This window comes from Undibacterium sp. Ren11W, assembly GCF_049340485.1.
Lineage (GTDB): Bacteria > Pseudomonadota > Gammaproteobacteria > Burkholderiales > Burkholderiaceae_D > Undibacterium.
On the sequence record NZ_JBMPPB010000015.1, the window covers coordinates 1 to 91,010 of the forward strand.

Here is a 91,010-nt window from a genome sequence, read left to right on the forward strand (position 1 = left end):
TGGCGGTTGAGATGGGTGAATTTCATGGCGTGTCCTTTCGGCTTTGAACACCACAAAGGTACTCCATCTCCTATCTCAACCCTTTGTTTTTTTGCCCTTGAATGTCGCAATTCGAAGTTTACGTCGCCATGCAGGCTGGAAACCCGCATGGGATATGCGCGAGCGGCTAGGCACCTAAAAATTTTAGGCAGCATCCTTGGCTGGATGCGATTGGCGATGGTATAAAAACTCCAGTACGGCGCTGCGATATTCGGCATACAGAGGGTCTTGCGAGAGAGCGACCCGTTCGCGCGGACGCTCCAGTTTGACATTAAGAATTTCGCCTATGGTGGCCGCAGGGCCGTTAGTCATCATCACGATACGGTCCGACAGCAACACCGCTTCATCCACATCATGCGTCACCATCACCACGGTCGATGCGGTCTTGGCGACGATTTTTAGCAACTCGTCTTGCAGATGAGCGCGCGTCAAGGCGTCCAGCGCACCGAAGGGCTCATCCATCAGCAGCACCTTAGGCTCTATCGCCAAGGCGCGGGCGATCCCCACCCTTTGCTTCATGCCACCCGAAATTTCATTCGGGCGCTTGTTCTCGGCGTGGGTCAGTCCGACCAGTGCCAGGGCTTGCATGGTGCGTTTCTGTAATTTCGTGCCGTTTTCGGTCGCGCCAAAGACTCGCTCTACCGCCAGATACACATTCTCATAACAAGTGAGCCAAGGCAGTAAGGAGTGATTTTGGAATACCACGCCGCGTTCGGGTGAAGGCCCGGCGATTTCGCGATTGGCACATAACAGAGTGCCGGAACTGGCGGTCGTCAAGCCAGCGATCAAATTGAGCAAAGTCGATTTACCACAACCCGAGTGGCCGATCAGGGTAATGAATTCCCCTTTGGCGACATTGAGATTAATGTCACGCAGAGCGTGGAAACTACCCTTCTTGGTATTAAAACGCATCTCGACATTGTTGATCTCTATGTATTTCGCATCTAATTTTTCCATCTCAAACTCCTTTTGCGCTGCTTATTCGCTGCTGATTGAATGAATCAATGCATCAATGAATTAATTGATTCAATTGATTCAATTGATTAGTTAGGCACATCGTCATAAGTAAAAGCACGTGCCACGGCCACCAATATTTGCTCCAAGATCAAACCAACCAAACCTATCACCACGATCGCGATGATGATGTGCGGAACATTCAGGCTATTCCACTCATCCCAGACCCAGAAACCGATACCAACCCCACCGGTGAGCATTTCTGCCGCGACGATCACTAACCAGGCCGTGCCTATCGCTAACCTGACCCCGGTCAACATATACGGCAAGACCGAGGGAAACAAGATTTTGGTGAATATCTTCCATTCCGACAGATTTAAGACCCGCGCTACGTTCATGTAATCTTGTGGCACGCGCTGCACACCGATCGCGGTATTGATGATCATAGGCCAGATCGAACAGATAAAAATCGACCAGATCGCCGCCGGATGTGCCGACTTAAATACCAGCAAACCTATCGGCAACCAGGCCAGCGGCGAGACCGGCTTGAGTAAGCTGATGATGGGATTAAACATACCGGACAAAAACTTAAACCGCCCAATCAGAAAACCCAAAGGAATACCGATCGCGGCGGCCAGACCGAAGCCCAGCGCCACCCTTTTCAGCGAGGCAAAGATGTTCCAGCCTATGCCCTGATCGTTAGGGCCATTTTGGTAAAACGGATCAGAAAACAGCTTAATTGCCTCTTGCAAGGTAAGCCAGGGAGAGGGGAAACTGGAGGTCTTGATCGCGATGATTTCCCATATCAGTATCAATAGCCCCAGACCCAAGATCGGTGGCAGAACCGCTAGAAAAAACGGTTTAAATGCAATAGCGCGCTTCACTTTCTGCGCAGTTTTTTCGCTGGACGCAGGTAGCGCTGCGGCAGGCGGTATGACTGCAGCCGGTTTGACTACGCTAGTGCTACTGGCCGGTTCGCGGATCACGCCATGTACCATGCTATTCATATTTACTCCCTATGCTTTAATCTTAAAAGCGGCCGCGTAAGCTGCCGGATTTTTACCATCCCAGACCGAGCCGTCCATCAGTTTGCTGCTGCGCATGACATCCTTAGGCACGGCGACCTTGGCCATAGCCGCAGCATCTTTGTAGACGTCGATGCGGTTGACTGCTTTTGCCACTGCCAGATAATCCGGATCAGCTTTCAGCAAGCCCCAGCGTTTGTGCTGAGTCATGAACCACATGCCGTCCGACAGATAAGGAAAATTCACCGCGCCGTCATTGAAAAATTTCATGTAATTAGGATCGTCCCAGGTCTTGCCCAGGCCATTTTGATAGCGCCCCATAATCCTTTGATTGATCACATCCACCGAAGTATTCACATAGGCCTTATCGGCGATGGTTTCGGCCATCTTGTTTTTATTCGTCAGGGAAGCATCAATCCAGCGGCTCGCTTCGAGAATCGCAGCGGTCATGGCGCGTGCCGTATTTGGATACTTCTGTACAAACTCGGCGCTGGTGCCCAACACTTTCTCAGGATGATCTTTCCAAATGTCTTGCGTCGTCGCGGCGGTGATGCCGATGCCGTCGGCAATCGCTCTATGATTCCAAGGCTCACCGACGCAATAGCCATCCATATTTCCAACCCGCATATTCGCCACCATTTGTGGTGGCGGCACGGTAATAACCTTGGCTTCTTTTAAAGGATTGATACCATGCGCCGCCAGCCAGTAATTGAGCCACATCGCGTGCGTGCCAGTCGGAAAGGTATGGGCAAAAGTGTATTCGCGCTTTTCCATTTGCATCAGCTTGGCCAGGCCAGCACCATCGACCGCCCCTTTATCCGCCAATTTTTTCGATAAGGTAATGGCCTGCCCGTTATTGTTCAGTGTCATCAAGACTGCCATGTCTTTCTTGTTGCCGCTCACGCCCATCTGCACCCCATAGATCAAGCCATACAAGACGTGTGCCGCATCGAGTTCGCCATTGACTAATTTATCGCGCACACTGGCCCATGAGGATTCTTTGGTCGGAATAATTTTGATACCATATTTTTTGTCGAAACCGAGCACCGATGCCATCACAATCGAGGCGCAATCGGTCAAGGGAATGAAGCCGATCCGCACTTCTTCTTTCTCTGGTTTATCGGAGCCGGCGGCCCAGACACCACCTGAACGCAGCCCCACGACACCGGCTCCTGCGACGACTGCAGCACCCTGCAAAAAATGGCGGCGCTGAAGATCAGTTTGGCTGCGATCAAGCTGAGTCTCCACTAAAGTGAGATCTTCGGACTGATTTTTTGGTGTTTGAATTGACATAGTGCGCTCCAGCTTAAGAAAAAATAAAAACAAAAAAAGGCGTCTTGCCATACTGATTAATCAATATGGGAAGACACCTTTGTCTTGGTGAATCGACCGCCGTTAGCCGGATTCACTCTTGCACCTGCGTTGGCGCTTTACTACCTATTAGCAATTGCTGTGCCAGTTCTCTTTACGCTGGGATGCCTACGCAGTGACAGCTTAAAACCGGAAAATCGTCCCCAATACAGAGAAAAAACTGCACCGTTATGACGCGGCGCACCAATACAGGTCAAAATCTACGCGCCCAACAAATCTGCCACATCCAGCACCCGCTGCGCCAGATCGGCCAACTTCAGATTTTTTTCCATCGCCTGTTTGCGTAGCCTCTGATAGGCATCGTTTTCCGACAACTGATGGCGCTCCATTAGCAAACCCTTGGCGCGTTCTATGGTTTTGCGCTCAGCCAACTTAGCCTTGGTATCGGACAACTCGGAACGCAGCTTTTGGTCGGCATTAAAACGCGCCATCGCAACATCAAGCACGGGTTTGATACGCTCGGTATGCAAACCCGCTACCACATAGGCGGAAACCCCCGCCTCCATGGCTGCGGCCATATTGGTCTGATCGCTATCTTCCGTGAACAGGACGATGGGACGCGGTGCATCGCGGGTCGCTAACACCATGTGTTCAAGAACATCACGCGCATCCGATTCGGCATCGATGATGATCATATCTGGCTGCAACTGAGCGATACGCTCGGTCATGTAGAGATCGCCCGGCAGCACCGCAATAATGTTGTAGCCGGCCTGCAGTAAACCTATGCGTAAGGCGCGCGAACGTGCCAGTTGTGCCTGCACATGGCTCTCCTGCTCATTTTCGGCCGGGATAACGGTATTCACGACCACGATCCGTAAACTAGCTGCTTTCATATTTTGATACTCTAGAGTGCTGCTGATTGGCTGGTTAAGACCTATAATCTGTCTTTTACGGATATTTGCGTCAACTAAGTAAGCAAAATCCGCACCAGGCAAAGCATCATGGGTTTGCCGCTTTAGCAAAACATCTAAATAAGAAACCATTTTTAATGATAGTTCTCGGCATTGAATCCTCCTGCGATGAAACCGGCTTAGCCTTGTACGACACTGAGCACGGCTTGCTGGCGCATGCGCTGCACTCGCAGATCGCGATGCATCAGGAATACGGCGGTGTCGTTCCTGAGCTCGCTTCACGCGACCATATTCGGCGCGCCCTGCCCTTATTGACCGAAGTATTGACCAAGGCCAAGCTGGACAAACATCAGATCGACGCCATCGCCTACACCCAAGGCCCGGGGCTGGCCGGCGCCTTGCTGGTCGGTGCCTCGGTCGCCTGCGGATTGGCGCTGGCATTGAATAAACCGGTCATCGGCATCCATCATCTGGAAGGGCACTTGCTGTCCCCCTTGTTAGCGAGCCAGCCGCCACAATTCCCCTTCATCGCCTTACTGGTATCGGGCGGTCATACGCAATTGATGCGGGTCGATGGCGTAGGACAGTACAAATTACTCGGTGAGACTTTAGATGATGCGGCCGGCGAAGCCTTCGACAAATCGGCCAAACTGCTGGGTTTAACTTACCCCGGCGGGCCGGCGATTTCGCGTCTGGCCGAGTTTGGCGACCCTAAGGCCTATAAATTGCCACGCCCTATGTTGCATTCTAAAGATCTCAATTTCAGTTTTTCGGGTCTCAAAACTGCCGTATTGACGGTGGTAAAAAACCATAACACTGACATCTGCGAGCAAGACAAGGCCAACATCGCGCGTGGTTTTGTCGATGCTCTGGTCGACGTGCTGGTCGCCAAATCCATGACAGCGCTCAAAGAACATGGCTTAAAACGTTTGGTGATCGCCGGTGGTGTCGGTGCCAATCAGCAATTGCGCACCGCCTTAAATGCCGCTGCCGCCAAGCGCCGTTATCAGGTGTTTTACCCTGAGCTGGAATTTTGTACCGACAACGGAGCCATGATTGCCTTTGCTGGCGCCATGCGCCTGCAACAAAATCCATCCCTGGCAACGCGCGAGTATGGCTTTAATGTCAGGCCGCGCTGGCCGCTGCATGAGTTGCAGACTTAGTTGCGGACTTAGTTGCGATTTAAGACGTAAAAAAAACGCAGAACTTGTTCTGCGTTTTTTATTTGGTAATACATTTTTAATGCATGAACTTACCGTCTTTACCGATCACGCTCAGATCGACATAGGTCGATGCGCTGTGGTTACTGCTGCTAAACTTCACCTGAAAACCGCCGGCGTTATAAGAACTCATAGACTCCAGCGCACGTATCAAACCATCCCGTGTTAAGCCACCACCGGCGCGTTTCAAACCTTCGACCATCACCTTGGCGGCGATAAAACCCTCCAGACTGACATAACCGACTTCACGGCCTGGCTTATTTGCATACAAGTTTTTATATTCCTTGACCACGGCAGTGATGTCTTCCCAGGGAGCTGGCATGACTTGTGAAATCATCACGCCACGTCCGTCCTTGCCCAGTTCTTTCGATAAGGCCTGGCTGCCGACGAAAGAAATATTCCAGAACACCGGAGCGGCACTCGCGTCTTTAATCATCTCCCTGATGAAAGCAGCACAAGAAGTGTAGGCAGAAACCATGATCACCGCTTGCGGCTTTGCCAGCTTTAATTTAGCAACAGCGGCCGCCACATCGACGCTATTGCGTTCCACAGTGGCCAAGCCAACCACTTCTATATTGCGTTTTTTCAACGCTCGGGTGACACCTTCCAAGCCGGCCTTGCCGTAAGCATCGTTTTGATAAAACACGGCAATGCGCTTAATTGAGAGTGTCGTAATATGATCGACAATTTTCTCTGTCTCTTCAAAATAGCCGGCGCGGATATGAAAGACATTGCGATTAAACGGTTCGCGCAGCGCTTGTGCGCCGGTAAACGGGGCAAAGAAAGGAATTTCTTCCTTATTGATCAATGGCATGGCCGCGTTCGAAGTAGGTGTTCCCACATAACCGAACAGCGCGAACGCGCCTTCTTTTTCAATTAATTGCTTGGTATTGGCGGCGGCTCTATCGGCTTCATAGCCATCATCCAGCGTTTTCAGGACAATCTGACGTCCGTTGACGCCGCCTTGAGCATTAATATGGTCAAAATAGGCCAAAGCGCCATCGCGCATTTCGGTGCCCAATTGCTGCGCTGGACCAGATAAGGCCACCGACTGTCCTAAAACTATTGTCTTGCTAGTCACGCCAGTTTCGGCGTGCGCCAGAAAACTGAAGCAACAACTTAAAAATAACAGAATACTCTCTACGCGATTTTTCATTTCCAGCCCTTAACATGCATTTATTAAAGATCAAAACATTGATCTAGCGCAATTATAATTTGTTTTGCTTTCTGAAATATCTACAATTCTGAACTTGTAACAGAGACTTACATATCGCCATACTAGCTGAACCTGCGTATTTTTCCATGCAAAACCCTGTACGCAGTATCCATGCGGCTTTCAGGCAAAAAAGCGGCTAGAGACCGCATGGATACTGCGTACAGGGTTTTGAAAATCTCAAAAAAAACGAAAAAACAAAACCTTTTCTTTGAGCCTCTACGCTTAAGCAATTTATGACGGATCGTTACAAACACCACAGTCCCACTACAGATTCTCCCAGCGCCAAGCCAAACCCGCGCCAGCAGCACTTTCGCTGTTAAAATAACGCCCTTGTCCGTTTATAAAAAAGTGCACCAATCATGACCCGTCAGCTGTTCGTTACCACTGCCCTGCCCTACGCCAACGCCCCTTTCCACCTCGGCCACATCATGGAATATATCCAGGCTGATATCTGGGTCAGGCATCAACGTATGTCGGGTAACGAAGTGCATTTCGTCGGTGCCGATGATGCGCATGGGGCACCGATCATGATTGCGGCTGAAAAAGCCGGTATCACGCCGCAAGAATTTGTGGCGCAAATTGCCGCCGGACGTAAGCAGTATCTGGATGGCTTCCATGTGAAGTTCGATAATTGGCATTCGACCGACGGTATAGAAAATCATCAGTTGTCACAAGATATTTACCGCAAGCTCAAAGCGGCCGGATTTATCACCAGCAAAACCATAGAACAGTTTTACGACCCGGTAAAGAGCATGTTTTTGCCGGATCGCTACATCAAGGGCGAGTGCCCTAAGTGTGGCGCCAAAGATCAATACGGCGATTCTTGCGAGGTCTGCAGTGCTGTGTATTCACCTACCGAAGTGGTGAAGCCTTACTCGGTGCTGACCGGTGCGACGCCGGTGATGAAATCATCCGAACACTTTTTCTTCAAACTCTCGGACGAAAAATGCGTAGAATTTTTGCGCGGCTGGGCCTTGCAAGACAATCGCCTGCAATCGGAAGTGGCGAATAAGTGCAAAGAATGGCTGGAAGGCGATGGCGGTCTGGGAGATTGGGACATCAGCCGCGATGCGCCTTATTTCGGCATCGAGATCCCCGATCAGCCGGGTAAATATTTCTACGTCTGGCTTGATGCGCCGGTCGGCTATCTGGCCTCGCTGAAAAATTACTTTGGCAAGATTGGGCGTGATTTTGACGCCTTCATGGCCGACCCGACCACAGAACAAATTCATTTTATCGGCAAGGACATCACGTATTTCCATACCTTGTTCTGGCCAGCAATGCTGAAGTTCTCCGGTTACAAAACGCCGGACAATGTGTACGCGCATGGTTTCGTCACGGTCTCGGGCGAAAAAATGTCGAAGTCGCGCGGCACCGGCATCTCGCCGTTGCGCTACCTCGACATAGGCATGAATCCGGAATGGCTGCGTTATTACTTTGCCGCCAAGCTCAATGCCAAGGTTGAAGATCTGGACATGAACCCGGAAGATTTCGTGGCGCGCGTGAACGCCGATCTGATCGGTAAGTACGTCAACATCGCCAGCCGCGCTGCCGGTTTTATCACCAAACGTTTCGACGGCCGCCTCGGCGCTCAGGACCCAGATGCGGCTGAACTGACGCAAGCGAGTCTGGCTGCCGTGACAGAAGTAAAAGACTTGTATGAAGCGCGTGAATTTAGTAAAGCCCTGCGCAAGATCATGGAAGTGGCCGATCACGCGAATCAATACGTGGCACAAAAAGCGCCGTGGCTGATCGCGAAAGATCCAGCCCGCGAGGCGGAATTACATCAAGTTTGCACGACTGCACTGGGCTTGTTCAAAACCCTGACAGTGATGTTGGCACCGGTATTGCCAGAGCTAAGCCGCGCTGTGGCGACCTGGCTCAATTGCAAAATTGAGCGTTGGGACGATGCCTTGACTGCTTTGCCAGCCGGCCACGTGATACAGGAATATGCACATCTGATGCAACGTGTGGATATCAAGATTTTTGATTCGCTATTCGATGCACCTATGCCAGATACGACGGCAGCGAGCGTTACACCGAAAGCGATCGCCGCAGCGGCGACCGAAACGGCAGTTGCTGATATTAGCCCATCCAACGACGGGATAGAAGAGCTGGCACCAGAAATCAAGATAGATGACTTCGCCAAGATCGATCTGCGTATCGCCAAGATCGTCAATTGCGAACAGGTAGAAGGCTCAGACAAATTGTTGCGCCTGACGCTCGATGTCGGTGAAGGTCGTACCCGCAATGTCTTCTCAGGTATTAAATCGGCGTATCAGCCAGAACAGCTAATCGGTAAATTTACCGTCATGGTGGCTAATCTGGCACCGCGTAAAATGAAATTCGGTATTTCAGAAGGCATGGTTTTAGCTGCTTCGGCGGCTGACGAGAAAGCCAATCCGGGTTTATACATACTGGAAGCCTGGCCAGGTGCACAGCCTGGCATGCGGGTTCGATAAGACTATGGATGTACTGATACGGGAAGCCACCTTAGAGGATGCGCCTTTGATTGCGCATCTGACCCGCGCTTGCTGGCAAGATAAAGTCGCAGCGAGCTCTAGTGGCCACCAAGAAAGCCTGGAACGAGTCGCGACTGATCTGCAACTGGGCGGTGGCTTTATCTTATTAGTCGATGAAGAACCCGCCGGTTCGGTACGCTGGCAGCCGATGGAAGCCGATAGCGATACCTGGGAAATGCTACGCATGGGTATATTGCCGGCCTTTCGCGGCACCGGCTTATCGCAACATTTACTCGAAGCGGTGATACACCACGCGCAAACCACAGGGGTAGAGGAATTGCGTTTAGGTGTGCGGGTAGATCAACCGCGCTTGCTCGATTTATATGCCGCCTATCACTTCGAAGCGGCACCAGAATTGGAATATTCGCACGCGAATCCCGATGAGCCGGCACCGCATGTCATGCGCAGGTTTTTGAGGTGAAAATATAGCTCCAGTATTAGTCCCGAGATCATAGAGCAATACAGGAATTTAGTATATTTACAGTATACTAAACAAAAGATCGATCACAAATCGATCAAACTCCCCTTCATTGAAACTCCTACAGCTTGATTATCCTATGACCAGCTCAAACCAAAATAGCGTCACTTCTGATATCCCGCTTCGTCTACAACAACTGCGTCACGCCATGCGCGAGCATGGTATCGACGCCTACCTGATCCCATCCGCCGATCCACATCTGTCTGAATATTTGCCCGAGCGCTGGCAAGGACGCCAGCATTACTCAGGGTTTACGGGATCGGTAGGGACGCTGATAGTGACTAATGACTTTGCTGGTCTATGGGTAGACAGTCGTTATTGGGCACAAGCGGAGCAACAGCTCGCCGGCAGCGGCATACAGATGATGAAAATTGCCACGGCTGCCTCTACTTTGCATCTGGATTGGCTAGCCGCCAACTTAAGTGCCCGTCAGGTGGTCGGGGTTGATGGCGCGGTGTTAGGACTAGCCAATGCGCGCGCCTTGCAAGCAGCATTAGATCCGCAGGGCATACGTCTCACTACAAAACAAGATCTGCTAGAACAGGTCTGGCTAGACCGACCTGAACTCCCTGGCACATCAATCTATCAACATGCCGCACCGTTTGCCACAGTCAGCCGATCTAAAAAAATCGCTGACTTGCGTCAGCAATTATTAGAAAAAAAGGCGACCTGCCATTTTATTTCTACGGTCGACGATATCGCCTGGTTATTTGACCTGCGCGGCGCAGATGTCAGCTATAACCCGGTGTTTGTAGCGCACGCCTTAATCACGCTAGAGAGCGCAAACCTATTTGTCGTCCTTGCAAAAATCCCCGCGGAACTGGCCGCCGCATTGGCAGAGGATGGCATTAGCCTACGTCCGTATGAGCAGGCTGCAGATGCGCTCGCTAGCTTAGCAAACGACGCTTGCTTACTACTCGATCCTCGTCGCATCACGCTGGGCTTTAAACAGGCGATACCAGACCAAGTGCGTATCATAGAAGCGATCAATCCTACAGTGCTGAGTAAGTCGATCAAATCAGCAGAAGAGGCACAGTATGTCAGAGACTCTATGGAGCAAGATGGTGCTGCATTATGTGAATTTTTTAGCTGGTTTGAAAACAGCTTAGGCACAGAAGAAATCACCGAACTGACGATAGACCAGAAAATTACCGCGGCGCGTGCGCGCCAGCCACATTTTATCTGCGCCAGTTTTGGCACAATTGCCGGCTTCAACGCCAACGGTGCGATGCCGCATTACCGCGCCACACCCGAGTCACATGCGCGCATCAGCGGTAACGGTTTATTACTGATTGATTCTGGTGGACAGTATCTCAACGGCACCACCGATATCACACGGGTAGCGGCGGTAGGCAATGTATCCGCAGAACAAAAACGCGACTTTACTCTGGTACTCAAGGGCATGATTGCGCTCTCACGCATGCAGTTCCCACGTGGCACGTACTCCACCGTATTAGACACCGCAGCGCGTGCGCCGATCTGGGCCGAAGGCATTAATTATGGCCATGGTACTGGCCATGGAGTTGGGTATTTTCTCAATGTCCACGAGGGGCCACAATCGATCTCGTGCATGGCGATCCCAGATCAGCATATGGTGATGCAGGCGGGTATGATCACCTCGAACGAGCCAGGTATTTATCGCCCGGGAAAATGGGGCGTGCGGATAGAAAATTTGATGCTGTGCGTGCCGGCGGTCAACACCGAGTTCGGCGAGTATCTGAAGTTTGAGACACTGACACTGTGCCCTATTGATACTCGATGTCTGGATCTGGCGCTACTCAGGGAGGACGAGTTGAATTGGCTCAATGACTACCATGCCAGCGTCTTGCAAAGGCTAGCACCACATGTCAACGGCACGGCATTAGCCTGGCTACAGCAAAGAACCACGGCAGTCGAAAAATAATTAAAATAATTTTTGCAGTCCTGAGTTACACCGACAGGTCACAAAAAAAGCTTAAAAAAAAACGCTCCATCCAGGAGCGTTTTTTTAATTCAACAAAATGACGTTGGCTGGAAACTGTACACAAAACTTACTGCCGACATTCGGCGTTGATTCTATCAGCAAGTGCGCTTTATGTCTTAGCAAGACATGTTTGACAATCGCCAAGCCCAATCCCGTACCCTGCGTTTCACGCGAACGACTCTTGTCCACCCTGTAAAAACGTTCAGTCAAGCGTGAAATATGTTCGGCGCTAATCCCTATGCCGGTGTCCTGAACGATGAACTTTGGTCCTAGAGGGCAATTTTCCCAGATCAAAGTAATCCGTCCTTTTTCTGGCGTGTAACGTATCGCATTGGTCAGTAGATTCAAGAATGCGCTACGAATCTCATCCGCACTACCTAAAATATCCGGACCATCACACTGTAAGCTTAGCTGATGACGTCCTGCGGACAGTGCTTCGCCTTCCTGCAATATCTGCACCAACATTCCATGCATATCGATCGCTTCATGATGCACGGAATATTCCATCGACTCCAGACGGCTCAGTGTCAACATATCTTCCACTAACCGCTGCATACGCTCGCCCTGCTCAGACATCAGTTTAAGATGTGATGAGCGGATAGAGACTTCCATATCCGGTTGCATCGATGCGATTTCCAAAAAGCCGTTAATAACTGTCAAAGGCGTACGCAGCTCATGCGAGGCATTCGCAATAAAATCGCGTCGCATCATGTCGATACGTTCCGACTCAGTCACATCATGGGTAACCAAAATCTGTCTACGATTTTCAAACGGGATAATATGCACGATGAGTTTGCGCTCGCGAAAACTCAAAGTAAGCGGGGTCTCGTAGCGCCCGAGAATGATGTAATCGATAAATTCCGGAGTGCGTACCAGATTGGTGACGCGCATGCCCTTATCTTGAGACAGACTCAGGCCCAAATGCTGCTCTGCTGCCGGATTACACCACTCCAGAAACATCACATCGTCCATGATCACCACACCGTCCGGCAACAGGCTCATAGCTTGACGAAAACGCGCCAGCCATTCTGCCAGTTCCGCCTGATTCTTTTCATCACCACGACGCAATTTATAAAGACGGGAAAACACCTCAGTCCAGGCCCCCCAACCATCAGGCAAGTGCGAGCTACTCGGTTGATCCAGCCAGTCGGCAAGACGGAGCAAATAATTCAATTGGACAAAGATCAACACCATCATTCCCAGCATCGCCAGCACCAGCCCTGGTATCACGCCCCAGAAGAAACCAGCCACGGTGGCACCGGCCAAGACGATGATCATCCGCACGACAGCGGAAATCCAGAATACAAGATGGGGATGCATTAGAGCCTGCTAAAGAGTATTGGAATTCTATTTAGAACTTACGTAAATTGTTCCTGCATCAGGGCACTCGCCTTGCCATACGAAAAGCACCTTATTCGGCGAACCCGCAGTTGGAACAATGTCGCGTAAATCCTATATATTTGTTGGGGGTCCGCGCAAACGATACGCAGTTAAGCTAGGCGGATACAACGAAGACACAGGAACATATGATAGTCCCCGTATCCCTGGAGTCGCTATTTTTCAGATAGCATATACCCGACACTGCGCACCGTTTTGATTAAATTTTCTGCGTTTTTCAAGACTTTACGCAGACGCAGTACGTGCACATCAACCGTGCGTTCTTCAATCACCACATGATCGCCCCACACTTTATCAAGCAATTGACTGCGTGAAAATACACGTTCAGGATGCGCCATAAAAAACTTCAACAACTTGTATTCAGCGTGCCCGATTTCTACTTTACTGTCATCAATTTTTACGGTGCAGCTAACCGGATCCAAGACGATACTGCCAGCCGCCAGCGTGCCCTGAGCATGTTCAGGACTTTTACGACGTAACATCGCCTTAATCCTGGCAGTCAATTCGCGCGGAGAAAATGGTTTGGTCACATAATCGTCAGCACCATGATCAAGGCCGGCAATTTTATCCTCTTCCATACTTTTCGCGGTCAACATAATGACAGGCATCTCGTTAAAATGCCGGTCTGAGCGTATTTTGGAGAGTAATCGCAAACCACTTTGATCTGGCAACATCCAGTCTAACAAAATCAACTGAGGCGTGCGACGCTGCAAAAACTCCCAAGCTTCGGCCGTGTTGTTGACTGAAAATGTTTCCCAACCAGCGGCACGTAAAGTGAATGTCACCAACTCAACAATGGCGGGTTCATCTTCAACGATGAGGATAGTTGTTTTATCGGTTGCCATCATGAATTACTAGCAATAGTTCCTTGTTTAGAAGCGACATAATCGGAATGCCGTATGTCTTTACCTTCCACAATATAGATCGTATGTTCGGCGATATTTTTGGCGTGATCGCCGATGCGCTCGATCGCCTTGGCCACCCATAGGGCATCCAGAGAAGATGAGATGGTACTTGGATCTTCCATCATAAAGGTAATCAAATTTCGCATAATTGAGCGAAAATCGTTATCGATGATTTCGTCATAGGCGATCAACTTCAGCGCCTTATCGCCGTCCTGACGGGCAAACGCGTCTAAGGACTGATGCAGCATCTCAGCCACACTACTGGCCAGAACGCGCACTGTTTCATAACCGCTAAACATCGCAATGTTCTTATGTCTGGCATGTGCTTCATGTGCAATGCGTGCGATCTTGGTTGACTCATCCCCGATGCGTTCCAGATCGGTAATCACTTTGCCAGTGGCCATCACGGTGCGCAGATCGTTCGCGGCAGGCTGACGTTTGACGATTAGGTGACTGCACATATCATCCAAAGCGACTTCCAAACGATTGACTTCCTCATCAGACTTGATGACGGCAGCCGCTTGTATGATATTGCCACTGCGAAAGCAGGCCATAGCATCATGAAAATGGCTTTCTACCAAGCCGCCCATCAGCAAGACCTTGGAACGTATGGTTTCCAAATCGGTGTCGTACTGCTTTGAAGAATGTTCGCCTGTCATCGTATGCTCCTAAATTTTTATCAAAAGGGCTAAGGAATTAACCAAAACGGCCCGTAATGTAATCTTGCGTTTCTTTTTTTACCGGATTCATGAAGATATGATCGGTCTCGCCAAATTCGACCAACTCGCCCAAATACATATAGGCGGTGTAGTCAGAACAACGCGCAGCCTGTTGCATATTGTGCGTGACGATCGCGATCGTGTAATCCTGCTTTAGCTCATGGATCAGTTCTTCTATCTTGACGGTCGAGATAGGATCCAGTGCAGAGGTTGGCTCATCAAGCAATAAGATCTCAGGCTTGACCGAAACACCACGCGCGATACACAGACGCTGTTGCTGACCACCAGAAAGACTCAGCCCGCTTTTATTCAATTTATCTTTAACTTCAGTCCAGAGTGCCGCTTTTTTCAAGGCCCATTCCACACGTTCGTCCATCTCGCCTTTAGGCAAATTTTCGTACAAGCGCACACCGAAAGCAATGTTGTCATACACCGACATAGGGAAAGGGGTCGGTTTTTGAAAAACCATACCTACCTTGGCGCGCAAGAGATTGATATCTTGCGAAGCTTCCAAAATATTTTTACCGTTGTACATGATTTTTCCTTCGGCACGTTGGCCGGGATAAAGCTCATACATACGATTTAAAGTACGCAATAATGTGGATTTTCCGCAACCGGAAGGGCCGATGAAGGCTGTCACTTTTTTATCGCGAATACCTAGATTCACATCGCGCAAGCTGCGGGTAGTTCCGTAGAAAAAATTCAAACCCGAAATTTCTATGGCCATCTTGTCTGGCGTAGTGGGGAGAGTCGACATAATATTTTCCAAAAAAATTTAGTTTTTTACTTTTTGGCTGAACACAGTGCGCGCCAAAATGTTTAAGGTCAGAACACTAAAGGTCACTAACAGAGCACCACCCCAAGCTAATTCGCGCCAGTTGTCATAAGGACTCATGGCAAACTGATAGATCACCACCGGCAAGTTAGCCATAGGCTGATTCATATTCGCACTGTAAAACTGATTGTTCAAAGCGGTGAATAACAAAGGTGCAGTTTCGCCGGAGATACGAGCAACCGCCAATAAGATACCGGTCATCACACCAGCCTTGACTGCTCTTAAACGTATCAACAAGGCGACTTTCCAACGTGGAGCACCCAGTGCGAATGCAGCTTCACGCAAACTGGTCGGAACTAAGCCCAGCATATTGTCAGTAGTACGGACGATGACGGGGATAGCGATCAGCGAAATAGCGATACTACCGGCCCAACCTGAGAAGTGTTTGACATGAAAAACATAGATCGCATACACAAACAAGCCGATCACAATCGATGGTGCTGACAGCATGATGTCGGTCACAAAGCGCGTCACTGCACCAAACCAGCTTTTATCGCCATACTCAGCGAGATAGATACCCGCCAGAATGCCGATAGGGGTACTGATCAAAGTAGCGGTGCCCACCATCATTAAACTACCAAGGATGGCATTCATCAGTCCGCCGCCATCACTACCAGGTGCCGGAGTACTCTCGGTAAGCAAACCGATACTCAATGCAGAAAACCCTTTGACTAACAATGTGAATAAGATCCACATCAGAAAAAACACACCTACCGCCATCGCCATCGACGACAGGGCAATACCGACTTTATGCATCAACAAACGACGGCGATATACAGCATTATTAATCGTTGTCATTATTTTGCTCCCTCTTTTTTGCTGAGGCCCAACAGCATTAATTTGGCTGCAGACAACACGATAAAAGTAATTACAAACAAGATCAGGCCAAGTAAAAATAAGGAGGAGGTATGCAATACCGTCTCGGCCTCGGCAAATTCATTTGCCAGCGTAGAGGCAATACTATTACCTGGTGCAAACAGCGACCATGAGAGTTTATGCGCATTTCCGATCACAAACGTGATCGCCATGGTTTCGCCTAAAGCACGCCCCAAGCCCAGCATCACGCCGCCGACTACGCCGATTTTTGTATAGGGTAAGACGATTTTTCGTACTACTTCCCACTTGGTACAACCCAGACCGTAAGCCGATTCTTTCAAAACTGGAGGCACCACTTCAAATACGTCACGCATCACTGAAGAAATAAACGGTATCACCATCACCGCCAATATCATACCCGCGGACAAAATGCCTATGCCTATCATAGGGCCAGAAAATAGCACACCGATTACGGGCAACTTACCCAAAGTCGCGGCCAGTGCCGGTTGCACATATTCAGAAAATATCGGAGCAAACACGAACAAGCCCCACATACCATAAATAATACTAGGGACGCCGGCCAGCAATTCGATGGCCGTGCCGAGCGGGCGCTTTAACCAGGGCGGGCAAATTTCAGTCAGAAATAAGGCAATACCAAAGCTGATAGGAAACGCAATCAACAAGGCGATAAACGAGGTTGCCAAGGTACCGACGATGGCGATCAGACCACCGTATTTATCATTCACCGGATCCCACTCTATGGTGGTAACAAAGGCGAAGCCGAATTCTTGCATGGCTGGCCAGGCATTAATAAAGAGGGAAATAATAATTCCTAGCAGCACCAACAACACCAATAAGGCGAAGCTAAAAGTGAGCTTATGAAATAAAAAATCTTGCCACTGCTGACGTCGCATCACTTTATGCATATTCACAGTAAGGACAGAGCTCGATGACATCGAATTTGCCTGAACTTGAACCGGTGTATGAGCTTGGGTGGAAGACATAACAATAGGAGCGGGTTGGGTATTCATGGAATAGGGTTTCCATCTATTGAGAAAGCTAGTGACAATTGTTTGCCACTAGCTTTCTGCGTTTTAATTACTGAAAATTACAAGGAACGAACTCAACTAATATCAGCTGCTTTACTTACCGGCAGACTTACCACAAAGCCTTGCCGCTAGCGTCCTTCAGTTTGGCTTTCCAGCTATCTTCTATCAACTTAATGACAGCAGGTGGCAAGGAAACGTATTCCAATTCAGTTGCCATCGCACCGCCATTTTTGAACGCCCAATCAAAGAACTTCAACACTTCTTTACCTTTTTCAGCATCAGCCTGGGCCTTGTGCATCAAAATAAACGAGGCGCCCGTGATTGGCCATGTTGCTTTACCTGGTTGGTTGGTAAGCACCACGCCCATACCAGGAGTTTTTAACCAGTCAGCGCCAGCAGCAGCTGATTTGAAGTTTTCATCATCTGGCTCAGCAAACTGACCATCCAAGTTTTTCAACTGGGTGTAAGTCATTTTGTTCTTTTTGACGTAAGCGTATTCTACGTAACCGATAGAATTTTTAATTTGCTTGACGCTGGCAGCAACGCCTTCATTGCCCTTACCACCCAAACCGACTGGCCATTTAACCGCAGTCGAAGAACCAACCACAGTTTTGAATTCGGCATTTACCTTGGACAAATAATCAGTCCACAGGAAAGTCGTGCCAGATCCATCAGAACGATGTACGACAGTAATATCTTCAGCGGGCAGTTTCAGACCTGGATTCAATGCAGTAATTTCAGCGGCATTCCATTTTGTGATCTTGCCCATATAAATGCCAGCAATCACATCACCCGTCATCTTCATTTTACCTGGAGCAATGCCTTCGATATTCACGACAGGAACCACGCCACCGATAATTGCAGGAAACTGCGTCAAACCTTCCGCATCCAGATCTTCTGCTTTTAAAGGCATATCAGATGCACCGAAATCAACAGTCTTGGCCTTGATTTGTTTAATCCCACCACCGGACCCGATGGATTGATAATTCAAACCATTACCGGTAGCTTTTTTGTAGGACTCTGCCCATTTCGCATAGATTGGATAAGGAAAAGTTGCGCCAGCGCCTGTCATATCAGCTGCATGCACGCTAGAAAAGGCAATCGCTGCACCAACAGCAATGACCAGAGATTTTAGGACACGATTCACTTGCATATACACCTCAGGGTTAAATGTTCGAGCTCATTCAGAAAACTTCAGACTTCGACTTCTGTATCACGGAACGAACTGTACTAGCCGATTGTGACAAGATTATGACGAGCCTGAAATAATTGCGAAATGATTACATAAGCCGTAACAATTTGTCATAAACTTGTCATATTAGCTGTTTAGAATGAGTATCACCAGAGACAGAAGGCTTTATGACATGCAAAAAACTATGCAAGACCAAGAAGTCCACACGGTGCCCGACTCAGAGTCAGTCAAGCCTGCTATGCCTGCACCAAATTTTGCAAAAAATGCTAAACCCACCAAAACAGAGGTCAGCATAGTGAACAAAATTTTGCCAAAACCTGAGCTATCGCGTGCAGTAGTCTTTCTCGACAGGGAAATGTCACAAATCGCTTTCAACTGGCGCGTGCTAGCACAAGCCGAAGACCGCAGTATTCCCCTACTAGAGCGTTTGCGCTACTTATGCATAGTTGGTAGCAATCTCGATGAGTTCTTTGAAGTCAGGGTTGCCAGTCTCTTGGCACAAAATACCATCGATGGAGAGTTAGCTCAGCATCCTAGTTTTTTAGCCATGATGGAACGTATCGCGACTGAATGCCATCAACTGGCAACCCGCCAGTATGAAGTCCTGAATCAAGAAATTCTTCCGCAGTTATCACGCAAACATCTTCATCTGTTACGCCATAATGACAGAAACGAGGCGCAACGTGCCTGGGTGAAAGCCTATTTCGACAGGGAAGTTCGGCCACTGTTGACACCGATTGGACTAGACCCGGCTCACCCCTTCCCACAAGTAGTTAATAAGAGTCTTAATTTCATTGTCTCCTTGGCAGGCAAAGACGCGTTCGGGCGCGGCACCGCAATCGCTATTGTTAAGGCGCCGCGCGTGTTACCGCGAGTAATCCGCCTGCCGGATGATTTGTCCGCTAAAGGCACCTCGTTCTGCCTGTTGTCATCCATCATACATGCGCACATTGGCGACTTATTCAACGGTCGCGAGGTACTCGCCTACTCACAGTTTCGGGTAACGCGCGATAGCGATTTATGGGTGGATGAAGAAGAAGTTAAGAATCTCAGGCATGCGCTGCAAGGCGAATTACAAGGACGTCAGTTTGGCGTAGCAGTTCGCTTGGAAGTTGCGAAAAATTGCCCAGAGGAATTATCGCATTTCTTGTTAGAACAGTTTTCTTTAGATGCCGATAGGCTATACCAAGTCGACGGCCCGGTGAATATGGTGCGGCTGTCTGAATTGGTAGACCATATTAAGCAGCCCAATCTTCGCTTCCCACCGTTTGCAGCTAAAGCCAGTGCCAAACTCAGTAACACGAATATTTTTTCCTTGCTGCAAAAGCAAGACGTTTTGTTGCATCACCCGTTTCAACCCTTCCAGACCGTCATCGATTTCATACGCTCAGCGTCTTTGGACCCGAATGTCCTGGCGATCAAACAAACCATCTACCGAACAGGCATGAATTCCGATTTAATGGAATCGCTGATCACGGCGGCGCGCCAGGGTAAAGAAGTCACAGTGATTGTCGAGTTGATGGCGCGCTTTGACGAAGAAGCAAACATCAACTGGGCAGACAAACTCCAAAGAGCCGGCGCACAAGTCGTGTACGGCGTGGTCGGACTAAAAACCCATGCAAAATTAGCCCTGGTGATACGCCGCGAAGAAGGCGGCGTACTACGTCACTATGCGCATTTAGGCACGGGCAATTACCATCCTTCGACCACCAAGTTTTATACCGATTTTGGACTACTCACTGCTCATCCTCAGATGGCAGCCGAGGTCAATGAAGTCTTCATACATCTGACGGGCTTAACCAAACCGAATAAGCTCAGCTATTTATGGCTGGCACCGTTTGCGCTGCAACCACAGATCATCAAAGCGATACGCAATGAAGCGCGCATCGCCAGAGAAGGCCGCCCCGGCCGCATCATCGCCAAGATGAATGCCCTGGTCGATGAATCAGTCATCCGCGCGCTGTATGCGGCTTCGGCTGACGGTGTAAAAATAGATCTGATCATACGCGGCGCTTGCACACTGCGCCCTGGCGTACCTGGTCTATCTGAGAACATCAAGATACGCTCTATCATCGGGCGCTTCCTTGAGCATTCGCGTATTTATTATTTCCGCAACGATCTTGAACATGACACCTATCTCGCCAGCGCTGACTGGATGAGTCGTAATCTATTCCGCCGTATTGAGGTGGCGTTTCCCGTTCTCGACAAGGCACTTAAAAAACGCGTCATGACGGAAGGCCTTGAGCCCTACCTGAAAGACAACGTGAATGCCTGGGTACTGGATGAAGAAGGACAATACGAACGCAAAAAAGCGCGTGCCAAGCAGGTCGTATTTTGCGCCCAAGCTAGCCTGATGCAAACGCTAGGCGCGGTCAGCGAAGAATAGGAACGGCATGCCGCCCAAACCGCCAACTTCAAGGAGATCGCCGTGGATCTGATTTTATGGCGGCATGCCGAAGCCGAACCAGGTGGCCCTGATTTGCCCGATGATGCCCGCAGGCTGACGCCCAAAGGCATTAAGCAAGCCATCAAAATGGCGCGCTGGCTGGACAGTAATCTGGCCGAGAGTTGCCGGATACTGGTCAGCCCGACCTTAAGAACCAGAGAAACCATGGCAGCTTTGGATAGAAAATTTAGGGTATTGCATGAATTAGCACCCGACGCTAGCGCGGAACTGGTACTGGCGGCAGCCAACTGGCCACACAGTCGCGAACCGGTGCTAATCGTCGGCCATCAACCCTATCTGGGTCAAGTCGCAGCGCGCCTGATCGCTCCCATGCAGGATGAATGCGCAGTGCGCAAGGGAAATGTCTGGTGGATCAGCCAAAAACAAAAAGAAGCAGAAGGCGTGCAAACCTATCTGAAAGCGATTATGACACCGGAGCTAGTGGTCAAATAATCTCGCACAGAAGACACGGTTAAAAACCAAGACGCACTATCCATGCGCCTTCGCAAGCCAAATCATGCCAGCAGGCGCATGCTTGTTGCGCTCCCAACTTCGGTAACTTCTAAAAACCCCATACTAGGGCGCATCACGGCATCGATTGTTCTAGGCGTTCCTCGCAAGACCGACGTATTGCGAGCGCTGCATTTTACAATCGACGATGCAATGCACTCGGATATCAGGTTTTACAACTTTCCCTTACTAGTTGCAATAATGAAAAACCCCGCCGTAGCGGGGTCTGGCCGAAGTCTATTGCGATTATGCTTGTTTGCGTCGGCTTACAAAGCCGAGTCCAGCCATAGCAAGAGCCATCAAAGCCAGCGTCGATGGTTCTGGAACCGTAGTCGCAGCTTCGCCGATATTAATATTGTCAATACTCCAAGCATGTTCATTGGCAGTTCCATCTATCCCTTTGAAGGCGACGCTGGTAAGATTATTCCAAGATCCATCAAAATTAACGGTCTGAAAATCATTCAGCCCGCCAGCTCCGTCAAAAATACCATCCAGAGTAAAGTCTAATACGACGGTACCGCCACCGAAGAGATTGCCAACTATATGTACTTGCTTGGCACCAAAATTACTAAACCCCTCTGAAAGCCAGGCGCTACTCATAGCGAATGTGCCGCCGCCAATTTTAGTCATCGTCAGACCATTACCAGCATTTGCTCCGCCGTTATCATGAATCATCAGATTAGTTGAACCTGAATCGCCGAAGCTACCGCTCTGGTTCACGCGATGGATATGATTACTAGGTGAAGTGAACAAAAATCCACCTGAGGCATCCGGCGAGGTATCAAAAACTGTGCTGCCAGCCGAAGTGGCAATATCCTCAAAATTGATCACCGCTGCCTGACTTAACTGGCTCCAGGCTCCCAAAACCAAAGTAATAGCTATCGCTGATAAATGGCGTTTCATAATTGCGCTCCGAATTAAAGTTGTTTTTGCTATCAATTAAGCGGTTTAAAACCGCGGGTAGCTAATGCAAAGCAAATATTAAGCCACATACATAAAAACAAATAAACTCAATAAAAACAATCACTTAAAAAACAGAACTACGAAATGACGACAACAGCTGTAAAATTTTCCGACACGGCTCAGTAGCTCAGCTCAAGCTATTTATCGGTATTCATGCACAAGCTTGTTTACGTTGATATTAATTTCTCGCTACTTAAACGTGCAAATTCGATGCCATCACCAATTCTGGCATCATTTCATTGGCACGTTCACCAAGTACGATGTCATGCCAACTAACTAAGCGCAATGCACCGCTAGCGTCCTCGACCAGGGCCGACAGACTTTCGACCCAATCACCGTCATTGCAGTAGGTGATGCCATTGATATCCCGGATTTCTGCCTTGTGAATATGCCCGCAAATGACACCATCCAGGCCGCGCTTACGGGCCTCATCGGCCAAGGCATTTTCAAACGAGCTGATATAGCTGACGGCGTTTTTGACTTTGAGCTTCAGATACTGTGACAGCGACCAATACGGCAAACCGACGCGAGCGCGCCAATTATTAAATACCTGATTAAATTTCAGAATGACCGTGTATAAACTATCGCCGACATAGGCCAGCCACTTGGCGCAGGCGATCACACCATCAAATCGATCACCATGCAAAACCAACATCCGTTTCCCCTGAGCGGTGACGTGGATCAATTCGTCCCTGACCTTGATACCACCAAAATCAAGGTCGATGAATTGACGCACTGCCTCATCGTGGTTGCCAGGCACAAAAATGACATTGGTGCCTTTTTTGGCTTTTTTTAACACCAACTGCACCACATTATTATGAGCTTGATCCCAGTACCAGCGCCGTTTCAGTTGCCAGCCATCGATGATGTCACCGACCAGGTACAGCGTTTCTGACTCGGTTGCCTGCAAAAACTCCAATAGTCGGGCGGCTTGACAGCCGGTCGTGCCCAAATGCAGATCAGATATCCAAATAGTACGAAAACGACTCACTTCTTTTTTGCTGGGATTAAACAGCTTGCGATTCATTTTTTTATTCAGAAACTGGTCCGCAGGTTTCATGCCATCTACTCCCCGGTGCCGTAGTGCTTGGCGTAGCGATTATCCAGATTCGCCAGCGGCAGCATCACAAACAGATCGGCACAATGAAAATCCGGATCCCAGGCCGGATCACCGCAGACCCAAGCGCCAGCACGCAGATAGCCTTTCAACAGAGGTGGAATACGTGCTACATGACCCTCATCCATATTCTCGATAGGAAAAGGCAGATGCGGTGTGACGCGATAATCAAGCGGAGCGTAGTCCGATTCTTTAAAGCTACGGCAAATCGCCGCCGCGTTATGGCCGCCATCAGTGAGGCTGATACTGGCGCAACCTATCAGATAGGTACAGCGCTCGCGCTGCATATACGCCGCCAAACCCGCCCACAACATCATGATCACAGTGCCGCTGCGATAATCAGGATGAATACAGGCGCGTCCTGCTTCAGCAATGTTGCCGCGGATATTTGCCAGGCGGGATAAATCGAATTCGGTTTCAGAATAATAACGGCCGATATGACGCGCGGCATTCGGTCCAAGAATGCGGTAAGTACCGACCACTTTCAGGGTCTTGGTGTCGCGTACGATCAGATGATCGCAGTGCTCATCAAACTCATCTCTATCTAAACCATCGGGATTGGTCAGGGCGGATAAGCCCATGGCTTCAATAAATACTTTATACCGCAGGCGCTGTACTTCCTTGATTTCTTTGGAGGTACTTGCCAAACTTAAACTTAGTTTAGAAAAACTAGGATTGGCGTCCGCAGGTAGCGTGAGTAATCTCATTTATTATCCTTTTAGTCGGTTGACGGACGAAGAATAAAGCAGGATTACTTCAAGGCGATGACAGTTTCATGTCGGTTTTATGACAGATAAAAATACAACAGCCGCGCTAATAAATCGCGCGGCTGTCAACTTACTTTTCTAGATTTTTAGTAGCCCCCAAAAAAACCAAAAAATGCTTATTTTTCTTTCTTAGGACGACCGGCTTTTAAGGGTGCCAGATTGGAGATCAGTTTCGCCAGACTCTTCACATCGGTATGACTGAGCAACAATAGACCTATACGCAATAACTGGCTTTTCTTCACTTCTACGCCGGCGGCCAGGCAAGCTTTTTTCACTTGCCCGAGCACTGCATATTCCGGCTCTGGCATAGTAAAACTATCGCGTATTAATTTTTCTTTTTTTGCTTTTTCTTTAGCTAAAGTTGCAGGTATCGGTTTAGCTACAGTAGGTTTAAGTATTTTAACTGGAGTTGGCGCTTTCGCCAGTGTTGGTGTTTTAGAAGCGACTACCGCTTTGAGAGGCATTTTTGTCGCGACTTTCGCTGCTGCTTTAACCGGTGTGGTTACCGCCGTTGCGACTACCGTTTTTATTGGTGCTTTGACCGGTGTATTAACGGGCGCTTTGGCTACCTTAACGGGCGTTTTGGCTACCACCTTAACCGCGGGTTTTGTCGCGGTCTTGACGGCGACTACTTTTTTTACAGGGCTTGCCGCTTTTATCGGAGTTGCCACTTTCGCAGTCAGCGCTTTGCTCACCATAGGTTTTTTCGCAATGACTTTTGCAGCGCCGCTTTTAGCCGTGCTAGTTCCCGACACTGGCGTTTTTTTTGCGATCACTAGCTGCGCATTAACTTCCGGCGCAATGGCAATTTTGGTTTTTTCAACTGCCACAATTTCTGACTCGATATTCATTTAAAGCTCCTGAAGTTAAACACAATTAATAATATAAACAATTTATTTAATTTGCACAATACTATTTTTTTTAAATAAATGCATAAACTAATAAGAAGACAATGGATGAAATCTAAGTCTGAAATGTGACGACGGCATTACAATGCGGGGTTTCATCACTTAGTCATAAATTTAATTGATAATTGCGGTGTGGCAATTTCAATCTCAAGTCTTCATTCACGATTCACTATTTAATCTCAACATGCTGCGATTCATTTCCATATTATTTATACAGATATTTTTTTACTTTTCGCTCACGGCATCAGCAACCGCCGCCGATGTTACTGGCGCAGGATCTTCTGCGGCAGCGCCGCTCTACAATAAATGGGCAGAAATTTTTCAAAAGAAAAGCAATCTAACAATTGAATACCTGCCACAAGGCTCGTCTGCAGGGATTAAAAAGATCAAAGAAAAAAGTGTAGATTTTGGTGCCAGCGATGTCGCGATGAGCCCGGAAGACTTAAAAAAATTCAACTTAATTCAATTCCCATCCGCAATTTCCGGCGTCGCAGCGGTGGTAAACGTTCCGGGTATCAAAGCGGGCGAGTTACGCCTCACCGGCAGTGCGTTGGCCGGGATTTTTTCTCGTAAAATCAGTAAATGGAACGATGCGGAAATCATTGCACTCAATCCCAATCTGCATTTACCGAATAAGAACATAGAAGTCATTGTGCGTTCTGACGGTTCAGGTACAACCTATAACTTCACCGACTACCTGAGCAAGATGAGTAAGGACTGGCAAGCGAGCTATGGAAAAAACTTCAGCATTAGCTGGCATAAAGAATTAAGCGCAGTGAAAGGCAGCAGCAGTATAGTCGCCAGTTTAAAGAAGACGCCTTATGCGATTAGCTATATCGATTTCAACTACGTAGTCCAGGATAAACTCGATTTTGCGCAACTAAAGAATCGTGACGGTAACTTCGTCACGCCGAGTGCAGCCTCATTCTCTGCCGCCTTAAACGCCAGCACCTGGAAATCACTAGGCACTTTCGACGAAATGTTGACCGATAAGCCCGGCAACAATGCCTGGCCCATCACCATGGGCACTTTCGTGATCATGCAACAAAGCAGCGCCAATCCGGAAAAAGCCACGACCACACTTAAATTTTATACCTGGGCATTTATGTCAGGCGATCAATTTGTTAATAGTGTAGATCTGGTGCGGCTACCGGATCAGGTGCAGGCCAGGGCCTTTAAAGAAATGACGAAAGTCACAGATGCTAACGGCAAGCCGCTGGCATGGAGCAAACTGTAATTGCCAACATTAACTCCACTATGAGTTATCACATACTTTTTTGCATGGCCCGGCGATTGGGCGGGTAAATTGCAGAGCGGAACAATAAACGGCGCATTGGCGCCGTTTATTCATTGTGACTTTTTGCACTTATTTTTTTGCCTGGCTGACTCAAGATTAATGACTATCAGCAGCATCACGATAAGTACTGGCACCATGATAACTGCGTGCATAGACACCGTGCTCTTCAACATCAGACACTCACATCCACCCCAGTCGGCGCAAGCGGTAATACTTCTTCAATGAGCTGTGGCTCAGGCGAAACCGGTGCCTCAACTCCGCTCCGACGAGTCTGATTGCTCCGACTCTCATCAGCGCTTTCGTGCAGATCTAAACTCACAGGCCTGACTCTACTGACCGCGGCCACCCCCGGAACCACCTCTGCAACACGCGGCACCCGCTCATAATTGGGCACGCGCCCCATTGCCTCATTCACGCGATAAGCGGCTACGGCGGCCGCCAGGTAAGGATTAAGCGCGGCAAATGGAGCCGGTACTTGCGCATTATTGCGCGCTGCACTAACGCTAACACCGGTATCGGCAGCATTAGTATTGACCGCAATCGCCACACTAGTGCTTGGCACTGGTGCTGAGTTTCCTGCAGAGTTCAGCGCCGCGCTCGGTGCTGCATTCGTCAAAGCGACACTGGCTGGACTGACGTTAATGCTAGCGGCCAAAACACGCGCCGATGTGTTGGTGGCTAGGTTCGCAGAAGTCGTCGCGCCAGTGTCAATAGGAAGATACGATGCGCGAGTTGACGAAATGCTGTCCGTTTGCGCACTCGAGCCTGAAAGAGAATTTGTATTTGCCAGCGCATTCTGCTGCACGCGCGCAGAATTGGCCGCGCTCAGTGTATTGAGGTCGGTGCTAGCCGGTGTTTGGGCGATGTCCTGCAATGGCTGAGCAGCGCTAGTTAACGGCGTTGCCACAAGCGCTGCTGGCGACACGATAGCGTTTGCAGTTGAGGTAGTGAGTGGCGTACCAGCGGTGGCAGCGCGTGCCTGATCGGCACTGCTCATCTCTGAAAGAATGGCGCTGGCAGGACTCTGGCTAGCATCTGACTGAACTACCGGCAGAGCCGCTTCCCCACTCACACTGAGCGCATTTACCGCGGAATTTCCTACACTAACGGCCGTGCCAGCAGTCGTGGCGGCAGCATTAGTGTTTACACCCAATGCAGTGACCAATGCCTCGTCTTCCATTAATCGTTTTAAAGCGATATTGACTTTCAATGCATCCGCACTGGAGAGTTGATCCAATCGCCCGGTTACCGTACTAGTATCAAACGGACTGCCAGGCAGACTTGTAGAAAAAATGCTGCCGGGATCAGATGTAAGCAAACTGCTATTTTGCAGCGACGGCAAGCTAATCAGTTTGGCCTCTATGCCAGCAAGCGTCTGCAGGCTTTTTGTCAGCACCTCGGATGTTTTTACCGGATCGAGATTAAACGCCGCCTGCAAACTATTCAGGTCGATACTAAATGTTCCTGTATCCGTGCTCGCACTGGGCTCCTGAAAATTGATACCTATCGTCGCCAGATTATCGATCAGAGAAATGCCATTGCTGGTGCCCGACTGCGCATGTATCGCTAGCAATAAGGCATTATCAAAGGCAGAACCAAAAGGCGTATCGAGACTGTTCGCACTGCTGGTTTGAAAATTATTAAAGGCATCGACAAATGCTTGCGCCGTACCAAAAAGCTTAGAAAAATCTGAACTGACGGCAGCGTTCGTCTGGGTGTTAAGCGCATTAACAGATGAGCTTGCGACGCCCTGCGTTTGATCGAAGGACAGCGTTGCCTCCAGCAGCTGAGCCAGGCTCGAAAACTGCACCACCGTGTCGCGATTATCGACAACATTGACCTCCGTCGCTTTTAGCGGCGTTACCGACGTCAAACTGCTATCGATTGCAGTAGTTGCCTTGGTAGCAGCGACATAGACCGGCGCAACGGCAAGAGTATTAACAGCATCGAGGGCGGCGATATTCATAGCAAAGACCTTTCCATGGATCAGACCTACTAAATTCAGTTTAGTGTATTTTTTGCTAAATTTTCAGCCTAATTCAGCGTAAATGAGGACAGGTCTGAACTGGCGCAATACCGAGACAAAATTCCTGGAGCAATACGCAATATCCATGCGGGTTTGCGGGCAATATGCTGCCAGCAAGCGCATGGATATTGCGTAAAGGCTTACAGGCAGTAGGATGCGCTGAGCTAAAACGCTTGCGTTATTCCTTCAGCCTGAGAATAAAAATAGAATTTAGAGAATAAAAATTCATCCATTTAACAAGAGATTGTCTATGAAGTGCCAAGGCTGACTAGCATTTCGATGAATTTTCTTCATCGAATGACGTTAACGTAAACGTCAATTAATATGCTATTCTAAAAACAACAGGTGCGCTACTCATGTTCGTGAGTGGCGTTAAACGGGAAAGTGGTGCGAGTCGATCAAAAAAGTATTGACCCCATGCCCCTGCTGCCTCCGCAACGGTAAGCAATGCGCAAACATCATCAATGCCACTGGTCGAATTGACTGGGAAGGCGATGTCAGCGAAGGTGCGAGCCCGGATACCGGCCTGTTGATCTTCATGAAAAAAAGCCGCTCAAATTAATGCTTGATGCTTGATGCTGGTTTTTTTCTGAAATCTGCTTACGTACGGAAGGTGCGTAAGGGTTGCCTTGGTTTAGGCCCGGGCAGCCATGGCCGGCGCATTTTTCGGTGCGCCGTTTTCAGAACCCTTTGCGGCAGCAGCGAGCCAGGTCTCGCCACGCTCTGCATCGTTTCAGGAGCAAACAATGAACGCAATTTCGAACTCAGTAGCGAACTCAGTAGCACATACTTCCAGCGTCAAATTACTCATCAACGGCCAATTTATAGAATCGCAAAGTCAGCAATGGCGTAGCGTGATTAATCCCGCCAACCAAAAAGTCCTGGCACGGGTACCGTTTGCCACACCTGCCGAAATGCAGGCGGCGGTCGCCAGTGCGCAAGCGGCCTTCCCGGCCTGGAGCAAGACCGCGATCGGCACGCGCGCCCGCATCTTTTTGAAATACCAGCAATTAATACGCGAAAATATGAGCGAGTTGGCGGCGCTGCTGACGGCCGAGCAAGGCAAAACTCTGGCGGACGCCGAAGGCGATATTTTTCGTGGTTTGGAAGTGGTCGAACATGCCGCCAGCATAGGCAATCTGCAAATGGGCGAGATGGCCAATAACGTGGCTGCCGGGGTCGATACCTACACGCTGAATCAACCACTGGGCGTATGCGCCGGGATTACCCCATTTAACTTTCCTGCCATGATCCCTTTGTGGATGTTCCCAATGGCGATCGCCTGCGGCAATACCTTTATCCTGAAACCGTCAGAACAAGATCCTATGGTCACCATGCGCCTGTGCGAACTGGCGCTGCAGGCCGGCATCCCCGCCGGGGTCTTGAATGTGGTGCATGGCGGTGAAGAAATCGTCAACGCGATCTGTGATCACCCGGCCATCAAAGCGGTGTCCTTTGTCGGTTCGAGCAAAGTTGGCAGCCATGTGTACCAGCGCGCCACGCTGGCAGGCAAACGCGCACAATGCATGATGGGCGCGAAAAACCATGCGGTGGTGTTAGCCGACGCGAATAAACAGCAAACTCTGAACAATCTGACCGGTGCCGCCTTCGGTGCTGCCGGTCAGCGTTGTATGGCCTTGCCAGTCGTGATCTTGGTGGGCGAGGCGCAAGATTGGGTAGGCGATTTAGTCGAAAAAGCCAAAACCCTGAGCGTCAACGCCGGGGTCGAAGCAGATACCGATATCGGCCCGCTCATTTCCTGCGCCGCCAAACTCAGAGTGGAACAACTCATAGACTCCGGCTTACAACAAGGTGCCACCCTATTGCTGGATGGCCGTAATGTACGCGTGGCGGGCTACCCGGAAGGGAATTTTGTCGGGCCGACCATCTTTAGCAATGTGTGCACAGCCATGCAGATTTACCAGGAAGAGATATTCGGCCCGGTACTCTGCATCCTGCATGCCGCCAATCTACATGAGGCCATCGCCATCATCAATGCCAATGCGCACGGCAATGGCACTGCGATTTTTACTCAATCTGGCGCGGCGGCGCGCACCTTCCAGGAGCAGGTCGACGTCGGCCAGATCGGTATCAACGTGCCTATCCCGGTGCCGGTGCCACTGTTTTCCTTCACCGGTTCGCGCGCCTCCAAGCTCGGCGATCTGGGACCTTACGGTAAGCAAGTCATACAGTTTTACACGCAGACCAAGACCATCACGTCCAGGTGGTTTGATGATGAGGTCGCGGCAGGAAAAGTGAATACGACTATTTCTTTGAAATAGGCGGCAGCATGGACTTTGAACTCAACCAAGACCAGCGCGCCTATCAGCAAGCGGCGCGCACGTTTGCGGCGCACGAGATGCATGTGCAGGCGGCACAGTGGGATGCGCAAGCGATCTTTCCGCGTGAGCTGATTGCGCATGCCGGCCAGCTCGGTTTTTGCGGCCTGTATATCGCCCAGGAACAAGGCGGGATGGGGCTAAGCCGGCTCGACGCTGCCATCATTTTAGAGGAGTTGGCACGCGCCTGCCCTTCCACCACGGCCTATATCAGCATCCACAATATGGCAAGCGCGATGATCGCCGCCAGTGCCACACCTATGCTACAAGCCGATTGGCTGCCAGCGTTGGCGAGTGGAAAAAAACTCGCCTCGTATTGTCTGACTGAGGCAGGCGCAGGCTCGGATGCGGCCGCGCTATGCACCAGCGCCAGCCGTACCAGCGATGGCGAGCACTATATGATCAATGGCAGTAAGGCCTTCATCTCGGGCGCGGGTGCCACCGATGTCTTGGTGGTGATGGCGCGTACCGGAGCCGCTGGGGCAGATGGCATCTCTGCTTTTGCGATCGCCGCCGATACTCCCGGCATTAGTTTCGGTCGCAAAGAAGAAAAAATGGGTTGGAATAGCCAACCTACGCGCAGCATACATTTTGATCATGTGCGCATCCATCGCTCCCAATTACTCGGACGTGAAGGTCAGGGCTTTCAGCTAGCCATGCGAGGTCTGGATGGTGGCCGTATCAATATCGCGACCTGCTCTATCGGTGCGGCGCAATCGGCCTTTAACAGCGCGCAAAAATACATGCGCGAGCGGCGTCAGTTTGGCCAGCAGCTTGCGGCTTTTCAGGGTTTGCAATTTAAGCTGGCTGATATGCAAACCGAGTTAGTCGCCGCCCGCCAGATGGTGCGACTAGCCGCCACCAAGCTAGACCATCAAGCCGAAAATGCCTCGGTATATTGTGCCATGGCCAAAAGACTGGCAACTGATACCGGCTTTAAGGTTTGCGACGAAGCCTTGCAGATACATGGTGGTTACGGCTATATCCGCGAGTATCCTTTAGAGCGCTACTTGCGCGACCTGCGGGTACATCAGATACTGGAAGGCACCAACGAAATCATGCGCGTAATCGTGGCACGCCACCTGCTCAAGCACGCAGTGAGCGAGGAGTTTTTATAAAAATGAAACTGCAATTACACCATTTATTCTATCTAGGAGAGCAGTATGCAGCAGTCTGAAGAGAGCGCCAGCCCTGTAGTTTTATTCGAGACCCTGGCCGCCGCCAACGGCAAGCAGATCGGAGTCGCCACCTTAAACGTGGAAAAAACTCTGAACGCCCTGACGATGCAGATGGTAGAGCTACTCAGTGCGCAATTGCGGCTTTGGGATCAACAAACTTCGATAGTCGCAGTAGTGTTGCAAGCGGCTGGCGACAAGGCTTTTTGCGCCGGTGGCGACCTGCAAAAACTGTATGCCAGTATGCTAGAACACCGTGCTTCGCCACAGAAAAACGACTTACTCGGCAATCCGCATGCTCTGAAATTTTTTGAGCAAGAATACCGGCTCGATTACCAGATCCATACCTATCGCAAGCCGCTGCTGTGCTGGGGCCATGGAATCGTGATGGGCGGCGGCATAGGTTTAATGGCCGGTGCCAGTCATCGTGTGGTGACTGAAAAATCGCGGCTGGCAATGCCAGAAATTAGTATAGGCCTGTTCCCCGACGTGGCCGGCTCCTGGTTCTTAAACCGTATGCCGGGTAAGCTAGGTCTGTTCTTGGGTTTGACTGGGGCTGCCGTCAACGCCAGCGATGCCAAGTTCGTGAAACTGGCCGACTATCAGCTACCGCATGCCAGCAAGGCGGCGATTCTGGCTGGTATGCAGGCACAAAGCTGGAGCGAGGATGCCGCTGCCAATCAAGCTCTGCTCAGCGCACTCTTGCTAACAGCCGAACAGGCAACTACAGAGCATGAGCACGGCCCCTTACGCCGGCATTTCGATCTGATCAATCAACTCTGCGCCAGTGCCGATTTATCTCAAGTGGTGCAGCAGATTATTACGTTTGACAGCGATGAGGTATGGCTACAAAAAGCGATTGCCACCTTGAAGAAAGGCTGTCCGGCGTCGGCCTGGTTAGGTAATGCATTGCTACAGCGTTGCACCCATTTATCGCTGGCCGAAGTCTTGCGGATAGAACTGGTCGCGGCACTGGCGTGCAGTAGCAGTGCCGATTTTGCCGAGGGCATACGGGCTCTGATCATAGACAAAGATCAGCAACCGCGATGGCAGCACGCCAGTCTGGCAGAGATCAATCCAGCCGCATTGGAACAGCGCTATTTCGCGACAGCCTGGCGTGCCAGCGAGCACCCCTTACGCGACTTAGAGGCCTCGGCCAAATAACGAAGGCCTTTGTGCACTGCTTGCGTCCAAAAAATCTCAACAAGGCAGGCCGGAGGCGCATATTCCATGCGGGTTCCCAGCCTGTCTGCCCTGCAGACCGCATGGGCTATGCGCAAGCAGCCTGCTCACTTTTGAAAATCAGATCCGGGAGTATTTATGACATCTACACCAAAAATCGCCTTCATAGGGCTGGGTAATATGGGCGCACCGATGGCGCTCAATTTGCTGCACGCAGACTACCCATTAAGCGTCTACGACTTGTCGCCCAGCGCGCTGCAAATCTTGGGAGAAGTCGGCGCCACCATCGCCGACTCGGCACAGCAGGCAGTGCAAGGAGCCGACATTGTCATCAGCATGCTGCCAGCCAGTCGCCATGTGGAACAACTGTATTTGGGAAGCGCCTTGGGCACATCGACAGAAGTGCCTGGTCTCGTTAGCCAGATACAAGCGCATGCCTTAATCATAGACTGCAGCACGATCGCCGCCCTCACTTCACAAAAAATCGCACTGGCAGCGCAAGCCCGCGGCCTGGCAATGATCGATGCGCCGGTCTCGGGCGGCACCTTAGGGGCCGCAGCCGGCACCCTGACGTTTATTGTTGGCGGCAGCGCCAGCGATCTGGAAAGAGCGAGGCCAGTGCTTGCTGCCATGGGAAAAAACATTTTTCATGCAGGCAGCAACGGTGCCGGGCAAACCGCCAAAATTTGCAACAATATGCTGCTAGGCATACTTATGGCAGGCACCGCCGAAGCGCTGGCTCTGGGTGTGGCCAACGGGCTAGATCCCAAAGTGCTGTCCGACATCATGAGTAAAAGTTCGGGGCGCAACTGGGCGCTGGAACAATACAATCCCTACCCTGGCGTAATGGAAAACGTGCCGGCAGCGCGAGGCTACAGCGGTGGCTTTGGGGTCAATCTGATGCACAAAGATTTAGGTCTGGCGACCGAAGCGGCACTGGCGACTCTGGCCGCGATACCACTAGGAGAGTTGGCTCGCAATTTGTATGCCATGCATAGTCAAAATGGCGCAGGAGCCAAAGATTTTTCCAGTATTTTGGAGCTATTTCAGAAAACATCGAAGTAAGCTAGCAATAGCCCTGCGTAGTATACAAATTGTTGAGATCTGGCATGGGCTCATGGCCAGCAAACGCTGCCATCGAGCTGTAAGCCATGTTCGTTGAAAAGCCTGACATACTGCGGGGTTATTGGAATAAACTCAGTATCTTCCATTGCCGTCGGTTTACCGCGTAGTCTACATACCAATGACGAAAATCTATTCCACTTAATACTTACAACAAAAAAGGGCGACATGACTAGCATCCTCATCCTCGGAGCAACTGGTCTGGTGGGTCAGCAATTACTCACTCTGGCACTTGATGATGCACGCATCAGTCAGGTCATTGCCCCTAGCCGACGGGCTTTACCGGCGCACCCCAAACTAAGTAATCCTATTGTTGATTTCGAGCACTTGCCAGCAGAGGCCAGCTGGTGGCAAGCCGATCTTGTACTGTGCGCCTTGGGTACAACCATGCGTCAAGCCGGAACGCAAGCGGCTTTTTATAGCGTCGACCATGACTATGTCGTCGATGCTGCACGCTTGGCACATCTGGCTGGCACCCCAGTTTTTGTATTGAATTCGTCGACCGGCGCGAAACTCGATGCCGGCTCATTTTATCTGCGGGTCAAGGCCGAAACTGAACGTGATCTGGCCGCGCTAAACTTTAGCTCGCTCACGCTGGTGCGCCCATCCTTACTTGATGGCGGACCAAGGCGCGAGCATCGCATAGGCGAAAGCATTGCAATCGTGCTCTGTAAGTTACTCGGGCCTTTGCTGCCAAAAAGGCTGCGCCCCGTTACGACCGTCAAGCTAGCCAAAGCGATGCTGTTTGCAGGACTAAGCGCTAAACCGGGTATCCATGTGATTGAATCGGAACAGCTGCAGTAGTAGCGCAAAGTATGCATAGTGGCGCGCAGCCTTGAGCGCGCACTAAAAATCATTCGCAGAATCTGACCCTATCTAAATTTACTGAGCGGCGATCTGAGGAAAGCGCAAGGTAAAGCAAGTGCCCTGCCCCAACTGTGATGCAACGCTCAAGTCGCCGCCCATTACTGCGGTAGCTAAATTGCGGGAAATAGAGAGTCCAAGCCCGGAGCGCCCCTGCCCTAAGCGCGTCGTAAAAAAGGGATCGAAGACGCGTGCCAACATCTGCGGCGCTATCCCCGTACCGTCATCACTGAAACTGAGTTGTACCTCGCTCTTTAACAGCGTCGCAGAAATACACAAATGGCCATGACTACGTCCTTCAAAACCGTGAGTCAAGGCATTTTCGACTATGCCTACTACGATCTGGCTCAAAGGTTCGGGATAACTATCGCAGACAATATCGGCAGCAATCTCGTACTCAATTTTCCAGCCGGGCTGTAGTAGTTTATTACTATGCGCCAGCACACTATCTTGTACCAACTCCAGCAAATTGAAATGCCCGCGCTGCGCCAATCGTCTATCCACGGCAACTTGTTTGAAGCTAGACACCAGCTGCGCTGCACGTTCGCAAGCACGCGTCATCAAGGCCGCTAATGAAGAGACATCTAACATATAACTGTCGAGTTGTGAGCGCCGCAGATCGCCACGTGCAATGCTAGCACTGACATCCTGGCAAAGCTCGGTCAAAGTTGACGCCGCCATTAAGGCATTTCCTATCGGGGTGTTTAGCTCATGGGCAACGCCGACTACCAGAGAACCCAGTGCGACTTGCTTCTCTGCCTGCACCAGATCCGCCTGTGCTTTTTGCAAAGCGGCCTCCGACGCTTTATAGGCGCTACGATCCTCCACCAGCCAAATCGTGCCCTTAGTCACATCATTTGGGTCGGCCAGATAGGCGATCAACTTCACCCACAATTGTTTTTCGCCGCTGCCATGCTGGGTATACAACTCCGTTTGCAAAGGTAAACCAACCGATAGCAGTGGATAGGCCATCTGGCCAAAAGCCTCGTATTGGTCCTGCGAACTGAAGAAAATGGAAGCTGGCAAACCGATCGCGCCGCCATTCGGGTAGCCAAACATGTCGCCGAAACGCGGATTGTAACGGGTGATTTTTCTATCCTTGGTAAACAAGATGCCGATAGAAGCATTTTCTACTAAGGCTTCAAGGTCGCGCATGGAGTCGGCTAATTGCTCGCGGGTGCGTCTGGCAGCGTCGGTATCGACCACGATCCAGATGCTGCCCTGGCTAATATCAGCCGGATTGAGTGCCTTGCCGTGTAAATGACACCAGCTCAAAGTGCCATCTTTACGTTTGCACTGAACCTCGGTCTCATACGACTGCCCACTCTCCATCTGGCCGGCAGCCGCCAATCGAAACGACTGGTAGGCCTGCTCGTTTGGAAAAACCGAGATAGTCGGCACACCTATCAAGTCTTCTGCCGCGTAGCCGAAGATCTCGGCAGAGCGCGCATTACAACGTTGTATTTTATGTTCGCGGGTATAAATAAATCCTACTGCAGCATTGGCAAAAACCGCTTCTAGCTCTAACAGGCTGAGCCGATTTTCTTCCTCTGCTGCTTTGCGGGAACTTATATCCTTGAAGATCCAGATCACCTCATCGCCCACCAGGGTCGAACCTTGCACCTGACTACCGGTCGCATGCACCCATATCAGATGTCCATCGCGATGCGGCATCTGCGTCTCTACGCTAAAAGATCCCGTGGTTTTCAGGGCCGGATAAACCTGTCGACTCAGTTCTCCATAGTGTGCATCATCACGAAAAAACAGCCGGGTGGAACGCCCTAATAATTCTTCAGAGCGATAGCCAAACATGCTGGCCAGACGCTCGTTGCAGCGAGCCACAGTGCGTTGATGCGAATACAAAATACCTACTGCGGCGCTCTCAAAAATGGCACGCTGCTCTTCTAAAGTTTGACGTAATTGTTGTTCGTGCAGATGTTCAACCGTGACATCCTCGATAAACCAAAGGGTGCCGTCTTGCTTGTTATTGTGATTGACTGCTTTAGCTGAAAAACGCGACCAGAACAGGCTGCCATCCTGACGACTAGCCTGGATATCTGCCCTAAAAGCCTTACCCGCCGCCAGCGCCGGGCCGGCGATACGGCCAATCTCCAGATAATTTTCAGGAATAGAGAAGAACAAGAGACTGGCTGGCTGGCCAATTAATTGTTCAGCTTGATAGCCCATGATCTCGAGAAAACTGGCATTTGCCTGCACCATAATGCCATCCTGAGTAAACAAGATACCCATAGGTGCGCCATCCATGATGGCGTCGTACTTCAGCAGAGTATGCGGAGTTTCTAAAGGCTCGGGCTTAGATAAACTCGCGTGTGGATCATTTTTCTTAACAGCACTCACAACATTAAGCCTTAGTCATTCAAATTACCTCTACGATCAAAACAGCGATAGCAACTACGGCAACAAATACGACATTATGCCGTCATAAAACTATGTCTGAAATAAAAGAATGCTACAAAGCTAGACAAATATCCTACACTTATATCATTCTAAAAAATTTATCCGTCGTTAAATCCAGCGTAATTGTTGCAGCTCTAGCAATTAGGCAGAGTGTCCAAGGATTTTGGTTAAAAGAACACATTAAGTAAAGCAGAGTCTACTTAAAAAACTAAGTTTCTTGTTTTCTTGCTTAGAGAACTGTCTCTTTTGAATATTACCTCTAAAAAATATTTATTCTTGACAATAGCCTGTTGATACTATCCAGTTTGAAATTTTTTACATCTTCTTACATGTGATCATATTCACTTGTTGGCTAGGGAAGCATTAAGAATGCTTACGATACTGTCGTTAAATTTTGTCGCTTGAGATTCATGACAAGGTTCCTTCCTTGATAAAACAAAAATTTAAGCAATTTACCATTCGAACTCATTCGCAACTTTTGGAAAGAAAAATCATGCAAGTACGTAAATCATTATTACTCATCGCCAGCGCCACCAGTTTGCTCGGTGCCAGCCAATTCGTCAGCGCCGCCGAAAACAGCGAAATCGCAGCCCCTATAGGTATCTGGGGTTTAGATTCAGCCATCCTTCCCGTCTCTGGTGTCTATGGTCAAATCATTGCGCCTAGCTATAGAGCCAGTGCAGCCAAAGATGGTAACGGTGACGACGTATCATTCGCTAAGAGCGTCCCAGGTATCCCAGTGACGGTAAGAGGTACGGTCAGCGCCAAGATCAAAGTCGATGCGATCGTGCCAAAACTGGTCTACATCAGTCCGGACCCTATTCTTGGTGGCCGTATTGGTGCGTATATCGCGGTTCCGCTATTAAATAAAAGCAGGGACGTCGTGGTGAATGTGACGACACCATTGCCAGCTGCCTTGCAGCAAAAAATTGGGCAAAGTGCATCACTTGCTTCCAGTGGACATGAGCGCGGCCTCGGTGACGTAGAAACTACCGCGTTTATCGGTTGGAAATACGAGAGCTTGTCCTTAGTCGCTGCGATGAACGTAGACTTGCCTACCGGTTCTTTCGATAAAAATAGCCAGGTCAATTTAGGGATGAATTCTTATTCGTATCGCCCTTTGATCTCTGCAGCTTGGTCGACTGAATCTGGCTTCGATTTTGCTGGCTCCCTAGCCTACAACTACAGCACAGCTAATCGCACAACCAGCTACAAATCAGGTCAGTATTTACATGCGGAATACGTAGGTACTTATCAATTTTCAAATAATATCAAAGCTGGTCTGCAAGGTTACTACATCAATCAGACTACCGACGATAGCGACCCTATGGGTGCCAGCGCTGTACCAATTTTGAATGGTAATCGCGCCCGGGTGACTTCGATTGGTCCGGTAATGAGTTATCTGTCCGATGATTTAAAGACTCAGGTTGAGGTTAAATACTTCCACGAATTTTCGGCGAAAGCGCGTCCAGAAGGCGATATGGCCTTACTTACCTTTACACGACTCTTTTAAGTATTTAACTCTAAAAAAATCTATAAAAATACTACCAGCCTAGAGGGCGAGACATGAGAAAAATGAAACTTGTAAAAACCACAATAAAATTAACGTATTCGGCAGCACTAGCAATATGTTTAATGGCTGCAGCGGTTTCAAGCTCGCACGCTAGGGATGTCAACGGTGTCAATATGGAGGAGTCGGTTGTCATTGACGGTCAGAATCTGATACTCAATGGTGCGGGCGTGCATGTCATCAACCGAGTGAATATTTTTGCGCTTGGCTATTATCTCCCTAAGCAAAAAACAACTCAGGCCGAGTTATTAGCCTCACCAGGCCCTATCCGTCTAAAACTGGTGATGATCAAAGCAGTAGAGAGTGAATTAATGAGCCGCCGCTTTTTGGCCGATATGCGTACCAGCACTACCAAGGACGAACGCATACAATTACTCAGTCAGTTAATGGCGATGGGTCAGGGCTTTGCCGCTGTAGGAGATTGGAAGGTCGGCGATATCATGTCCATAGAATGGAATAAGAGTAAGGGCACTTCTTTTTACGCGAACGGCAAACAAATTGGCGAAACCCTCAAAGACGATTTAACTATGCAGGCGATCATGCGTATCTGGGTAGGAGACAATAGCGCCTCACCTAAGCTAAAGCGACAATTACTCGGTGAAAAAGAATAGATTACGCAGTCGCAGAATACTCTGTAAATGCCGTAAATCGTGCTTAATCGCATCATTTACGGCATTTTTTTTGAACGTCTTTTTACTTTTACTAGCGCAACGCACATGTCAGCTGCAAACTGCTAACGATTCGGAAAAATTTTCTTTTTTTGCTGTTTATCAAACCAGTCACGCAGCATTCTTTCTTCGTATGGGAAAGACGAATTGCTAACAATAGGTCTCGTTTTCGACATGAAGCCCATATCCCTGAGATGCTCTTGGCCAGATGAGACTAATTCGTTTTTGGAATTTGTTAGGCGATAACTAAAGCGCATACTTGGGCTAAAGATGTCTTTCACGATACGAATATCACGGCTCGCCATGCTATGCCCGGCATTCACATCCCCTGCCAAATCCAGATCAGTGATGTTTACTTCTAATTGGTAATCATCCGGAAGTTTTTTAGCCAGATCGGTAAATATGGCGTCAAAATCGCTCATCAGCCTTTTTTGAAAAGCGTCCCGGTTTTCATTACCTGGGCGAACATCAGTAAATTTATCTGGTTCTTGCCAGCTTACTTTGGATACGCCAGCGAACGCAGCGACTGGCAAAGTAGCTGCAATTATCAACGTGATGAGTAGATGCTTCATGCTGAATCTCCTTTTTAGATAAAAACAAGCGACTCGAGCTTACATAAATATGTAATCAAAAATTTAATGCTCTTTAGTTCGAGTCTGCAAGTAAAACAGAGTTCCAGCGCAAAGAAAGTATTTTTAGAAAATAAAAAAAGGAGGGCTAAAAAGCCCTCCTTTTTATCAACTCAAATCAATACAGGCTTACGCCTGCATGTGATTAGAAAGCGTGACGGATACCAGCATTGAACAATTTGTCTGTCAAACCTTTACCACCTGCATTGTATGCAGATTGTGTATCGTTCTTAGTTTGTGAGTAAGAAGTGTACAGGTTAGTACGCTTGGACAAGTTGTATGTGTAACCCAAAGCAAACTGAGTTGCATTTGCGTTGCTAGTGACTGTATCAGTGATACGTGTGTAATCAGCCAAGATTGCGCCGGCGCCAACTGGTACAGTTGCACCAATCATCCATACGTTTTTCTTAGTCAAAGCAACAGTAGTACCTGATTGGCCGCCTTTGAGCAATTCGTAGGCAGCGTGAGCTTTGGCCATACCGAAGTCATAAGAACCACCGATCAAAGTTTTTTCGCCAGTGTTAGCAATAGTAACCGCTGGGCTTTGAGCATCTTTTGCTTTTTCGTAAACGATGCTAGCGAATACAGGACCAGCGCTGTAAGTACCAGACAAAGAACCAATGCTCAGTGCAGAATTGTTACCAGCTTGTTCGCCGAAAGAATACAAGGCAGCAGCAGAGAAACCACTCATGTTAGGAGTAGAGTAGATAGCAGCATTGTCAACGCGGGTCACTGTGCTGAACAAACGGTTCATGTTACCAGCCAAACCAACACCGAAAGGATCGATAGACTCAGAAGCAACATAAGTCAAAGATTTTTGACGACCAAAGTTAACCGCACCGAAATCACCAGCCAAACCTACATACGCTTGACGACCGAAGCCCAAACCTTTTTGATCGGAAGCGCCTGTATCAGCCAAGATACCCATTTCCAATACGAAGTTAGCTTTCAAGCCATTGCCCAGATCTTCAGTACCTTTGAAACCCAGACGTGAACCGGATTGGTTACCGCTATCTAAAGAGTACTTAGTACCATTTGTAGACAAGCCATTGTCGTCACGCTGCACGCCCATATCTACAACACCGTAGACAGTCACAGAAGATTGAGCCAAAGCGGCACCGGAGAAAGCACCCATCAGAGCGAGCGCGAGTAATGATTTTTTCATAGCTTTTATCCAAAATATAAAAATTAATTTCTGCTGCAACACAACAAACACACAACAGAAAAAGGTTTGCAGGTCTTATTTAAAGCCTTGAACTTATATTGCTATCCAATGACAATAAACACTATACCTGCGGAAAATGACAATTTGATGAATTTCCTAAGCACTGCCAACAACATTCTCGCCTATGTGGCATGCCATCAACATTACTGCAAATGACATCTTGTGACACAAGTCAACGAGATTTGTTAGATACAACATTAACAAATTAGTTCGCATTATAACTAAAAAACACCCATGCTGCATAGCACCAATGAAGTAAGGCTACTTAAAACGATTTCAAGACCCTTTGATAAGATATTTTTTAACGTGGCATTTTCGCGACAATTTACGCATGGGCAAGCATGGCGCGTCGGTACTTGCGCCCCGTGTACCAAAGCAAGAATCCCAGAATGGCGAATAGCAGTTGTCCACAGGCCAATAAGAAAGCGGAATGATCCAGCGCAGGCGCAATAATCCCGGCAACTATCGCCCCCAATAGTGTCAACATAGACGACTGGCAGGAAGCGACGATTCCACGTATGTGGGGAAATAGGTCGAGAACTCTAATCGTTACTGGCGGCGCGACCAGGGACATACCAAAGGTATAAAAAAATAGCGGCAGCACCGACCAGGGCAACATAGGCGGCCAAATCGCGTGAAAAATCACATTGCAGATGGCAGCGCCAAGTAAGAAACCGAAGCCTACCGCTAGCTGTAGCGATGCTGCGACTCTGCCAGCCAAACGATTGGCAGCCAGTGCACCAAGAAAAATACCCGCCACAGACGGCACAAATTGCCAGCCGAATTGATCCGCCCCCAATTTTAAATGTTGAGTAATAAAGGCAGGTGCAGCCGATACGTACAAGAACAGGCCGGCAAAATTGCAGGCAATAGTACCTGCCTTAAAAAAAAATAAAGGTGATTTAAATACTTTTTTATAGCTGTTCCACAAAAATTCTGCACTGAAGGGCTGGCGTTTTTCTGGCGGCAGAGATTCTGGCAGATATCGGTAGCAAGCCCATAGCAACAAACCGGTATACGCAAACAACAATAAAAATATACTGCGCCAATTGCTGAAACCGACTATCCAGCCTCCGATAATCGGGGCGATCGCCGGCGCGATCGAAAAGATCATGGTTACCATAGACAAGAGCCGTTCGGCCGGTGCGCCTGCATACAGATCACGGATGATGGCGCGCCCTATCACCATACCGGCACCGGCGGACACTCCTTGCAGTATGCGAAAGCCCCACAGATAGTGCACGCTATGTGCAGAGGCGCAGCCAAACGAGGCGATCGCGAAAATGACTAGCGACACCAGCACTACATTACGTCGCCCAAAAGCATCCGATAAGGCGCCATGCCACAGAGCCATGGCCGAGAAAGACAACAGATACGCGGTCAGCGTTTGCTGCACCTCTATTGAGCTAGCCTGCAAGCTGCTCTGTATCGCCGGGAAAGCCGGCAAATACGTGTCGATAGAAAACGGCCCCAGCATGGCCAAGGCTGCCAATAAGCTGGCTAAAGCGACGTTACTGTAATGAGGGCGTGTTTGCATGGAAATTAATTGGGATGAATGTCTGCAATGTGCAAGCGCACTCAGGCGCACCATGTGCGCTGTTGCTAGACAAGATGCCTAGGTCTGAGTTCATTTTTAAATCAAGGCAAGCCCAGTGCGCAATAGACATGCGGGTCTTGAGCCGGTTTGGCCTGCAAGCCGCATGTGGATTGCGCCTCAGCGACTCCTATAAAAAAAAGCGCACGGCCGGGACGGTTTGCGCTTTTTCATGATCTTGTTTTAGCTATTCAGCATCTGACTTCGGTTTCGCTTCTTCGCGGCGATTAAAGCCCGCTACCATATCAAAACGGAATAAGCGACATTCCAGCGCACCGTTGAAAAATGGCGTTTTGCGCGATTCTTTTAAACGCAAGAACTTAGGCAAGCCCAAATCTGCGGTAAACAAGAACACGCTCCAGCCGGTAAATCGTTGCTTCAAAGTAGTGCTGAAAGAGCTGAAAAAATCACGCGCCATTTCATCCGGTTCCAGACTGCCATCGCCACGTACACCGATACGCTCGCCGTAAGGAGGATTGGTTAACAAGATACCCGGAGTTTCGGTCGGCGCCTTGATCTCTTGCGCTTCTATCTGCTTGAGTGGCACTTCAAATTTAATCCCGGCCTTGTTCAAATTATTCCGAGTCATGACGATGGCGTCGCCGGAAATGTCACTTCCGAAAATACTAGGCACTTCTGGAACATGCGTCAGCTTGACCTGGTCTTTAATTGCTTGCCATTCTTCCTGGTCGAAACTAGCAAATTTCTCGAACGCGAACTCTCTATGCAAACCAGGAGGTATTCCGGCCAGCATTTGCGCAGCCTCGATCAGTATGGTGCCAGAGCCGCACATAGGATCGAGTAATGGTATGCCTGGCTTCCAGCCAGCAGTACGTAACAATCCTGCCGCCAAGTTTTCACGTAGCGGGGCATCGCCAGTCTCCAGGCGCCAGCCGCGCTTGAACAAGGCTTCGCCGGAAGTATCCAAATACACCGTAAAATTACGCGCATCCAAAAAGCCGACAATACGCATATCCGGCAATTTAGTATCAACCGATGGGCGCTGGGTAAATTGATCGCGGAAACGGTCGCAGATCGCATCTTTGATTTTCAAGGTAGCAAATTCGAGACTCTTGAGCGGGCATTTGATACCGGTGACATCGACCCGTATCGTGTGGTGATAGCCGAACCAGTCTTCCCAAGGCTGCTCCAAGGTCAGATCATAAATATCGTTCTCATTGAGATAACCTGAATGCGCCATGCGCAGCAGACAGCGTGAGGCGATACGCGAATACAGATTGATGCGATAGGCGTCCGATAATTCGCCGGAGCAATGCACGCCGCCCGGCACTTGGGTATGCACGTGCAGGGTTTTATTGATCAGGCCAATTTCATTGAGCTCTTCGGCTAATGCCGCTTCCAGCCCGCGTGGGCAAGGGCAAAAATAGGAATAACGTGTTTTCATGGGTGAACCTTTTATCCGTTGTGATTCAAATTAAACCTGCAGGCACCGTGCCTGCCAGGGTGTGACGAAACTACTTACTGCTCAACTTACTGCTCAACTTACTGCTCAATTATTGCACTGAGCTTACTGCCATGTTTGCTGCCGTGTTTGCGGTCGCTTATTTCTGAAAAGCCCGCTCCAAAAACTCTAGTCTATCCTGGCCCCAAAAACTTTCACCTTGATAAATGAACCAGGGTACGCCAAACACATTGGCGGCAATCGCCTCGTTAGTGAATCTATCGTACTCGGCTTGTACGCTGGCGGTTTCGGCGGATTTTAGCAATTGCTTGCCGTCCAGTTCGCAATCGAAAGCCAGCCCGGCCAGAGTATCCGGGTCGGCGATATTTTTTTGCTCGGCCCATACTGCCCGCATGATAGCACCACTCAAATTGAGCGCAGCCTCAGTTCCATGCGCCAATTGGGCGGCGATAATCATCAGTGCCGCCGGATCAGCCGCAACCGGAAAAAAAGTCGGCTGCAGATGCATGGGTAGTGCCAGATGCTCACTCCAGCGCCGCATTTCTGTCAGACGATAAGCCTGACGTTGCGGTGCGCGTTTTGCTAAAGGCAATCCGCCGGAAATCGCAAATACTTTAGCCAGATCGAAGGGCTTAATCTCTATCTTGACGCCCTGCTTTTTCGCCAGATCAACCAAGCGCTGATGCCCTAGATAGGCCCAAGGCGATTGCGGTGAAAAATAGTATTCACAGACTTTACTCATGCTCAACTCCGATTGCTGTTAGCGACAAAACTGATAAAAATTTTAGACTACTTTATTAAAACGGTTTTACAACGACCAGGATCACCGCAATCAACAGCAAAATCACCGGAACCTCATTGAAATAGCGATACCAGATATGGCTGCGGGTATTGCGCTGGGCTTCAAATTTTTTCAGGATGCTACCGCAGGCATGATGATAGCCTATCACTAGCAGCACGATAGCCAGTTTGGCATGCATCCAGCCATTGCCGGGGCCGCGCCCTATGCCGTAACCCATCCACAACCAGATACCCAGGCCCAGTGCAGGAACCGCCAACATCGTCATAAAGCGATATAGTTTGCGCGCCATCAGCAACAAACGTTCGGTGGTATTGGCCTCCGCTTCCTGCGCCAAGTTGACAAAAATTCTGGGCAGGTAAAACAAGCCAGCGAACCAGGAGACGATAAAGACGATGTGTAAAGCTTTAATCCAGAGCATGAGTTTTTTCCTAATTAATTATTCGCGTACTTCACCGTGGTGTAGCAGGGACTTCGCGGGGCATGCCCCGTGCCTGCGTAACGGTGTCGCCTTGCAAGGCGGCACGCCGTTTGCATGGCACTTATTCACGCACTTACTCACGCACTTCACCATGCCCAAACACCACGTATTTTAATGATGTCAGGCCTTCCAGACCGACCGGTCCACGGGCATGCAACTTGTCGTTGGAAATCCCAATTTCGGCACCCAAGCCGTATTCAAAACCATCGGCAAAGCGGGTCGATGCATTCACCATCACCGAGGCAGAATCGACCTCGCGCAGGAAGCGCATGGCCAGGCTGTAATCCTCGGTAACGATAGACTCGGTATGCTTGGAGGAGTAGGTATTGATATGGGTAATTGCTTCATCCATATCGGCCACCACTTTAACCGCAAGGATAGGCGCCAGATATTCAGTACTCCAGTCAGCTTCATTGGCGCTGGCCAGATACGGATATCCAGCCAAAATCTGCGCTGCAGCGGCATCACAACGCAACTCAACTTGTTTGCCGGCGTACGGCTCGGCAAGCAGCGGCAATACTTGCGGCGCGATACTCTGCGCCACCAACAGAGTTTCCATGGTGTTGCAAGTGCCATAGCGGTGACATTTGGCATTAAAGGCAATTGCGGTCGCCTTTTTCAGATCGGCTTTGCCATCGATATACACATGGCAAATACCATCGAGATGCTTGATCATAGGTACTGTGGCTTCACGCATCAGTCGTTCGATGAGGCCTTTGCCGCCACGCGGCACGATCACGTCAACATACTGCGGCATAGTAATCAATTCGCCCACCGCGGCTCTATCGGTAGTGGCGACGATTTGTACCGCATCGGCTGGCAAACCAGCGCCAGCCAAACCTTCTTTGACCAGCGTTGCCAGCGCCTGATTGCAGTGTATCGCCTCGGAACCGCCGCGCAAGATAGTCGCATTCCCACTCTTGATACACAGCCCGGCAGCATCCACCGTGACGTTTGGACGGGCTTCGTAAATAATGCCGATCACGCCCAGCGGTACCCGCATCTGACCGACCTGTATGCCACTAGGCCGATACTTCATATTCGAAATCTCGCCGATGGGATCGGCCAAACTGACAATTTGCTCCAGGCCTTCGGCCATTTTGGCGATGGCCTGCTCGGACAAAGTGAGCCGGTCGAGCATGGCAGCATCCATACCGCCCGCTTTGGCTGCCGCCAGATCAAGCTCATTGGCGGCGCGCAAGACTGCCGCTTCGCGCCGGATCGCCGCGGCGATCAGTTGCAGGGCCAAATTTTTGGTGGCACTGTCGGCTTTCGCCATGGCACTTGACGCCTTACGGGCGCGCATGCCTAGCTCATTCATGTAGTCTTTGATATCCATCTCGGCTTTCAAGCTCATTTGTGTCTAGTCTAGCAAAGGGGGCTAAGGTGATCTTTGCTCTGAGTACATACTCCACCCCGTATATTTTTATCACGCAATCAGGATGTGCGCAAATCATGCGATTTTTGCCTATACTCCCTTTTTTTATCAAAAGGAGAGTAAGAAGAGCAGGGTAATTTCAGGCTGAACCTGGAGTGCTGCGCGCCACTCTTAGACCCAATTGCAGCAAGGCATCCCATGCATCACCAGCAAAAGCCTTGGCGCGTAAACCCTTAACCATTTTATCGACTTGCGCCGCCTCTTGCAGTGCAGCCTGCAAGCTGGCCAGGCTGACGCGCCGCAAAGCGGGCTCCATCAACTTTTCGCGTGGGCCCCAGATCCTGAATTCTTTCAGCATCACACCTAAAGGTCGCCCCTGTGCCATTCCGGCTTTGAGTTTGAGCAAGGTACGCAATTCTTCGGCGACGGCCCATAGCACTAGCGGCAGCGCCTCGCCCTCGCCCTTCAAACCTTCCAGCATGCGCACCAGACGTGCCACGTCACCGATCAGCATTGCCTCATTAAGTTTAAACACATCGTAGCGCGCCACATTGAGCACGGCATCGTGGATCACTTCAAAACTGAGCTTGCCGGGTGCCTGCAACAGACCTAGTTTTTGGATTTCCTGATGCGCGGCAAGCAGATTACCCTCGACTCTATCGGCGATGAAATCGAGGCTTTGCCTATCGGCACTCTGCCCTTGGGCTGACAGGCGCTGCGAGATCCAGCCTGGCAATTGCGCCCGCTCCACCAGAGGAATATCGATATACACGGCAGCTTGCTGCAAACTCGCCACCCACGCCGCCTTTTGGGTCGCCCAATCTAGCTTAGGTAGGGTGATCAGCGTCAGATTATCGGGAGAAAGCTTGGAGATATATTCCTGTATCGCGGCACCGCCATCTTTACCTGGTTTGCCGGTAGGAATACGCAAATCGATCAATTTTTTATCGCCAAACAGCGATTGCGATTGATTCGCCGCCAGTAAGGCGCCCCATTTGAAACTACGCTCTACCGTCAGGATATCACGCTCAAAATACCCCTGAGCCTTGGCAACCCGGCGGATTTTATCGGCAGTTTCCAGCGCCAGTAAATGCTCATCACTGGTGATAACATACAAGGCAGCCAGACCTTTAGAGAGATGAGCGTCAACCGCATCAAAGCGCAATTGCATGCTGTTATTCCATTTTCAGCACGGCGAGCCGGCGCATGATCTGCTGCACCAAATCACTTTGCATGTCGCGATACAGTAATCCTTCTTCGGATTCTTTCGCCAGCACTTGGGATTCATTAAAACTGATAGTCCGTTTTAAACTGATCACGGTCGGGACTAAGACTTCCTTACCGGTTGTATCGACCACCCGAAAACGAAAATTATAGATCAGGTTATATTCGCGCGCGCGCCCCTGACTATTGTAGGAAAGTATCGCTTTCTCCCGGGTTTCGGCCAGCACTTGCAGCGCCACATCGGCACTTTTGGCATCCAAGGCTATGGTGGTCTGGCCACTGGAACGAATATTTCTTTTCAACTCACCACCTAAAGGCGAATTGAGCGGCATGTCAATAAAAATACTATTGAAGGGAAACACTACGGCTCCGCGCAAGGCAAAGCCGCAAGCGGACACGCTCAGCATCACGGCGATGATGCCAAGCGCGCTCAGCCACTTGCGAATAGAAGAGGCGGAGTGTTTCATCAGGCGACGATATTCACTAATTTTCCTGGCACGATAATTACCTTTTTCGGCGGCCCTTCGAGGAATTTTTGCACGCTTTCAACCGCCAGCGCAGCTGCCTCTATCGTCGCCTTATCTGCATCTTTGGCGACCTTGACGCTACCGCGCAATTTGCCATTGACTTGTATCATCAGCTCGATTTCATTCTGCACCAAAGCGGCCTCGTCGACTTGCGGCCAAGGCGCATCGATGATCTCGCCAAATTCTGCCGCCAGACCAAGCGCCACCCAGAGCGCATGCGTGATATGCGGACAAACCGGATACAACGCACGCAACAGGATGCCGAAGGATTCACGCAGCACTGCCGCATGCCCTTCACCTTCAGGCTTGAACGACTCTATCGCGTTGAGCAATTTCATAGCACCCGAGACTACGGTGTTGTATTGCAAACGCTCGTAATCGGCATCGATCTGTTTTAAAGTCAGATGCACTTCGCGTCGCAAACTCTTGACGTCGGCTGCAAAGCTATCCGCATCAATGCTTGTGCCAGCAGCACTGGCAACCGTCGCTGATAACTTCAAAGCGGTCGCCCAAAGACGACGCAGATAGCGCGCCGCGCCCTCTACCCCGCTATTGTTCCAGGCAGCGCTTTGATCCGGAGGACCGGCAAACATGGTAAACAAACGTGCAGTATCGGCGCCAAATTGCTCAATAATGTCTTTCGGCTCCACTACATTATTCTTGGACTTCGACATTTTCTCTATGCCGCCCATTTGCACAGGCTGACCATCGCTTTTCAGGATGGCGGCAACCGGGCGACTTTTTTCGTCGTATTGCACTTCGATTTCATTCGGATAAAACCAGATCTTTTTGCCGCTGGCTTCTTCACGATAATAGGATTCGTTCAGCAGCATCCCTTGCGTGAATAAGTTCTTGAACGGCTCAGAGATTTTAACCAATCCCATGTCGCGCATGGCCTTAGTCCAGAAACGTGCATACAGTAAATGCAAGACCGCATGCTCAACGCCACCGATGTACTGATCCATACCGGCATCACCCATCCAATAGTCGTTGCGCTCATCGACCATGGTCGCCGCATCCGGGCAGGTATAGCGCATAAAATACCAGCTTGAATCGACAAAGGTATCCATGGTGTCGGTTTCGCGTTGCGCTGGTTTGCCACATTTTGGACATGGCACATTCAAAAATGCCGCATGCGTTTTTAATGGATTACCAGATCCATCAGGAATACATTCGGTCGGTAACACAACCGGCAAGTCAGCGTAAGGCACTGGCACATCACCGCAAGATTCGCAATGAATGATGGGAATCGGCGTGCCCCAGTAACGCTGACGGGAAATACCCCAGTCACGCAGACGCCAGGTAGTTTTCTTTTCACCGATTTGCTTTTCTGCCAAATCGACTGCCACCGCATCGACTGCAGCTTTGTAAGCGAGGCCATCATACTTGCCAGAATTAACTGTAATACCACGCTGCTTGTCGCCGTAAGAGTCGGCCCAGGCATCCGTAGTAAAGGTTTCGCCTTCAACCGCTACCACTTGCTTGATGGCGATCTGATATTTTTTAGCAAAGGCAAAATCGCGCTCATCATGCGCTGGCACCCCCATTACTGCGCCATCGCCATATGTCATCAAGACGTAATTGCCGACCCACACCTCAACCTGCTCACCTGTCAAAGGATGGGTGACAAACAAGCCGGTAGGCATACCTTCTTTTTCCTTGGTCGCCATCTCAGCTTCGGTGGTGCCACCGGCTTTGCAGACTTCGATGAAGGCCGCCAACGCTGGATTATTTTGTGCAGCGACTGTCGCAATCGGATGCTCCGCCGCCACCGCGCAAAAAGTCACACCCATAATGGTGTCAGGACGCGTAGTGAACACATACATCTTGCCGTCTTGCAGCAGCGTGCCGGAAGCATCTGTGATCTGATGCGGGAAGGCAAAGCGCACCCCTTCGCTCTTGCCTATCCAGTTACGCTGCATGGTGCGGACCTGATCAGGCCAGCCATCCAGTTCGTCTATGCTATCAAGCAATTCATCGGCATATTGGGTAATGCCGAAGTAATAGCCGGGAATTTCACGTTTTTCAACTAAAGCACCGGAGCGCCAGCCGCGCCCATCGATCACCTGCTCATTCGCCAACACAGTTTGATCAACAGGATCCCAATTGACTACCTGGGTTTTTTTATACGCAATGCCTTTTTCCAGCATCTTTAGAAACAGCCATTGATTCCAGCGATAATAATCTGGATCACAGGTCGCCACTTCACGGGTCCAGTCAAATGCCAGGCCTAAGGGCTGCATTTGCGACTTCATGTCTTCGATATTTGCGTAAGTCCACTCTGACGGAGATTTTTTATATGCAATCGCCGCGTTTTCCGCAGGCAGGCCAAAGGCGTCCCAGCCCATAGGCATCAAGACGTTATAGCCTTTCATGCGCAACTGGCGCGCCAGCATGTCATTAATCGTGTAGTTACGCACATGGCCCATGTGCAATTTACCTGAAGGGTAAGGCAGCATCGAGCAGGCGTAGTATTTACCTTTGGGAAAACGCGTATCGTTCTCTACCGTTGTATAGGCATCGATTTGCTTCCAATGCGTCTGTGCTGATTGCTCGACTTCAGATGGGGTATATTTTTCTTGCATGAGGACTCAATAGTGGCGATGACAGATAAATTGCGCGGAAATTGCTATGAACCCTGAATTATAACTGCTTAGTGGGCGTATTCAAAAATGCGCAGCATCCAGACGTACTCTAATTTTTGTTTGCTTTAGCAGAATTGGACTCTGTAGTGGATGCAGTAACAAAGCCGATTTTACTTATTCCTTGCGCCTGCGCTGCCGCCATGACTTGCGCAATGAGACCGTATTGGGTGGACTGATCTGCGCGCAGTCGCAATTCAACTTGCGGATTTTTTTTCACCAATGCAGATAACTTGGCATCAAGTTCGGCCAATTTTATAGGCTCGGCATTCCAATACAAATCGCCTTTGGCATCCATAGAAAGCGTAGCCGCGTCTGCAGCTTGCGGTGCAGCCTGAGCCTGCACCTTAGGTAATGCGAGTGGTATGGAGTGCAGTAGCAAAGGTGCAGTAAGTATGAAAATCACCAACAACACCAGCATCACGTCCACCATGGGTGTCACGTTAATATCCGAGATGCTCAGTAATGGGCTACGTTCCGAGCGTCCGTTAAATTTCCCAAAAGCCATTACCTTACTCCGGTGCACACGCTGAATACTATTCAACTCTGCTTAGATGGGCGTGCAAATCGTAGGCAAATGCATCCAATTCGGCAAAAGTTATTCGGTTAATCCGGTTAAATGCGTTATACGATAATACCGCAGGAATCGCCACGACCAGCCCTAGTGCGGTCATGATCAAGGCCTCGCCTACCGGTCCGGCCAACTGATCTATCTGCACCGCCCCAGAACCAGCGACCGTGCTCAGGGCGTGATAAATGCCCCAGACGGTTCCCAGCAATCCGACAAAAGGAGCGGTCGCACCTATCGACGCCAGTAAATTCAAGCCGGACTCTAGCTTGACAGTGACCCGATTGAGTTCCTGCCGCAGGACCTGAGTAAGTACATCCGCAATTTCAGCCTTGGCATTTAATCCGCCACTGCGCTGGTTTGGATCAATCGCAGCGAGCGCTAGCCGCGCCAGACTTGCGAACACATCCTGTTTATCCGCTGCGCTGAGCAACGCGAGTGCGTCTTGATTCGTCGGTGATTTCCAAAACGCGGGTAAATTTACGGCTGCCGCACGAATTTGCCAAAATGACCAAGTTTTAGCGAGAATAGTAGTCCAACTCAAAAATGACATCAACAGCAAAACATAGCTCAACAAATGACTAAAGCCGTCCACTTGTATCCAATACTGTGTGAGCGCTGAAGTCATTTTGAATATCTCAGCTCAGTTTCAATTTAAGCCTAGCACATCATACATATCGTAAAGTCCGGTCTTTTTATCCGCCAGAAAACGAGCCGCACGCAAACTGCCGTGCACGTAGGTAACCCGACTGGATGATTTGTGCGAGATCTCCACCCTTTCACCAATACCGGCAAACAAAACCGTATGGTCACCGACTATATCGCCGCCACGTATCGTCGCAAAACCGATAGAAGAAGGATCGCGCTCACCGGTAACACCTACCCGTGAAAACACACCGACTTCATTTAAGTCACGACCTAAAGTATCGGCGATCACCTCGCCCATTTTCAGAGCAGTGCCAGATGGCGCGTCAATTTTATGGCGATGGTGCGCCTCGACTATCTCAATGTCATAGCCGTGCGAAAAATTTTTCGCTGCCATTTCTAATAGCTTCAAGGTGACATTCACGCCCACACTCATATTCGGCGCAAATACGATCGCAGTTTTTTCTGCCGCAGCAGCAATCGCCGCCTTGCCCGCTTCATCGAAACCCGTTGTACCGATGATCATCTTGATACCATGCTCGGCACAGTATTCCAAATGTTTGAGAGTTCCTTCTGGGCGGGTAAAATCAATCAGATAATCAGAATTTGCCAGTGCTTCAGAAAAATCTGAGGCAATCAACACACCCGAAAGTTTCCCCAAAGTGGAGGCGGCATCGCTGCCAAGAAATGGCGATTCAGGAATATCCAAAGCTCCCGCCAAAACAGTGTCTTCAGCCTCGGCAATGCTCTCTATCAACATCTTCCCCATGCGGCCAGATGCACCTGCCACTGCAATTTTCAATGCTGTCATGTCACTAGTCTTTCTTATTTTTTCTTAGGGGCTTCTATATCAGGTGAAGTTGCCGCCTTCATGCCGATAGCCGAACTGGTAATGTGCGCCAGGTAGTCTTTTTCAGTTGGTAAATTACCGCCTTCAAAACGCTCCACGGTATTATTCTTAAAGTAGACGGTAACACGACTGGTCACCAACTCACCATCCGTCTTCAGCAAACGGAAAGGATAGTCCCATCGGTCTTCATGAAACATGTCAGTCAATAAGGCAGTGCCAAGCAGGAAGCGCACTTGTTCGCGTGTCATGCCATTTTTTAGCTGACTAACCATTTCTTGAGAAACGAAGTTTCCTTGCTGTATCGTCATACGATATGGCGATACGTAGCCAAACAGCTTATTTAAGCCTGTGGGAGCAATCACTTGAGTACCATCCGCCTCGGTACTGACTACCGGTACATCTTTGAGCAAGGGGTTCTTTGTAGTGCAGCCAGATAAAAAAACAGCCAAGCTGAGGCTAAGCAATGCGCCTAGTGTGTGGTGGGATTTCTTACAAAACATCAATCGCATAGATAACCTCAATATATTGAGCAAAAATGTAGGGGCTGCAAATTTCAGATAAGATGGCAATATAAATATTAAGCAGTCGCCAAAACCCTATATCATAAAGCAGATAGTAATTATTTTACCGAAAACATGACGAATAGCACTCCCAACCTCAAAGCTAGCGGATTAAAGGCAACCTTACCACGCCTGAAAATCTTAGAAATATTCCAAAGCAGCACAGTCCGCCATTTGACAGCGGAAGATGTATATAAGATCCTGCTGAATGAAAATATGGACGTGGGCTTAGCCACAGTCTATCGGGTATTGACACAATTCGAGCAAGCCGGTTTATTACACCGCAATCATTTTGAAACCGGCAAAGCTATCTTTGAATTAAATGAAGGCTCGCACCATGATCACTTGGTTTGCCTCAATTGTGGGATGGTCGAAGAATTTTATGATGAGGAAATAGAACGTAGACAGCAAGCAATCGCAGATACTAAAGGTTTTACCATTTCAGATCATGCTTTAGCGCTTTACGGATATTGCTCCAAGCCTGGTTGCGGCCCAAAAAACAGAAAAAACTAAGCTTTTCAGGCTTCTATTTAAATCGTATTCACGTCAGATATTATTGAGCGACCTGGCGCTGCTGACGAATTTTTGTCGCCACTTGCGCTACCGCATCTAGCACTTTTTTCGCATTAAATGGTTTAACGATATACCCACTGATCCCGGCATGTACAGCCTCAGTCACCGTTTCTTGATCCTTATTTGCGGTCACCATCAAAATCAGCACTTCAGGCATAACTAGCTTAATACTTTTTAATGCCTCTAAACCGCTGACCTTAGGCATGATGACATCAAGCAAAATAATATTGGGTTTGAATTTAATCGCCATTTCATGCGCGACATCACCATCGGTAGCTTCGCCCACTAAATCGTATCCCTCGCTTCTCAAGATCACTCTTAATGTTTCGCGGGTAATATCACTGTCGTCAACTATCAGTATGGAAATATCTTTATTATTTAACATAGAAGTCCATTATTGATTGATAAATTTCTCGTATTTTTACTTAATGACTAAGTGCATTAGATAGAAGTTTGGCGGTAATATCGACAATCGGAATTACCCTTTCATAAGCCATGCGGGTCGGCCCTATCACCCCCAATGTGCCTACAATTTTACCATTAACTTCGTACGGCGCAGTCACCACACTCATCTCATCCATAGGCACTAGATTGGATTCGCCACCGATAAAAATCTGTACTCCAGTAGCCTTACTCGATACATCAAGCAATTGCATTAAGCCAGTTTTCTGCTCAAACATATCAAATAACTTACGCAAAGACGTCATATTCGACGATAGATCTGCCACATTCAACAAATTGCGTTCACCCGAGATCACAACATCGTCCGCGTGCTCAGCCATGGCATCGCTTCCAGCTTCCACCGCTGCCTGCATTAAGCGCGACATATCGTCGCGCAATTGCCGCAACTCAGTATTGATACGCAAGCGCGCATCGTCGAAACTAAGCCCGCCAAAATTTTGATTCAGATAATTGGCCGCCTGCACCAACTGAGACGGACTGTAATCGACATCTGTGAGCAGTAAGCGATTGTGTACTTCCTTACTGGGAGTGACTACGACCAACAAGATACGTTTTTCAGATAAACGTAAAAATTCGACCTGCTGAAAGATAGACTCCTGACGCGCGGTCATGACTACTCCTGCAAACTGCGACAAGGACGACAATACCTGGGCTGCATTGGCAATAATTTTTTGCGGTGGAGTGGAGAAAATACGCGACTGCAAGCGCGACTCCAGAGCGGCCTCATCAATCACCTGCACCGTCAATAATTGATCGACAAAAACGCGATAACCACGCGGTGTCGGTACCCGCCCCGCCGAAGTATGTGGGCTAGTGACAAAGCCCATATGCTCAAGATCGGCCATCACATTGCGTATGGTGGCCGACGATAATTCTAGCCCGGATATTTGCGACAAGGCACGCGAACCGACTGGTTGTCCATCTGCGATATAGCGCTCCACCAGAGCCTTGAGCAGGGTTTGTGCACGATTATCAAGTTGCATAAGTATTTGATCAAAAAATATTAAGTAAAAAATCGGAAATACTCTGTGCGTCTGGAGCTCATAAATGTTCAGATTGCATCATTACAGATAAGTAAAAATTTCATTCAAATTCGAAATTGTGGCATCCGGCTTGACGTGTTGATGAGACGTTTCTTCGGGCTTTAAATATCGACGATTCATCCATACGCCCTGCATTCCTACCTGCTGCGCTGCTGCGACATCCAAAGCCAAGTCATCCCCCACAAACAAAACTTGCTGAGGCAATAAATTTAAGGCGGCGCAGGCGGCTGTAAAAATACGCGGATCAGGCTTGGCGCAACCAAAACTATGCGCGGCCAACGACACCTTAAAATACTGCGCCAAACCTATCGCCTGTAAATCAGCAAAGCCGTTCGAGATTGAGCCTAACAAGATCTGAGCATGCAACTGACTCAACACTGGAATGACCTCATCATACAATTGCACCTTATTGCGCGCGTCAGCAAACACAGCCATGGCCTGATCAGCCAAACTTTGATCGCTGCCAAATTCACGAAACACCTGACTTAACATGGTATGCCGAAGCGCCCATAAATCATACTCGAAGCGCGGATTAGTTCTCACCAAAGCCTGCCTGCGTTTGCGCAAACTCTCTATCGTATGATGTTGAACAACTTCAGGCACATGAACTTCCATCCACTGATGTAAGCTCAGTTCGGCCTGCATAATGACGGCCTCCACAGGCCACAAAGTGTCGTCCAGATCAAACAGCACCGCTTTAATACTCATACTTACTCACTTTTGATATTCACAATATGAGTAATTATGTTCTAATCTGGCTCATCTTTGCGATCAATCCACGTACTTTATGACTTCTCCTGCAAAAACTATCGCACTAGTCGGTAAGTACAATGCCCCAGGCATTACCGAGTCCCTGATAGAACTGGCAAATTTTTTGGACCATGCCGGACATACCGTAGTGCTAGAGTCAGAAACAGCACTCAACATGGATCTGAGGAATTTCAACCAAATGGACGCGCCAGAAATTGGCAAATATGCGGATGCCGCCATCGTCCTCGGTGGCGATGGCACTATGCTGGGAATAGCGCGTCAACTGGCGCCTTACAATGTCCCGTTGATAGGCATTAATCAAGGCCGGTTGGGCTTTATTACGGACATCCCTCTGGAGCGCATGATACCCGTCATCGCGGAAATGCTAGATGGAAAATACGTTTCTGAGCGCCGCAGTTTATTGCAAGCAATCGTAATACGCGATGGCAATCAGATTTTTAGCGGCATGGCATTCAATGATATCGTAGTTTCGCGTGGCGCAGGCTCTGGCATGGTCGAATTGCGGGTCGATGTTGACCAGCAGTTTATGTACAATCAACGTTCCGACGGCCTGATTGTTTCCACCCCGACCGGCTCTACGGCCTATTCTCTATCGGCTGGCGGCCCTCTACTGCACCCAAGTTTATCGGGCATCGTCATGGTGCCTATCGCACCACATGCGCTGTCCAATCGCCCTATCGTTTTGCCTGACTCTAGCGAGATTTGCATAGAAATCGTGGCCGGACGTGATATCAGCGTCAATTTTGATATGCAATCCTTCGCCAGCTTACTTTACAAGGATAGGATAATCATCAAGCGTTCAGCCCATACGGTCACCTTCCTGCACCCGCAAGGCTGGAATTATTACGATACATTAAGAGAAAAATTGCACTGGAATGAGTATCCCTCGGTGGAAGGCGCTTTACGTTAAAATAAGCGCTAGTTTTTAGCTTACGATGTTACCGCACTATTGTCCGTTTTAATTTCCAGCAACTCAATTTCCCTCAACCTTCTCCAGTCAAACCCTATGCTGCGCACGCTTGCTATACGTGATTTCGTTATCGTTGATGCGATAGAACTAGAATTTTCAAATGGATTTACCGTTTTCACAGGAGAAACCGGTGCTGGAAAATCTATTTTAATTGACGCACTGGCGTTAGCGCTGGGCGGTCGTGGCGATGCCAGCATGGTCAGAGAAGGTGCCGCCAAAGCGGATATCTGCGCCGCGTTTTCTATCAACCAGCAAAGCGCGCAGTGGCTGGAAGAAAATGACTTCAGCGATCCAGAACACGAATTATTGCTCAGACGAGTGATAGACAATGCCGGTCGTTCCAAAGCCTACATCAACGGCAGTAGCGCCACCGCATCTCAATTACGTGAATTGGGCGATATGTTAGTCGACATCCATGGTCAGCACGCCCATCAATCTCTCTTAAAAGCCTATGCTCAACGTGACTTACTCGATATGCAGGGGGGCTTACAAAACCAAGTCATAGCGATAAGCACGCTGTTTAAACAGTGGCGGAATGTAAGCAAGCAACGCGAGCAGTTTGAAAGCAATGCTAAAAATATTCTGCTAGAAAAAGAACGTCTGGAGTGGCAAGTCAGTGAACTAGAAAAACTCCAGGTCAAACCTGGCGAGTGGGAATCCATCAGTCACGAACACAGCCGGCTGGCACATGCTGCCAGCCTGTTAGAGGGTGCGCAAGAAGCCGCCGATCTGATCTCGGAATCTGAGCATCCTATGTTGTCTCAACTCACTTCGCTACACCAAAAACTCTCTAAATTGCAGAGCTACGACGCTGCATTGACGCCCGTGATAGAAGCTCTCGATTCGGCGCGCATTAACTTGCAAGAGAGTGCCTATGCACTCAATGATTATTTAGGCCGCGTCGAGCTCGACCCTGCACGTCTGCGCGAAGTCGACGCCAGAGTCGAAGTATTGCACGCCACGGCAAGGCGCTTTCATCTAGCTCCCGAATTACTGCATCAGGAATTGGCAACGCTCTCTACACAGTTACACCAATTATCCGGCATCTCAGATATCGCTGCGCTTAAAGCTCAGGAACAAGAAGCGCAGCAGAGCTACTTAGCCCAGGCAAAAAAACTCAGTCAGGCTCGCGCTAAGGTGGCGCAAGATCTAGCGAAAGCGGTCAGCAGCGCGATGCAAGACCTGAGTATGGCAGGCGGATCTTTTGACATCGCTCTCAACCCTTGCGAAGCGACTTCAACCGGGGTAGAGCAAATAGAGTTTATGGTTGCAGGACACGCAGGAGTGCAAGCCAGACCGTTGGCGAAGGTGGCATCTGGTGGTGAACTGGCACGCATTTCATTGGCCATTTCCGTCATTACGTCTTGCGCGACCGCGACCCCCACCTTAATTTTCGATGAAGTCGACAGCGGTATCGGGGGCGGTGTGGCTGAGGTAGTTGGCCGACTACTAAAACGGTTGGGCCAAGATCGTCAGGTCTTATGCGTCACTCACTTGCCACAGGTGGCGAGCCAGGCTAACCATCACTTCGAAGTCAGCAAGGGCAACGATGCAGGTCGCACGGTATCGCGCATAGACAACCTGGACAACAAGCAAAGAGTCGAAGAAATCGCACGCATGTTAGGCGGCATAGAAATCACAGCGACCACGCGCAAACATGCCAGAGAATTGTTAGCGTCTTAGCTGCAAGTGAAACAGTTCAATTAAGTTCAAACGCAACATCAAAAAAGTTAAGACGAAAAATATTATGCCCTTTCATAAAGAGCCGCCCTACGCTCACGGAACGATCGCCAAAACCGCAGTCGTACTAATTAATCTTGGCACCCCCGATGCCCCGACCACGGCAGCGGTACGACGCTATCTAAAAGAATTCTTATCGGACCATAGAGTGGTGGAAATCCCCAGGGCGGTTTGGTGGCTGATACTCAATCTGATCATACTGCCATTTCGTTCTAGCAAATCGGCAGCCAAGTATGCGTCCATCTGGAGTAAGGATGGATCCCCTCTGAAAATCCATACGGAAAAGCAGGCCTTATTACTGCAAGGTTATCTCGGTGAACGTGGTCACGAAGTGAAAGTCACCTATGCCATGCGCTATGGATCGACCAATATCCCGGAAGTGCTGACTAAACTTAAAGCTGAAGGCTATGAGCGCCTACTGATACTGCCAGCGTATCCGCAATACTCTGCCACCACCACAGCGTCTAATTTCGACGCAGTATTTAGCCATTATCAGCAAGTGAGAAATATTCCTGAACTGCGCTTTATCAAAAACTATCATGACCATGAAGCCTATATTCAGGCACTGAAACACTCTATCCTGCATTACTGGCAAAGCAATGGGCGGCCAGACAAACTGGTTATGAGTTTCCATGGTTTGCCAAAAGCCTTTTTAATGCGGGGCGACCCGTATCACTGCGAGTGCTACAAAACTGCGCGCTTGCTGGCCGAACAATTGGGCTTAAACAAAGATCAGTACATGGTCACTTTCCAGTCTAGACTGGGACGCGCTGAATGGCTGCAACCCTACACCGCTACGTCCGTGCAGGAATTGGGAAAACAGGGAATAAAACGTATAGACGTTGTGTGTCCGGGCTTTATTGCCGACTGCCTCGAAACTCTGGAGGAGGTCGCGATGGAAGTGCGACATGACTTTTTGCAAGCTGGCGGTAAAGAATTTCACTATATTCCTTGTTTGAATGAATCTCCAGAATGGCTGCGCGCGCTGGCCGAAATTACCGAACAACATCTGATAGGATGGCCCACCATGATAACGGGCAGCTTGCGCGAACAACTAAAACAACGCGCCTTACTGAGTAGATCAGAAGCTAAACGTTTAGGTGCAGAACATTGAGCACCCTAAAAAATTCGCCACAAACCTGTTATGTCATCGGTGACATACAAGGATGCTGCGATCAACTTGAGCAATTGCTAGAGTTAATCGCACTTGCAGCACCGACAGCAAAGATTTTGTTTGCTGGCGATCTGGTCAATCGTGGTCCTAAATCACTACAGACCTTAAGGCTGGTCAAGGCCATGGGCGCGCGCGCGGACAGCGTCTTGGGCAATCACGATTTGCATTTGCTGGCTGTCGCCAATGGCATACGTCCAAGCCACAAAAGCGATACTCTGGACGAGATTTTAAAGGCACCGGACTGCGAAGAATTACTAGACTGGTTACGTCATCGGCCGCTAGCTATATTAGAACAAGGCCATCTACTGGTGCATGCAGGGCTTTTTCCTGCTTGGAGCATAGAGAAGACTCTCAACCTGGCGCAAGAGGTAGAGCAGATACTGCGCGGTTCTGACTGGCTGGGTTTATTACGTGAGATGTATGGCAACACCCCTGATCGCTGGAGCGATGCCTTACAAGGAAGCGAGCGTTGGCGCTGCATCATCAACGCACTCACCCGCATGCGCTATTGCAGCGGCGATGGCGTGATGGATTTTGCCAGTAAGGATGGCACGGCGAATGCTCCACCAGGATTTGCCCCCTGGTTTGACATTGCGAACCGAAAAAGCGCAAATCACACGGTAATCTTTGGGCACTGGTCGACGCTAGGTTTAGTACTACGCCCGGACCTGATCAGCCTCGATACCGGCTGCGTCTGGGGTGGCAAACTGACTGCCATTTCCCTGCCTGGCCGAGATTTACTGCAAGTGGAATGCCCTCAGCAACTGCCACCGGGAAAAACCAAGTAATCGCGCAAGCCTACACTCAGCGTGTTGCTGGCGTTTTTTTAAGTTTTTTTAGGCTTTTATCTCTATGCCTAAACTTTGCGCTACCGCCAGTCGCGCAGCTAGTGCGATTTCCCGGCGGTGTGCATCTTCTGTACTAATGGAGCGTAACTGACGCAGCTCTGCGGTAATTTCACCACCCTTTAAGATTGCCTGCATGCTCTCAACTATCGTCATCTCGCCAATAAAATCGACCGCAGGATGTAGCTTGTTACTGGCATCGAGATAGCGGATAGAGAAAGGCTCTATCGGTACTTGCGCCTCAATCGCAGCCTCAAACAGATTCGCATGAAAAGGTAAAATTGATCCTTGTGCAGCCGTAGTCCCTTCAGGAAAAAATGCAATGCGCTTGCCGGCATGGATCTGCTGCACCAAGCCTTCATAGATGCGCCTTACTTCCCTTTGCTTGCCGCGCTCAAGAAAAATTGTTCCGGCTTTTTGACTAAGCCAGCCTATCATCGGCCAGCTACGGATATCGGATTTAGCGACAAAATAACAGGGCTGTTGCGCATTCATGACAAAAATATCCAGCCATGACACATGGTTAGAGACGATCAGCGCACGTGACACGGCGGTGCCCTCACTGCAATCAATGAATTTCAATTGCACCCGGCAGATCGCAAGTAAACGCCCAGACCACCAGCGTATTAAGCGCTCATGAGTCGCAACTTTACTCAAGGGGAAGCATACCCCACCTATCAACAAACCCACCAGGAGATGGGACATCAAACATATCAAACGCCAAGCGACCATGCACTGCCTCTAGGTACATACTCACCAGGAGTATAGGTAATTATTTAAAATTGCGCGCAATAACAATGCGCAAACGGGGAGGAGTTACGCATACTCCCCATTTCTCAACTTAAAATTATAGATTAAAGATTAAGATTTACTTCAGAGCGTCAAAAGCCAGATGACCTGCGACGATGGTTGCCTTTACCACGCCCGGCAATTCATACGCCAGAAATGGTGTGTGCTTACCCTGACTAACCAAGGCACTAGCGGCCACCGTCCAACGCTGAGTGGCATCAAACAAACACAGATCGGCGATTTGACCGACCGCGATTTGACCGCATGGTAGGTTCGCAAGTTGCGCTGGTGCGTGGGTGATTTTCATTAAGACCTGTGACAAGCTAACTGTGTCGCGACTATCTTCAGCCCACTTCAAAGCCAAGGACAGGAGCAACTCAAGACCCGTCGCGCCTGGTGAAGCCTCAGCAAACGGCAACAACTTCTCATCATCATCGACCGGTGTGTGGTCTGAACAAATCGCATCGATAGTGCCATCGCGCAAAGCTGCCTGTATCGCATCACGATCACGTTGACTGCGTAAAGGCGGCGTCATACGGGCATTCGAATCAAAATAGCCAATATCCGCATCGGTCAGATGCACATGGTGGACGCCGACATCGCAGCTCAATAGCAAACCTTCTTGCTTCGCTTGACGCACCAGCTCCAGACCAGCAGCGGACGAGATACGGCACAAATGTACCCTGGCCCCAGTAGAACGCATCAACTCAAACAGGGTATGCAAGGCGATGGTTTCACTCATCACCGGCACGCCAGAGAGGCCCAAACGCGTAGCCAAGGGACCGCTATGAGCAACCCCTCCCTTACCGATAAAGGCATCCTGCGGACGCAACCACACCGTGTAGCCAAAGGTGCTGGCATATTGCAAGGCACGCTGTAAAACATTGGTGTCTTCTATAGGTTCTTCGGCTTGTGAGAAGCCGACGCAACCAGCCTCAGTGAGGGCCGCCATTTCAGTAAGTGCCTGCCCTTTCAAACCCAGCGTCAATGCCCCCAAAGGATAGACGTGGGCCTTATTTTGCAAGCGCGCTCTTTGCTTGAGCATCTCAACTAAGCCTGCTTCATCCAGCACAGGATCGGTATCGGGCGGACAGACCAAGCTAGTCACACCACCGCGCATGGCGGCTTGTAATTCCGATTCTAAGGTAGCCTTGTATTCAAAACCAGGCTCACGCAAACGCGCACTTAAATCAACCAGTCCAGGGGCAAGCACCAAACCGGTCGCATCAATCACTTTATTCGCGCTGAAATCATGTGGAGCCTGGCCCATTGCAAGGATCTTACCGGCCGCTATAAACACATCCTGCACGACATCAGTGCCGCTGGCAGGATCGATCACACGCGCATTCGTAATATGAATTTTCATCTTCTTGTTTTCCTTACTCGCCGCTAGTGCCAGCGACGATGCTCATGACCGCCATCCGCACTGCGATACCAAAAGTAACCTGCGAAAGTATCACCGATTGCGGGCCATCGGCGACCGCAGAATCAATCTCTACGCCACGATTCATAGGGCCGGGATGCATTACGATGGCATCCGGTTTGGCCAGCGCCAGACGCTCTGGAGTCAGGCCGTAGTTCTTAAAATACTCTTGCGCGGATGGCAGCAAGGCACCATTCATACGTTCATTTTGCAAACGCAGCATGATGATTACGTCGACGCCCTTCAAGCCCTCATTCATATTATTGAACACTCTGACGCCCATTTGCTCCAGCCCACCCGGTAGCAAGGTACGCGGTCCTATGACGCGCACTTCAGGTACACCCAGAGTAGTCAGCGCATGGATATCAGAGCGGGCAACACGACTGTGCAACACGTCACCGATGATGGCCACCGTCAAATTACTGAAGTCTTTCTTGTAATGACGTATCGTGTACATGTCCAGCAAACCCTGAGTCGGATGTGAATGTCGGCCATCGCCGGCATTCACCACATGCACATGATGCTGCTTGGTGTCGTTGAGGTGCTTGGCAATCAGATGAGGCGCACCTGAGGTGGCGTGACGTACTACAAACATATCGGCGTGCATGGCAGCCAGATTGTCGATGGTATCGAGCAAAGACTCGCCCTTGCTCGCGCTAGATGCCGCGATATTGAGGTTAATCACATCGGCCGACAAGCGCTTAGAGGCGATTTCAAAGGTAGTGCGGGTGCGCGTGGAATTCTCAAAAAACAAATTGAAAACGCTTTTACCACGCATTAAAGGAACTTTTTTTAGCTCTCGGTCGCCAATACTGACAAAGGAAGATGCGGTATCGAGAATGTGATTGACGATGGACTTAGGCAGACCATCGATGCTTAGCAAATGCTGAAGCTCGCCGTGTTTATTGAGTTGGGGATTATGCATGATCGATCGAAAGGCTCAGTTTCCCATCCACTGCACGCTGCAGATGAACGGAAGAAGTAGGGTCAAAGTTAGCGGAGTAAGCGACAAAATCGGCAGCGATCGGTAACTCACGACCGCCACGATCAACCAGCGCGGCTAGCAAAATTTTTGCTGGCCGGCCATAGTCAAATAATTCATTGATTGCGGCACGGGTGGTGCGCCCGGTGTACAACACATCATCGACTAAGATGATGGTGGCATCATCTACATCGAAAGGGATTTTGGTAGGCTTCACATCGGGATGTAAGCCTTTTTTTGCATAATCATCCCGATAGAACGACACATCAATATAGCCCAAGGCCTCGTCCTTACCAAGATCGTTAGCAAGTCTTTGCGCCAGCCAGGCACCGCCAGAATAAATGCCAACGATCGCCAATTTTTGTATGTCTGCAGTCTGAGTCTGTATCTGGGCCAGCAACTGCAGATACAGGGCTTCCGCATCTAGAGAGGTTTTCATAGTAGTCATGATGTTTGATCAAAATATTGTTGCAAAATGAGCGCAGCGGCATGGTCATCTATCCTCTCACCGCGCTTCGCATTCAAGACTGCAGAAGTGTAGCGTTCATCTACCAACACGGTAGGCAAGGAAAACCGTCCTTGCAACTGATGGGAAAATCTTTGACAGCGTTGCGTCATTTCATGTGCAGCGCCATCTGGATGCATGGGTAAGCCCACCACACATAAGACCGGTTGCCATGACAAAATCAACTTGGACAACTCAGAAAACTTGCCGTCATTGGTAGCTGCACTGATAATCGCCAGCGGTTCTGCCTGCTTCAATAAGGTATTACCGACTGCGACACCAATACGTTTTAATCCAAAATCAAAAGCCAGAATGGTTCCAGACAACTCGGACATCAAGCATGCCCCGCATCAGCTACCAACATCAAAGGATCGATACCCAGCAATTTCATTGCGGCGACAAAACGCTCTTCTAAAGGCAAATCAAACAAAATATGCATGTCCGCAGCGACCGTTAACCAGCCATTGTCCAGTATCTCTTGCTCTAACTGCCCGGCACTCCACCCTGCATAACCGATACTGAGCATCATGCGTTCCGGTGCCTCACCTGCAGCCACCGCCTCTAGAATATCGCGGGAAGTAGTAAACGCGATTTCATCGGTCACTTTCAGAGAAGAAGAAAATTTCCCTATAGGTGCGTGCAAGACAAAGCCGCGATCATCCTGCACCGGTCCACCAAACATAACGGGGTGCTTACCCATAGGGTGAGAATCTGGAATATTTTCCAACTTCAAATCTATCCTATCAAACAATCCAGCGACTGTCATATCGGTCGGTTTATTGATGACTAAACCCATCGCGCCACGGGCATTGTGTTCGCAAATATAGATCACAGTGCCACCGAACATTGGATCTAACATAGAAGGCATGGCAATCAAAAAATGATTACTTAAATTCAGGTCGTCTGATCGCGACTTTTCGGCGGACAAGCCGACAGCAGCCGAAACGCCAACGTTCGAGGTGCCTTGTGCGCCAAATAAATTGGTGTGGATAGAGGTAATTTGCTTCGCCATGCCGACATTTTAGCATTTTTACGTGCTTTTTCGATGTGTGCTATGGTGTTCGGACTCGATTTCGCCTAGAGATCTACAAAAATTCATCTCTACCTAGCCTAGCCTCAATAGCACCCTACAAAAATATATGACAAAGCCAATACCACCCTCGCTAAGCACCAGCTTAGTCTGGTTTAGACGCGATTTGCGCTGTTTTGACCATGCCGCCCTCTATGCCGCATTAAAACAAAGCCAGTCTGTCTACTGCGTATTTATTTTTGATAAAAATATACTTGATTTACTGCCGCGCAGAGACCGACGCGTACATTTCATCGATCAAAGTGTGCGTGAGCTTGCTGCTGAAATAGAAAGCATGGGGGGTAATTTAATCGTTCGCTACGGTTATCCAGAGCAAGAGATTCCCAAACTTGCCCTAGAACTACAAGCCCAAGCAGTCGTGGTAAATCATGATTATGAACCCCAGGCAATACAACGCGACTCTCAAATCAAGCTACTTTTAGCTGAGTTTAATTGTAGTTTTTTGAGTTTCAAAGATCAGGTCATTTTTGAAAACGACGAAGTGTTAAGTCAAGCTGGCACACCATTTTCGATTTTTACTCCATATAAAAATGCATGGCTAAAAAAAATTCTGGCCCAAGCTGATGATTTTTATTGCAAACCCTATCCTGTACATGTTTACGCTGAAAAACTGAGTAAATATGCCAGCAGCGAAATCCCCGATTTGAAAAAAATGGGCTTTGTCACTATTGATCAATCCGAACTTCGATTACAAGGCGGGATGAAAGCTGGTGCAATTCTATTCGAGGATTTTTTATCCCGAATACACAATTACGAACTTGCCAGAAATTTTCCTGCAATCAAGGGCCCCTCCTATTTATCGGTGCATTTACGCTTTGGTACGGTGTCTATTCGTCATCTGGTGCGCGAAGCGATCAACTGCATTAGAACAGGTAACGCTATACAGGGAGCGCAAGTTTGGCTATCCGAATTAATCTGGCGAGATTTTTACTTTATGATTTTGCAGCATCATCCACGCGTAATCGATCACGCCTTCAAACCTGATTACGATGCCATTGTTTGGGAGAGTGGCCCCCACGCTGAGCAACTGTTTACCGCATGGTGTGAGGGGCAGACCGGCTATCCCTTAATTGATGCCGCGATGCTGCAATTAAACAATACCGGCTATATGCATAATCGACTAAGGATGGTGACGGCCTGTTTTTTGGTTAAAGATCTAGGGATATACTGGCGCTGGGGGGAGCGCTACTTTGCGCTCCATCTGAATGATTTTGACCTATCGGCAAACAATGGCGGTTGGCAATGGGCAGCGTCGACCGGCTGCGATGCACAACCATATTTCCGTATTTTTAACCCTATTACGCAATCTGAGAAGTTCGATCCCGACGGAAAATTCATTCGTCGCTATATCCCAGTACTGGCGAAACTGGAGAATAAGCAAATACATGCGCCTTGGACCCTGAGCGTAAGTAACCTAAAACAAGCGGGAATTACTCTAGGTGAGAATTATCCAGCTCCGATAATAGCCCATGATGAGGCTAGAAAAACAACCTTAGCTCGGTACGCAGTAGTCAAAAAATAGACAAAAAAAATGCACCGCTTAAAGCGGTGCATTTTCTGTAGAGATATTACTATTTAGCTAGGTTTAACTTCTTTCCCAACAAAGCCAGCGATCGCCCCGAGTAAATCATCTTCGCGATATGGTTTACCAAAGTATTCATTCACGCCCAGTTCGGCCGCATAATTGCGATGCTTATCGGCCGTACGAGAGGTAATCATAATGATGGGAATATGACTGGTACGCGCATCACTACGAATATTGCGAGTCAAATCGAATCCATCCATCCTTGGCATCTCAATATCCACCAACATCACATCTGGAGTGACCGATTGCAACTGCTCAAGCGCATCAATACCATCCTTCGCCAAGACCACATGATAGCCCTCACGCAATAACAAACGCTGAGTAACACGTCGGACAGTAAGTGAATCATCGACGACCATGACCGTATGTTGTGTACGCAAACCCTGCACCGGAACAGACTCTACATTAGGAGTATCCACGCTAAGATTGGCGATTGCCCCCAACTCTGGAGCGGCACCAGACAATTGCAGATCGTGGTGACGCGCACGCTCGTGTTCCATTTTATGCGCTAACGGCACCGGATTGAGTATCAAGACTATGTCGCCTGAACCCAAAACCGTTGCGCCAGCAATCCCAGGCATACGCGCCAATTGTGGTCCGATATTCTTAACCACGACCTCACGATTACCGACAATATCATCAACATGAATAGCAACTCTATCGTTACCACTCTTCATAATTAGCAGAGGTGAGTACTGCTGTGGCAGCGGTACGACATCGTTTTCGCCAAGTATGTTAGAGAGGAAGTAAATTGGTATCAGGCTCCCCTGCCACATAATGCCGCCATCATTATATGCATTCGTAAGAACAACTGATTTGAGCTGCTGAACTTGCTCAACCAAGACGGATGGAACGGCAAAGGTCTTGCCTCCGGCAGATAGGATTACCACCTGCGTTACCGCAAGTGTCAATGGCAAGTGAATAGTGAAATGCGCACCTTTGCCCTCGACTGAATTAACCGAAACTCGTCCGCCCAATGATGCCGCCTCAGATCGTACAACGTCCATACCTACGCCGCGTCCTGCTAACTCGGTCACCTCACTTGCAGTAGAAAAGCCTGGTTCGAAAATCATATTAACGACCTCTGCATCGCTAATACTATCGTCATAACTAAGCAGACCTACGGTCTTGGCTTTGTCGCGAATCCGCTCTAGATTCAGGCCTTGTCCATCATCCGTAAAGTGAATAACAACCTCATTACCTTCTTGTCGAATTTCGATAAGTAGTTCGCCTACCTCTTGCTTACCACTCTCACGACGTTGTTCGCGCGACTCTATCCCATGCACAATCGCGTTACGCAACAGATGTTCGAACGGCCCGACCATTTTTTCCAGAACGCTGCGATCGATTTCAATTGATGTACCGCGAATGTCAAGATTGACGCGCTTATCCATCTCTTTGGAGGTTTGGCGGGTCACCCTATATAAACGTTCTGAAATACTAGCGAACGGTATCATTCGCACCCGCATCAAATCCTGTTGCAATTCACGCGTCAAACGTGCTTGTACATGCAAGTCATTGGTAGCACCGTCGATGGTGCGATGTAAGTTTTGCTGCACAGTGGCAACGTCGCTAACACTTTCTGCCATCATACGGGTGAGTTCTTGCAAGCGAGTAAAACGATCAAATTCTAGCGGATCAAATTCACGATCACCCGAATGTGCCATACGTGACGTAATTTGAGTTTCCGCCTGAATTTCAACTTCGCGCAATTGATCACGCAAACGGTTCACGTTGTCAGTCAGTTCGATCAGTGAAGACCTTAATGTTCCGACCTCATTTTCCAACTTCGAGCGTGAAATTGAAACTTCACCAGCCTGATTAACTAAGCGATCTAAAATATCCGCCCGTACCCGCACCAAAGCAACGGGGCCCGCCGGAGTATTTGCCGCGACCGCTGGGGCGATCACCGATCTTGATGCAGCCAGAGGTTTTATTGGGGTTGCAGGTGAAAATGCCGGCAACTCGTCATTACCAGAGGTCAGTGTATCAAGCGAGCCAGCCTCCAAGGATGCCTGGAATTGTTCTAACTCTTGGGCAGGACTCAATTCAGCATAAGGGATACTCTCAACTGCAGCAGTAGGATTTTGCAAACGGTCAAACAATTGCATGCTGTAATCATGCCTAGACAATAAGTCGTCTAGCAATGGTTGGCGTACAGCTCCACCGCTATGCATCAAACTCTCAATACGGGTTTCCATATCATGAGTGTGCTGGCCCAATTGCATAGCCCCTGCCATACGGGCACTACCCTTGATTGTATGCATAAGTCGCAAAATCGCTTGCGGTATAGATGCATCGTCTGGCTGTTGCTGCCATGAACGCAACAATTGCCCAACCATAGGTAATAAATCATTTCCCTCTTCTATAAAAACGGGCAATAAATCTATATCTAAATCGTCTTTCAGCTTTACATCAAATTCTGAGGACGACGGTGGTACTTCATATGAGTCAGGCGAAGTAACAGCAGAAGCAAACGTATTGTCAGATTGAGGTTCGTCGTCATGGATATTCAATGCCGTTTCGGCGACTACTTTAGAGTCCGACAATAAAACCAATTCGTCCGCATCAGGAACTAGCGCTACCGTAGCGTTCGCACTTTCAAATTGTGGCTCCTCCAACACGCTCAAATCGTCATGAGCCACTTCATCAAAGGATTGCAATGGCGCGAGGAGCTCAACGTCAGCAGATGTTTCGTCTGTTTGAGTAACAAGCGATTCGTCAGTATCATTGACTTCATATACGCTGTCTGGCTCTGATGTTTCATCAGCTACGAGTATGCTCTGATCAAGTCTCTCATTGGTCGAGGTAATAAATTCATCTTCATCGTCACCAACACCTGAACGAATAATCACCGCCTGGAGTAGTTTTTCCAACTGCAGAATTTCTGTCGGTTCATGTTGTGCCATTTCAGATACTGCAAACTTTTTGAGCATGCCTTTTAAGCACTCCACCGCATGGTCAAGCACATCAAACTCACTAAACTCAAGGCTGACAGGATGGCGCTCGACGCGTTGCAATACCATTTCCAAACTATGCGCTAGTTCCTGCGCAGCGATCAAACCGACCGTTGCTGAACTTCCTGCCAACGAGTGTGCAGCATGCACAGCATGTCGTGAAACGTGCCTTGAAGATTCATGTCTCCACTCCGCAAAATCTTGCGATAAAAAGCGTACGATTTCGTCTGTCTCTGCCATGTAGATAGTGTGCAAAGGTAGACTAATTTCAATATCGCCAATCCTTTTAACATTATCATCCTGAGTCAGCAATGGTCGCGACAGGTCAGAAAAATCGATAATTTCTGCAGTTTCAATCTGAGCTGGCAAGTCTTCGAAATGAGAAACATCAAGTTGAATCGATGTTTCTTCATGAGCTAACACTTCATCTAAAACAAAATCATCGGTAATTGGGTGAGCAGTTTCATCGAAATTACCGGATACCTCAACTTCAGAAGTGAAAGCAGACGTTAATCCTGGCTCAATAAACGTTGCTAAAGCAGTATCGGCATGTGGAATGGACTTGGACTCTAATGGAGAAAAATCTAGATCTTCCAATTCATCAAACTCAAGTGCTGCCGCGGCAATAACCTCAGGTTCGTCCACCTGAGTCTCAGCAAGAGGAGTCACTTCAATATGAGACTCAATGTGTTCTTTTAACTGAACATCTAAAGGCTCTTCATTTAAGTAGGTCGCGCTTAACGTTTTCTCGTCACTGCCATCGAGCATCGGCATTTCTACACTAGATACAGCGCTCGATTGAGATTCAATCTCAACAACATCTTGACCATTTTTGAGTCGTTCGGCTGCCGCAATAATGGCAGCACCAGAGCGATTGGCCTGACCTGTTTTCTTCAAGTCAGCCACCCATGCGGACAACTCCGGCTCGGTTAGATCAAGCAAAGCATACAAAGGCTCGGCGCCATCACGTGATTCAGAAAGCCATAAATTCATGACTTGCTCGATACTCCACGCAGCTTCGCCAAACACCATTAGGCCAACCATACGGCCACTTCCTTTTAGCGTATGAAAAGATCTACGCAGGCTAATAAGATGCTCTTGGTTCGCCGGATCTAATCGAGACAAAGGCACAGTATGGCGAACGAACTCCAAGACCTCTTCTGCTTCCTCTAAAAATATCTCAAGCAACTCTGCATCAATTGCTTCATCATTAACTGGCAAATCTACCGAAGATGAAATTTCCGGAGCACTAGTAAGCTGCGCAGTAGCAACAACAATATTATTCAGATCTTCAGGAGAAGAGCTAAAATTTGATTTATCCAATAAATCAATAGCAACTCTCGCCCGAGCACTGGCGTCAGTGTCGTCCAACAATATAGCGACCGATCGCTCCGACTCAAGGGAGTCTTTTAACTTCGCCTGCAACTCCGGGTTATTTGGCTCGTCTACCAGAGAGACCGCAAGCCTAGCTGATTCATGTTGCTGATTACTTAACTCTTGCTCAGCTGTCATCATCGTTGCAAGCGGCGTAGCGGGCTCCATTTGTATCGATGGGAGCAATTCTTTTTCAGCCTGTTTTTCCAACAAATTCGAACGAAACACACCTACAGAAGAATCAAAACTGAATTTCTTCTTAGCTAACTCTGGTTGATTTTGTAAAGTCTCTATAAAAAATGACAAAGCACCTATATTTTGTGCCACATTCCGGTACGCTTCTGAATCCGTATCGACTTTCAACGCATCTTGGTCATCCGCAAACCGTTTCACCACAATGCGAACATGTTCAACTGCCAACATTGCATCATCTTGATCAAGAATCGCCAAAGCGCCGCCAATTTGATGCAAAATTCCATCAACAGGTGCTAATACCTCGCTATGTGCAGCATCCCTAAAATATTCGTCCAGAGTTTTCTCAACTTGGCGCAGGCTAACTTGCATTTCAGAAACTAACACAGACATCGTTTTCTTTTGCTGCGCCTCTCTAGACAAATCTCCCATCCAACTTGCTTGAGTAGGAGGTTCGTCACCAGAGACAACAGAAAGTAGTCTTGCTGCAATTTCGTCCGCGCGTTCTGAAAAATCGCCAGGTAAATGGGTAATCTGCTCCAATGCATTTTCAACAAAAAGCAAACTAGTTGCCAGCTCCAGTCCCATTTTACTTCTGTCTGGAGAGCTTTCGGCATGCCGTGCTATTCCACTAAGCTCACGCAGCAACTTATATAATGGAGGCGAATTCAAGCTAGCGCCCGACTCTGCCAAGTCTTTCATTTTTTGAGAGAATTTATCGGCAAGTCCCACATCACCATTAGCAATCCGGCCCCACAGATTCTTAACTAACGACAATTGCTCTTTCGCAGTAGTTAAAACATTTGCAGGTATTTGCCCATAATTTTTTTGTTCATAATCAAGCGGAACCTGATTATTTAAACCATAAGCCAAAAGAATTTGAGCGACGAATGGCGACGGTTGATCAACTTGGGCAATAAAGAACAGGGCATCCCGCAGCAAGCGTTCAGGAATAGTCGTAACGCCGTCAACCAGTCGTCTAATTTGGAGATTAATTCGTCCAAATATTTGCTTCACATATTGTTTATTTTCAATTGCACCTTGTGCGACAGACTCAGAGAAGCCTCGCATCACCAACCAAAATGCTTTTGCTTGTGAAGTGCTTTGAGCTTGCTCGATTTCTTTAATTAAATCATGCATAGCCCGAACTGCGACCAACTGTTGCTCATTCTCCTTCACAGTCAAGACGGTGAGTAAGAGCTTCTCAAAACGCTGCCGCAAATTTGAGTAATTTACGGGCGCATTTGGATGCACCAACGTTAACTCTGGGATTTTTTCATGAACGGACAAAGAGGGGAAAAATAAATCGGCAGGATGTATTCTTTCCGCACCTTTAATTTCCAACAAGGCTCGATAGTAAGGAAACAACCGAACTGGCTGATGAGCGCAGCCGGTTAGCAAATCTTCCAAGTAACACAAGATCGCGTGAAAAGCATCGGAAATAACATCGACGTGCGTACGACTAATTTCTAGCTGGCCAGACTGCAAGCGATCAATTAAATCCTCTATTGTTTCGGTGACGATGGATACGCCATCAATATCGACTATCTGTAACGCACCATGCGCTTGATGCAAATAACTTTTAGCGTGAAGCAAGGTAGTCGATTGTGTTTCTGCGTCCTGTAAGGTCGCATCTAATAACAATTTCCCTGCATTGCTTATCGCTTCCCGCACCTCTCCCATGACCCAAGACAAAGGACCAATATCAAATTGCTCTTGGGGAGTTTCTGGAGAATTAGAAAAACTAGATGTCATGCGTGTACCCCGCAAACTCAAAGGGCGATAGGCCGCAACCTACCGCCGTGCATTTATGATCAGACTGAAATATTTTCAGCCCAAGACTGAAAAATCAGGCTGTAACCCGGAAACGGGAAACCGAGTTCTTGAGTTCTTCAGCCAACATTGACAACTCCATAATCGACTGCGCAGTTTGTTGAGTACCACTCTGAGTTTGCTCGGTAATAGTCAAAATATGTTGAATGTTTTGAGCTACGCCATTTGCGGAAGTTGCCTGCTGTTCCGTCGCTAACGAGATACCTTGAATCAGCTCAGCTAATCGATTCGAAACACTACGAATCTCTGACAACGCGGTACCAGCAGCATCCGATAGCTTCGCACCCTCAACCACACCCTGAGTGGACTTTTCCATCGCAGCTACAGCATCATGAGTATCCGTTTGAATCGTTCGAACCAAGGCACCAATCTGTTTTGTCGCCTCTGCTGAGCGCTCCGCCAGACGCTGAACCTCTTCCGCAACGACTGAGAAACCTCGTCCAGCTTCACCCGCGGAAGCGGCCTGAATTGCTGCGTTCAAAGCCAAAACGTTAGTTTGTTCTGTAATATCAGAAATCAACTCTGTAATCTCGCCAATTTCCTGCGACGATTCGCCCAAACGTTTAATTCGTTTTGAAGTTTCTTGAATTTGCTCGCGAATCTCGTTCATACCCTTGATCGCGTTCTCCACGGCATGCGCCCCCTGCTCCGCAGCAGCAACCGATTGACGAGCAACTTCAGCCGACTCATTAGCAGAACGAGAAACCTCCGTAATGTCATTTGCCATCGCTGTCACTGCTTGTCCCGCATCAGCAATTTCTCGCGACTGTTGATGTGAGGCCTCCAGCAAATCATTCGAAACGCCCTGTGCTTGTGAGGATGCAGATGTAACTTGAACAGCGGTATTGGTAACCCGCCCAACCAATCCACGCAACTCTTCCACCGTGTAATTAACTGAATCGGCAATCGCTCCTGTAATGTCCTCAGAAACCGTGGCCTGAACGGTCAAATCTCCATCTGCCACCTCTTGCAATTCATTCATCAGTCGCAAAATCGCAGCCTGATTTTGATCGTTCGCAGCCTTTGCTTCCTCTTCTTGCTTCTGCGCTTGCAACATTTGTATATCCGCATTTTTGCGTCGTGCATCCGCTTCCTTAGTGCGATTACGACTGTCTTGCAACAATACAATAGCGATACCCACCGCGGCTAACAAGGCTGCTACCGCGCTGACCAAGATCAACCAAAAAGACCAGTTTATCGAATCTTGTTGCAAAGTATAAGTTTTTTGCAACTTGGTAATTCTTTGTTTCAAATCTTCATTTTCATTAAACAGCAATTGTTCAGCCTGCTTCGCACCGATAAAATTTTGTAAATTTCCAAGAATACTGGAAACAGATACTTGATAATCAGCAAAAACTTTTTGCAACTCAGTCAATTTTTCACGTGTATCGACATCTTTGGTTGCACTGATACGCAAGATTTCACTGCCGTTCAAGAACCCATCCACTAAATCGCGAAATGTATTGGTATCTTTGCCCAGCAAAAAAGCTGTTTCAGGATTAACACCTTCAGCAACCAAGAATTCATTCGCGCTACGACCTAAGCGCTGAGTTAGCATGACCAACTGACTTGAGGCGGCGATTTCTCGAGATGAGCCGCCACCTTGCAACTTCAAAGTAGAAATTTGCTCAGTCAATTCAAGTAACACTGGCGACAAAGTATTTAATTTTTCGAGAGTTTGTCCGAAACCAGTCAACTCCTTACGTAAATCCAAAATAGTCTTAGCTGCCTTGTCCGAATTTTTCCATGCTTTCTGCGTGTCTTTTACCACTGGTTCCAACTTGGCATCTGCAGCGTCAACATCGCGTCCTTGGTACGCACCGCCACTCAGCAAAACGACTAAGTCGCTGTTTAGTTCCTTACGACTTTCATCGAGCTGCTTAAACGCAGCAGGATTACCCTGAATCGCGTTTGGTGCTGCCTTACCGATACGCTGCGAGTGCATCAAAGCATCGCCAGAAATTTGAGCCTGCGTTGAAATCAATGCCGATTGTTTTGCATTGAGGTAAACAAAAATACCGCTCAATAAGAGAGCAACGCCCATCGAAATCAACAATACGCGTATTTGTTTTTGTAAGGGTAAGTGACCGATAAGTGGAAGTCTAACATCTCCGCCTTTTTCAAGCGCATCGCCAATAAATGTCGCATCGGCATGATTCTCCGCTGTTTTTGAGATCGGTGCATCACCTTGAATTACCTCACTCGAGTCAGATGAGGACGACAGCATTTTGACATTGGCAGCCTCTTCTATAGAGCCAGCAGCGTTTGTCAACTCCCGCGCACCATCTTCCTCTAGGTCAAGTTCTTTATCTTGTTTTTTCTTGGACAAAAACGGTAGTTTAAACGCCATTACTAGGTCTCCTAATCGATTGAAATACTGTACTAATTTTATTAAAAATTACAAACCAACGTGCAAAAACTCTTGATTTTGCACCAACATTAACAAACTAAGTTCAAACCAAAGTTTGCCGTCCTGATCACGATGTGTCGCAAGGATCCAAGGCTTATTTTCAAGGGCTGCGCTACCCACTTCCGTATCGGCGGTGAATTCTGTCTCCATATCACTGGAGTTACGCAAACCGAGAACTTGAGAAACTAACAAACCACTATTAAACGCCAAACTAGGAGCAAATGCGACCACTCGGCAAGAGGAATCCAAGACGGTAGGCTGACCGCCATCGAATCGAGCCAGATCAACTACGCTGGTTAAATTGCCACGCACATTTGACAATCCCAGGTACCAATCTTTGGTAAGCGGAACACGAACCATATTGCCCGCACTAACAATCTCCCCTGCTTCGCGTAAATCAAGTAGGTAACGAGACTGACCAATCATAATTCCTAACTGACTAACCCTTAGCTGCGTTCCACGTTGAGCTGCCTGCATGCGATCCATCAACTGCGCCTGAAATTCGCGCAATCGAGTACGCCGCACTGCCGGATCGGATTTTGGTATCTTCAGACCAGTCGCCGTTGACTCACGCAAAGTTTGGTTCATAAATTATCCAAAATAATCAAATTAACCGAGAGCTGCAATTTTAGCCAACAACTCTTGTGGATCAATGGGCTTCACCAAATAATCCCGAGCGCCCTGACGCAAACCCCAAATACGATCTGTTTCTTGATTTTTACTAGTACAGATAATTACGGGAATATCCTGAGTATCCACATCACGAGCGATCGCTCTTGTAATTTGGAATCCATTTTGCCCCGGCATAACGACATCCATCAGTATCAACTGTGGTTTATCCGCTTTGATTTTCGTCAATGCTTCTTCGCCATTTTCTGCGGTAGAAACAGAAAAGCCATTTTTGACCAAAATATCAGTCAAGAAATAACGTTCGGTCGGTGAATCATCGACCACTAAAATTTTTTGTATAGTCATTTTTACGCCTTAAAATTATTTAGACGGAGGCACTGAGGTGTAATTACGGACCGTTTTGAGTAAACTATCTTTCGTAAACGGTTTGGTTAAATACTCATCGGAGCCTACCATTGCCCCACGCGCCCTATCAAACAAACCATCTTTAGATGACAGCATGATTACTGGCGTATTACGGAATTTAGCACTTTTCTTAATCAGCGCACAGGTCTGATAACCATCCAGCCTGGGCATGAGTATGTCGCAAAAAATCAGGTCTGGATGAGTGTCATTGATTTTAGCCAAAGCATCAAAACCATCTTCGGCTAAAATTACTTTATATCCCACTTGCCCTAAAAATATTTCCGCTGATCGACGGATGGTACTACTATCATCAATCACCATGATTTTTAAGTTTTCGTTACCTGTCAACGTTGACATAAGATTATCTCAGATTAGCTGGGTTGAAAGTCGTTCACCACTTTAACAAAATTTACCCGTTTTGCGCCATCTTTTTCCATCAATAAACATTTCGGCTTTTAATACGATGGAACTAAATGACATAAAAACTTGAATATTACTTAAAGAGCAATACAATAGTCGCGCTTAAAAACCTAAAAAAGCGCTATTAAATCGCGAGCATTTCAAAGTCTTCTTTACGTGCGCCACATTCAGGGCATGTCCAATTCATAGGCACATCGGCCCACAAGGTCCCTGCAGCAATGCCGTCGTCCGGCATTCCAAGCTCCTCTTCGTAGATCCAACCACAAATCAGGCACATCCACGTTTTAAACCCTTCACTTGCCACTTTATCAATAGTCACTACTAAAATCCTTCAATCAAGTAAAATACTGAATTACCCTCGAAATCGAGCGATAAATTTTGATAATGTTAAAAACAATCTTGAACGCCATTATTTTTGAGCACTAACAACCAATTTCAGTAAAAACCGCTATATTAATCTACCCTACGTGCAAAACCAAATCCCCCCACTCATTCTTACATTTGGTGAGTCTGATCCTGTTGCCGCAGCAGGTGTACAGGCTGACCTTGCTACATTCATTGCCATGGGCTGTCACGGCTTGCCTGTATTGACGGCGATATTGATAGGCGACACCTCTCAAGTTGATAATATCCACCCTTTAGAGGCAGAACTGGTTAGCGATCAAGCTCGTACGCTATTAGAAGATATGGAAATTACCGCGATCAAGATCGGTCAAATCGGGAGTGTAGAGAATATTACTGTCATTGCAGAAATCATTTCAGATTATCCCGAAATGCCGGTGGTTCTTGATCCGTTTAGTTCCACTGCTCAAATTAATGAATCGGAAGAAGACGACTGCTTCACAGCCATACGAGAATTACTTATTCCTCAAGCAAGCCTATTACTTATCTCTGCCGTTGAGCTATCTAGACTCGCTGAAAGCTGGCGCACGATTGATAGCAACGACAAGCATGAGGATATTAGTTCAGATGCGCTGCATATGGTCGCGTCCGGTTGCGAATATGTCCTGGTGACTGGAATTCCGGGTGTTGGCGATGAAGAAGTTAATACGCTCTTCGCGGATACTGGCATTGTACGTAGTGATCATTGGAAACGAATACCTGGTTTGTATCTAGGCGCAGGAGAAACCTTATCCGCAGGAATTACGGCAGCACTGGCAAATGGACTAAAAATGTCAGACGCAGTACACGAGGCTCAGGAATTTACCGTCGCAGCGCTCCTCAATGCGCAACGGTTCGGAATGGGACGGTTGGTTCCTAATCGTTTCTTTTGGGCCATAGACAGCTACCCGCACATCAAGGAGTAATTACCCCTGATCCATTTTTCATAACCATTAAAATTGCTTAAAAAATTATGCTAGATAAAAACGAAAACTTATTTCTTCGAGCCCAAAAAACAACACCTGGCGGCGTTAACTCGCCGGTACGCGCATTTCGCTCTGTAGGTGGAACCCCTCGTTTTATCCAACGTGCTGAGGGCGCCTATTTTTGGGATGTTGCGGATAAGCGTTACATTGACTACATAGGTTCTTGGGGGCCGGCGATTGTTGGTCACGCACACCCAAAGGTAGTTAAAGCCGTACAAGACGCAGCTGCACGTGGTCTTGGCTTCGGAGCTCCCACCGAAGGCGAAATAGAAATGGCCGAGGAAATATGTAAATTAATGCCGTCAATCGAGCAAGTGCGATTGGTTTCCAGCGGCACCGAAGCAACCATGAGCGCATTAAGGCTTGCCCGCGGAGCGACCAGTCGCGACAAAATTATTAAATTTGAAGGCTGTTACCACGGCCATGCTGACTCCTTATTAGTCAAAGCAGGGAGCGGCTTATTGACGCTGGGCAACCCTACCTCCGCGGGCGTTCCAGAGGACTTCATACAACACACATTGGTGCTGGATTACAATAACTGCCAACAATTGGAAGACTGCTTCAAAGCCCAAGGAAAAGACATAGCCTGCGTCATCGTAGAGCCAGTGGCCGGCAATATGAATCTTATTAAAGCAACGCCAGAGTTTTTACAAACCATGCGTAGACTTTGCACACAATACGGCGCAGTGTTGATTTTTGATGAGGTCATGTGCGGGTTTCGAGTCGCATTAGGTGGCGCGCAAAGTCTTTATGGTATTCAGCCTGACATTACTGCGCTAGGTAAAATCATTGGAGGTGGATTGCCAGTGGCTGCTTTCGGCGGGCGTGCTGACCTCATGGCGAATATGGCTCCTTTAGGGCGAGTTTACCAGGCAGGCACTTTATCCGGCAATCCAGTGGCAGTTGCAGCTGGCTTAAGTACCCTAAAATTGATTCAAGAACCCAACTTCTACCAACATCTTTCGTCACAAACAAATAAATTGGTGACAGGTTTATCGGAGGCAGCCCGCAAGGCGGGAATCAATTTTTGTGCAGATTCAATAGGTGGCATGTTTGGGCTATATTTTTCTGAGAACATTCCTCATTCATACGCCGAAATGATGGCAACCGACAGCACAAAATTTAATCGATTCTTTCATTTAATGCTAGATGCGGGTGTTTACCTTGCACCTTCGGCTTTTGAAGCTGGTTTCGTCTCAGCCCAGCATGATGATGAAATTATCACAGAAACAATTGCTCAAGCCGAAAAAGCCTTCGAGCAACTGGCATCATCATAAAAAAACAAATTACTTGAAATTATAAAAAGCATCTATTATTTTCCACACGGAAATTAAAAGATGCTTTTTTGTTAGGGAATGTTATTTCTTTTCCCAATTGCTTCCCTAGACTTTCACATTCTGTTACGTTTCGGTTCATCAATAATTTATCTCATTCTTTGATCGAATCATGCAACGACTCTTACGAAAAAAATACTTAGTATTGGCCCTGGCATTTTTACCCCTGTATACCTCGGCGCAAGTACAAACATTAAAAGATGTAACTCAACAAGCAATTCTTTCCAACCCGGAAGTATTAGCACGTTGGCATAACTTTCAAGCTGCTGGCTCTGAACGTGATGCGGCCGCTGGCGGCTATTTACCTAGCGTAAATCTTAGTGCAGGTGCAGGGCGTGACCAAAACGAAAATCGTTTGGGAAAATCCGACTTTAATCGTAGCGGCGCAACTCTAAGTCTAAATCAAATGCTGTACGATGGCTTCTCCACGCGAAACGAGGTCAAACGTCTTGACTATGCTCGACTGGTAAAACTATTTGAACTACGTGATGCATCCGAGAGCGTCGCCTTGGAAGTGATACGTGCATATTCGGATATTTTGCGTTATCGTAAATTAGTTACTCTGGCGGAAGATAACTACGTACGCCACCGCACGGTTTTCGAACAAATACAAAGAAAGGTAAGCGCAGGCGCCGGGCGCCGCGTGGATCTGGAACAAATATCTGGCCGGGTTGCCTTAGCTGAAGCAAATTTGCTGACCGAGACCTCAAATCTACATGATGTCAGTGCCCGCTTTCATCGTCTGGTCGGCACGCAAGCCAGCAAAAACTTAGAAAACCCAGCTTTGCTTACCAAGGACATGCCATCCGATATCGGCGCAGCGCTGACTTTAGCAAATAAACAGCATCCTAGCCTGCTGGCTGCAATTGAAAACATACGCTCGGTACAAAGTTCACAACAGGCGCGCCGTGCTAGCTATCAACCACGAGTTGATTTCCGAGCCAGAACTGAGCATGGAAATAACATTGATAGCATTAGCGGCAGGACAAATAACAACACGGCAGAAGTCGTTCTATCCTGGAATTTATTTAACGGTGGTAGCGACAGTGCTCGTGTGCGTCAATCGGCCGACTTAATCAATCTGGCACAAGATCAGCGCGACAAAGCATGTAGAGATGTGCGTCAGACCGTCGTCATCGCATTTAACGACACACGTAAACTCACTGAACAGTTAAGTTACCTAGACCAACACCAATTATCGATAGAAAAAGCGCGCGATGCGTATCGTCAGCAATTCGATATTGGTCAACGATCATTGCTCGATTTACTCGATACCGAGAACGAGTTATTTCAGGCTAAGCGATCATTTGTTGGTGCCGAATACGACTTGTTGTATGCGTATGCCAGGACCCATGCAGGTATGGGCTCGCTGTATAGTGCACTTGGAATTGCTCAACAAGACGCTGGTCTATTGCCGAATCTGGATAATAAAAACGACAATGACGAGATCGCTCAGAACTGCCCCTTAGAAGCGACAGATATGTATATCGTGAATAAAGAGGCCTTAAACGCACGTGCAAATGAACAAATTGCTCAAGTGCCTTTAGCGATCGCTAAAATTGCCGCGCCAGCCGCAGTAGCAGTCGTCACGCAAAATTTATCGGCCTCGAAAACAGTGGTTCTCAACGGACTTCAGAAATGGCGTGAGGCCTGGATAAGCATGAATCCTCAAGCGTATTTTGAAGTGTATTCAAAAAAGTACACTTCTCGCGAATCATGGAAAGCCGCACGAAAAGCGCGTTTGCTTGGCGCGCAAAAAATATCACTCAATTTGACTGATATAAAAGTTGCGATTCAGGACGAGAAGCATATGACCACCAGCTTCCATCAAGATTATCAGTCTGCCAGTTACAAAGACGTTCTCGAAAAAACCCTTTATTGGGAGGAAATTGGTGGTACCTGGTTGATCGTCAATGAAACGGTAGACGGCCCGCCAAATGCCAAGCAATGGTAAGGCAATAGAGTAAGCAAATAGCCCGCGCTTTTTATAGCTGACGGGCTATTTTTTTGAGCGTAAACTTGTTAAGGAACTCAGTGAGAGTTTTAATTAATATTAAAACAATGTTGCATGGTGGCAGTGAAATTAGGGGGCGATTGATATATAGTGAGTGTCAAATTCACGCGTTGTAAGCGGCAATAAGCTCACTTGCAATTTTTTATCTCAATTATTTTTAAATATTCACTTGTTCTCGCCTCTACGTTCATTGCTCAGAATTTTGAAATCGGCTTTCGTAGTTCTGGCGATGCTCGTCCTAGCGCCTGGCAATGCACTGGATCTGAGCCGAGCACAATCCACCTTAAAAAACTTGGGCGGAAATCCGCAAGCTTTTCTAGAGTGGAACACTATCATGCAAAGCTATGCCGACGCGACCATTGAGACGAAATTGCAAAAGGTGAATGACTTTTTTAATCGAAAAATTCTCTACACCGACGATCAGGAAGCGTGGGGCCAATCCGATTATTGGGCCACTCCTATGGAAAGCCTAGCCAAAGGAAAGGGCGATTGTGAAGACTACGTGATCGCCAAATATTTTACTTTGCGTAATATGAATATTCCCGATAAACAGTTACGACTCATTTACGTCAAGGCGCGCATCGGTGGCCCTGCCAGCAATGTACAACAAGCGCATATGGTGTTGGCATATTACGCCTCAGGTGAAACCGAACCTCTGATTCTTGATAATCTTATTTCGGAGATCCGACCAGCGTCACGACGCAACGATTTATTCCCTGTTTTCAGTTTTAATGGCCAAGGCGTGTTTGCGGGTGCCGCAGCCAACGCAGCCCTTGGCCCAGGAGGAACCAGCAGATTAAGCCGCTGGCAAGATCTGCTGGAACGTGCACGCCGTGAGGGATTTGATTAATGCCTACCGTATTTTCATATTGCTGCCAATCGGCGCAAACTTACGATGCGCGTATTTTTTTGTTTTTTTAAAAAGGAAGTGTAATGTCAATGTATCGTCAACTTTGGATTGCCATCATACTCAGTACCTTACTTGCTTCCATTGGTAGCCTGCTGGCTTCCACGCTTAATTCGCGCGCCTATCTTAACGAGCAATTGCGCATGAAAAATGCCGACAATGCGACGGTGTTGGCGCTTTCACTGAGTCAAAAAGAGATTGATATCGTTGAGCTTGAATTAGTCATCGCCGCACTCTTTGACAGCGGTCACTACAGTTCGATTATCGTTAGGGATGCCAACGATAAAGAGATCATTACACGCGTTGCCGCACTTGAAAAAACCAAGGTTCCAGCGTGGTTTATCCAAAGCTTTCCGATTCTATCCACTCCTGGTCAGGCGCAAATTAGCAGTGGATGGAAACAATTGGGCACGGTATCACTGGTAACACAAAGTAGTTTTGCCTACCTCACCTTGTGGCAATCCACCAAAGAGATGATAGCGACACTGGCTTTGTCCGGTTTAATCTCAGGGTATTTAGGTACCCTTATCTTACGTCGCTTGAGAAAACCACTGAGTGCAGTCATAGCTCAAGCCAATGCCATGAGCGAGCGTCGCTTTATCATTGCTCCGGAATCGAAGGTGCCAGAATTACGACAATTGTCGACGGCAATGAATTCAACCGTGAGTTTGCTCAAATCGATGTTCGCGGAAGAAGCCGAACGCTTGGAGGCATTGCGCCGACAAGCCAACACCGACCTGGTCTCCGGGCTGGCGAACCGCAGCCATTTTATGGCCCAATTACATGTCATGGTCGAGGCTGAAGACGCGCCTGCCGGTAGCCTGATGATGCTACGCCTGTCTCATTTAGCAGAAATCAATAAGCAACTCGGTCGTAACAAGGTCGATACCATACTCAAGAAGTTCGGTACCGTACTTAATGCGCAAGCCAGTGCTCTACCTGAGGGTTTCGCAGCGCGCATGAATGGCACTGATTTCGCCCTGTTGTTCCGGCAAACTGAGGCGGGAAGTGTCGCCGCATCAGTATTTGAAGCAATTACTCAGGAACTCGCTGAGATCCCAAATAACCCAGTCACCGCCTTCATCGGCTATGGTCAATTTGAGTTCGGGATTGCCCCAGGAGCCCTCCTTTCACAAGTGGATGAAGCGCTCGCCAGTGCTGAGATCGGTGGAGTGAATGCTGTACGAAAAGCTGCGCCCTTAAATATTGAACAAGCGCCAAGAAGCAGCGAAGAGTGGTCTAAATTAATTGAGCGTGCGCTTGAGCAGCAATGGGTCAAACTGGCGTTTTTTCCAGTGGTCGATTTTTCTCAAACCCCCCTACACACTGAATCGGCACTGCGTTTAATGTTTGGCGGCGAATGGTTTCCTGCGGGTCGTTTTTTACCGATTGCAGAACGTCTGGGGCTGACTGATAAACTCGATTTAGCAGCAATCAACCTGGGGCTCAATGAGTTGAGCCGAAATAGCCAGATGGATGATATCGCGATCAACTTATCTGCGCAATCGATACAAAATCCAGCATTCAGAGAGCAGCTACGCGCGCTGCTGCTATCGCGCCCGGCAGTCAGCAAGCGTTTGTGGTTGGAGATACCAGAGAACGGAGTATTTGCCAACTTGGATGCGTTCCGCGCCTTCCATCGCGATGTCAGCGTCAGTGGTTGCAAACTCGGCTTAGAACATTTTGGGCGGCAATTCGACAAAATCAATCTCTTACACGACCTTAAACTTGACTATGTTAAAGTCGATGCTGGCTTCATCCGCGGCATAGACATGAATACCGGCAATCAGGCCTTCGTCAAAGGCATAGGCTCTATTGTGCACAGGATGGGCTTGCAGGTATTTGCCGAAGGCGTGAGCTCTAGCGCAGAATTGGCCAGTTTGTCGGAACTTGGAGTGGATGGAGTAACTGGGCCAATAATAGGTCAGTCTACAGATAGCAACTGAGCACTTTCGGAATTGTCTAGGTATGCTGCGCAATCACGACAAATAGAGAACTTAGCATGAAGAGGATGCAACTATTAACGTAGAAAATGCACATGCCCAGCGCGCATATTCCATGCGCCTTTCAAGCCTGTCTGGCCTGCAAGCCGCACCGGTATTGCGTTTTGGGCCGATCGCTTTTGAGAATTATGCTGGAGTATCCTCGAACTGAATTAGAATTTTTAGCGTCGTCTGGCGATGCACCCAAGCATCAGAAAATACTGGCGAGCAAAGACTGACGCTTCGCATAAAACCATGATGTGCTCCCTAGAAAAACCGAGAACCCATTACACTATTTTGTATTAGTAAGCGTTGCCCGCAATTCGCGGCGTACTGCTAACTCGTTAACTCAAAAACGGTTTCAAGCTCGATCTCTGCGACAAAAAAATTTACCCTCCCTACGCCAACATCTATCCGGAGTATTCACGTGCCAAAATTTGCTGCAAACCTGAGTATGATGTTTAACGAAGTCGCCTTTCCACACCGTTTTACGGCTGCCGCTATCGCTGGCTTTAAGGCCGTCGAATTCCTTTTTCCTTATGAATATAACCCGCAGCAGATCGCCTCATGGCTGCAACAAAACCAGTTGGAAAATGTCTTATTCAATCTACCACCGGGTGATTGGACAGCAGGCGAACGCGGCATAGCGGCCCTGCCCGGCCGTGATGCAGAGTTTCAAGCTGGCGTGGCACGCTCGATCGAATATGCAATGGCACTTGGCACCAAACGCCTGCACATGATGGCAGGGCTAGTGCCTGCCGGTGCCGATCCAAGCATATATCGAGCACAGTATTTGGCCAATCTACGCTATGCCGCGTGCGCAGTGGCCGAACATGGCATAACGCTGCTGATCGAGCCGATCAACGGCCGCGACATGCCTGGCTACTTCCTCAATTCACAGGCACAGGCACATGCCCTGCGTGAAGAATCTGGCGAGCCCAACGTCAAAGTACAAATGGATTTTTATCATGCACAAATCGTCGAAGGTGATTTGGCAATGTGTTTGCAAAAACACTTTGACGGCATCGGCCACGTACAGATAGCCAGCGTTCCAAACCGCAATGAGCCGGATCAGGGTGAGGTCAACTACCCTTACCTGTTTAATTTACTCGATGAACTCGGATATGAAGGCTGGATAGGCTGCGAATACCGTCCGCGCGGACGCACAGAAGACGGCTTGGGATGGATGAAGAAAACTATATCGAAAGTAGACCGGATTGACGCTACTCCAGGGGGAAACTAAAGTTTTTCAGATGTAAGAGTTAGATAGATGCTCATGTGTTTAATGAATTAATACGATCAGACTAAGGCAACGTCTATTTGCGTACTGATTACGAAACAACGTACCTAGTGAAACACGCCTCAGCACAAATTTAAGACGATGAAGATAAAAGTAATCATCGTTCCATAAAAAATATGGCTAGACCTGTCACTGTTGAAAGCTGCATTCTTTGTTGATCACAACTCTATTTGAAAATCCATAAATTAGATTCAAGCCATAAAGAAAAGAGCGAATAATCGCCCTTTTCTTTTTACGGTAGTATCAATTGACTCCGCTAAAATTTAATCAATCAACGATCAATTTTCCCTTATTGAGGAGATCTGTAATGATCGCGACGTCGTTGGCACCAGTCAGCAATATATTGCTCAAAGTGATCACCTGATGATCATTGGCAGCATTAAAACCTCCAGAAAAAGCACCTGTGCTACTAATATGCACAACTGTGTCAGTAGCACCTTTCACAAAATGCAGATAATTACCCAAATTACCCACTCCAGCGGCATGATTTTCACCTTGTAGCAAATCACGTAAATCGAGCCTATCGCCACCAGCAGCGTAGGTCCCTGCGCTGAAGTCCGTTACCGTATCAGTTGCAGGTGCTCCAATTGCCCCCTTGTCTGCAAGCGACCATTTGAAGGTATCGGCACCAGCATTACCTGTCATATTGTCATTTCCCGCACCTCCAATTAAAATATCATTGACAGTTCCGCCATGAAGAACGTCATTTCCAATACCTCCATGCACAATATCATTGCCATCGGCCCCCATTCCAGACAAGATCGAGAAGGTCACAGCCTTAGACGTCGAAGTAGAAGTGACCCCGTTCATCTCGGTCGATGTTGCCGTAACATTCAAAGTCAAATCGCCGGAAAAATCAGACAGTAATTGAAGCTTTGCTGAAGCCAGTTCTGCCGATGAAATCGTCACACTCCCTCCGCTGACAACGTAGCCCGTAGGATTTGCCGACGTAATAATCGTTGCCCCAGTCGGCAAGCCGGCAAAACTTAAACTCAATGATTCAGAACCGTCCATATCGACCAGACCCGCATTGACATAAGTTGCAAGACTAACTTGCGTTGCAGTACCTGCAGCAGCATTACCTGCCAGCGCTCCTTGCGCTTCAGTTAAAGTGATATCGTCAATCATTCCACCACGGCCGTTGGTATTAAACTGAAGTGGATCAGTGATAATCTGGATTTTTTGCGCAACACCCGTTCCAACGAAACTGAAGTGTAAGTTTTCCCAATTGAGTGCATTTGCTGAGCTGGTCCCCGAGTAGCTGGCAATTTTCGCACCATCAACCAAGACGCTTATCCGAGTAAAGTCAGTCCCATAACCCAAACGACCGGCATAATCAAACGCCAAGTCATAGACATTTCCAGCAATCGTAGCAACAGTACGCTCAATGCCTAGAGTTTGGATTTTAGCGCCATTGTTATCAGCATTATTTAATTCAAGCCAATTTACCCCATTGCCGACACCTGCTGTTATAGCAATTTGTGTGTTTGCAGAATTAGCCATGGTGTCGCCATTCGACCATAATTCAAACGCATTCGTTCCCCCAGCAAAAGTATCCCCTGTATCAATACGAGTCCATCCCGCCAAGGTTGGCCCGGTGATATTGCCGGTAGAGGTGGCATCTGGATTCAGTACAGCTTGCGTTAGACCTGTGTCAGTGGTTTCCCATGAGGTATTAAACAACTGCACCTTATGATTAATTGCTGCCAAAGTAGGCGTATCTGCCACTGGTGTTATATCAATTTTGAGTGTAGCGGTATTGCTATTGAATGCTCCATCCGAAACTTGAAAATTCAAATTAACGTAATCTTGCTTCAGATTACCCGTTCCCACATTTGGCGAAGCGTCGAAACCAGATTCATTCAGATCTGGTGTAAATTTGAGCAACCCTGCATCAATATTGGCTTTAGATATTAACTGATTAACGACAACCGCAACGCCATTAAGACTTAACACTCCATCTAAAGGCAAAGTAGTAATACGAATACTCAAACCCGTCTGTGCAGTGTCGATATCATTAGCACCAAATGCAGCCCAGTTAAGGGTCAACGGTGTATCTTCAGTCCCGACTTGCGCAACCGCTGCCGCAGTTGGCGCTTCATTCACATTGGTTTCGTTCAGGGTGATAATTGCTGCCGTACCGTTACCGGCGGCATCCAATGCGGTGACGCTGTAGCTGCCAGTGTTTGTGCCTTGTTCAAAGTCGTTCACAGCTGAGCCGGCACCAGCTACTGTTAAGGTGATGACGCCGACGTTGCTGATTTGGTAGTAGCCGTCGGCACTGGTGTTGCTGCCAGTGGCGGTGAACTTGTAGCCAGTCACACCGACGTTGTCGCTTGCCACCAGGGTTGCCACGATGCTGTTGGCTGCACTGTTTTCTGCATAACTGAAGGTTTGAGCAACGACCGTAGGCGCAATGGTATCAAGTACAGCACTGTCTGCTCCAGGGGCGGAGACATTACCAGCCAGGTCGGTGACGGTTGCTGTAACGGTTAAATTGGTGCCCTCCGCCTGTTTCGCGACCGTGCTGCTATACGTACCAGCGGTGATTTCTGCGGCGGTTAAGACATGGCTTTGCGGTGTAGTACCGTCAGTAATCGTCAGGGTGTCACCTGCATTGGCCGTACCTGGCAGGGCGACTGTGACTGCCACTGTCGTTGCTGCACCCAGTTCTGTTTTACTGATCAGGCCGTCGTTGTTGCTGTCGGTCGTGATGGTAATCGTCGGCGCTGCCGTGGCTGTGGTATCCAGTACGGCACTGTCTGTGCCAGGCAAGGAAACATTGCCAGCTTGGTCGGTGACCGTCGCACTAACAGACAAGGTCGCGCCTTCCGCTGGTTTCGCAACGGTCGCGCTGTAAGTACCCGCGGTGATTTCTGCGGCGGTTAAGACATGGCTTTGCGGTGTCGTGCCGTCGGTGATGGTTAGGGTGTCGCCTGCTTTAGCCGTACCTGGCAAGGCGACTGTGACTGCCACTGTCGTTGCCGCACCCAGTTCTGTTTTATTAATCAGGCCGTCGTTATTGCGGTCGGTGGTGATGGTGATCGTCGGAGCTGCTGTGGCGGTGGTATCTAACACTGCACTGTCTGTGCCTGGGGCGGAGACATTGCCAGCTTGGTCGGTGACCGTTGCTGTGACCGTTAAATTAGCACCTTCAGCCGGTTTGGCGACCGTGCTGCTATAGGTGCTTGCCGTGATTTCTGCAGCGGTCAAGACATGGCTTTGCGGAGTCGTGCCGTCGGTGATCGTCAGCGTATCACCTGCTTTAGCCGTACCTGGCAAGGCGACTGTGACTGCCACTGTCGTTGCTGCACCCAGTTCTGTTTTACTGATCAAGCCGTCGTTGTTGCTGTCGGTCGTGATGGTAATCGTCGGCGCTGCCGTGGCCGTTGTGTCCAGTACGGCACTGTCTGTGCCTGGGGCGGAGACATTGCCAGCTTGGTCGGTGACCGTTGCTGTGACC

The 91,010-nt window shown here is 48.7% G+C and carries 74 protein-coding genes and 1 riboswitch; of the genes, 26 read left to right on the top strand and 48 right to left on the bottom strand.

The window, feature by feature from the left end; all coding sequences use genetic code 11:
* Positions 1-183: 183 nt before the first annotated feature.
* The 4 genes from ACO0K8_RS21760 to ACO0K8_RS21775 all read right to left on the bottom strand — a co-directional run bounded on the left by ACO0K8_RS21760 (position 184) and on the right by ACO0K8_RS21775 (position 4,222).
* A complete protein-coding gene (locus tag ACO0K8_RS21760) occupies positions 184-996 on the bottom strand; it encodes an ABC transporter ATP-binding protein (RefSeq protein ID WP_422948755.1) in 813 nt (270 codons plus the stop codon).
* 86 nt (positions 997-1,082) lie between these two features.
* Complete coding sequence (gene ntrB / locus ACO0K8_RS21765) at positions 1,083-2,000, bottom strand: nitrate ABC transporter permease (RefSeq protein WP_422948756.1); 918 nt, start codon at positions 1,998-2,000, stop codon at positions 1,083-1,085.
* A gap of 9 nt (positions 2,001-2,009) precedes the next feature.
* Complete coding sequence (locus tag ACO0K8_RS21770) at positions 2,010-3,311, bottom strand: CmpA/NrtA family ABC transporter substrate-binding protein (protein WP_422948757.1); 1,302 nt, start codon at positions 3,309-3,311, stop codon at positions 2,010-2,012.
* A 278-nt stretch (positions 3,312-3,589) separates the two neighbouring features.
* On the bottom strand, positions 3,590-4,222 hold the full coding sequence (locus ACO0K8_RS21775; RefSeq protein ID WP_422948758.1) for an ANTAR domain-containing response regulator: 633 nt from the start codon (positions 4,220-4,222) through the stop codon (positions 3,590-3,592).
* Positions 4,223-4,377: 155 nt separating this feature from the next.
* On the opposite strand from ACO0K8_RS21775, the gene tsaD reads away from it, so the two are divergent.
* On the top strand, positions 4,378-5,403 hold the full coding sequence (tsaD, locus tag ACO0K8_RS21780; RefSeq protein ID WP_422948759.1) for a tRNA (adenosine(37)-N6)-threonylcarbamoyltransferase complex transferase subunit TsaD: 1,026 nt from the start codon (positions 4,378-4,380) through the stop codon (positions 5,401-5,403).
* A 76-nt stretch (positions 5,404-5,479) separates the two neighbouring features.
* On the opposite strand, the gene ACO0K8_RS21785 is transcribed toward tsaD, so the two are convergent.
* Complete coding sequence (locus ACO0K8_RS21785; protein ID WP_422948760.1) at positions 5,480-6,616, bottom strand: ABC transporter substrate-binding protein; 1,137 nt, start codon at positions 6,614-6,616, stop codon at positions 5,480-5,482.
* Between the two features lie 419 nt (positions 6,617-7,035).
* Between ACO0K8_RS21785 and metG the strand changes: the two genes are divergently transcribed.
* The 3 genes from metG to ACO0K8_RS21800 all read left to right on the top strand — a co-directional run bounded on the left by metG (position 7,036) and on the right by ACO0K8_RS21800 (position 11,579).
* On the top strand, positions 7,036-9,138 hold the full coding sequence (gene metG, locus ACO0K8_RS21790) for a methionine--tRNA ligase (protein ID WP_422948761.1): 2,103 nt from the start codon (positions 7,036-7,038) through the stop codon (positions 9,136-9,138).
* Between the two features lie 4 nt (positions 9,139-9,142).
* Positions 9,143-9,619, top strand: a complete 477-nt coding sequence (locus ACO0K8_RS21795; RefSeq protein ID WP_422948762.1) for a GNAT family N-acetyltransferase — start codon at positions 9,143-9,145, stop codon at positions 9,617-9,619.
* 136 nt (positions 9,620-9,755) lie between these two features.
* Entirely contained in the window at positions 9,756-11,579 is a 1,824-nt protein-coding gene (locus ACO0K8_RS21800) for an aminopeptidase P family protein (RefSeq protein ID WP_422948763.1), read from the top strand.
* Positions 11,580-11,663: 84 nt separating this feature from the next.
* Here the strand turns inward: ACO0K8_RS21800 and phoR are convergent, their stop codons facing one another.
* The 7 genes from phoR to pstS (ACO0K8_RS21835) all read right to left on the bottom strand — a co-directional run bounded on the left by phoR (position 11,664) and on the right by pstS (ACO0K8_RS21835) (position 18,514).
* Positions 11,664-12,959, bottom strand: a complete 1,296-nt coding sequence (gene phoR, locus ACO0K8_RS21805) for a phosphate regulon sensor histidine kinase PhoR (protein ID WP_422948764.1) — start codon at positions 12,957-12,959, stop codon at positions 11,664-11,666.
* 233 nt (positions 12,960-13,192) lie between these two features.
* Positions 13,193-13,882, bottom strand: coding sequence for a phosphate regulon transcriptional regulator PhoB (phoB, locus tag ACO0K8_RS21810; RefSeq protein WP_422948765.1), 690 nt, complete (start codon positions 13,880-13,882; stop codon positions 13,193-13,195).
* Positions 13,882-14,601, bottom strand: coding sequence for a phosphate signaling complex protein PhoU (gene phoU, locus ACO0K8_RS21815; RefSeq protein ID WP_422948766.1), 720 nt, complete (start codon positions 14,599-14,601; stop codon positions 13,882-13,884). Before phoU ends, phoB begins: the two co-directional genes overlap by 1 nt.
* A 37-nt stretch (positions 14,602-14,638) precedes the next feature.
* Positions 14,639-15,418, bottom strand: coding sequence for a phosphate ABC transporter ATP-binding protein PstB (gene pstB, locus ACO0K8_RS21820; protein WP_422948767.1), 780 nt, complete (start codon positions 15,416-15,418; stop codon positions 14,639-14,641).
* 18 nt (positions 15,419-15,436) lie between these two features.
* Positions 15,437-16,294: a phosphate ABC transporter permease PstA gene (pstA, locus tag ACO0K8_RS21825; protein WP_422948768.1), complete on the bottom strand. Its 858-nt coding sequence runs from the start codon at positions 16,292-16,294 to the stop codon at positions 15,437-15,439.
* On the bottom strand, positions 16,294-17,268 hold the full coding sequence (gene pstC / locus ACO0K8_RS21830) for a phosphate ABC transporter permease subunit PstC (protein WP_422948769.1): 975 nt from the start codon (positions 17,266-17,268) through the stop codon (positions 16,294-16,296). The genes pstA and pstC overlap by 1 nt, the downstream gene beginning before the upstream one ends.
* A gap of 202 nt (positions 17,269-17,470) precedes the next feature.
* Positions 17,471-18,514 carry a phosphate ABC transporter substrate-binding protein PstS gene (pstS, locus tag ACO0K8_RS21835; RefSeq protein WP_422948770.1) on the bottom strand — a complete coding sequence of 348 codons (1,044 nt, stop codon included), beginning with the start codon at positions 18,512-18,514 and terminating at the stop codon, positions 17,471-17,473.
* A gap of 211 nt (positions 18,515-18,725) precedes the next feature.
* Between pstS (ACO0K8_RS21835) and ppk1 the strand changes: the two genes are divergently transcribed.
* Positions 18,726-20,939 carry a polyphosphate kinase 1 gene (ppk1, locus tag ACO0K8_RS21840; protein ID WP_422948771.1) on the top strand — a complete coding sequence of 738 codons (2,214 nt, stop codon included), beginning with the start codon at positions 18,726-18,728 and terminating at the stop codon, positions 20,937-20,939.
* A 42-nt stretch (positions 20,940-20,981) separates the two neighbouring features.
* Complete coding sequence (locus ACO0K8_RS21845; protein WP_422948772.1) at positions 20,982-21,452, top strand: SixA phosphatase family protein; 471 nt, start codon at positions 20,982-20,984, stop codon at positions 21,450-21,452.
* Between the two features lie 303 nt (positions 21,453-21,755).
* Here the strand turns inward: ACO0K8_RS21845 and ACO0K8_RS21850 are convergent, their stop codons facing one another.
* The 4 genes from ACO0K8_RS21850 to ACO0K8_RS21865 all read right to left on the bottom strand — a co-directional run bounded on the left by ACO0K8_RS21850 (position 21,756) and on the right by ACO0K8_RS21865 (position 25,207).
* Positions 21,756-22,412, bottom strand: a complete 657-nt coding sequence (locus ACO0K8_RS21850; protein WP_422948773.1) for a PEP-CTERM sorting domain-containing protein — start codon at positions 22,410-22,412, stop codon at positions 21,756-21,758.
* 253 nt (positions 22,413-22,665) lie between these two features.
* Positions 22,666-23,532, bottom strand: a complete 867-nt coding sequence (locus ACO0K8_RS21855) for a UDP-2,3-diacylglucosamine diphosphatase (protein WP_422948774.1) — start codon at positions 23,530-23,532, stop codon at positions 22,666-22,668.
* A gap of 5 nt (positions 23,533-23,537) precedes the next feature.
* Positions 23,538-24,296, bottom strand: coding sequence for a GNAT family N-acetyltransferase (locus tag ACO0K8_RS21860; RefSeq protein WP_422948775.1), 759 nt, complete (start codon positions 24,294-24,296; stop codon positions 23,538-23,540).
* Positions 24,297-24,472: 176 nt separating this feature from the next.
* The gene (locus ACO0K8_RS21865; RefSeq protein ID WP_422948776.1) at positions 24,473-25,207 is read right to left on the bottom strand and encodes a hypothetical protein; all 735 of its coding nucleotides are present in this window, start codon (positions 25,205-25,207) and stop codon (positions 24,473-24,475) included.
* A 241-nt stretch (positions 25,208-25,448) separates the two neighbouring features.
* Here ACO0K8_RS21865 and pstS (ACO0K8_RS21870) point away from each other — a divergent pair, with 241 nt between their 5' ends.
* Entirely contained in the window at positions 25,449-26,501 is a 1,053-nt protein-coding gene (gene pstS / locus ACO0K8_RS21870) for a phosphate ABC transporter substrate-binding protein PstS (RefSeq protein WP_422948777.1), read from the top strand.
* A gap of 232 nt (positions 26,502-26,733) precedes the next feature.
* Here the strand turns inward: pstS (ACO0K8_RS21870) and ACO0K8_RS21875 are convergent, their stop codons facing one another.
* On the bottom strand, positions 26,734-28,527 hold the full coding sequence (locus tag ACO0K8_RS21875) for a hypothetical protein (RefSeq protein WP_422948778.1): 1,794 nt from the start codon (positions 28,525-28,527) through the stop codon (positions 26,734-26,736).
* Positions 28,528-28,913: 386 nt separating this feature from the next.
* Positions 28,914-29,131: riboswitch (cobalamin riboswitch) on the top strand.
* Positions 29,132-29,333: 202 nt separating this feature from the next.
* On the opposite strand from ACO0K8_RS21875, the gene ACO0K8_RS21880 reads away from it, so the two are divergent.
* From ACO0K8_RS21880 to ACO0K8_RS21900, 5 genes are all read left to right on the top strand, one after another.
* Entirely contained in the window at positions 29,334-30,869 is a 1,536-nt protein-coding gene (locus tag ACO0K8_RS21880; protein WP_422948780.1) for a CoA-acylating methylmalonate-semialdehyde dehydrogenase, read from the top strand.
* An 8-nt stretch (positions 30,870-30,877) separates the two neighbouring features.
* The gene (locus tag ACO0K8_RS21885; protein WP_422948781.1) at positions 30,878-32,044 is read left to right on the top strand and encodes an acyl-CoA dehydrogenase family protein; all 1,167 of its coding nucleotides are present in this window, start codon (positions 30,878-30,880) and stop codon (positions 32,042-32,044) included.
* Positions 32,045-32,089: 45 nt separating this feature from the next.
* On the top strand, positions 32,090-33,265 hold the full coding sequence (locus ACO0K8_RS21890; protein WP_422948782.1) for an enoyl-CoA hydratase/isomerase family protein: 1,176 nt from the start codon (positions 32,090-32,092) through the stop codon (positions 33,263-33,265).
* A gap of 156 nt (positions 33,266-33,421) precedes the next feature.
* Entirely contained in the window at positions 33,422-34,348 is a 927-nt protein-coding gene (mmsB, locus tag ACO0K8_RS21895; RefSeq protein ID WP_422948783.1) for a 3-hydroxyisobutyrate dehydrogenase, read from the top strand.
* Between the two features lie 225 nt (positions 34,349-34,573).
* Positions 34,574-35,209: an NAD-dependent dehydratase gene (locus tag ACO0K8_RS21900; protein ID WP_422948784.1), complete on the top strand. Its 636-nt coding sequence runs from the start codon at positions 34,574-34,576 to the stop codon at positions 35,207-35,209.
* A 78-nt stretch (positions 35,210-35,287) separates the two neighbouring features.
* Here the strand turns inward: ACO0K8_RS21900 and ACO0K8_RS21905 are convergent, their stop codons facing one another.
* A complete protein-coding gene (locus ACO0K8_RS21905) occupies positions 35,288-37,627 on the bottom strand; it encodes a PAS domain S-box protein (RefSeq protein ID WP_422948785.1) in 2,340 nt (779 codons plus the stop codon).
* Between the two features lie 553 nt (positions 37,628-38,180).
* On the opposite strand from ACO0K8_RS21905, the gene ACO0K8_RS21910 reads away from it, so the two are divergent.
* Together ACO0K8_RS21910 and ACO0K8_RS21915 are read left to right on the top strand one after the other, a co-directional pair.
* Positions 38,181-39,200, top strand: a complete 1,020-nt coding sequence (locus tag ACO0K8_RS21910) for a SphA family protein (RefSeq protein WP_422948786.1) — start codon at positions 38,181-38,183, stop codon at positions 39,198-39,200.
* Between the two features lie 62 nt (positions 39,201-39,262).
* The gene (locus tag ACO0K8_RS21915; RefSeq protein ID WP_422948787.1) at positions 39,263-39,868 is read left to right on the top strand and encodes a chalcone isomerase family protein; all 606 of its coding nucleotides are present in this window, start codon (positions 39,263-39,265) and stop codon (positions 39,866-39,868) included.
* Positions 39,869-39,990: 122 nt separating this feature from the next.
* Here the strand turns inward: ACO0K8_RS21915 and ACO0K8_RS21920 are convergent, their stop codons facing one another.
* The 14 genes from ACO0K8_RS21920 to ACO0K8_RS21985 all read right to left on the bottom strand — a co-directional run bounded on the left by ACO0K8_RS21920 (position 39,991) and on the right by ACO0K8_RS21985 (position 54,320).
* Positions 39,991-40,497 carry a DUF3016 domain-containing protein gene (locus ACO0K8_RS21920; protein WP_422948788.1) on the bottom strand — a complete coding sequence of 169 codons (507 nt, stop codon included), beginning with the start codon at positions 40,495-40,497 and terminating at the stop codon, positions 39,991-39,993.
* 202 nt (positions 40,498-40,699) lie between these two features.
* Positions 40,700-41,719, bottom strand: a complete 1,020-nt coding sequence (locus ACO0K8_RS21925) for a porin (RefSeq protein ID WP_422948789.1) — start codon at positions 41,717-41,719, stop codon at positions 40,700-40,702.
* A gap of 385 nt (positions 41,720-42,104) precedes the next feature.
* Positions 42,105-43,316 (bottom strand): multidrug effflux MFS transporter, encoded by a 1,212-nt coding sequence (locus ACO0K8_RS21930; RefSeq protein ID WP_422948790.1) that lies wholly within the window; start codon positions 43,314-43,316, stop codon positions 42,105-42,107.
* Positions 43,317-43,560: 244 nt separating this feature from the next.
* Positions 43,561-44,778: a THUMP domain-containing class I SAM-dependent RNA methyltransferase gene (locus ACO0K8_RS21935; RefSeq protein ID WP_422948791.1), complete on the bottom strand. Its 1,218-nt coding sequence runs from the start codon at positions 44,776-44,778 to the stop codon at positions 43,561-43,563.
* 157 nt (positions 44,779-44,935) lie between these two features.
* Entirely contained in the window at positions 44,936-45,538 is a 603-nt protein-coding gene (locus ACO0K8_RS21940) for a 2-hydroxychromene-2-carboxylate isomerase (protein WP_422948792.1), read from the bottom strand.
* A 55-nt stretch (positions 45,539-45,593) separates the two neighbouring features.
* Positions 45,594-46,016, bottom strand: a complete 423-nt coding sequence (locus ACO0K8_RS21945) for a CopD family protein (protein ID WP_422948793.1) — start codon at positions 46,014-46,016, stop codon at positions 45,594-45,596.
* Between the two features lie 133 nt (positions 46,017-46,149).
* A complete protein-coding gene (locus ACO0K8_RS21950; RefSeq protein ID WP_422948827.1) occupies positions 46,150-47,415 on the bottom strand; it encodes a glutamate-5-semialdehyde dehydrogenase in 1,266 nt (421 codons plus the stop codon).
* 178 nt (positions 47,416-47,593) lie between these two features.
* The gene (holA, locus tag ACO0K8_RS21955; RefSeq protein ID WP_422948794.1) at positions 47,594-48,625 is read right to left on the bottom strand and encodes a DNA polymerase III subunit delta; all 1,032 of its coding nucleotides are present in this window, start codon (positions 48,623-48,625) and stop codon (positions 47,594-47,596) included.
* A gap of 4 nt (positions 48,626-48,629) precedes the next feature.
* Positions 48,630-49,145, bottom strand: a complete 516-nt coding sequence (gene lptE, locus ACO0K8_RS21960) for an LPS assembly lipoprotein LptE (protein ID WP_422948795.1) — start codon at positions 49,143-49,145, stop codon at positions 48,630-48,632.
* Positions 49,145-51,790: a leucine--tRNA ligase gene (leuS, locus tag ACO0K8_RS21965; RefSeq protein ID WP_422948796.1), complete on the bottom strand. Its 2,646-nt coding sequence runs from the start codon at positions 51,788-51,790 to the stop codon at positions 49,145-49,147. Before leuS ends, lptE begins: the two co-directional genes overlap by 1 nt.
* A gap of 109 nt (positions 51,791-51,899) precedes the next feature.
* Positions 51,900-52,355 (bottom strand): ExbD/TolR family protein, encoded by a 456-nt coding sequence (locus ACO0K8_RS21970; RefSeq protein ID WP_422948797.1) that lies wholly within the window; start codon positions 52,353-52,355, stop codon positions 51,900-51,902.
* Positions 52,356-52,383: 28 nt separating this feature from the next.
* A complete protein-coding gene (locus ACO0K8_RS21975; protein WP_422948798.1) occupies positions 52,384-53,043 on the bottom strand; it encodes a MotA/TolQ/ExbB proton channel family protein in 660 nt (219 codons plus the stop codon).
* A gap of 21 nt (positions 53,044-53,064) precedes the next feature.
* Complete coding sequence (dapB, locus tag ACO0K8_RS21980) at positions 53,065-53,871, bottom strand: 4-hydroxy-tetrahydrodipicolinate reductase (RefSeq protein WP_422948799.1); 807 nt, start codon at positions 53,869-53,871, stop codon at positions 53,065-53,067.
* Between the two features lie 14 nt (positions 53,872-53,885).
* Positions 53,886-54,320, bottom strand: coding sequence for an outer membrane protein assembly factor BamE (locus ACO0K8_RS21985; RefSeq protein ID WP_422948800.1), 435 nt, complete (start codon positions 54,318-54,320; stop codon positions 53,886-53,888).
* 225 nt (positions 54,321-54,545) lie between these two features.
* Between ACO0K8_RS21985 and fur the strand changes: the two genes are divergently transcribed.
* Positions 54,546-54,983 (top strand): ferric iron uptake transcriptional regulator, encoded by a 438-nt coding sequence (gene fur / locus ACO0K8_RS21990; RefSeq protein ID WP_422948801.1) that lies wholly within the window; start codon positions 54,546-54,548, stop codon positions 54,981-54,983.
* Positions 54,984-55,023: 40 nt separating this feature from the next.
* Here the strand turns inward: fur and ACO0K8_RS21995 are convergent, their stop codons facing one another.
* The 3 genes from ACO0K8_RS21995 to ACO0K8_RS22005 all read right to left on the bottom strand — a co-directional run bounded on the left by ACO0K8_RS21995 (position 55,024) and on the right by ACO0K8_RS22005 (position 57,256).
* Positions 55,024-55,428, bottom strand: a complete 405-nt coding sequence (locus ACO0K8_RS21995) for a response regulator (protein ID WP_422948802.1) — start codon at positions 55,426-55,428, stop codon at positions 55,024-55,026.
* 40 nt (positions 55,429-55,468) lie between these two features.
* Positions 55,469-56,488 (bottom strand): heat-inducible transcriptional repressor HrcA, encoded by a 1,020-nt coding sequence (hrcA, locus tag ACO0K8_RS22000; protein WP_422948803.1) that lies wholly within the window; start codon positions 56,486-56,488, stop codon positions 55,469-55,471.
* Positions 56,489-56,569: 81 nt separating this feature from the next.
* Positions 56,570-57,256, bottom strand: coding sequence for an HAD family hydrolase (locus ACO0K8_RS22005; protein ID WP_422948804.1), 687 nt, complete (start codon positions 57,254-57,256; stop codon positions 56,570-56,572).
* Between the two features lie 79 nt (positions 57,257-57,335).
* Here ACO0K8_RS22005 and ACO0K8_RS22010 point away from each other — a divergent pair, with 79 nt between their 5' ends.
* The 4 genes from ACO0K8_RS22010 to ACO0K8_RS22025 all read left to right on the top strand — a co-directional run bounded on the left by ACO0K8_RS22010 (position 57,336) and on the right by ACO0K8_RS22025 (position 61,991).
* Positions 57,336-58,229: an NAD kinase gene (locus tag ACO0K8_RS22010; protein WP_422948805.1), complete on the top strand. Its 894-nt coding sequence runs from the start codon at positions 57,336-57,338 to the stop codon at positions 58,227-58,229.
* Between the two features lie 96 nt (positions 58,230-58,325).
* Positions 58,326-59,972 carry a DNA repair protein RecN gene (recN, locus tag ACO0K8_RS22015; protein WP_422948806.1) on the top strand — a complete coding sequence of 549 codons (1,647 nt, stop codon included), beginning with the start codon at positions 58,326-58,328 and terminating at the stop codon, positions 59,970-59,972.
* A 64-nt stretch (positions 59,973-60,036) separates the two neighbouring features.
* Entirely contained in the window at positions 60,037-61,143 is a 1,107-nt protein-coding gene (gene hemH, locus ACO0K8_RS22020) for a ferrochelatase (protein WP_422948807.1), read from the top strand.
* Positions 61,140-61,991: a symmetrical bis(5'-nucleosyl)-tetraphosphatase gene (locus ACO0K8_RS22025; RefSeq protein ID WP_422948808.1), complete on the top strand. Its 852-nt coding sequence runs from the start codon at positions 61,140-61,142 to the stop codon at positions 61,989-61,991. Before hemH ends, ACO0K8_RS22025 begins: the two co-directional genes overlap by 4 nt.
* A 48-nt stretch (positions 61,992-62,039) precedes the next feature.
* Here the strand turns inward: ACO0K8_RS22025 and ACO0K8_RS22030 are convergent, their stop codons facing one another.
* From ACO0K8_RS22030 to ACO0K8_RS22055, 6 genes are all read right to left on the bottom strand, one after another.
* A complete protein-coding gene (locus ACO0K8_RS22030) occupies positions 62,040-62,753 on the bottom strand; it encodes a lysophospholipid acyltransferase family protein (RefSeq protein WP_422948809.1) in 714 nt (237 codons plus the stop codon).
* Between the two features lie 163 nt (positions 62,754-62,916).
* Positions 62,917-64,203 carry a dihydroorotase gene (locus ACO0K8_RS22035; protein WP_422948810.1) on the bottom strand — a complete coding sequence of 429 codons (1,287 nt, stop codon included), beginning with the start codon at positions 64,201-64,203 and terminating at the stop codon, positions 62,917-62,919.
* 13 nt (positions 64,204-64,216) lie between these two features.
* Entirely contained in the window at positions 64,217-65,185 is a 969-nt protein-coding gene (locus tag ACO0K8_RS22040; RefSeq protein WP_126128515.1) for an aspartate carbamoyltransferase catalytic subunit, read from the bottom strand.
* Entirely contained in the window at positions 65,178-65,690 is a 513-nt protein-coding gene (gene pyrR, locus ACO0K8_RS22045; RefSeq protein WP_422948811.1) for a bifunctional pyr operon transcriptional regulator/uracil phosphoribosyltransferase PyrR, read from the bottom strand. Before pyrR ends, ACO0K8_RS22040 begins: the two co-directional genes overlap by 8 nt.
* Positions 65,687-66,082 (bottom strand): Holliday junction resolvase RuvX, encoded by a 396-nt coding sequence (ruvX, locus tag ACO0K8_RS22050; protein WP_422948812.1) that lies wholly within the window; start codon positions 66,080-66,082, stop codon positions 65,687-65,689. The genes pyrR and ruvX overlap by 4 nt, the downstream gene beginning before the upstream one ends.
* A complete protein-coding gene (locus ACO0K8_RS22055) occupies positions 66,082-66,759 on the bottom strand; it encodes a YqgE/AlgH family protein (RefSeq protein ID WP_422948813.1) in 678 nt (225 codons plus the stop codon). The genes ruvX and ACO0K8_RS22055 overlap by 1 nt, the downstream gene beginning before the upstream one ends.
* A 127-nt stretch (positions 66,760-66,886) precedes the next feature.
* Here ACO0K8_RS22055 and ACO0K8_RS22060 point away from each other — a divergent pair, with 127 nt between their 5' ends.
* The gene (locus ACO0K8_RS22060; RefSeq protein WP_422948814.1) at positions 66,887-68,359 is read left to right on the top strand and encodes a cryptochrome/photolyase family protein; all 1,473 of its coding nucleotides are present in this window, start codon (positions 66,887-66,889) and stop codon (positions 68,357-68,359) included.
* Positions 68,360-68,412: 53 nt separating this feature from the next.
* On the opposite strand, the gene ACO0K8_RS22065 is transcribed toward ACO0K8_RS22060, so the two are convergent.
* The 6 genes from ACO0K8_RS22065 to ACO0K8_RS22090 all read right to left on the bottom strand — a co-directional run bounded on the left by ACO0K8_RS22065 (position 68,413) and on the right by ACO0K8_RS22090 (position 78,920).
* Positions 68,413-74,700 (bottom strand): Hpt domain-containing protein, encoded by a 6,288-nt coding sequence (locus ACO0K8_RS22065; protein WP_422948815.1) that lies wholly within the window; start codon positions 74,698-74,700, stop codon positions 68,413-68,415.
* Positions 74,701-74,794: 94 nt separating this feature from the next.
* The gene (locus ACO0K8_RS22070; protein WP_422948816.1) at positions 74,795-77,128 is read right to left on the bottom strand and encodes a methyl-accepting chemotaxis protein; all 2,334 of its coding nucleotides are present in this window, start codon (positions 77,126-77,128) and stop codon (positions 74,795-74,797) included.
* Positions 77,129-77,176: 48 nt separating this feature from the next.
* Positions 77,177-77,776 (bottom strand): chemotaxis protein CheW, encoded by a 600-nt coding sequence (locus tag ACO0K8_RS22075; RefSeq protein WP_422948817.1) that lies wholly within the window; start codon positions 77,774-77,776, stop codon positions 77,177-77,179.
* Positions 77,777-77,797: 21 nt separating this feature from the next.
* Complete coding sequence (locus ACO0K8_RS22080; protein WP_422948818.1) at positions 77,798-78,163, bottom strand: response regulator transcription factor; 366 nt, start codon at positions 78,161-78,163, stop codon at positions 77,798-77,800.
* Positions 78,164-78,178: 15 nt separating this feature from the next.
* A complete protein-coding gene (locus ACO0K8_RS22085) occupies positions 78,179-78,580 on the bottom strand; it encodes a response regulator (RefSeq protein WP_422948819.1) in 402 nt (133 codons plus the stop codon).
* 187 nt (positions 78,581-78,767) lie between these two features.
* The gene (locus ACO0K8_RS22090) at positions 78,768-78,920 is read right to left on the bottom strand and encodes a rubredoxin (protein WP_422948828.1); all 153 of its coding nucleotides are present in this window, start codon (positions 78,918-78,920) and stop codon (positions 78,768-78,770) included.
* Between the two features lie 190 nt (positions 78,921-79,110).
* Here ACO0K8_RS22090 and thiD point away from each other — a divergent pair, with 190 nt between their 5' ends.
* The 6 genes from thiD (at position 79,111) to otnI (ending at position 87,490) form a co-directional block, all read left to right on the top strand.
* Positions 79,111-79,950 (top strand): bifunctional hydroxymethylpyrimidine kinase/phosphomethylpyrimidine kinase, encoded by an 840-nt coding sequence (gene thiD, locus ACO0K8_RS22095; protein WP_422948820.1) that lies wholly within the window; start codon positions 79,111-79,113, stop codon positions 79,948-79,950.
* Between the two features lie 47 nt (positions 79,951-79,997).
* Positions 79,998-81,287: a glutamate-1-semialdehyde 2,1-aminomutase gene (gene hemL, locus ACO0K8_RS22100; RefSeq protein WP_422948821.1), complete on the top strand. Its 1,290-nt coding sequence runs from the start codon at positions 79,998-80,000 to the stop codon at positions 81,285-81,287.
* A 169-nt stretch (positions 81,288-81,456) separates the two neighbouring features.
* The gene (locus ACO0K8_RS22105) at positions 81,457-83,298 is read left to right on the top strand and encodes a TolC family outer membrane protein (protein ID WP_422948822.1); all 1,842 of its coding nucleotides are present in this window, start codon (positions 81,457-81,459) and stop codon (positions 83,296-83,298) included.
* A gap of 229 nt (positions 83,299-83,527) precedes the next feature.
* Positions 83,528-84,208 carry a transglutaminase-like cysteine peptidase gene (locus ACO0K8_RS22110; protein ID WP_422948823.1) on the top strand — a complete coding sequence of 227 codons (681 nt, stop codon included), beginning with the start codon at positions 83,528-83,530 and terminating at the stop codon, positions 84,206-84,208.
* Positions 84,209-84,291: 83 nt separating this feature from the next.
* On the top strand, positions 84,292-86,211 hold the full coding sequence (locus tag ACO0K8_RS22115) for a bifunctional diguanylate cyclase/phosphodiesterase (protein WP_422948824.1): 1,920 nt from the start codon (positions 84,292-84,294) through the stop codon (positions 86,209-86,211).
* A gap of 463 nt (positions 86,212-86,674) precedes the next feature.
* Positions 86,675-87,490 carry a 2-oxo-tetronate isomerase gene (gene otnI / locus ACO0K8_RS22120; RefSeq protein ID WP_422948825.1) on the top strand — a complete coding sequence of 272 codons (816 nt, stop codon included), beginning with the start codon at positions 86,675-86,677 and terminating at the stop codon, positions 87,488-87,490.
* Positions 87,491-87,814: 324 nt separating this feature from the next.
* On the opposite strand, the gene ACO0K8_RS22125 is transcribed toward otnI, so the two are convergent.
* A partial coding sequence (locus tag ACO0K8_RS22125) for a beta strand repeat-containing protein (RefSeq protein WP_422948826.1) occupies positions 87,815-91,010 on the bottom strand: 3,196 nt, incomplete at its 5' end.

Coding starts and splice junctions, on each gene's coding strand:
- ACO0K8_RS21915 (WP_422948787.1), top strand. CDS start 39,263: ATGAAACTTGTAAAAACCACAATAAAATTAACGTATTCGGCAGCACTA.
- ACO0K8_RS21945 (WP_422948793.1), bottom strand. CDS start 46,016: ATGCTCTGGATTAAAGCTTTACACATCGTCTTTATCGTCTCCTGGTTC.
- ACO0K8_RS22060 (WP_422948814.1), top strand. CDS start 66,887: ATGACAAAGCCAATACCACCCTCGCTAAGCACCAGCTTAGTCTGGTTT.
- holA (WP_422948794.1), bottom strand. CDS start 48,625: ATGCAATTGCGCTTTGATGCGGTTGACGCTCATCTCTCTAAAGGTCTG.
- ACO0K8_RS21885 (WP_422948781.1), top strand. CDS start 30,878: ATGGACTTTGAACTCAACCAAGACCAGCGCGCCTATCAGCAAGCGGCG.
- phoR (WP_422948764.1), bottom strand. CDS start 12,959: ATGCATCCCCATCTTGTATTCTGGATTTCCGCTGTCGTGCGGATGATC.
- pstS (WP_422948770.1), bottom strand. CDS start 18,514: ATGCAAGTGAATCGTGTCCTAAAATCTCTGGTCATTGCTGTTGGTGCA.
- ACO0K8_RS21850 (WP_422948773.1), bottom strand. CDS start 22,412: ATGAAACGCCATTTATCAGCGATAGCTATTACTTTGGTTTTGGGAGCC.
- ACO0K8_RS22065 (WP_422948815.1), bottom strand. CDS start 74,700: ATGACATCTAGTTTTTCTAATTCTCCAGAAACTCCCCAAGAGCAATTT.
- hrcA (WP_422948803.1), bottom strand. CDS start 56,488: ATGCAACTTGATAATCGTGCACAAACCCTGCTCAAGGCTCTGGTGGAG.
- ACO0K8_RS21920 (WP_422948788.1), bottom strand. CDS start 40,497: ATGAAGCATCTACTCATCACGTTGATAATTGCAGCTACTTTGCCAGTC.
- ACO0K8_RS22090 (WP_422948828.1), bottom strand. CDS start 78,920: ATGTGCCTGATTTGTGGTTGGATCTACGAAGAGGAGCTTGGAATGCCG.
- ACO0K8_RS21900 (WP_422948784.1), top strand. CDS start 34,574: ATGACTAGCATCCTCATCCTCGGAGCAACTGGTCTGGTGGGTCAGCAA.
- ACO0K8_RS22080 (WP_422948818.1), bottom strand. CDS start 78,163: ATGACTATACAAAAAATTTTAGTGGTCGATGATTCACCGACCGAACGT.
- dapB (WP_422948799.1), bottom strand. CDS start 53,871: ATGACAGCATTGAAAATTGCAGTGGCAGGTGCATCTGGCCGCATGGGG.
- phoB (WP_422948765.1), bottom strand. CDS start 13,882: ATGGCAACCGATAAAACAACTATCCTCATCGTTGAAGATGAACCCGCC.
- ACO0K8_RS21925 (WP_422948789.1), bottom strand. CDS start 41,719: ATGAAAAAATCATTACTCGCGCTCGCTCTGATGGGTGCTTTCTCCGGT.
- ACO0K8_RS22010 (WP_422948805.1), top strand. CDS start 57,336: ATGACTTCTCCTGCAAAAACTATCGCACTAGTCGGTAAGTACAATGCC.
- ACO0K8_RS22105 (WP_422948822.1), top strand. CDS start 81,457: ATGCAACGACTCTTACGAAAAAAATACTTAGTATTGGCCCTGGCATTT.
- ruvX (WP_422948812.1), bottom strand. CDS start 66,082: ATGTCCGAGTTGTCTGGAACCATTCTGGCTTTTGATTTTGGATTAAAA.
- ACO0K8_RS21995 (WP_422948802.1), bottom strand. CDS start 55,428: ATGTTAAATAATAAAGATATTTCCATACTGATAGTTGACGACAGTGAT.
- ACO0K8_RS21910 (WP_422948786.1), top strand. CDS start 38,181: ATGCAAGTACGTAAATCATTATTACTCATCGCCAGCGCCACCAGTTTG.
- ACO0K8_RS22075 (WP_422948817.1), bottom strand. CDS start 77,776: ATGAACCAAACTTTGCGTGAGTCAACGGCGACTGGTCTGAAGATACCA.
- ACO0K8_RS21775 (WP_422948758.1), bottom strand. CDS start 4,222: ATGAAAGCAGCTAGTTTACGGATCGTGGTCGTGAATACCGTTATCCCG.
- lptE (WP_422948795.1), bottom strand. CDS start 49,145: ATGAAACACTCCGCCTCTTCTATTCGCAAGTGGCTGAGCGCGCTTGGC.
- ACO0K8_RS21795 (WP_422948762.1), top strand. CDS start 9,143: ATGGATGTACTGATACGGGAAGCCACCTTAGAGGATGCGCCTTTGATT.
- ACO0K8_RS22035 (WP_422948810.1), bottom strand. CDS start 64,203: ATGAAAATTCATATTACGAATGCGCGTGTGATCGATCCTGCCAGCGGC.
- pyrR (WP_422948811.1), bottom strand. CDS start 65,690: ATGACTACTATGAAAACCTCTCTAGATGCGGAAGCCCTGTATCTGCAG.
- ACO0K8_RS21760 (WP_422948755.1), bottom strand. CDS start 996: ATGGAAAAATTAGATGCGAAATACATAGAGATCAACAATGTCGAGATG.
- pstC (WP_422948769.1), bottom strand. CDS start 17,268: ATGTCATCGAGCTCTGTCCTTACTGTGAATATGCATAAAGTGATGCGA.
- ACO0K8_RS21785 (WP_422948760.1), bottom strand. CDS start 6,616: ATGAAAAATCGCGTAGAGAGTATTCTGTTATTTTTAAGTTGTTGCTTC.
- leuS (WP_422948796.1), bottom strand. CDS start 51,790: ATGCAAGAAAAATATACCCCATCTGAAGTCGAGCAATCAGCACAGACG.
- ACO0K8_RS22085 (WP_422948819.1), bottom strand. CDS start 78,580: ATGTCAACGTTGACAGGTAACGAAAACTTAAAAATCATGGTGATTGAT.
- ACO0K8_RS21875 (WP_422948778.1), bottom strand. CDS start 28,527: ATGAATATCGCCGCCCTCGATGCTGTTAATACTCTTGCCGTTGCGCCG.
- ACO0K8_RS21970 (WP_422948797.1), bottom strand. CDS start 52,355: ATGGCTTTTGGGAAATTTAACGGACGCTCGGAACGTAGCCCATTACTG.
- ACO0K8_RS21950 (WP_422948827.1), bottom strand. CDS start 47,415: ATGGATATCAAAGACTACATGAATGAGCTAGGCATGCGCGCCCGTAAG.
- ACO0K8_RS22005 (WP_422948804.1), bottom strand. CDS start 57,256: ATGAGTATTAAAGCGGTGCTGTTTGATCTGGACGACACTTTGTGGCCT.
- fur (WP_422948801.1), top strand. CDS start 54,546: ATGACGAATAGCACTCCCAACCTCAAAGCTAGCGGATTAAAGGCAACC.
- pstB (WP_422948767.1), bottom strand. CDS start 15,418: ATGTCGACTCTCCCCACTACGCCAGACAAGATGGCCATAGAAATTTCG.
- pstA (WP_422948768.1), bottom strand. CDS start 16,294: ATGACAACGATTAATAATGCTGTATATCGCCGTCGTTTGTTGATGCAT.
- ACO0K8_RS22115 (WP_422948824.1), top strand. CDS start 84,292: ATGTCAATGTATCGTCAACTTTGGATTGCCATCATACTCAGTACCTTA.
- ACO0K8_RS21940 (WP_422948792.1), bottom strand. CDS start 45,538: ATGAGTAAAGTCTGTGAATACTATTTTTCACCGCAATCGCCTTGGGCC.
- ACO0K8_RS21880 (WP_422948780.1), top strand. CDS start 29,334: ATGAACGCAATTTCGAACTCAGTAGCGAACTCAGTAGCACATACTTCC.
- hemH (WP_422948807.1), top strand. CDS start 60,037: ATGCCCTTTCATAAAGAGCCGCCCTACGCTCACGGAACGATCGCCAAA.
- metG (WP_422948761.1), top strand. CDS start 7,036: ATGACCCGTCAGCTGTTCGTTACCACTGCCCTGCCCTACGCCAACGCC.
- ppk1 (WP_422948771.1), top strand. CDS start 18,726: ATGCAAAAAACTATGCAAGACCAAGAAGTCCACACGGTGCCCGACTCA.
- ACO0K8_RS22055 (WP_422948813.1), bottom strand. CDS start 66,759: ATGGCGAAGCAAATTACCTCTATCCACACCAATTTATTTGGCGCACAA.
- tsaD (WP_422948759.1), top strand. CDS start 4,378: ATGATAGTTCTCGGCATTGAATCCTCCTGCGATGAAACCGGCTTAGCC.
- mmsB (WP_422948783.1), top strand. CDS start 33,422: ATGACATCTACACCAAAAATCGCCTTCATAGGGCTGGGTAATATGGGC.
- ACO0K8_RS21975 (WP_422948798.1), bottom strand. CDS start 53,043: ATGACTTCAGCGCTCACACAGTATTGGATACAAGTGGACGGCTTTAGT.
- ACO0K8_RS22070 (WP_422948816.1), bottom strand. CDS start 77,128: ATGGCGTTTAAACTACCGTTTTTGTCCAAGAAAAAACAAGATAAAGAA.
- ACO0K8_RS21860 (WP_422948775.1), bottom strand. CDS start 24,296: ATGAGATTACTCACGCTACCTGCGGACGCCAATCCTAGTTTTTCTAAA.
- ACO0K8_RS21865 (WP_422948776.1), bottom strand. CDS start 25,207: ATGAATATCGAGTCAGAAATTGTGGCAGTTGAAAAAACCAAAATTGCC.
- ACO0K8_RS22030 (WP_422948809.1), bottom strand. CDS start 62,753: ATGTCCCATCTCCTGGTGGGTTTGTTGATAGGTGGGGTATGCTTCCCC.
- ACO0K8_RS21770 (WP_422948757.1), bottom strand. CDS start 3,311: ATGTCAATTCAAACACCAAAAAATCAGTCCGAAGATCTCACTTTAGTG.
- pstS (WP_422948777.1), top strand. CDS start 25,449: ATGCTGCGATTCATTTCCATATTATTTATACAGATATTTTTTTACTTT.
- recN (WP_422948806.1), top strand. CDS start 58,326: ATGCTGCGCACGCTTGCTATACGTGATTTCGTTATCGTTGATGCGATA.
- hemL (WP_422948821.1), top strand. CDS start 79,998: ATGCTAGATAAAAACGAAAACTTATTTCTTCGAGCCCAAAAAACAACA.
- ACO0K8_RS21935 (WP_422948791.1), bottom strand. CDS start 44,778: ATGAAAACACGTTATTCCTATTTTTGCCCTTGCCCACGCGGGCTGGAA.
- ACO0K8_RS21800 (WP_422948763.1), top strand. CDS start 9,756: ATGACCAGCTCAAACCAAAATAGCGTCACTTCTGATATCCCGCTTCGT.
- phoU (WP_422948766.1), bottom strand. CDS start 14,601: ATGACAGGCGAACATTCTTCAAAGCAGTACGACACCGATTTGGAAACC.
- ntrB (WP_422948756.1), bottom strand. CDS start 2,000: ATGAATAGCATGGTACATGGCGTGATCCGCGAACCGGCCAGTAGCACT.
- ACO0K8_RS21855 (WP_422948774.1), bottom strand. CDS start 23,532: ATGAAACCTGCGGACCAGTTTCTGAATAAAAAAATGAATCGCAAGCTG.
- ACO0K8_RS21890 (WP_422948782.1), top strand. CDS start 32,090: ATGCAGCAGTCTGAAGAGAGCGCCAGCCCTGTAGTTTTATTCGAGACC.
- ACO0K8_RS22040 (WP_126128515.1), bottom strand. CDS start 65,185: ATGCATAATCCCCAACTCAATAAACACGGCGAGCTTCAGCATTTGCTA.
- ACO0K8_RS21930 (WP_422948790.1), bottom strand. CDS start 43,316: ATGCAAACACGCCCTCATTACAGTAACGTCGCTTTAGCCAGCTTATTG.